Source organism: Streptomyces sp. CoH27 (genome assembly GCF_020181035.1).
Lineage (GTDB): Bacteria > Actinomycetota > Actinomycetes > Streptomycetales > Streptomycetaceae > Streptomyces > Streptomyces camelliae.
Genome location: NZ_JAIQYY010000015.1, coordinates 164471 through 248649 on the forward strand (window position 1 = coordinate 164471; position 84179 = coordinate 248649).

Sequence of the window (84179 nt, forward strand, 5' to 3'; positions counted from 1 at the left end):
GGCGCGCTCGATCTCCACGCGGAAGGTCTCGCCGTCCTCCAGCTGCACGTCGAGGTAGCCGTTGAAGGCGATCGGCTCGTCGTACTGGGAGGTCTGGAAGTTCTTCGGCATGTCCGGATAGAAGTAGTTCTTCCGGGCGAAGCGGCACCACTCGGCGATCTCGCAGTTCAGCGCGAGACCGATCTTGATCGCGGACTCGACGCCGGTCGCGTTGACGACCGGGAGCGCGCCCGGCAGGCCGAGGCAGGTCGGGCAGGTCTGCGAGTTGGGCTCGGCACCCAGCTCGGTCGAACAGCCGCAGAACATCTTGGTCTTGGTGCCGAGTTCGACATGGACCTCAAGGCCCATGACGGGGTCGTAGGACGCCAGCGCGTCCTCGTATGACACCAGGTCGGTCGTGGTGGTCACGGTGAAAACTTCCCTCTCAGCCCAGCAGGACGTCGTCGTCGCCCAGCCGCTTCAGCTCGCGGTAGAGGATGGCGAGGCCGGTGACGATCGCGACGGCGGACACGGTGGCGTCGATCAGCCGCAGCGTGTCCTGCTCGGCGCGGGCCTTCTTGATCTGCTTGGCGACACCGATCGCGCCGAACGCGGTGGTGGCCATCGACAGGTACGTACCGGACTTGGACTTCTTGAAGCCCTTGGCCTTGGACAGTGCCTTGCTCACAGCGACGGAGCCTCCTCCAGCAGCGGGTGTCCCCACTTTTCCACGAAGGCGGCCTCGACGGCGGCGCCCACCTTGTACAGGCGGTCGTCCTGCAGCGCCGGGGCGATGATCTGCAGGCCCACCGGGAGGTTGTCCTCCGGGGCGAGGCCGCAGGGCAGGGACATGGCCGCGTTGCCCGCCAGGTTGGTCGGGATGGTGCACAGGTCCGCGAGGTACATCGCCATCGGGTCGTCGGCGCGCTCGCCGATCGGGAAGGCGGTGGTCGGGGTCGTCGGCGAGACGATGACATCGACCTGCTCGAAGGCCTTCTCGAAGTCCCGCGTGATGAGCGTGCGGACCTTCTGGGCGGAGCCGTAGTACGCGTCGTAGTACCCGCTCGACAGGGCGTACGTGCCGAGCATGATGCGGCGCTTGACCTCGGGGCCGAAGCCCGCCTCACGGGTGAGGGAGGTGACCTCTTCCGCCGAGCGGCCGCCGTCGTCGCCGGTCCTCAGGCCGTAGCGCAGGCCGTCGAAGCGGGCGAGGTTGGACGAGCACTCGGAGGGGGCGATCAGGTAGTACGCCGACAGCGCGAGGTCGAAGGACGGGCAGTCCAGCTCGACGATCTCGGCACCCAGCTCCTTCAGCAGCGCGACGGACTCGTCGAAGCGCTGGATGACACCGGCCTGGTAGCCCTCGCCGCGGAACTGCTTGACCACGCCGACACGCATGCCCTGCACGGAGCCGTTCTTCGCGGCCTCGACCACCGGCGGGACCGGGGCGTCGATGGAGGTGGAGTCGAGCGGGTCGTGCCCGGCGATCACCTCGTGCAGCAGGGCGGCGTCCAGGACCGTACGGGCACAGGGCCCGCCCTGGTCCAGGGAGGACGAGAAGGCGACCATGCCGAAGCGGGACACCGCGCCGTACGTCGGCTTCACGCCGACCGTGCCGGTGACGGCGGCCGGCTGGCGGATGGACCCGCCGGTGTCGGTGCCGATGGCGAGGGGCGCCTGGAAGGAGGCGAGCGCGGCGGAGGAACCGCCGCCCGAGCCGCCGGGGATCTTGGTGAGGTCCCAGGGGTTGCCCGTCGGGCCGTAGGCGCTGTTCTCGGTGGAGGACCCCATGGCGAACTCGTCCATGTTGGTCTTGCCGAGGATGACGACGTCGGCGGCCTTCAGCTTCTTGGTGAGGGTGGCGTCGTACGGCGGGATCCAGCCCTCCAGGATCTTCGAGCCGACGGTCGTGGGCACGCCCTCGGTGGTGAAGATGTCCTTGAGTGCGAGCGGGACGCCGGCCAGCGGGCCGAGCTTCTCCCCGCGCGCCCGCTTCTCGTCCACGGCGCGGGCCTGGGCGAGCGCGCCCTCGCGGTCGACGTGCAGGAAGGCGTGCACCTTCTCGTCGACGGCCTCGATCCGGGCGAGGTGGGCCTCGGTGACCTGGACGGCCGTGAGCTCGCCGGAGGCGATCTTCTCGGCGATCTGCGCGGCCGTGAGCTTGATGATGTTGCTGTCCGTCATGGTGGTCACTCCTCCCCCAGGATCTGCGGCACCTTGAAACGCTGCTGCTCCTGGGCCGGGGCGCCGGAGAGCGCCTGCTCGGGGGTGAGCGAGGGACGGACCTCGTCCGGCCGCATGACGTTCGTCAGCGGGAGCGGGTGCGAGGTCGGCGGTACGTCTTGGTCGGCGACCTCGCTGACGCGGGCGACCGCGCCGATGATGTCGTCGAGCTGTCCCGCGAAGTGGTCGAGTTCTTCGGGCTTCAGCTCCAGACGCGCCAGCCGGGCGAGGTGGGCGACCTCCTCGCGCGTGATGCCAGGCATGCAGCGATCCTCTGGGGTGAGTGTGTGTGGTTGGGGGCCGGGGCCGGCCTCACATTTCCGCCGGCCGCCCGAAGGGCGGGCCACGCGGCGTCCGGTGCGTGCGATCGCAAGGCGCCGGAGCGCCCTCGTGGCGGAGCCACGTGGGCGTTTCGGCAACGCGGCGAGCGTGCGTGCCAGGCGTCGCGCGGCAGGCAGAAATGTGACGCCAGTCCCCAATCCTATGGGGCAGGGCCCCGTGCCCGTGAAACGGTTTGCCGGGGCCCCGCCCGTCAGCCCCGGCGGCCCTCCCAGACCTCGCTCTTGAGGAAGTGGTTGTCGTACCGCTCCTGCACTTCGAGGATGCTCTCCGCAGTGGCCTCGCCGACGCGGATGCGCTGGAGGTGACGGAAGTACTCGAAGCGCTCGATGCCCGGGGTGAAGACGATGAGGATGTCCGCCGTGGCGTCCGGGACGGCGGCGAAGGCGTGCGGCTTCTCCGGCGGGACGATGACGAGATCGCCGCGCTCGGCGGTGACGATGTCGTCTCCGGACAGGATCTCGGCGGACCCGTCGAGCAGGTAGAACATCTCCGCCCCGGTGTGATGGAGGTGCGGCCGCGCTCCGTCGGCGCCCTCGGCCAGGGTGACGCGCACGGTGGACAGCGCCCCGCCGGTCGCACTGCGGTCGGCCAGGAGCTGGACGCCGACGGGCGTGTCCCCGACCACCTCGGCCTCGGCGCCGCGCACGATCACGGAATCGTGGAACTTCGGCACGAACAGTGACATGACGTCCCCTTCTGCTGATGTCGCGTGAGGTCGTCAGACCGCGAAGAGCAGTCCGGCGCTGATCAGGACAACGATCGCGGTGGCGAAGTGGATCCCGAACGCCACGGCCTTCGTCCCGCCGTTGCGCAGCACGTTCAACGTGTCGCCGAACGGTACGAGTGCCACGGCGAGCATGAACCACGCCTCGGCCCGCGCTCCGGCGAAGGCGAGCAGGACCAGGCCCAGCAGCCCGAAGGTGCCGTCCCGGAGACCCTTGATCGACAGATAGGCACCGGCGTCGCCGCGCGGGTCGGCCGGGACGCCGTAGCCGGCCGCGGCCGGACCGGGCTGGAACAGGAAGCGGTAGCCGAGGAACACGCAGAACAGGTCGAGCAGGACGGCGAGCGTGTAAGCGGTGACGGTCATGTCTCCCCCTGAATCGTTCTGATCCGTTTTCTAGCAACGCTACGACTGAGAGCGAAGGTAGCGGATCACCGACAGAATGTCTAGCGTTGCTAGAACTCCGGGCGTGACGATCCAGAGGCGCCGGGAGCACGAACGAGCGGAACGTGAGCGGCTGATCGTGACGGCCGCGCGGGAACTCGCGGAGGCCGAGGGCTCGGACGCGGTGACCACCGCCGGCCGGCCGCCGAGACCGAGTACAGCCGGCCCGTTCTCCACAGCCACTTCAAGGACAAGGACGCGATCATGGCGGCGGTCGCGGTCCAGGGCTGCGCCGACCTGGCGGCAGAGCTACGGCAGGCGCGCGCCGCCACACGGGGCACACGCGAGGCGCTCGCGGCCATCGCCCGCACGTACACGTCCTTCGCCCGCCGCCGGCCCGCCCTCTACGACGCGATGTTCACCCACCTGGTGGACCTGCCGTTCGCGACGGAGGAGGCATCGACGCCGCTCAAGGAGGCGTTCGCGAGCTGCTGTGCGGCTCCGCCGCGATGGGGATCCCCGGGTTCGAGCGGAGCCGAGATTGTGGAGGAGCGACCAGCCACAACGAACCGGCAGCCGCCGACGGCGAACGGCCCCCTGGGGCGAGGGCCCGCCGCCCGGCCGAGTCGAACGGGCGGGTGGGAGAGGCTATTCGGCGGCCGGCAGCGCCGCACGCGGCCGCTGCCAGCCCCGGGATCCCCGCGCCCGCAGCCACGCCGTGGTCTCCTCGGGCGGCATCGCCGCGGCCACCAGCCACCCCTGCACGGCATCACACCCCAGATCCCGCAACCGCTCCCAGGTCTCGTCGTCCTCCACACCCTCGGCGACGACGAGCAGCCCCAGCGAGTGCGCGAGATCCACGGTGCACCGCACGATCTCCGCGTCCTCCGCGTCGACGGCCAGCCGGGCCACGAAGGAGCGGTCGATCTTCAGCTCGCTCACCGGCAGCCGCCGCAGATGGACCAGGGAGGAGTACCCGGTGCCGAAGTCGTCCAGCGACATCTTCACCCCGTGCCCGGTGAGCCCGGCGAGGGTGTCGGCGGCGCGCTGCGGGTCCTCCAGCAGCACATGCTCGGTTATCTCCAGCTGCAAGGCGCCCGCGGGGACCCCGTGCCGGGCCAGCCGCGCAGCGACCGATCCGGCGAAACCGGGCGTGTGGACGTCGCGGGGCGAGACGTTCACCGCCACCGGCACCCGCAGCCCCTGCGCCCGCCACCGGGCGACCTGTCCGAGCGCGGTCTCCAGCACGTACTCCGTCAGATGGGGCATCAGCCCGGAGGACTCGGCGATCGCTATGAACTCGTCCGGCGGCACCTTCCCGCGCTCGGGGTGCACCCAGCGCACCAGCGCCTCCAGGCCGGCGACCTGACCGTCGAAGCGGACCTTGGGCTGGTAGTGCAGCTGCACCTCGTGCGCGTCCAGCGCCCGGCGCAGGTCGCCGAGGAGGCCGAGGCGGTCCGGGGTGTTGGAGTCCCGCTTGGACTCGTAGACCTCGACGCCCGTACGGTCCCGCTTCGCCTGGTACATCGCCACGTCCGCCCGGCGCAGCAGGCCTTCGGCGTCCAGGGCATGGTCGGGGAAGACGGCGACGCCCGCGCTGGCCTCCAGGACGAGGGTGAGGCCGTCGAGGTCCAGCGGAGAGCTGAGGGCGGTGACGAGGCCGCGGGCGACGCGAGTGGCCGACGTGGTGGAGTCGGCGACGGGCAGTAAGACCGCGAACTCGTCCCCGCCGAGCCGCGCGGCCTCCGCGCCGCGCGGCAGGGCGATCCGCAGCCGGTCGGCTATCTGAAGCAGCAGCCGGTCACCGGCGAGATGACCGAGCGTGTCGTTCACCGAACGGAAGCGGTCGAGGTCGATCAGCATGAGGGCGGAGCGGGCGCCGATGCGTTCGGCGTCGTCGAGGGCGGTCCAGATCCGCTCCAGCAGCCACTGCCGGTTGGGCAGCCCGGTCAGCGGGTCGCGCAGCTGTTCCTCGGCACGCGCGCGTGCCATCCACAGCGTGGAGTCGAGGGCGATGAGCGGGATGGCGAACAGCGGCAGCAGGACCGGCTCGGCATCGGCGACGACGCACAGCAGGGGCGCGATGCCAAGCAGGGCGACGGCCATCAGGCCTTGTCTGACCAGGGAGGCGCGGTGGACCGCGGGCACCTTGCCGCCGTGCGGGGCGTGCAGGTACCACAGCAGGCCGCGGCTGACGGCGAGATAGGCGACGGCGGCGAGGACGACCTCCGGCACGGTGGCGATGCTCCAGCTGCCGGGCCTCCAGGGCGTCTCGACGCTCGGGACGCGGCCGAACGCGCCGAGCAGCAGGGCGCCGGTGCCGATGCCGAGGAGGTCCACCGCGCCGTGCAGGACGCCCTGGCGCCAGCGGTGGCGGCGGGCGACGCCGACCAGGACGACGACGGTGAGGCTGACCATGCCGGCGGGCACCCAGCCGTAGAGCAGCAGGACGGCGAGGGTGAGGGCGGCGCCGGAGCCGGTGCCGCCCCACCAGCGGGCACGGCCCAGCATGACGAGGTGACCGACGATGACGCCGGTGAGCAGGGCCAGCGACCAGCCGACGGTGCCGCCCGGGAAGAGGGCGTGGTGGCCGGTGAAGGCGCGGTAGAAGCCGGCGCCCAGGACGAGTGCGGCGGCGGCCGTGACGGCCGCGGGCAGTGCGGGCCAGGACGGCTGCCGTTCGGTGTCCGGGCCGGTGCCGGCGCCGGTCAGGGCGCGGGCGGGTTCGAGGGCGGTCAGGGGTATCGGCGGATGGGCCTCGGCGACGGCGCCCGGCCCGGCCAGGCGCGCCCGGCCCGGCGGACGTCCGCCGTCCCGTCCCGTCCACCGGGTCCCGCGCCAGGCGGCCGCGCGACGGCGCAGGCGCAGCCGCGAGTCCGGGGCGATGCTCTCGGTCGGTTCCATTCCCGTCCCTCTCACACCCGGCGGTGCCCACGCCACGCGGCCCGACGTCCGATACCCATCAGCGGCTCCGCGTTGAAGAAACGTTCCCCGCGCCTTGGGAGCGCGCGGGGATGCCCCGACCGCAGCTGGGCACGGCAGGTGCACACCTCAACAGTAGGCCGCTGAAGGCTTCCACGGGCACCGGTCGGCAACGGTTGCCCGAATGCGCCCAGGCCACCCGTATGCATCTGATATGCGCCGATCGGGTGGCCTTCAACCGCTACTCCTCGGTCGGAAGCGCGACTTCGGCCGCGGCGTCCGGGCCCTGCTCCAAGAGGACCGAGAAACCATCTTCGTTCAGGACCGGGACCTTCAATTGCATGGCTTTGTCATACTTCGATCCGGGGTTGTCACCCACAACGACGAACGAAGTCTTCTTCGATACCGATCCGGTCACTTTTGCGCCCCGGCTCTGCAGTGCCTCCTTGGCGCCGTCCCGGGTGAAGTTCTCCAGCGTGCCGGTGACCACGACGGTCAGCCCCTCCAGCGGGCGCGGGCCCTCGTCCTCGCCGGTGGCCTCGTCCTCAAGCGGGACTCCGGCGGCCTTCCACTTGCGGACGATCTCGCGGTGCCACTCCTCCGCGAACCATTCCTTGAGCGCCGTGGCGATGATGGGGCCGACGCCGTCGGTGGTCGCCAGCTCCTCCTCGGTGGCCTGTTCGATACGGTCGATGGAGCGGAACTCGCGCGCGAGGGCCTGCGCGGCCACCGGTCCGACGTGCCGGATGGACAGTCCGTTGAGGAACCGGGCCAGCGGGCGCTGCTTGGCCGCCTCGACGTTCTCCAGCAGGGCGAGGGTGTTCTTCTTCGGCTCGCCCTTCTGGTTGGCAAAGACCGTGACGACCTTCTCCTCGCCCGTCTTCGGGTCCCGCTTGGGCAGACCGCTGTCGGGGTCGAGGACATAGGCCTTGATGGGCAGCAGCTTCTCCACCGTCAGGTCGAACAGGTCGCCCTCGTCCACCAGCGGCGGGTCGGCCGGCTCCAACGGCCGGGTCAGCGCGGCGGCGGCCACCGCGCCGAAGCCCTCGATGTCCAGGCACTCGCGGCCCGCCAGGTAGGACACGCGCTCGCGCAACTGGGCCGGGCACGTACGGGCGTTGGGGCAGCGGAGGTCGATGTCGCCCTCCTTCATGGGCCGCAGCGCCGTGCCGCACTCGGGGCACTCGGCCGGCATCACGAACTCCCGCTCGCTGCCGTCCCTGAGGTCGACCACCGGGCCGAGGATCTCCGGGATGACGTCACCGGCCTTGCGGATGACGACCGTGTCCCCGATGAGCACGCCCTTGGCCTTGACGACCTCCTGGTTGTGCAGGGTGGCGAACTCGACCTCGCTGCCCGCGACCGTGACCGGCTCGACCTGGGCGTACGGCGTGACGCGGCCGGTGCGGCCGACGCCCACCTTGATGTCGATGAGCTTGGTGTTGACCTCTTCCGGCGCGTACTTGTATGCGATCGCCCAGCGCGGCGCCCGCGCGGTGGAGCCGAGGCGGCCCTGGAGGCGGATCTCGTCGAGCTTGATGACGGCGCCGTCGATCTCGTGCTCCACGGAGTGGCGGTTCTCGCCGTCGTAGTGGGCGATGAACTGCCGTACGCCGTCGAGGTCGTCCACCACGCGGTTGTGCGGGGAGGTGGGCAGGCCCCAGGTCTTCAGCAGGTCGTACGCCTGGGAGAGGCGGGTCATGCCCGTGAAGCCCTCCAGGGCGCCGATGCCGTGGACGACCATGTGCAGCGGGCGGGTGGCGGTGACCCGCGGGTCCTTCTGGCGCAGCGAACCGGCGGCGGCGTTACGGGGGTTGGCGAACGGCTTGTCACCGGCCGCGACCAGGCGTTCGTTCAGTTCGAGGAACTTCTCCATCGGGAAGTAGACCTCGCCGCGGATCTCCACGAGGTCCGGCACCTTGTCGCCGCCCAGGCGGTCCGGGATCTCGGCGATCGTACGGACGTTGGGCGTGATGTCCTCGCCGGTGCGGCCGTCGCCGCGAGTGGCCGCGCGCGTGAGGCGGCCGTTCTCGTACGTGAGGTTGACCGCGAGGCCGTCGACCTTCAGCTCGCACAGGAAGTGGTACTTCTGGTCGCCGAGTTCGCGCGCGATGCGGTCGGCCCAGGCGGCCAGCTCGTCGTCGTTGAAGGTGTTGTCGAGCGACAGCATGCGCTGGCGGTGCTCGACCGCCGTGAACTCCGTCGCGTACGACCCCGCGACCTTCTGGGTGGGCGAGTCCGGGGTGCGCAGCTCCGGATACTGCTCCTCCAGGGCCTCCAGGGACTTCAGGAGCTTGTCGAACTCCGCGTCGCTGATGACGGGAGCGTCCTTCACGTAGTACCGGAAGCGGTGCTCCTCGACCTGCTCCGCCAGCTGCGCGTGCCTGTCCCGTGCCTCGGCGGGCACTGCCGTCTCCGCCTGCTGCTTGTCGCCGGCCACCGTGTTGTCCTCCCGTTACTCTGGGTTGTCCGCGAGGGATCTCGCCGCCCGGACGCAGTGGGCGAGCGCCTGGCGAGCATAGGCGGGGGAAGCGCCCGCCAGACCGCACGCCGGGGTCACCGTGACGGCCTGCGCGAGCAGCCCTGGTCGCAGCCCCAGCCTGCGCCACAGCGTCCTGACACCCATGACGCTACCGGCAGGGTCTGACAATGGGCCGTCCGTGCCCGGTACGACACCGGCGAACAGCCGTGTGCCGGCCTCGACGGCCTCGCCGATGGCGTCGTCGTCACGCTCGGTGAGGAGCGAGAAGTCGAAGGAGACGGCGGCCGCGCCGGCCCGGCGCAGCAGGGCGAACGGCACGTCAGGGGCGCAGGAGTGGACGACCACGGGGCCGTCGTGGTGCACGCCGACGACATCCCGGAGCGCGGCCTCCACGAGCTGGCGGTCGACGGCGCGGTGGGTGCGGTAGCCGCTGGCGGTGCGGACCTGGCCGCGCAGGACGGCGGTGAGCGAGGGCTCGTCGAGCTGGAGGACGAGGCGGGCGCCGGGGATGCGGCGCCGTACCTCGGCGAGGTGGAGGCGGAGGCCCTCGGTGAGGGAGGCGGTGAGGTCACGGCAGGCGCCGGGGTCGGAGAGGGCGGCCTCGCCGTTCTTCAGCTCCAGGGCGGCGGCGAGCGTCCAGGGGCCGACGGCCTGCACCTTGAGGTCGCCCTCGTAGCCTTGCGTGAACTCCTCCAGGGCGTCCAGGTCCTCGCCCAGCCAGGACCGGGCGCGCTTGGTGTCCCGGCCCGGCCGGTCCCCGATCCGCCAGCCGCTGGGCTCCACGCGCGCGTACAGCTCGACCAGCATCCCGGCGGTACGACCGATCATGTCGGCTCCGGGCCCCCGCGTGGGCAGCTCGGCGAGGAACGGGAAGTCCTCGAAGCTTCCGGTGACCGTCTTGGCGGCTTCCCTGGCGTCGCCGCCGGGCATGGACCCGATGCCGGTGGCCGGGGGGAACGTGAACTCACTGCTCTCACTCACTCCGGAAGGGTATGCCGTGGCGGCACAAGGGGGCTCCGCCCCCTGTACCCCCGCCTATGCCCACCTGTGCCCGCCCGTGCCGCCCATCACCCGACGCGGTCGGCAGAGAAGCGCGGCCCCGGAGGTCACCGGCCCGGCCGTACCGTCAGGTCGTTGACCTCGGCGTCCCTGGGCAGGTCCAGGGCCATGAGGATCGTCGTGGCGACCGACTCGGGATCGATCCACTTGGCGGGGTCGTAGTCCTTGCCCTCCTGCTGGTGGACCTTGGTCTGCATGGGGGTGGCCGTGCGGCCGGGGTACACCGTGGTGACGCGGACGCCGGCCGCGTGTTCCTCCTGGCGCAGGGAGTCGGCCAGGGCCTTCAGGCCGTGTTTCGAGGCGGCGTAGGCGGACCAGCCCGCGTGGGCGCTCAGGCCTGCCCCTGAGTTGACGAAGATCACATGGCCGCGGGCGGCGCGCAGCTGGGGCAGGAAGTGCCGGGTCAGCTCGGCCGGGGCGATCAGGTTGACGTTGAGCTGGTGGTGCCAGGACTTGGTGGTCAGGTCGCCGACCTCGCCCAGGTCGACGACCCCGGCGATGTGGAGCAGGGAGTCCACCCGGTCGGGGAGCGTCTGGTGGGAGAACGCCCAGGAGAGCCGGTCCGGGTCTGCCAGGTCGCCCACCAGGGTGCGGGCGCCGGGGAACCCGGCCGCCAGCTCCTTCGCGCGGCCCGCGTCGCGCGCGTGCAGGACGATGTCGTCCCCGCGCGCGTGCAGCCGGCGGGCGACGGCGGCGCCGATGCCGGAACCGGCACCGGTGATCACATGAGTAGCCATGCCCGCCATGCTCGCATCAGCGGGCGCCCAGGTGGCCTTCCAGGTGGGCCAGCGCGGCGACGGGTTCCTCGGCGAAGTACATCAGCTCGGCCAGCGGACGCGGCAGGAAGCCCTCGGCCTCCATGCGGCGGAACTGCTCCTTGAGGCCGTCGTAGAAGCCCGCGGTGTTCAGCAGCACGACCGGCTTCTCGGTGCGGCCGTGCTTCTTCAGCTCCAGGATCTCCGTGGCCTCGTCCAGCGTGCCGGTGCCGCCCACCATGATCACCACGGCGTCGGCCTTCTCCAGCAGCAGTTTCTTGCGCTCGGCGAGGTCGGCGGCGATGACCATCTCGTCGGCGCCGGGCCGCGCCTTGTTCGCGAGGAAGTCCACGGACACGCCCAGCAGCCTGCCGCCCGCCTCGTGCACCCCGTCGGCGACGACCTTCATCAGACCGACGTTGGAGCCGCCCCACACCAGGGTGTGGCCGGCCTTGCCGAGCAGTTCCGCGAACTCGCGCGCGGGGCGCGTGTAACGCTCGTCGAGGTCGGCGGCGGACAGGAAGACGCAGATGTTCATGGCCCCCACCGTACGCGGGAAGAACCGGGCGCCCGCCGGTGCTGTCCGGATATGACCGAAGGACACACCATCACCATCGAGCAGGGCGAGCGGCACGTGCGCGTGGTGCACGGCGATCTGGTGCTCGCGGAGTCCGACCGTCCCCTGGTGCTGCGCGAGACGGGCTGTCCCGCGCGGTACTACATACCCGCCGAGGACGTACGCCTCGACCTGCTGACCCCCTCGGACACCCACACCGTCTGCCCCTTCAAGGGCACGGCGTCGTACTGGTCGCTGCCGGACGCGCCGGACCTGGTCTGGGCGTACCCCGACCCCAAGCCGGGAGTCGCGGAGATCAAGGATCACTTCTGCTTCTACGACGTCGACGTGTCGTGAGCGACGAGTCCATGCGGGTACGGCAGTCTGCACCGACATGGACAAGAAGACGACTTCCCGCGACGGCACCGCCCTCGCGTACGAAGTGACCGGCCAGGGGCCCGCGGTGATCCTGGTGTGCGGCGCGATGTCCACCGGCGGCACCGTGGCACCCCTGGCCGCCCGGCTCGCGGACCGCTGCACGGCCGTCGTGTACGACCGCCGGGGCCGCGGCGCGAGCGGGGACACGGCACCGTACGAGGTCGCGCGTGAGGTGGAGGACCTGGCCGCGCTGCTCGACGCGGTGGGCGGGGACGCCTCGCTGTTCGGGGTCTCCTCGGGCGGCGCGCTGGTGCTCCGCGCGGCAGCGAGCGGGCTGCCGCTGCGCCGGGCGGCGGTGTACGAGGTGCCGTACGCCGACTTCCTCCAGGGCGGCGCCGAGCGCGAGGCCGTGTACAAGGAGCAGCTGAACAGGGCACTGTCCGACGGCCGGCGCGGGGACGCGGTGGAGCTGTTCCTGCGGCTGACCGGGCTCGGCGAGGAGATGATCCAGGGCGCCCGGCAGTCGCCGATGTGGGCCGGCATGGAGGCCGTGGCACCGAGTCTCGCGTACGACGACGCCGTCATGGGCGACGGACTGCTCCCGCGCGAGCGGCTCGCGGCGGTCTCCGTGCCGGTGCTGTCCGTCGTGGGCGGGGCGAGCCCGGAGTGGATGCACCGGGCGGCCCAGGCCGTCGCGGAGGCGGTGCCCCAGGGCACCTACCGGGTGCTTCCGGGGCAGACCCACATGGTGGAACCGGACGTGCTGGGGCCGGTGCTGGCCGACTTCTTCACCGGCTGAGGATTCACCGGCTGCTGAGGATTCACCGGCTGAGGATCCGGCGGCGTACCCCCGAAAGAGCCACACCGCCGGCGTACCCCCTGAGAGCTACACCGCGGCCGCTGTCGCGCGCGTGGTCGTCGCGATCGTCGCCGAGCCGACCACGCGCGTGCCGTCGTACAGGACGATCGCCTGGCCGGGGGCGACGCCCCGGACCGGCTCGGTGAAGGTGACGCGGAGTTCGCCGTCGACCGGCTCCGCGGTGACCTCGGTCTCGCCGCCGTGGGCGCGCAGCTGGGCGGTGTAGGTGCCGGGGCCGGTGGGGGCGGTGCCGCACCAGCGGGGCTTGATCGCGGTGAGGGCGGTGACGTCCAGGGCGGCGGCGGGGCCGACGGTGACCGTGTTGGTCACCGGGGAGATGTCGAGGACGTAGCGCGGCTTGCCGTCGGGGGCCGGGGTGCCGATCCGCAGGCCCTTGCGCTGGCCGATGGTGAAGCCGTACGCCCCCTCGTGCGTGCCCAGCTTGGCGCCGGACTCGTCCACGATGTCGCCCTCGGCCCTGCCGAGGCGCTGGGCGAGGAAGCCCTGGGTGTCGCCGTCGGCGATGAAGCAGATGTCGTGCGAGTCGGGCTTCTTGGCGACCGCCAGCCCGCGCCGCTCGGCCTCCGCGCGGATCTCGTCCTTCGTCGTCACCGTGTCACCGAGCGGGAACAGCGCGTGGGCGAGCTGCCGGTCGTCCAGCACACCGAGGACGTACGACTGGTCCTTGGCCATGTCGGAGGCGCGGTGCAGCTCACGGGAGCCGTCCTCGCGCACGATCACCTTGGCGTAGTGGCCCGTGCACACCGCGTCGAAGCCCAGCGCGAGCGCCTTGTCGAGGAGCGCGGCGAACTTGATCTTCTCGTTGCAGCGCAGGCAGGGGTTGGGGGTGCGACCGGCCTCGTACTCGGCGACGAAGTCCTCGACCACGTCCTCGCGGAAGCGGTCGGCGAGGTCCCAGACGTAGAACGGGATGCCGATGACGTCGGCCGCGCGGCGGGCGTCGCGCGAGTCCTCGATGGTGCAACAGCCCCGCGCGCCGGTGCGGAAGGACTGCGGGTTCGCGGAGAGCGCGAGGTGGACGCCGGTGACGTCGTGGCCGGCTTCCGCGGCGCGCGCGGCGGCTACGGCGGAGTCGACTCCGCCGGACATGGCGGCGAGGACGCGGAGGGGGCGCTGCGGGGTCTCAGTCATAGCCCCTCCAGGGTACGGGGCCCCGGGAGGAGCCCCCGAAAGATTTCAAGCGGCCGAAAAAATCAAGGCCAGACCCCTTGCGTACGATAGGTGCCGATTTATCCTTGTATTAGACCTACAAGACGAGTGAGGGAGTTCAAGCGGAGTAGCCGACTTCAGCGAGAGATACAGGATCTCCCTTCACCGAGAGGTACGAGTCTCCGCTGGTGCCGACGTCGACGCTCGGGCTGAGAGGCCGGAAGGTCGCAAGTACTGGACCGGAAGGCGACCCCTACTACCTGATCCGGACAATACCGGCGAAGGGAACCCGCCTTGTAGGTCGCTGCATGTCCCGCCCCGGGATGCTCAGCTGAGGCCCGCCGCCCGCGCCCGTTCCACCGCAGGGCCGATCGCCTTCGCGACGGCCTCCACGTCCGCCTCGGTCGAGGTGTGGCCGAGAGAGAAGCGCAGGGTGCCGCGGGCCAGCTCCGGGTCGATGCCGGTGGCCAGCAGCACATGGCTGGGCTGGGCGACGCCCGCGGTGCAGGCGGAGCCGGTGGAGCACTCGATGCCCTGGGCGTCCAGCAGGAGCAGCAGGGAGTCGCCCTCGCAGCCGGGGAAGGTGAAGTGGGCGTTGGCCGGAAGCCGCCCCTCGGGTGCCGGGTCGCCGCCGAGGATCGCGTCCGGTACGGCACCGCGCACGGCGTCGATCAACTGGTCGCGCAGCGCGCCGACCTCGCGGGCGAACTCCGCGCGCCGCTCGGCGGCGAGCCGGCCGGCGACGGCGAAGGAGGCGATGGCGGGGACGTCGAGGGTGCCGGAGCGGACATGGCGCTCCTGACCGCCGCCGTGCAGGACGGGGACGGGGGTGTGCTCACGGCCGAGCAGCAGTGCCCCGATGCCGTACGGGCCGCCGATCTTGTGGCCGGAAACAGTCATCGCGGCGAGGCCTGAGGCGGCGAAGTCGACCGGGACCTGGCCGAAGGCCTGGACCGCGTCGGCATGCAGCGGGATGCCGAACTCGGCGGTGACGTCGGCGAGTTCGCGCACCGGCAGGATCGTGCCGATCTCATTGTTGGCCCACATCACGGTGGCCAGGGCGACGTCGCCGGGATTGCGGGCGATGGCTTCCCTCAGGGCCTCGGGGTGGACGCGGCCGTAGGAGTCGACGGGGAGGTACTCGACCTTCGCGCCCTCGTGTTCGCCGAGCCAGTGGACGGCGTCGAGGACGGCGTGGTGTTCGACGGGGCTGGCCAGCACCCGGGTGCGGGCCGGGTCGGCGGCGCGGCGGGACCAGTACAGGCCCTTGACGGCGAGGTTGTCGGCCTCGGTGCCGCCCGAGGTGAAGACGACCTCGCTGGGGCGGGCGCCCAGCGCTTCCGCGAGGGTTTCGCGGGACTCCTCGACGGTGCGGCGGGCCCGGCGGCCGGCTGCGTGCAGGGAGGAGGCGTTGCCCGTGATGCTCAGCTGGGCGGTGAGTGCCTCTGCCGCCTCCGGGAGCATGGGGGTCGTCGCGGCGTGGTCGAGGTAAGCCATGGTGAGCCCGATTCTACGGGTCCCGCACGGCTGGGCCCGGCCTCGGATGCGCCTTCTTGCGCGGGAGTCGGCCGGCCGGTCACAGACTCCAGGAGACCGTGTGGCTCAGCTGCATCGACAGAACCAGGACCGCCAGGTCCGCGACGCCCAGGGCGAGGCCCAGCACGGCGCGGCCGCGGCGGGTGGTGCCCCGCCAGAGGGAGACCGCGGCCAGGGCGATGGCGATCGGGCCGAGGAAGATGTTGAGGACGAGCAGGCCGAGCAGGCCGAGGATGAAGGACGCCACGGCCATGCCGTCGGCGTCGCGTGCGCCCCTGCGGGTTTCGGTACCGCTCGTGACGGGTGCGGTGAGTTGCATGGTGGTCAGCTCCGGGAAGTCGTGGCGGACGGTCAGTTGGCCTGCGTACGGCGCCGGCGGCCGAGGCGCTCGCGGATCGCGAACACGCCGAGCCAGACGGCGATGACGGCGGCGATGAGGCCGGTGACGGTGAGCGGTGCGTGGGCGACGGTGCCCAGCACGACTCCGAAGAGCATGAGTGCGACGACGAGGAACAGCATGGGATCGGATCCCCCCTCCGGGATGCCGTTGTGAAGTTTGGGTGAACAGTTGTAGTAACAGTTGTTCACTGACTTCGAGTCTAGCGCCTTCCCCGGCTTTCCAATTCCGGAGAACAGTTGTTAACTGGATGACATGAGTCACACCCTCGGCATCCGGCAGGCGCAGAAGCAGAAGACCCGGCAGGCGTTCCTCGACGCCGCGCTCGCGCTGCTGGAGGAGCAGAGCCTGAGCAGCCTGGGTCTGCGTGAGGTCACCCGGGCGGTCGGCGTCGCCCCGACCGCCTTCTACCGGCACTTCCGCTCGACCGCCGACCTCGGGGTGGCGCTGGTCGACGAGGCACTGGGCAGTCTGCACCCGATGGTGCGCACGACGGTGTCGACGACGGGCGACAGCGAGGAACGCATCACGCGCGCCGTGCGGCTGATCGCCGATCACGTGGCCACCCACCCGGCGCACGTGCGGTTCATCGCCCGGGAGCGGCACGGCGGGGTGCAGCCCGTGCGGGAGGCGATACGGGACCAACTCGCCCGGTTCGCCGAGGAGGTGAAGACCGAGCTGGCCAAGGACCCCGAGGCCGAGGGCTGGAACGACGACGACCTGCTGATGCTCGCCCATCTCTACGTCGACCAGATGCTCATCACCGCCTCGCTGTTCCTGGAGGCGCAGGAGGCTCCGGCGGAGGAGCGGGAGCGGGTCACGCAGCGCGCCCTGCGGCAGTTGCGGCTCATCACGATCGGCCGCAGCCACTGGCTCGGCTGAGCGACCGTACACATACGGCGGGGCCGGCACGCCCGGTGCGTGCCGCCCCCGCCGGCGTACGGCCGACGGTCCTTTTCGGTCAGCCCTGCTGAACCTGGCCGCCGTTCTGCCCGCCGCCCCGGCCGCCGCAGCCGCCGCCCTGACCGCCGCCGGCCGGACCGCCGCCGGAGCCGCCCTGGCCGCCGCCCGCCGGACCGCCGCTCGGCATGCCCGACGGCATCCCGCTGGGAGCACCGGTCGGCTCGGCCCTGGATGCTCCCGAGGGCATGCCGGACGGTGCCCCGCTCGGCCGGCGTCGCTGCGCCCCGGCGCTGGGCATGCCCGACGGCGCCGTACAGGCCTGCTGCTGACCGGAGTTGCCGCCGCCGGAGGACCCGGAGGAGGAGGACGACGAGTCGCCGGAGCCGCAGGCGGCGAGGAGCAGCGGGGACAGGGCCAGCAGGGCGACGGCGGGGGCGAGACGGGCACGCTTCATGAGAATCAGCTCCGGTGAGGATGAGGAAGTCCTGAGAGCCGCACTCAACCAACGCCGCCTTGGCGGTACTTGAGCCCCTCCTGTCCCCCGGCTGTCAATTCCGCTTCCGCGGGCTCCTGGTACAGAGCCGTGACGGAACGGGCACCCGCCAGCAGTTCCGCACGGGCCTCGGGCGGGTCCAGGAGCTCCACCCGGTCGGAGAAGGCGAGGAGTTGGCGCACCGCGCGCAGCACCGGGTACGTCAGCCGGGCGGTGACCCACTCGCCGGTGCCGTCGTCGTCGGGCAGGGCGGTCAGCTCGGCGGCCGCCATCCGCCGGAAGATGTCCAGGAAGGTGCGCCGGACCCGGACGGTGACCTCGATCCCGCCGTCCCGCTCCTCGACCTGGCGGCGCAACGCCTCCCAGGCGTCGGCGAGTTCGACCCCGTCCCTGCGCCGTACGGGGTCGTCGAGGAGCCGGGCCGAGTGCACCCGGTCGGCCCGGAACAGCTGCGGGCGGCCGCGCCGGTCGGCGACCAGATACCAGACGCCCGCCTTGGCGACGAGGCCGTACGGGTCCACGGTGTACGTCCGCGGCTCCTGTTCCCCGCTGTGCCGGTAGCGCAGCCGCAGGCGCCGGTCGGAGAAGACGGCGTCCTGGAGCGCGGCCAGGTCGGCGCTCTGCCGGGGTCCGACGCGCCAGCGGGTGGCGTCGACCAGGATGCGGCGGCTGGTGAGGTCGGCGGCGGGCCGGTGCGGGGCCGGGAGCGCGGCCATGACCTTGCGCAGGGCCGAGCCGAGCGCCGCGTCGAGACCGAGCTCGGCGTGGGCGCCCTGGGTGGCCAGGACGAACAGGGCCCGGGACTCGTCGGCGGTCAGGCCGGTGACGTCGGTGCGGAATCCGGCGAGGAGTTCTATGCCGCCGTGCCGGCCGCGCTCGGCGTACACCGGGACGCCGGAGGCCGACAGGGCCTCGATGTCCCGGTAGATGGTGCGGACCGACACCTCCAGCCGGTCGGCGAGTTCATGGGCGGGGACCCGGCCCCGGGTCTGCAGGAGCAGCAGGATCGACAGCAGCCGGTCGGACTTCACACGGTGAGCATCGCGCCCCGCGCGGGCCGGGCGCAAATGTTGACGGAGTCTGTCAGGTTATCCGGGGATGCTCGGCGCACCAGCCCAGCGAGAGAGGCAGCTCATGACCACCGACGGCTTCACCGACCCGCGCCCCGTCTACACCCGCGCCACCGCACAGGCGGCCGCGCTGATCAGCGCCGTACGCCCCGAGGACCTGACCCGCCCCACCCCCTGTACCGAGTTCGACGTACGCGGTCTGCTGAGCCACATCGTCGGCGGCTCCGGGCGGATCGCGGTGGTCGGCGAGGGCGGCGACGGGATGGCCGTCGAGCCGATCGCCGGGGACGTCGAGGACGACGGCTGGGCCGCGGCCTACGACGAGATCAGGAACCGGGTGCTCAAGGCCTGGGAGAGCGACGAGCGGATGACGAGCGCGGTGCGCGTGCCCTGGGGCGAGGTCCCGGGCCACGCGGCGCTGTCGGGCTACGTGATGGAGATCGTGACGCACACCTGGGACCTCGCCGAGGCCCTCGGCCACCCCCACGAACTCGACCCGGAACTGGCCGAGTTCGCCCTCACCACCGCCCGCACCGTCCTCCCCGACTCCCGCCCCCGCGACACCGCCACCCCCTTCGCCCCCCGCACCCGGGCCCCCGAGAACGCCGGCCCCTACGAGGAGCTGGCCGCCTGGCTCGGCCGCACCCCCCTCGACCACGCCTGACAGGGGGCCGGACGGAGCCGCAGCACGCACCCGTGCCCTGCCTGACAGGGGCCGGTACGGCGCTCAGCCCAGCCGGACGCGGGCGAGCTGGCGGGACTGGGCGACCAGGCGGTTCTCGGTGTCCCAGACCTCGGCGTCCTCCTCCAGGAAGCCGCCGGCCACGTTGCGGGTGGTGATGGCGACCCGGAGCGGGCCGGGGGCCGGGCGGTGGCGGACATGGACCGTGAGTTCCACCGTGGGGACCCAGCCCTTGAGGCCGATCTCGAAGGCCGTCGGGGGCAGGGCGTCCACCGCCAGGAGGAGCGAGAGGGGGTCCGCGTCGCGGCCGTCGGCCAGGCCGAACCAGGCGCGCATCTCGCCCCTGCCGGAGGGCGCGCCGAGGGCCCAGCCGAGCGTCGACGGGTCCAGCTTCAGCATCAGGCGGTCCGCGATGGCCGAGCTGCCCTCGACCGGTGCCGGGCCGTCCTGCGGACCGAAGCACTGGTCCAGGGGCGGGATCGCGGGCGGGGTCGCCGTCGTGCGGACGTCGTCGGGGAGCTCCGCGAGGTCGCCGTACGAGGCGAGGACGCGGATGCGCTCCACCTCGTTGCCCGCGTCGTCGTACTGGAAGAGGGAGGCCTGGCCGGTGGAGAGGGTGCGGCCGGTGCGGACGGTCTCCGTGCGGACGACCGCCGGGCCGGGGCGGGACGCGGTCAGGTAGTGCGCGGAGATGGTGAAGGGGTCCGGGTGCGGGAGCGTGTCCGCGAGGGCCCGGCCGAGCACGGCCAGCAGATAGCCGCCATTGACGGCGCTGATGATGGTCCAGCCTGCCGAGAGGTCGATGTCGTAGACACCGGGCTCGCGCCGGGTGACCGCGGTGTCCCGGTCGAACTCGCTGTCGCCGATCACGGCCGGTACGGCCGGTGCGGAAGCTGCTTCTGGCATGGATGAACGGTACAACAGGAAACTACTAAGCGGTAGCTTTCCGATGCTAGGCTTCGTCTTACCGTTCGCCTCCGATTCCCCCTCACGAGTGAGGTTCCGGCAATTTCTAGGTAAGTGCCCGGAGACGTCCACAACCTCTGGCATCCGATTGCCCTCTATGGGGACATGAGCCTCACCGGGACTCCGTTCCTCTACACGACCATCGTGCTGGCCGTGGTCGCCCTGATACTGCCGCTCGTTCTGTGGTCGCGGGTGCGCGGGCCCAAGGCCCTGCGCGCCGCGGCCCGCGTGCTCATGCTCCTCTTCGCCCAGGTCACCGCCATCACCCTGGTCTTCGTGCTGGTCAACAACGCCAACAACCTGTACGACAACTGGGCCGACCTGATCGGCACGGGCAACCATGTGCAGCAGGCCGCCAACCTCGGCGCCGACGGCACGGGCGGAATCGCGTACAAGAAGCTGCCCAAGGTGCAGCAGAAGTTCACCCAGGCCGACGGTCCCGGTATGCACGCGGCCGGCGGGGTGCAGGTCACCCAGCTCAAGGGCCGGGTGTCGGGCGTGAACGCCGAGGTCTACGTCTGGCTGCCGCCGCAGTACAACGACCCGGCGTACAAGAACAAGAAGTTCCCGGTCGTGGAACTGCTGTCGGGCTACCCGGGCTCGGCGAAGGCCTGGTTCGGCTCCATGAAGGTGCACGAGCAGCTGGCACCGCTCATGAAGAGCGGCCAGGTCGCGCCGTTCATCCTGGTGTCCCCGCGCACGAACCTGATCGCCAAGGTCGACACCGGGTGCGCCAACGTCCCCGGCACCGTGAACGCGGACACCTGGCTGAGCATCGACGTACCGAAGATGATCACGGACAACTTCCGTGCCCAGTCCGGGCCGGACGGCTGGGCCGCGGCCGGCTACTCGGCCGGTGCCCACTGCGCGACCAAGCTCGCCGTCGCCCACCCCGACCGGTACCGGGCCGCCATCAGCCTCTCCGGCTACAACGACCCGATCGGCGAGCGGAACTCGCTGGCCGCCGGGAGCATCGAGCTGCGCCGGGCCAACAACCCCTACGAAATCCTGAAGGGCTACCGCACCCCGCCGCGGATCTCGCTGTACATCTCCGGTGAGAACGGCGACGGCTACCAGGCCGGTGTCGCGCTGGAGCAGATCGCGAAGCCGCCGACGTACGTGCGCGTGGTGTTCCTGCCGCGCAGCATGGGCGGGCACTCGATGGCCCTGTGGCGGCCGCAGGTGCCGACGGTGTTCGAGTGGCTGACCCAGCAGATGACGGGCCACAGCACCCCCGGGCACACCCACACGTCCACCCCGCTCAGTCCTCTGTCACCGTCGACCGGCGGTTCCACGCGCGCGGAGCTCGCCAGTGGAACCGCATCGCGAGCAGGCGGAGCACAAAAGCGGTGACGACCGCGAGCCCACTGGTGAGGGGGGTCAGGGCGCCGTAGCGGATGCAGAGCACGACCATCGTCGAGCCGACGATCGCTGGGACCGCGTACAGGTCGCGGTCCCAACGCAGCAGTGAGGGCACCTCGTTGGCGAGCACGTCCCGCAGCACGCCGCCGCCGACGGCGGTCGCGAGGCCCAGCGTCGCCGACGCGGTCAGACCGAGGCCGTAGCTGTACGCCTTCGTCGTACCGCTGACACAGAACAGGCCGAGGCCGGCCGCGTCGAAGACGAGCACCGCCGCCTGGATCCGCTCCACGTGCGGATGCAGGAAGAAGACGACGAGGGCGGCGAGCAGGGGGGTGAGGAAGTACCCGAGATCGGTGAAGGCGGCCGGGGGTACGGCCCCGATGATCAGGTCGCGGAACAGGCCCCCGCCCAGCGCGGTGACCTCGGCGAGGACGGCGATGCCGAACACGTCGAAGTTCTTCCGGACGGCCAGCAGCGCGCCGGAGATCGCGAACACGAAGATGCCGATGACATCGAGCGTGTGCTGGACAGAGGGGGTGAAGAGAGGTTGAAGCACCCCCTATTTTTACTCAGCCCGCCTGTTCGAAGTGGAACGCCCTGATGAAGCAGTCCCGTGGCTGGTCGATCGCGAACATGACGCAGTCCACGAGGGAGTGGGCGGTGAGCTTGTCGCCCGCCCCGCGCGGCGTCGTGTCCCAGTCCGGGCCCAGCGGGTCCGGGTTGCTGAAGTCGGGCGGGTACAGCGAGATGACACGTACGCCGTGCGGCCGTAGCTGGGGCGAGAGCAGGTCGGCGAGGCCGGCCTGGCCGTGCTTGGCCGCGTAGAAGGCGGCGTGGGCCTGGGTGCGGTGGTTGCCGGTGAGCCCGGCCGACGAGATCAGGTTGACCACGTCGGGCCGGTCGGACTTCAGCAGCAGCGGCAGCAGATGCTTGGTGGCGAGGACCGTGCCGGTCACGGTCGAGGCGATGGTGGCCGCGATGTCCTCGTCGGCGGCGGAGGCGAGGTCGTCGCCGGGCAGCCAGCGGGCGCCGTTGTTGACGAGCACGTCGATGTGATCGGTCACCTCGGCGATCCTGTCGGCGAAGGCACGCACCGATGCCGGGTCCGCCAGGTCACAGCGGAAGGCGTGCACCTTGTCGAAGCCGAGGCCGCGGATCTCGTCGGCTGTGCGCTGCGCCGCCCTCACGTCCCGTGCGGAGAGCAGGACTTCGTCGCCGCGCCGGGCGAAGAAGATCGCGAGGGTCCGGCCGAAGTCCCGGGCGGCTCCGGTGATGACCACGCGCCGGGGGCGGGGTCCGCTGCCGTTCTGAAGGGTCACTGTGGGGTGTCCGTACGTGTCGGCTGACGCACCGATGCCCCGTCCGTTACGAGGGGCGGGGCATCGGTGTGTGTCAGGGGGCCGTCAGTCCTGCTCGTCGGCGCTACCGGCGGACGTGCCCTTCGCACCGGTGGCCTCGGCCTTGCCGGAGGAGGCCGGCTTCTCGTCGGCCGCAGGCTCGTCGGCCGCAGCCGCAGCCGCAGCCTCGGCCTCGGTTTCCGCGGTCTCTTCGGACGCCTCAGCCTCTTCGGACGCCGAAGCCTCCTCCGAAGCGGCCGTCTCCTCAGCCGTCTCAGCTTCCTCGGACGCCGAAGCCTCCTCCGAAGCGGCCGTCTCCTCAGCCGTCTCAGCTTCCTCGGACGCCGAAGCCTCCTCGGACGCCGAAGTCTCCCCCGAAGCGGCCGAATCCTGAGCGGCCTCGGCCTCCTCCGAAGCGGAAGACTCCTCGGACACTTCGGCCTCCTCCGAAGCCGAGGCCTCCTCAGACACCTCCGCCTCCTCGGAAACCGCGGTCTCCTCGGAAACCGCGGCCTCCTCGGCCGTAGCCTCCTCGGTCCCCGCCTCTTCCTCGGCGACGGCGCTCGCCAGGGCCTGCGAGGTCTGGGCCGACTCGGCGAGCACCTCGTCGGCGACCAGCTCGGCGGCCTCCTTCGCGGCCGACAGCAGGACGGTGTCCTGGGGAGCCTGGTCGGCGAAGTTCTCCGGGTGGTGGCAGGCGACCCGCTGCCCCGGCTTCAGCTCCACCAGCTGCGGCTCGGTCGTCTTGCAGATCTGCGTCGCCTTCCAGCACCGGGTGTGGAAGCGGCAGCCCGACGGCGGAGCGATCGGCGACGGCACATCGCCGCGCAGCAGGATGCGCTCGCTCTTCTGGCCCCGCCGCTTGGGATCCGGCACCGGCACCGCCGACATCAGCGCCTTGGTGTACGGGTGCATCGGCGCCTCGTACAGGGAGGTACGGTCGGCCAGCTCCACGATCTTGCCGAGGTACATCACCGCGATGCGGTCCGAGACATGCCGGACGACCGAGAGGTCGTGGGCGATGATCACGTAGGTCAGGCCGAGTTCCTCCTGGAGGTCGTCCATGAGGTTCACGACCTGCGCCTGGATCGACACGTCCAGCGCCGAGACCGGCTCGTCCGCGACGACCAGCTTCGGCTTCAGGGCGAGCGCGCGGGCGATGCCGATGCGCTGACGCTGACCGCCGGAGAACTCGTGCGGGTAGCGGTTGTAGTGCTCGGGGCTCAGGCCGACCAGTTCGAGGAGCCGCTGGACCTCCTTCTTGACCCCGCCCTCGGGCTCCACGTTCTGCAGCCGGAAGGGCGCGGAGACGATCGAGCCGATGGTGTGACGGGGGTTCAGGGAGCCGTACGGGTCCTGGAAGATCATCTGGATGTCGCGGCGCAGCGGGCGCATCTGCGCGGTGTTCAGCCGCGTGATGTCCTGGCCGTCGAAGGTGATCGTGCCGTCGGTCGGGTCCTGGAGCCGGGTGATGACCCGGCCCATGGTCGACTTGCCGCAGCCCGACTCGCCGACCACGCCCAGGGTCTCGCCCTTGCGCACCTCGAAGTCGATGCCGTCGACGGCCTTCACGGCGCCGACCTGGCGCTGCAGGATGCCCTTCTTGATCGGGAAGTGCTTGGTCAGGCCCTCGACCTTGAGCAGCACCTCACCGTCGGCGGACTGGTTCTTGGTCGTCTCACTCACAGCTTCGGCGCAATCTCTTCGGTCCAGATCCGCTCACGGTCCTCGGCCGGGAGGTGGCAGGCGGACCAGTGCCCGGTACTCACCTGTTCCAGCTCGGGGCGCACCGTGCGGGTGACGTTCCCCTTGGGGATGTCCGCGTACGGGCAGCGCGGGTGGAAGGCACAGCCCGAGGGGACGTTGATGAGGCTCGGCGGCTGGCCCTTGACCGGGATGAGCCGTTCGGAGGTCTCCCGGTCGATGCGGGGCATCGAGCCGAGCAGGCCCCAGGTGTAGGGGTGCTGCGGCTTCTCGAAGACCTCGTCCGCCGCGCCGCGCTCCACGCACCGGCCGCCGTACATCACGAGGACGTCGTCGGCGATCTCGGCGACCACACCGAGGTCGTGGGTGATCATGATGACCGCGGAGCCGAACTCCTTCTGCAGATCCCGGATCAGGTCGAGGATCTGCGCCTGGACGGTCACGTCGAGGGCGGTGGTCGGCTCGTCCGCGATGAGCAGCTCGGGGTTGTTCACCAGCGCCATGGCGATCATGGCGCGCTGGCGCATACCGCCGGAGAACTCGTGCGGGTAGCCGTCGACGCGCTTGGCCGGCTCGGGGATGCCGACCCGGTCGAGCATCTCGATGGCCCGCGTGCGGGCGACCTTCTTGCTGACGTTGTGGTGGACCCGGTAGGCCTCGACTATCTGGTCGCCGACCTTGTAGTACGGGTGCATCGCGGACAGCGGGTCCTGGAAGATCATCGCCATCTCGCGGCCGCGGAGCTTGCGCACCTCGTCCGGGGACGCGGCGACCAGTTCCTTGCCGTCCAGCCAGATCTCGCCGGACATCTGCACGTTCTTGCCGCGCGCGCCGAGCCGGTGCAGGCCCATGATGGCGAGCGAGGTGACCGACTTGCCGGAGCCGGACTCGCCGACGATGGCGAGGGTCTTGCCCTTCTCCAGCGAGAAGGACAGTCCGTCGACGGACTTGACCAGGCCGTCGTCGGTCGGGAAGTGCACCTTGAGGTCGCGGACTTCGAGGAAGGCGCGGGACGCCTCCGGCTGCGCGTCGGTGGGCTCGCCGGCTGCCGCGCCGGTCTTGGAGAGTTCGGTCACGAGAGCCTCACCCGCGGGTCGGCGGCGGCGTAGAGGACGTCCACCACAAGGTTTGCGATCACTACGAAGAAGGCGGCGAGGAGGGTCACGCCGAGGATCTTGGGCAGATCGTTGTCGGTGATGCCGGCCACCGCGTACTCACCGACGCCGTGCAGCGAGAACACGGTCTCGGTGATCACCGCACCGCCGAGCAGCAGACCGAGGTCCATGCCGAAGACCGTGAGGATCGGGCTGAGCGCGGCGCGCAGCCCGTGCCGGACCACGACCCTCCGCTCGCGCAGGCCCTTGGCCCGGGCGGTGCGGATGAAGTCCTCGTTCATCGTCTCCAGCATGCCCGAGCGGGTGAGTCGCGCGTACACGGCGGAGTACAGCAGGGCGAGCGAACACCACGCCGGGAAGAGGGTGTTGGCCCATTCCGAGGGGTTCGTGGTGAACGGGACGTATTCCTTGCCGAAGATCGGCCACGGACCGGGGTCGGTGAAGAGCAGCAGCGCCAGGTTGCCCGTGAAGAACATGGGCAGCGAGACACCGGCGAGCGCGACGCCCATGAAGGTGCGGTCGAAGAACGAGCGCGGCTTCAGCGCGGAGATGACACCGACCACCACACCCGACAGCAGCCACAGCACGGCGGCACCGCTGGCCAGCGAGATCGTCACCGGCATGCGTGAGGTGAGGTCCGGCCAGACCGCCTGGTGGGTCTTGAACGAGTAGCCGAAGCAGGGTGCGTCGCAGTGCACCGTGGTGGGGCCGAGGTCGTAGGTGGCGCCGGCCACGATCCCCTTGATGAAGTGCCAGTACTGGACGTAGATGGGCTGGTCCAGACCGAGGTTGTGCTTGACCGCGGCGATGTCCGCCTTCGACGGGCTCTTGCCGATGTACTGCTGCGCCAGCTGATCCGCTGTCTGGCCGGCGAGTCGCGGCAGCAGGAAGAAGATGGCGAAGGTGACCGCGGTGACGACCAGCAGCAGGATCACTGCCGCGAACGTCCGGCGGAGGATGTACGAGATCACGGGGACCGGCGCTGGTGCCCGCGGACCGTGAGGCCCGCGGGCACCAATGCCTTCACCTGCCTTCCGGGGCTGCTACTTCTTCGTGGTGCCGAGGTTGAGGTAGTCGTACTGACCACTGAAGGCCGCCGTGGAGACCACGTTGGTCGCCCAGGGCGAGCGGTACAGCAGGACCTTGAAGTAGGTCAGCGGGACGAGGACGGCGTCGTCCATGGCCTGCTGGTCGATCTGTCCGTACAGGGCGTTGCGCTTGGCCACGTCCGGCTCCGCGATCGCCTGGGCGAGCGTGTCGTTGACCTTGCTGTTGTCGTACTGCGACAGGTTGGTGTTGCCGGACTGGCTGATCGCCTTGCCGTTCAGGATCTGCTGCAGGAAGCCGTAGCCGGAGGGCCAGTCGGCGCCCCACTGCATCATGATCAGGCCGATGTTCTGCTGCTCGGTGAACTTCGGCACACCGGCGTAGTCGGTGAAGTACTTGCCCTGCGGGTACTGCTTCAGGGTGGCGTTGATGCCGACCTTCTTCAGCGAGTTGATGATCGCCGTGGCGGCGTCGACCTCCTGCTGGCGGTCGGAGCGCGCCGAGATGTTGGTGGTGATCGGCGTCTTGCCGCAGGCCTTCAGCTGGTCCTTGGCCTTGGCCACGTCACCGTGGCTGCCCGCGGAGGCGTAGGCGTCCGCCTTCTGGTAGCCGGTGATGTCCGGCGGCAGGACGGTGGAGGCGACCTCACCGCGGATCGGGCCGCCCTCCGCGGTCTGCACGGAGACCTTGTCGATGGCGTACTCGACCGCCTTGCGGCAGGCCACGTTGTCGAACGGCTTCACCTTGGTGTTGATCGCCATGTAGACCAGGCGGCCGGCGTAGGTGTTGTCGGTCGCGGCCTTGCCGTCGGCCTGGGTGAGCAGCTTGGCCTGGGTGGAGGCCTGGACACCGGTGCCCGCGAGGTCAACGGTGGCGTCGCCGGACTGGAGGTCCTGGTCGATCGTCTCCTGGTTGACCTTCAGCTTGACGACGATCTTGTCCGGGTACTGCTTGCGCAGCGGGTCGGTCTTCGGGTCCCAGTTCTTGTTGCGGACCAGGACGACCTGCTTGCCCTCCTCGTAGCTCTGGAACTGGTAGGAGCCGGAGGACACGATGTGCTTGACGTAGTCGACGCCGTCGTCCTTGGACTGCGGCACCGGAGCCGTCTGCGGGGCCGAGACCAGGTAGTCGAACTCCTGGAACGGACGGTTCAGGTGGAAGACGATCGTGGTGTCGTCGGGCGTCTCGATCGAGGACAGGCCCTTGGGGTCCTTGTCCTTGTACGGGCCCTTGTACTTGTCGCCGTCCTGCATGAACTGCTGGAAGTAGTTCGGGCCGAGCGAGAGCACGTCACGGGCGAAGTTGGACCGCTCGACGGCGTACTTGACGTCCTTCGAGGTGATCGGCGTGCCGTCCTGGTACTTCAGGCCCGCGCGCAGCTTGTACGTCCAGGTCTTGCCGCCGTCGCTCGGGACGCCCTTGCTCGCGGCGAGGTCCGGGACGAGGGTGTTGCCCTTCGAGCCGGGGGCGGGCTCGAACGTCATCAGCGGGCGGGCGTAGAGCCGGCTGAAGTTGTACATGTACGCGTAGTACGTGTTGCCCGGGTCGAAGGAGTCCGGCACGTCCGACATCTCGTAGACGACCGTGCCCCCCTTCTTGTCGGACGCGTTGACGACTCCCGTGGTCGCCGCGTTGGCACCGGCCGCCTTCGGGGTGCTGCCGCCGTCCTTGTTGTTATCGGCCTTGGTGCAGCCTGCAAGCAGCAGGCTGGCGGAGCCGAGGGCCGCGACCGCGGCAAGTGCTGACCTTCGCATGATGGTCTGCTTCCCCTCCATTGATCGGAAACTTAGAAGGACTCTCGGGGCTGCCTAGCGGCTGCGGGGGTCGAGAGCGTCACGGAGACCGTCGCCGAGCAGGTTGAACGCCAGGACGGTGATGAAGATGGCGAGGCCCGGCACGATCATGTACTCGGGGTCGACCTGGTAGTAGGTGACGGCTTCCCGGAGCATGCCGCCCCACGAGGCCTGCGGGGGCTGGATGCCGACGCCCAGGAAGCTCAGGGACGCCTCGAAGAGGATGTTGGTCGGGATGAGCAGCGTCGAGTAGACGATGATCGGGCCGACCAGGTTGGGCAGCAGCTCGCGGAAGAGGATGTACGGACCCTTGGCTCCCATGCCGCGGGCGGCGTCGACGAACTCGCGCTCACGCAGGGCGAGGGTCTGGCCGCGCACGATCCGCCCCAGATAGGGCCAGTTGAAGAAGCCGATCACGAAGATGAGCACGCTCAGGTGCAGCGGCAGTCCGTTGAGGCCGAAGGCGCCGCCCTGGAGGGTGGCGGAGATGGCGATGGCGAACAGCAGCAGGGGGAAGGCGAGGAAGGTGTCCATCAGCCGGCTGATGATCGAGTCGACCCGGCCGCCGTAGTAGCCGGCGACGACACCCATGATGGCACCGATCACGTTGGACAGGATCGTGGCGCCGAAGGCCACGACCAGGGAGACCCAGGAGCCTTCGAGGATGCGGGTGGCGATGTCCCGGCCGAACTTCGGGTCGACGCCCAGCAGGTGGGACCCGCTCATGCCGCCCCAGCCGCCCTTGGGCAGCGAGGTGTCGGCGTCGATCAGGTCCTGGTGGAAGGCGTTCGGGTCGAGGCCGAACATGGCCTGGATGGGCCGCGAGAGGACCGCCACGAGGATCAGCAGGATCACGATGACGCCGCCGGCCACGGCGACCCTGTCCCGTTTGAACCGGGTCCAGGCGATCTGCCCCAGGGAACGACCCTCGATCTGCCCCTTCTCGGCTCCCGCCAGCACAGCCTCCGGCTGCGCTTCGGCTGCCGCCCCGGTGGTCTCGATCGGTGCGGTCACGGTGAGCGACCCCTCTCGCCGGTGGTGACCGGCCTGCGCCTGCCGCGGATTGCGGCTTTGTCGACTTGCCATCGGCAGGAGGTTTGACCCCCCTGCCTGAGTGGGGAGTCTTCAGCGTCGTTGTGATCACCCGCCAGGTCTGACGGGGAAAGTATGCACAACCGTGATGGAGTGCGAGGGAATCCGTTATCCGAACACCGGGTAACGCCTCCCGGACGTGGGTCAGTTGGGGCACAAGGGCGAATCTGCGCAGTTCCGGACGCAAGACGTGTGTCTACGCGCGCAGAAATGTGTCAACCACGTAAATTCTGCGAACCGTTGCTTCAGTAACCGCCGTGCACCGGCGGATAGCCGTAACCGGCGGCCGGGGCCTGCGGCTGGGGCTGCGCCGGGGGTACGGCCGCGTGGGCGTCACGGTCGTAGAAGGGGCGGGCGTTGGCCCGCATCCACATCACGACCGGGTCGTGGTCGTCGGTCATCGCGACCGTCGACACCGGCAGGCCCTCGGGGACCGCGCCGATGGACTGCTGCATCATCGCGCGCACCGAGTCGACGGCGGCCGGGGAGGCGTCGTACACGTCCAGACCGATCGCGAGGTACGGCGCCCCGAGCGCGGGCTGCACCCAGGCGCGGCGCAGGGAGCGCAGGGCTGGGGTGCGGTGGGCGTTCTGCGCGAGCAGGGCGTAGAACTGCGGGATCTCGATGCCGGGTTCGGTGAGGCGGAGGGGGCCGGCGGGCTGGCGGTCCAGGCCGGTGGCGATGCGGCGCAGGTCCAGCCAGGGGATGCCGACGCCGCCACCGGGGGCGTGCGGGTTGAGCCAGAGGCCGTAGTGGTCGGGATAGAGGGTGCGGGCCACGTCGAGGCCGTCGACGAGCTCGTACGACCGGTTCCAGCCGCTGGCCGAGAGCTCCTGGGCGGAGGTCACGCAGGGGGCGTAGTGGAAGCCGTCGACCTCCATGTTTCCGTACTGGGCGTCCGGGGAGCCGGCCTGGCCGTGCCAGAGCAGCATCCAGATCTGGCCCGAGGAGGGGGTGGCGAGGGCGCGCAGCAGGGCCTCGTAGGCGTCGTAGCGTCCGGGCGTGACCTGGCGGAGTGTGTGCTCCACGCTGCCGCTGTGGCTCGCGCTCACCTGTCGTGCCCTTCTTCTCAGTGGCCTGCGTTTTGGGACAGCTTATTCGCCTGGCGGCTCGGGGCCTTCTGTTCGTACGCGGGTGCGGGTGCGTGGTGGGTTCCTCGCGCCCCGCGGCGGAGCCGCATATCGATACAGCCCCGCGCCCCTGGGTTGGCTGCCCCTTGGGTCGGCTTCTAGTGGCCGTACTGATAGAAGGGCCTGACATTCGTCCTCAGCCACTGCGCCACCGGGTCGTCCGTCACGTCCAGGAGGACCAGGCTGACCGGCCAGGCGACCGGGACCCTGCCCAGGGCTCGGGCCAGGGCGTCCATGGGACGGGTGCGGAGGTCGCCTTCCCACTGGGAGAGTTCCACGCCTATGAACATCACCGGGTCGTCCGTCTCGATGGCGGCCAGGCAGCGGCGGGCGGTGAGGACCACGCCGGTCTCGGCGAACTCGGCGGACGCGGCGGAGAGGAAGTCGACCGGGTCGTCCTGCCAGTCGGGCTCGAAGAGACGGACCCGGCCGCCCGCGTCGGGGTCGCCGTCGAGGGGGGTGCGGCCGGCGCGGCACAGCTCGGCCACGGCGGCCGGCGGGAGCGGGATGCCGACCAGCGCGTCCGGGTTCACGGCGAGGCCGACCTGCGGGGGCAGGCCGCGGGCGAACTCCACGGCCGGGGCGATGGTGTACGACATGTGGGAGCCGGCCGCCTGGCGCAGCTGCTCCTCGGAGCTGAACACCGGGACGTAGGCCTGGCCGTCGAGCTCCAGCGTGGGCAGGTCGAGGGTGCCGCTGCCCGGCCCGCCGCCGTTGGGCAGCGGGATCCACAGGAAGCTGCGGCCCAGCACCTCGATGATCCGGCCGGCCGCGGCGGGAATGCCGAGGGAGGCCGAGAGCACCTCCTCCAGCTCGTTGCCGGGCCAACCGCCGTGCGGGTGGGGGTGTGTCTGTGCCGGGAAGTCCGCGGGAAAGTCCGCCGGGAAGTCCATCTGCCTACCGCCTGCTGGGAACCACTGCTGTAACCATGAAGGCTAGCGGGTGGCTGTGACAGTCCCCTCACCGTGTGAACACGGTCCCCCTCATCCGGTGAAGTCGATCCGGCGCAGAGTGTCCGCCGCGGCCCGGTCCAGCAGGGTCGCCGAGCCGGCACCGGCCGGCAGCTCGCCCCGCTCCGTGGCGGCGAGGAGGCGGGCGGTCGTACGGCGGTGGCGGGTGAAGGCGTAGCGGGAGACGCGGCGGCCGCGCTCGCGCTGGCCTGTGCGGGCGGTCTCCGGTGCCACGTCGAGCAGGAGCAGGTGGAGGGTGCCGCCGCGGCGGCGGGCCTCGCGGGCGAGCCATCCGCGCACCCAGGGCTGCGTGCCGCAGTCGTGCACGACGACGCCCTCGCCGTCGCGCAGGGCGCGGCGCAGACAGGAGTAGTGGGCGAGGCGGACCAGGGGGCGGTAGAGCGCGTAGGGGACGAAGCGGGGGACGCGGGCGTCCCAGCGGTCGCGGGTGTCCTGGGAGTCGATGCGCCGGCCGGTCACCGTGCGGTGCATCAGGGTCGACTTGCCGCTGCCGGGCAGGCCGGTGATCACCACCAGGTCCCCGGGGCCGAAGAGCAGGGCGCGGGGGCTGCGGCCCGACCGGTCGCGCAGGTCGCGGACGACCGGGGCCGGGGCGGAGCGCTGCTTCGGCACCGCGATGCCACGGGTGGCGGTGGCGTACACCGGGGTCCTGTTCACCGAGATCGTCCTCCCCTGTCGATTCAGTAATAGCTCTGCCCGCGAAATGTAAAGAGAAGGTAATAGATGAAGGTCGGCAGCAAGGTCCGCGTCCTGCCACAGGCCGGTTACAAAAGCCCGGTCGGCGTGCGATGATGTGGCCGCCAACTGCATACCGGCCGTTTGAATCCGCGCGGGAGAGTCCCCAGCAGCCTTCGCTGGGGCGCCGAAGGAGCAAGTCCCTCCCTTGAATCTCTCAGGCCCCGTTACCGCGCGGGCGAGGCACATCTGAAAAGCGGGCCGCTGCCGCAGTGGCTCCACCCAAGGTGCAAGCCGTGATCGTCCCCGTGGCGGTCGTGGCGAACCTCTCAGGTTCCGATGACAGATGGGGAGGAACGTTCCTCGCCCTCCCCCACGCTCGGCTTCGCTCGCGCGGGGGACCCCCATGTCCTTCCCTGGGAGACGACCGACCGATGAGCAGTACCGAACCCACTGAGCCGCGCCGTACCGCGCTGGACGCGCTGCACCGCTCGCTCGGTGCGACGATGACCGACTTCGCCGGCTGGGACATGCCCCTGCGCTACGGCTCCGAGCGCGACGAGCATGTCGCGGTGCGGACCAGGGCCGGTCTGTTCGACCTGTCCCACATGGGCGAGATCACCGTGACCGGCGCCGAGGCGGCCGCCTTCCTGAACTTCGCCCTGGTCGGCAACATCGCCTCCGTCGGCGTCGGCCGCGCCCGCTACACCATGATCTGCCAGGCCGACGGCGGCATCCTGGACGACCTGATCGTCTACCGGCTCGCCGACACCGAGTACATGGTGGTCGCCAACGCCTCCAACGCCCAGGTGGTACTGGACGCCCTCACCGAGCGCGCCGCCGGCTTCGACGCCGAGGTCCGCGACGACCGGGACGCCTACGCGCTGATCGCCGTCCAGGGCCCGCAGTCCCCCGGCATCCTGAAGTCCCTCACCGACGCCGACCTGGACGGGCTGAAGTACTACGCCGGCCTGCCCGGCACCGTCGCCGGCGTCCCCGCCCTGATCGCCCGCACCGGCTACACCGGCGAGGACGGCTTCGAGCTGTTCGTGAAGCCGGAGCACGCGGTCGAGCTGTGGCAGGCGCTGACCAAGGCCGGCGAGGGCGTGGGCCTGGTGCCGTGCGGCCTGTCCTGCCGGGACACCCTGCGCCTGGAGGCGGGCATGCCGCTGTACGGGCACGAGCTGTCCACCTCCCTCACCCCGTTCGACGCTGGGCTCGGCCGGGTGGTGAAGTTCGAGAAGGAGGGTGACTTCGTCGGGCGCGAGGCGCTCCTGCTGGCCGCCGAGCGCGCCGAGCAGAACCCGCCCCGGGTGCTCGTCGGGCTGATCGCCGAGGGCCGTCGCGTCCCGCGCGCCGGGTACGCCGTCGTCGCCGGCGGCGAGGTGATCGGCGAGGTCACCTCCGGCGCCCCCTCCCCCACCCTGGGCAAGCCGATCGCCATGGCGTACGTGGACGCGGCGCACGCGGCACCCGGCACCGCGGGTGTCGGCGTGGACATCCGAGGCAGCCACGAGCCGTACGAGGTCGTGGCGCTGCCGTTCTACAAGCGGCAGAAGTAGAGACTGGGCGCGAGCGCGTTCCTCGCGGGCCCCGTCCCGTGGCGGGCACGTGACCCTGCGCACACCTTCCCCGAGCTTTCGACTTCGCTCAAGCAGGGGACCCCCCGTCCACCAGCGGTTTCGCAGTCCCCCCTTCATCAGCACTCCCGCGCGTACAGGAGAATTCAGGCCATGAACAACCCCCAGCAGCTGCGCTACAGCAAGGAGCACGAGTGGCTGTCGGGCGCCGAGGACGGCGTCTCGACGGTCGGCATCACGGAGCACGCGGCCAACGCGCTCGGCGACGTGGTCTTCGTCCAGCTCCCCGAGGTCGGCGACACCGTGACCGCGGGCGAGTCCTGCGGCGAGCTGGAGTCGACCAAGTCGGTCTCCGAGCTGTACTCGCCCGTCACCGGTGAGGTCACCGCGATCAACGAGGACGTCGTCGAGGACCCCTCGCTGGTGAACTCGGCCCCCTTCGAGGGCGGCTGGCTGTTCAAGGTGCGCGTCGCGGAGGAGCCGGCCGGCCTGCTCTCCGCCGACGAGTACACCGCCTTTTCCACCGGCGAGGAGTCGTAATCGCATGACCGTCCTGAACACGCCCCTGCACGAGCTGGACCCGGAGATCGCCGCCGCGGTCGACGCCGAGCTCGGCCGCCAGCAGTCCACGCTGGAGATGATCGCCTCCGAGAACTTCGCGCCGCTCGCGGTGATGGAGGCGCAGGGCTCGGTGCTGACCAACAAGTACGCCGAGGGCTACCCGGGCCGGCGCTACTACGGCGGCTGCGAGCACGTCGACGTCGCCGAGCAGATCGCCATCGACCGGATCAAGGAGCTGTTCGGCGCCGAGTACGCCAACGTCCAGCCCCACTCCGGCGCCTCCGCCAACCAGGCGGCCCTGTTCGCCCTCGCCCAGCCCGGGGACACCATCCTCGGCCTGGACCTGGCACACGGCGGCCACCTGACCCACGGCATGCGGCTGAACTTCTCCGGCAAGCAGTTCAACGTGGTCGCGTACCACGTGGACCCGGAGACCGGCCTGGTCGACATGGCCGAGCTGGAGAAGCTCGCCAAGGAGCACCGCCCGAAGGTGATCATCGCCGGCTGGTCGGCGTACCCGCGGCAGCTGGACTTCGCCGAGTTCCGCCGGATCGCCGACGAGGTCGAGGCCTACCTGTGGGTCGACATGGCGCACTTCGCCGGTCTGGTCGCCGCGGGCCTGCACCCGAACCCGGTCGAGTACGCGGACGTGGTCACCTCCACGACCCACAAGACCCTCGGCGGCCCGCGCGGCGGCATCATCCTCGCCAAGCAGGACTTCGCGAAGAAGCTGAACTCCTCCGTCTTCCCGGGCTTCCAGGGCGGCCCCCTGGAGCACGTGATCGCGGCCAAGGCGGTCTCCTTCAAGGTCGCGGCGAGCGAGGACTTCAAGGAGCGCCAGCGCCGTACGGTGGAGGGTGCCCGCATCCTCGCCGAGCGGCTGACGGCGGCGGACGCCCGCGAGGCCGGCGTGAACGTCCTGTCCGGCGGTACGGACGTCCACCTGATCCTGGTCGACCTGCGCGAGTCCGAGCTGGACGGCCGGCAGGCCGAGGACCGCCTCCACGAGGTCGGTATCACGGTCAACCGCAACGCGGTCCCGAACGACCCGCGTCCGCCGATGGTGACCTCCGGCCTCCGGATCGGCACCCCGGCCCTCGCGACCCGCGGCTTCACCGCCGAGGACTTCGCCGAGGTCGCGGACGTGATCGCCGAGGCCCTGAAGCCGTCGTACGACGCGAAGGCCCTGAAGGCGCGCGTGAAGGCGCTCGCCGACAAGCACCCGCTGTACCCGGGTCTGAACAAGTAGCCCCGGACACGTAAGTCCCCCGGTGGGGCACTCTGGGAAGGGTGCCCCACCACCCCCTGTTTTTGCTGTCTTGAGGAGTGACCGTGGCCATCTCGGTCTTCGACCTGTTCTCGATCGGCATCGGCCCGTCCAGCTCCCACACGGTCGGCCCGATGCGGGCGGCGCGCATGTTCGCCCGCCGTCTGCGCAACGAGGGCCTGCTGCCCTCCGTCGCGTCCGTGCGCACGGAGCTGTACGGCTCCCTCGGCGCCACCGGGCACGGCCACGGCACCCCGAAGGCGGTGCTGCTCGGCCTGGAGGGCGCCTCGCCGCGCACGGTGGACGTGGAGACCGCCGACGAGCGGGTGGAGACGATCAAGGCATCCGGCCGTCTGAAGGTACTGGGCGAGCACGAGATCCCGTTCTCCTTCGACGACGACCTGGTCCTGCACCGCCGCAAGGCGCTGCCCTACCACGCCAACGGCATGACGGTCTGGGCGTACGACGCCTCCGGCGCGGAGCTGCTGTCGAAGACGTACTACTCGGTCGGCGGCGGCTTCGTCGTGGACGAGGACGCGGTCGGCGCGGACCGGATCGTGCTGGACGACACGGTCCTGAAGTACCCCTTCCGCACGGGCGACGAGCTGCTGCGCCTGACGAAGGAGACGGGCCTGTCGATCTCCTCGCTGATGCTGGAGAACGAGCGGGCCTGGCGCACGGAGGACGAGATCCGCGCGGGCCTGCTGGAGATCTGGCAGGTGATGCGGGCGTGTGTCTCGCGCGGCATGTCCCGCGAGGGCATCCTCCCCGGCGGCCTCAAGGTCCGCCGCCGCGCGGCCGTCTCGGCCCGCCAACTGCGCGCCGAGGGCGACCCGTTGGCGCACGCGATGGAGTGGATCACGCTCTACGCGATGGCGGTGAACGAGGAGAACGCGGCCGGCGGCCGCGTGGTGACGGCCCCCACCAACGGCGCGGCGGGCATCATCCCTGCGGTCCTGCACTACTACATCAACTTCGTGCCGGGTGCCGACGAGGAGGGAGTGGTCCGCTTCCTCCTGGCCGCCGGCGCCATCGGCATGCTCTTCAAGGAGAACGCCTCCATCTCCGGCGCCGAGGTCGGCTGCCAGGGCGAGGTCGGTTCCGCCTGCTCCATGGCCGCGGGCGCGCTCGCGGAGGTGCTCGGCGGCAGCCCCGAGCAGGTCGAGAACGCGGCCGAGATCGGCATGGAACACAACCTCGGCCTCACCTGCGACCCGGTCGGCGGCCTGGTCCAGATCCCCTGCATCGAGCGCAACGGCATGGCCGCGGTGAAGGCGGTCACGGCGGCCAGGATGGCGATGCGCGGCGACGGCTCCCACAAGGTGTCCCTGGACAAGGTCATCAAGACCATGAAGGACACCGGTGCGGACATGAGCGTGAAGTACAAGGAGACGGCCCGGGGCGGGCTCGCGGTGAACATCATCGAGTGCTGAGGGGATGGGCCCTGACCTGCGCGTTCGATTCTTTCGGCGTTGTCAGGGCCTTCCCTGCTCACGCGACGGAAAGTCCCTGGAAACTCCCTGGGAGACGGGGCTGTTCTGGAGCACGTTCCTGTGCTCCCTGCCCGAACGCGGCCTGGGAGACTCCCGGTGATTACGCCTTCGCCGCGGAGTCGGTGTCCACCTCGGCGAAGAACGCGTCGGCGATTTCTCGCGCCCGGCGCTCGTCGGTGATCGGCTCACCGAGGATGCGTCCGGCCAGGTCGGTCGCCAGCCTGAGCACATCCTCTCGGAGTGCCGCCTCGGCGACGATCCGGTCGGCTTCCAGTTGCGCCCTGGCCGATGCCACGAGTTCGTCGCGCTGCCGCTGCCCCTCGGCCCGGACCTCCTGGATGAGGAGGCTTCCCTCGTCGGCCGCGGCCTGCCGGATGCGGGCAGCCTCGTGGCGCGCCTCGGAAAGTTCGGCCTGGTATTCGGCGTGAATCTGCCGCGCCTCCGCATGGACGGCTTCGGACTGCTCGATGGTGCCCTCGATGGCTTCCTGCCGGGCCTCAAGCGTCTTGGTGATCCGCGGCACCAAGAATTTCGCGAAAGTGAAGAAGACTGCTGCGAAGCAGATCAACGCGACGATGAGCTCGTTTACCTTCGGTTCCAAAGGTCCCATGCGAAAACCCTAGCAGCGCTGAAGGCCGTTGCAGAGGGGCGGACTTGCGGTGAACATCATCGAGTGCTGAGGTGAACCCTGTGACGGGCGGGGTGACGGGTGCTGCGGCACGGATACGTGTGCCGGTGGGCGAGGACGCGGAGCGCTGGGTCACGCGGACCGGGTGCCGCCGGGTCCTGTTCGTCGTGCACAACGTGACGTCGGCGACGCGCCTGCTGGACGTGCTCCCGCTGTTCTCCGGCGACCTGCGCGTGCAGATGTTCGCCACCTGCACCGGTTCGTCCCCGTTCCTGGCCGGAGTGCCCGAGCTGCTGGGGCGAGCCGGGCTCCCGGTGCTCCCCTGGGAGCAGGCCAAGGACACCGCGTTCGACCTGGCCGTCTCCGCCAGCTACGGCGGTGAACTGGGCGCGATCCAGGGCAAGTTGGCGGTCCTGTCACACGGGGTCGGCTACAATAAGAGGCTGGCAACACCGGACAACACCGGACAACACCGGACAACACCGGTCTTCGGTCTCTCGCCTGACTGGCTCCTCGACGACGGACGTCCCCTCGCGCACGCCACCGTCCTCTCCCACCCCGAACAGCTCGACCGGCTGCGCTCGACCTGCCCGGAGGCGGCACCCACCGCCGTCCTCGCGGGCGACCCGTGCTACGACCGCATCCTCGACGCCCTCCCCCAACGCGCCCTCTATCGCCGGGCGTTGGGCGTCGGCCCCGGCCAGCGGCTGATCGTCGTCAGCTCCACCTGGGCGCCACGCTCCCTCTTCGGCGGAGCCGCGGAGCCGGAGGCGGACGATCTGCTGCCCTGGCTGCTGTCCCGTTTGCCGGCGGAGCTGCCGGCCGACGAGTACCGGACGGTCGCGGTCCTGCACCCCAACATCTGGTACGGCCACGGCCCCGGACAGGTCCGCGCCTGGCTGGACAACGCGCGGCGAGCCGGCCTCGACCCGGTCTCTCCCCTCGACGGGTGGCGCCAGGCTCTGATCGCCGCCGACTGCGTCCTCGGCGACCACTCCAGCGTCACCTACTACGCGGCGTCGATCGGCGTCCCGGTCCTCCTCGGAGCGTTCCCCCAGCAGGACCTCGACCCGCGCTCCCCGGTCGCCGCCCTCGGCCGTACGGCACCCCGGCTCGTCCGCCGGGGCAGCCTGCGCGCGCAGATCGACCGTGCCGTCGCCGCGCACGAGCCCGGCCGGTACAAGGAGCTGGCGGAACAGACCAGTTCGTCACCCGGCGAATCGGCCGCTCTGCTGCGCCGCCTGTTCTACGACCTCATCGGCATCCCCGAGCCCGCGGAACACCCCGCGCTGCTCGACCCGTTGCCGCTGCCGCCCTACCTGCCCGCCCGCCGTACCGCCCCGGTCCGCGTGCTCACCGGCGGCGTCGGCACGGATCCGGCGCAGGTCACCGTCGCCCGGTACGCCGTCGCCGGTGCCGGGCACCTGCCCGACGACTCGCCGGCCTGGGTGGACTCCGCCCACACACTGGTCGACGAGGAGACACGGGAGACCGGCCGGCTGCGCATCGCCGACGTCGTCGTACGGTATGCGGCCGGGGACGACCCTCGGCTCGGGCCGCCGGCCGCGTGGACGGCGGAGGCGCTCGACCGCTACCCGTACTGCGGGCTGGTCGCCTACGTCGACGGGCCGGACCGCTGTGTCGTCCGCACCCGCGCGGGGGACCTCATGCGCCTGTCCGCCGCGCCGGGGCCCGACGGGCGAGCCGACCTGTGCGATCCCGCCGCGTACGCCTCCGGGCTGTACGGCTGGCTCGCGAGTGGGCGGCACCTGGCCGGAGCCGTCCCCGGGATCACCGTACGAACGGGTGACGCGGCCCACCGGGTCACTGTGGAGCCGCTCGCACCGGGAGCGCTCTGAGCCGCGGGCCTCAGGCCTCCGCCTCGGCCAGTCGCGCCCGCACGCGGGCCAGGCCGCTGTGGTTCTCGTACTCCTCGTAGCACGCGGCGGCGGTGCGCAGATCCTCCGCTTCCTCCGCCCTGCGGCCGGAGAGGCGATGGCAGCGGGCCCGCGCCTCGACGGCGTCGGCCAGTTGGAGCCCCGCGCCCGTCTCGGTCATCGCCTTGACGGCCTCGTCCAGGCAGACGCGCGCCTGTTCCGCGTCGCCGGCGTCCAGGTGGGCGTCGCCCAGGCTCATGTAGACGCGACCTGCGTTGTAGGTGTCGCCACCGCCCGGCAGCCGGCGGAACCGGGCGAGGGCGTCGTTCAACCGGGCGATGGCGGAAGGGAATTGGCGCTGCCTGGTCTGGGCGCGGCCGATGTGGTGCGTCAGCAGGGCGGTGGCACGTGGCACGTCCTCCCAGCCGTCCTGCCCGGGGCCGATACGGCTCAGCGTCTCCTGCGCCTCCTCGAAGCACCGCTGGGCCGCGGCGAACTCCCACTGCTTGAGGCGGAGCAGCCCCAGCGCCTCGGCCGCGGTCGCCTCACCCCGGTGGTGGCCGCAGGCCCGGTCCGCGTCCCTGGCCCGCACAAGGGCGTCCTCGGCGTCCGCCGCCCGGCCCGCCCCCAGGTAGCCGAAGGCGAGCTGCGTCCACATGCGGCCGACGGCACGCGGGTCGCCGAACTCCTCCGTACTGCGCTGAGCGGCCTCGACGCCCAGCAGATGTGTGTCGATCCACTGGGCGTGGAAGCCGAGCAGCAGATGCAGGCCCCACATGGCCTCGCACAACTGCCATACGTGGTCGTGCAAGCCATGGTGGGCGGCGGCCCGGATGACGGCCGCGAGATTCTCCCGCTCGGCGCGCAGTTCGGCCAGCGCGCGCTTGCCGTCGCCGGGGTCGCGCTGTTCCGGCAGGGTGAGTCCCCGGTAGGCGGGGCCGAGCCGCCAGCGCAGCGGCATGACCCGGAAGTCCGCGCCCGCGGCGAAGCGCAGGTGCGAAACCGCCACGCGGCGCACCGCGGTGGCCATCCGACCGTGTCCGTCCTCGGCCTCCGCGAGCCGGTGGGCGTGGGCCCGGGTCAGGTCGTGGAACCGGTAGCGCTCCTCCCCGACCTCCTCCAGCAGATGCACCCGGGCCAGCTCCTCCAGCAGCGCCCGCGCCTCGTCCGCACCGACACCGGCCGCATGCGTGGCGCACCGGACGGTCACGGTGGGCCAGGGCCACACCCCGATCGCGCGGTACAACGCGGCGCAGTCGGGAGTCAGTTCGGCGTAGGCGGCGTCCTGGACGAGCCGGACGGGGTCGGCCGTACCGTCCGGGGTGTCGTCGCGCACGGCGGTTCCTCCCTGGTCGTGGCCGCGGTTCCGGTCGGACAGCTGCTGTGCGACGCGCTCCCAGGTCAGATGGTGCCGTACGGCCAGACCGGCGCCGGTGGTGCACACCGCGAGGGGGATCCCGCCCGTGCCGTCCGCCACGGCCCGGATCACTGCGTCCGGAGCGGACGGGCGGTCACCTCCGGCGACCCGCCTGATCAGCGTCGCCGCGTCCTCGGCCGACAGCGGCCCCAGCGGATACGGCCGGGCCCCGTGGGCGGCCACGAGCGACCCCGGCCGGTACCGGCTCGTCACCAGGACGAGGCAGTCCGGCGAGGCCGGGAGCAGCGGGATCACCTGGGCGTCGTCATGGGCGTTGTCCAGTACGACGATCAGGCGCCGGTCGGCGGTGCAGTCGCGGTACAGGTCCCGCTGGCGTGCCTCGTCGCCCGGCACCATGGCGGGCGGGACCCCGAGCCGCTCCAGGAAGCGCGCGAGGATGTCGGAGGGGGCGAGCGCCGTACCCGCCGACGCGCCCTTCAGGTCCGCGAACAGCGCGCCGTCGGGAAACCGCTCCCGCAGCGCGGTCGCGCAGTGCACAGCGGCGGCGGTCTTGCCGATGCCGCCCGGTCCGGTGAGGACGGCGAGCGTGGGCGCCCCCGGCGGGCGCTCCTCCTCGTCCAGCAGAGCCGTGAGCCAGGCGAGCACCTCGGCGCGGTCGGTGAACACGGCCGACGCCGGCGGCAGCATCTGCGGCCGCGAGGCACCGTGCGCCACGGCGGGTACGGTGCGCGGCGACAGCCACGCGGCCTCGCGGACCCACTCCGCCACCTCCCTTGCGAACTCTGGTGATCTGCGGGCGAGTTCGAACAGCTGGCGGGCCGCGGCCGTCTGCTCGGGCTCGGTGACGGGAAGGGTGGGCCGGTGCGAACCCTCCTCTCCTGAACCGGAGTTGCCCCCGGAACGGCCCCTGCTCAACAGCTCGTAGAGCCGCTCGGAGACCCGTCTGCCCGCCTCGCCGCCCGCTCCGGAGAGGGCTCCCGAAGCCACCGTGCCGACAGCCGAGAGCGCCATGCCCATCAACGGTTCCACTCCGGAACTCCCCCCAACTCGCCGTTCCCGCCATCGTATCGACGCGTCGGGGAGGACAGGCCGGGATGACATGCGGGGCGACGGGCGCGGGTGACCGGCGCGCACAACGGTCGGGGACGGGGGGCGGGGACGGGGGGCGGGGACGGCGGGCGGGAACGACCGGCGAGGACGACCGCCCGCGCCGCCCGGCGAGGACGATGGCCCGCGCCGCCCGGCGGGGATGCCGGTCGGGATGACCGGCGGTGGGTTCACGTCGTGGCCAGCAGCAGGTCCTCCCCGGTCGACGGCCGCAGGCCGTCCGGGCGGCCCGTGAAGTAGCGCTCGGCGAGGGCGGTGCCCGGGACGTGCCGGACGTGTGTGAAGCCGGCCTCGTGGGCCAGGGTCAGCATCTCCTCCGGGGTGTAGAAGCTCCGGAACGGCGTGCCCGCGCCGCGTGCGCCGGCCTGGCTGGTGCGCAGGCCGGGACGGTCGGCCTCGGCCACGAGGTCTTCGGGCAGCAGGAACGTCATGGCGAGGGTCGAGCCGGGAGCCAGCGCGGCGACCTGGCGCAGGGTGGTCGTCGTGGCCTCCTTGGTGAGGTACATCGTGACGCCGCTGGAGGCGACGACCGCCGGCCGGCCGGGGTCGAACCCGGCCGCGGTGAGCGGCTCCCGCCAGGCCCCGCCGCTCGCCTCGAAGTCGACCGGCACGAGGTGCAGCCGCCCGGGGACGCCGTACCCGAGTTCGACGAGGCGCCGGCGTTTCCACTCCTGCGGGCCGGGCTGGTCGACCTCGAAGACGCGCAGCCGGGACGCGGGCCCGGGCGAGCGCTGGGCGAAGGTGTCGAGGCCGGCGCCCAGCAGGACGTACTGGTCGACGCCGTGCTCGGCGGCCTGCTCGGCGACCAGGTCCTCGACGAACCGGGCGCGGGCGACCATGGCGGCCCGGAATGTGCTGGTGGCCACCGGATCCATGTCCGGGCGGTCACGCCACCCGTCGCCCGGGTCCGCGATCCTGAGGCCGATCTCGTCCTCCAGCACGTGCGGCGGCGCATCGACCTGGACGTGCATCGCCCGCCACAGGGCGCATCGCACGGCGGTGTGGTCCGGGGCCACAGCCGGGACCGTCCGGTGGTCCGCCGGAGCGCCGCCCGTCACGACTCTTCCTTCCGGGGAGCCTGAAGGCTCCACAGCCGGCCGTCGGGGTCGCGGACGGTCATCAGCCGGGTCCCGAAGTGGGTGTCCTCGAACGGCGTGACCACCTCGACGGCGGTGTCGGCGCGGAACGCGTCCGCGTCGGGCACCTTCAGTACGATCTGCGTCCGCGGCTCGCGGTCCTCGGGAACCTCGGCGATGAACACGTACGGCCCGTCGCCGTTGCGGAACTGGCCGGAGCTGTGGTCGGTCTCGAACTCCAGGTCGTAGCCCAGCGCCTGGAAGAACCGGGCCGCCTTTCCCCAGTTGTGCGTCTCCAGGAAGACGGCTTCGATGCCCTCGGTCGCCATGTCAGGCCTCCTTCTCGGTCTTCTCCGACTTCTCGGTCTTCTCCGGGGCGTCGTCGAGGTAGGCACGCAGCGCCTCGGCGACCAGCGCCGACAGCGACATGCCCGACTCGATGGCGCGGAACTTCACCTGCTTGATCAGCCCGATCGGCAGATACACGTTGAACTGCTTGACGTCCTCATCACCCACACCTGCGAGGCTAGCATGCTAGCAATCTAGCCGCGAGGGTGAACGAGGGGCTCCTGCGGAGAGCCGTCGGTCCCATGCGGACCGCTTTGGGCGTGCGCCGCCGGAGGCCGATGTTCCTCCAGGGGCTACCCGGCAGTAACCGCTTTCTCCTACGCTTCCGCCAACTCGACGGCAGCGAAGGGAAGTTCGGGCATGCGGGTGATGAGAAGGCTGGCGGCGCTCGTGGGAGCGGCGGCACTGCTGGCGGTGGTGCCGGGGAACGCCCACGCGGCGACGGGGAAGTTCTCCGAGACGACGGCCATCGGCACGCACAACGCGTACGACAAGTCCAAGTACACGTACTTCGCCCAGGCGCTGGACTCCGGCGCCTCGCTGCTGGAGATCGACATCTACGCGGACAGCGTGAACCGGCGCTGGCGGGTGAGTCACAGCAGTCCGCTGGGCAACGACAACAACTGCGAGGACGCCAAGACGCCCGGCGAGCTGTACAGCAAGGACCGCAACCAGGACTTCGGCAGCTGCCTGGACAACATCGCGGCGTGGAACCAGCTGCACCCCGACCACCCGCCGATCGTCTTCAAGACAGAGATGAAGGTCGGCTTCAACAACGACGTCGGCCTCGGTCCCGACGAGTTCGACACCCTCATCGACCAGAAGCTCGGCAGCAGCGTCTACAAGCCGGCCGACCTGCTGGGCTCGTCGTACTCCACGCTGGACGCGGCGGCGAAGGCGAACGCCTGGCCGAGCCGGGACTCCCTCAAGGGCAAGTTCCTCTTCGAGGTGATCCCCGGCACGGTGGAGATGAAGAACCCGTTCGACCACTACTGGACGGACCAGGAGTACGGCGACCACCTGCGCGACCTGTACGCGGCCGGGAACATCGGGCGGGCCGAGGCCTTCCCCGCGGTGCTGGGCGCGGCGGGCGGCGACCCGCGGGCGAGCCGCTGGACCTCCGACACCTCGATCCGCCCCTGGTTCGTGTTCTTCGACGGCGATGCGGCGACGTACGTCAACAGCGGATACGACACGTCGTTCTACTCCGCGAACCACTACATCCTGATCATGACGGACGCCTACAACGTGTCCCCTGCGATCTCCTCGACCGCCCCCACGGACGCCGAGGTGGCGGCCAGGCTGGCCCTGCTGGCCGGAAACCACGCGAGCATCATCACATCGGACTGGTCGGGGAAGCCGGCGTCGGTACTCAGTTCGGTGGTCACCCGGAGCTGACGTTCCCCCGCGCGAGGGCGGATCGGGCGTGCCGTCGTGGGGCATCACTCAACCAGCAACGCCAACTCCTTACCCCCACCGGTACTTCGAGGAGCCCCCCACATGCTCTCCGGCATCGATGTCAGCGCGTTCCAGTCGTCCTCGTACGACACGAGCGGCCTCTCCTTCGCCTTCGTCAAGGCGACGGAGGGCCGCTCGTACGTCAATCCCCACGCCACCGCCCAGGCGAAGACCGCCCGCGACGCCGGCCTGGTCGTCGGCTTCTACCACTTCCTGTGGCCCGGCAACCTCACCGCCCAGGCCGAACACTTCGTGACCGCCGCTCCCTCCCAGGCGGGCGACATCCTCGCCGTCGACTGGGAGACCACGGGCGACGGCACCCACGCGAGCGGCGCGGAGAAGGACGCCTTCCTCAAGAAGGTGAAGGCCCTGCGGCCCACCCACCGGGTCATCCTCTACTGCAACCGCGACTTCTGGCTCACCGTCGACGACACCTCCTACGCGGGCGACGGCCTGTGGATCGCCGACTACGTGAGCGCGGGCCACCCCCGCATCAAGGCGAAGTGGCGCTTCCACCAGTACACCAGTGACCCGCACGACAAGGACGTCGCCGACTTCCCCAGCAAGGCCGCGCTGAAGCAGTGGGCGACGCCCTGACCGCCCCGGCTCCCTTGACGGCCGTCAGCCGCGGAAGGCCGCCGGGCGTTCCGGGGAGGCCTCGGCGAGGGCCTTGGCCACGGCTTCCACGCCTGCCCGGAGGCCGTAGACCGGGGTGTCGGGCTGCTGGCGCCAGGAGTCGTCGATGCCGCCTGCGTCGACCGTGTCGAAGCCGAGTTCGTCGATGAGGGCGCGGACCTTGGCCTTGGCCGCCTCGTCGTCGCCGGCCACCGGGAGGGCGATGCGGTCGGGGTCGCCCGCCGGGCGGGGGCGGTCCAGGATGTCCTGGGCGTAGGTGCCGTTGAAGGCCTTGACCACCGGGTGGCCGAGGTGCTGCTCGGTCCAGCGGCTCTCGGTCAGACCCTCGTCCTCGATCGCGGCGATGCGGCCGTCGCGCTGCTGCGGGTAGTAGTTGCCGGTGTCGATCACCGCCACGCCCTCGGCCGCGCCGTCCAGCAGGCCCGAGGGGAGGCTGGGGACGACCTTGAGGGGGACGGTGACGACCACCACCTCGGCGCCCTTGGCCGCCTCCTCGGCCCGGACGGCGGTCGCGCCGGTCTCCTCGGCCAGTTCCCTGAGCGTCTCGGGGCCGCGGGAGTTCGCCACGGAGACGTCGTGGCCGAGAGCGGTGAGCCTGCGGGTGAGGTTGCCGCCGATGTTGCCCGCGCCGATGATGCCGATCTTCATGACAGGCCTTCCGGAGTCGTTCGGGAGTGTTCCATGCGTGTGCATGCTTCAGATGTTCCCGACAACCCCGCCGGCCCCGGCACTATTCCGGGGTCCCCGCAATCCCCGGTGAACCCGTTCAGGGGCGTACGACGATCTTGCCCAGGTGCGTGTTCGACTCCATCAGGCGGTGCGCGTCCGCCATGCGGTCCAGGCCGTCGTACACCTCGGCGATCACGGGGCGCAGGGTGCCGTCGGTGAGGCCCGCCCCGAGGTAGTGGGCGGCGCGGCGGCGGCCCTCGGCGTTGCCGGTCAGGATGAAGTTGGCGTAGCCGTGCACCGTGACGGGCCAGTTCCGGGGCAGTTCGACGGGGCCGTCGGCCAGCCAGCCGTAGCTGACCATGGTGGCGTCGGCGGCGGCCGCTGCGCCCAGTTCCCGGAAGTACGAGCCGCCGATCGCGTCCAGGACGATCTCGGCGCCCCGGCCGTCGGTCAGCCGCCGGGTCTCCTTGATCACGTCCTCGTCCTCGCTGACGATCACATGCTCGGCGCCCAGATCGAGCAGTGCCTGCCGCTTGGCCTCGGTGCGGGTGGTCGCGATCGGGATCGCGCCGGCCCGCCGGGCCACCTGGATCGCCGCGGTGCCGACGCCGCTGGACGCCCCCGTGATCAGCACATGGTCGCCGGCCGCCGTCCCGGCCCGCTCGATCAGGGCGCCGTACGCCGTCGTGTAGGTGAGCCAGACGGCGGCCGCGGTGACGGCGTCGACGCCGGCCGGGCGCGGCACGACCGAGGTCTCGGGGAGGAGGACGAGGTCGGCGTAGACGCCGTGGGTGCTGAGGTGGTGGTTCGCCGCCGCGAGCACCGGGTCGCCGGGCGCGAACGCCGTCACGCCCGCGCCGACCGCCACCACCTCGCCGGCGGCCTCGTAGCCGTTGCGGGAGCCCGGCAGGGTGGGCTGGTAGAAGTAGGTCCCGGCGCGCAGCATCGCCTCGGCCCGGTTCAGCCCGAGCGCCTCAACCTTGACCAGCACCTCGCCCGGAGCGGGGTCGGGCAGTTCGGTCTCCTCGACCGTGAGGACCTCGGGTCCGCCGATCTCGTGAAAGAGCACTGTACGTGCGGTAGTTGTCATGCCGTCGACGCTAGTTCCGGCGGGCGAGACGCTCCATGTCCTCCTGTCTCGGTTTCCTGTCCGAACGTCTCTCTTGTCCGGCCTCACTGGCTACAGTGAGGCCATGGACGTGCTCAGCGATGTCGTCGCGGCCATCCGCACCGGGCGGCCGCACTCCTCGCGCCGGTACAAGTACGCGCCCTGGGGACTGCGGTTCGCCGACACCGACGAGGCCGGGTTCCATGTGGTGCTGCGCGGCTCGGCCTGGCTGATCCCGAGGGACGGGGATCCGGTGGCGCTCGCGCCGGGGGACGTCGTCTTCCTCGCGCACGGGCAGGGGCACTCCCTGGTCAGCGCCCCCGGGGTGCCCACGTACGAGGTACGGCTGCTGCCCGACGGCACCTGGAGCGGGAGCCCGCCCGGGGAGCCTCGGCAGGGCTGCCCGGACACGGTCACGCTGTGCGGGATCTACCGGCTGGACCGCGACCGCTCCCACCGGCTGCTGGCCGACCTGCCGGAGGTGGTGCATCTGCCCGCCACGGTCGGCGGTCACCGCTCGCTGCGGGCGGCGGTGGAGCTGCTCGGGATGGAGCTGGAGGAGCAGCGGCCGGGCACCGACGCGATCGTCACCTCGCTGCTGGACACCCTGCTGCTGTACATCCTGCGGGCCTGGTGGGAGGCCGAGCGCGCGGCGGGGCGGGCGCGGGGCTGGGCGGGGGCGCTGGCCGATCCGGCGGTCGCGGCGGCGCTGCGCGCGATCCACGCCGATCCGGCGCGGGCGTGGACGGTGGCGGAGCTGGGCGTCGTCGGCGGGCTGTCCCGGGCGGCGTTCGCGCGCCGGTTCGCGGCGCTGGTGGGCGAGCCGCCGCTGACGTATCTGACCTGGTGGCGGATGACGACGGCGGGCCGACTGCTGCGCCACGACGACCTCTCCCTGCGCCAGATCGCCGAACGTACCGGCTACACCTCGGAGTTCGCCTTCGCCAAGGCCTTCAAGCGGGAGTACGGAGTGGCGCCGGGCCGGTACCGCAGAGGCGTGGCCTAGTCAGGCCTCCCCCGCAACAACTCCAGCGTCTCCTCCAGTTCCGCCGTCAGCACCTCCGCCGCCCGCTCCGCGTCCCCGTCCGCGATGGCCCCGACGAGGGCCGCGTGGCTGTGGTCACGGGTGTTGGGGTCCCGCTCGCGCAGCCGGGTGAGGTCCAGCAGGGTCACCAGGCCCTCGCGCAGGACGGGGGCGAACTCGGTGAACAGGTCGGCCAGGACCGGGTTGTGGGCGGCGGTGACGACGGCCGTGTGCAGGGCGATGTCGGCGTCGATGAACTCCGCGTCGTCGCCGGCGGATGCCGCCCGGCGCCCGTCCAGCGCGCCCCGCAGCGCCTCCACGTCCTGAGGGGTACGGCGGTGCGCGGCGAGCCGGGCCGCCTGCACCTCCACTCCCATGCGGACCTCGTAGACGTCCGTGACGGCGGCCCGGCGCAGCCGGGCGGGCCAGTCCTCGGCGGGCTCGGTGGCGATGACGAAGACCCCGGCGCCGTGCCGGGGCCGTACCAGCCCGGCGCCGGCGAGTGCGCGCAGTGCCTCGCGGACCGTGGAGCGGCCGACGCCGAGTTCCCTGGCGAGCGTGGTCTCGCCGGGCAGTTTGCCGCCGACCGGCCAGTGACCTGCGGCGATCTGCTGCCTCAGGCGCTGCGCGGCCTGTTCGACCAGCGGGCTGGGACGGAGGGCTTCGAGCGGCATCGGAGGTCACCAACTTGTCTGCGGAATCGGGGACTTCTTGGAATTCTCACTTGTCTGAGGAGCTGAGGTGTCGCTAGCGTACCCGGCATGACGCTCCGCGGTCTGCTTCTCCTCGGCTGCCGCGGCGGGGTTTGACGCGACCGGCGCCCCGCCGCGGGACGCCGTGCTGCCGGTCACCGTCCGACCGAGCCGAAGGCAGCGACCGCCGATGAAGACGCCGATGAACACCCTGTGGAACCCGCAGCGTCCCAGCCCCATGCCGTACCACCGCTACCGCCCCTTCCAGGAGCGGGTGAACGTCCCGGTCACCGAACGGAGTTGGCCCTCCGCCCGCATCGAGCGCGCTCCCCTCTGGGTCCCCGTCGACCTGCGCGACGGCAACCAGGCGCTGGCCGAGCCCATGGACACCCCGCGCAAGCGCCGCTTCTTCGACCTGCTGGTGGCGCTGGGTTTCAAGGAGATCGAGATCGGCTATCCGTCGGCCAGCCGCACCGACTTCGACTTCGTACGGCACCTGGTGACCGGCGGGGCCGTGCCCGACGACGTCACGCCCGTCGTGTTCACCCCGGCCCGCGCGGATCTGATCGACCGGACCTTCGAGTCGATCGCCGGGCTGCCGCGCGCCGTCGTCCACCTCTACATCGCGACCTCGCCGGTGTGGCGGGACGTGGTGCTGGGCCGGGACCGCGGCGAGGTGGGGCGGACGGTGCGGGAGGCGGCACATCGGATGGCGCGGCGGGCCGGGGACGCGCCCGGCATCCGCTTCCAGTTCTCGCCCGAGACCTTCAACCTCACCGAGCCCGACTTCGTCCTCGAACTGTGCGACGGCCTCACGGAGTTGTGGGACGCGAGCCCGGACCGCCCGGTGACGCACAACCTCCCGGCGACGGTCGAGATCGCCACCCCGAACGTGTACGCCGATCAGGTCGAGTACATGCACCGCCACCTGGACCGCCGGGACTCGGTGATCCTCTCCGTCCATCCGCACAACGACCGCGGCACCGGCGTCGCCTGCGCCGAACTGGCCGTCCTGGCCGGTGCCCAGCGGGTGGAGGGCTGCCTGTTCGGCAACGGCGAGCGCACCGGCAACGTCGACCTGGTCACCCTCGCCCTGAACCTCTTCGCCCAGGGCGTGGACCCCATGGTCGACCTCGGCGACATCGACGCCGTACGCGAGACGGTCGAGCACTGCAACCGGCTGCCGGTGCACCCGCGCCACCCGTACGCCGGCGACCTGGTCCACACCGCCTTCTCCGGCACCCACCAGGACGCGATCAGCAAGGGCTTCGCGGAACACGCCCGGCGGGCGGCCGAGTCGGGGGTGCCCGAGCGGCAGGCGCCGTGGGCCGTGCCGTATCTGCCGATCGATCCGGCCGACGTGGGGCGGACGTACGAGGCGGTGATCCGGGTCAACTCCCAGTCGGGCAAGGGCGGGGTGGCGTATCTGCTGCGCACGCACGCGGGGCTGGACCTGCCGCCGGGCATGCGGCCGGAGTTCGCGCGGATCGTGCAGGACGCGACGGACGACAGCGGCCGGGAGGCGACCCCCAAGGAGCTCCACGAGCTGTTCGAGGCGGCGTATCTGGCGGACGGCCCGGTCGGACTCGACTCCTGGTCCACACGGCGGGAGGCGTCCGGGGTGCACCGGTTCACGGGCACGCTCACCTCGGGGGACGGCTGCGAAGGCACCGGTGACTCGCCGCTCGCAGCCTGCGCGGACGCGCTCGCCGGCACCGGGTACCCGGTCGGCGTACTGGACGTGGTGGAGCAGCCGGACGTGGACGGTGGGGCGGTCGCCTACGCCGAGTGCCGGGTCGGCGGCCGTGTCCTGTGGGGCGCGGGCCGGGACGCCTCCGGGCTCGCGGCCTCGGTGCGGGCGGTGCTGTCCGCGGTGAACCGTGCGGTGGGCCGGTGAGCGAGGTGCTGCGCGCGGCAAGTCGCCGCATGGGCTGTGGACAACCGAGTGAGCCCAGTGCCAGACCCCTGGAGCGCACGGAACGGCGGTCCGCGTAACGGTACGGCGAAGGGGGTGCCCCGCCGACGGAAGGACTCCGTACCGGCGGGGCACCCCCTCACGGGCGTCACTTGTTGAGGTACGCCCAGAACTCGTCGAACGACAGGACTTTGTCGCCGTTGAGGTCACGCTGGTTGATGATCGCCTGGGCGACCGTCTCGGTGACGTTCCAGTCGCCCTCCTGGGCCAGCGCGTGCTTGAACTCCGCGGCGGTGATGAATCCGTCACCGTCCGCGTCGATCCGCTGGAACTCCTTGCGTGCTGCCTCGATGTCCGCCACCGGATCCGCCCCTTTTGTTCGTGTTTCTTGTGCCGTGCAGGCGTACTGACGCTGGTCAGATTAACGGCCCGCGCGCGCACGGAGTGCGGCGACCACCCAGGCGAAGTCCTCGGCGTGCGGTGGGGCGGGCTGCCGGTTCACGATGGCGATGAGTTCGCGGTAGCGGGCGATGCGCTCGTTGAACCCCGCCGTCATGCGTTCCAGCACCTCGCCTCGGTCGGCGTCTCCGAACAGCTCCGCCAGGACCTCCTCCGCCTCGGGCGCCGTGGGCTCGACGCCTCGCTCCCGCGCCGGGGCGGCCAGGTCCACCAGCCGCTTGGCGAACCACATGGACCGTCCGCCCGGATCCCCCGGCTGCCGGTCGGCGGCGTTGAACTCCATCGCGCGGCGCATCTGGGCCCGGAAGTCCGGGTCCTGGATCATCTCGGCCAGTTCCACCCAGGCGTCGGCCTCCTCGGGCGTCGGATCGTCCGCGAGGCGGACGGCGGTCTGCCGGATCCGCTGCTGGATGTCCGGGTCCACCGTGTCGAGACCGTGCAGGGTCTCCGCCACGAACTCCTCCATGATCCGCTGCCGCTCCGCCGCGGACAGCCGGGCCAGTTTGTTCATCAGGGTCATCTCCTCCGCCGTCGAGCCTCTCCTCGCGACCGTCGACAGCACGGCCCGGGTCACTTTCAGCGCCCTGATCTGCGCGTCCAGCGCCGCCACATGGGTGGCCGCGACCTCGGCCACCGAACGCTCCCCGGCCAGCACCTCGCGTACGTCGTCCAGGCCGAGCCCGAGCTCGCGCAGGGTATGGATCAGCTCCAGGCGGGCCACGCAGGCGGCGTCGTAGAGCCGGTAGCCGCCCGTGGAGCGGGTCACCGGGGTGAGTACGCCCTCGTCGGACCAGTAGCGGATGGTGCGCACGCTCAGCCCGGTGGCCCGGGCCAGCGCGCCGATCGTGAACAGTCCGGTGCCGTCGTCGGTCATGTCCGGGAGTCTGGGCCTTCCAGCGGGTGGAGACTCAAGGAGCGGGCCCGGGGACCCGCTCCGCGGCTGTCAGTGCCAGGGCTCGTAGTACGGGTTGCTCCGGCAGTCGTCCATGATCTCGATCTTCTTGACCTTGTCGACCGGGCAGACGCCGATGATGTACTGACGGGCGACGCCGCCGGGGAAGGCGACCTCGACCTGGTCGGCCCACTTGTGGGTGTCGCCGATGGTCTTGTTGACGTCGATGCCGCCGGGGGCGTCGATGTAGTAGTTCCAGCCGGACTTGTACCAGGTCTTGTACAGGTCGTGGTCGTAGGTCGTCGAGACGTACGGGGAGGGCTGGTTGACGAGGACGTACTTCTCGATGTCGTACTGGCCGTTGACCACGTCCTTGGGGAAGAAGCCGACGGGGAAGATCGTGTCGGGGGAGCGGCTGTCGCTGCGGTAGAGGGTGCCGCAGGTGGTGCGCCAGGCGGGGGCCGGGGTGATCCGGCCGAGGTCCACGTTCCGGTCGGCGGCGGCCTTCAGCTTGTCCTCGAACTGGGGGCACGCCGGTGCGGCCGCCCTGGCGGGCGCGGCGGCGGCGTGCGGGGTCACGGGGGCGGTGGCGGCCGTGGTGGCGAGGACGGCGCCGAGGGACAGGACGGCGGCGACGACACGGCGCCGCATTCGGGTGATGATCATGCGCAGCACGATGTCGGCTGATCGGCCGCGGCGCGTGGATCATCACCCGAAAGGCGGCGTGTCCCACTGACTCGTGTTCACGTGGTCTTCCTCAACTGGCCTTCGCTCAGCGGAAGATGCCCGTGTGCCCGAGGGAGTAGCGGCCGGGCTGGGGGTAGACGGCGAGGCCGTGCGGGCCGCTGCCGGTCTTGATGCGGGCCAGTTCCTTGCCGGTGCGGGTGTCGATGGCGTACACCTCGGCGTTGTAGCGGCCGGACAGCCACAGCACCTTGCCGTCGGCCGAGACGCCGCCCATGTCGGGGCTGCCGCCGCCGGGCAGCCGCCACTTCTTGGTGAGCTTGTTCTGCGTGAAGTCGAAGACGGAGATGGTGCCCTCGCCCCGGTTGGAGATGTACATCTCGCGGGAGTCGCGGCTGATGTAGAGGCCGTGGGCGCCCTTGCCGGTGGAGAGGAAGCGGGGCTTGGTGAACTTGTCGCCGTCGAGGATCCACAGACCGTTGGCCATCATGTCGGCGATGTAGAACAGCTTGCCGTCCGGGGAGATCTTCACGTCCTGCGGCATCGCGCCGTGGAACGGCAGCTTCTCCTGCTCGACGACCCTCATCTCCGCGGTGTCGACCTTGAGGATCTCACCGCTGAACTCGCAGGAGACGATGAAGTAGCGGCCGTCCGGGGAGAAGTCGGCGTGGTTGACGCCGTAGCAGCTGACCGGCACGGCCTTGACGACCTTCATGGTGTGCGCGTCCCGGAAGACCAGCTGGCGGTCCATGGAGGCCATGACGACGGCGTACTTGCCGTCGGGCGTGAAGTACAGGTTGTACGGGTCGTGCACGGCGACCGCCTTGCCGGCCTTGCCGGTCTTGGGGTCGATCGGGGTGAGGCTGTTGCCGAGGTCGTTGTTGACCCAGAGGGTCTTCAGGTCCCAGGACGGCACGACGTGCTGGGGCTGGCGGCCGACCGGGATCGTGTCGATGACCTTGTAGGTCGCGGGGTCGATGACGGTGACCGTGTTGGAGTTGGTGTTGGGGACGTACACCCGGGACGGGAAGTCCTTGACGACCGGGGAGAGCTGGTTCGGCCGGTCGGCGGAGTAGAGGTCGGCCGGGTTCTCGACCGGGGGCATCCCGGGCAGCACGTCCACCCGGTCCGGGTTCTGGTTCACCCGCGGCTGGACCGGGGCCTTGCTGCCGACGGCGTTGTTCTCGGCGTTCCCCCCCTTCGAGGATCCGGAGCTGCACGCGGACAGCAGCGTCAGGGCGGTGAGGGCGGCACCGGCGGCCAGCAGCCGGGCGGCTTTCGTGGTTCGCATCAGCTCAGCAGCTCCGTGGTGGTGACCGCGCGCAGTCCGCGGCGGTCGAGTTCGTGAAGGACGTCGGGCAGGGCGGCGACGGTGTCCGGGTACCCGAAGTGCATGCTCACCACCGATCCGTTCTTCACCTCGGCGAGAACCTTGCGGGTGATGGCGGTGGCGCCCGGCCGGGTGTAGTCGAGCGAGTCGACGTCGTACGACAGCACGTGCGGGTAGCCGGCCTCGCGGGCGAGCCGGGCGACCAGCGGGGAGGCGGTGGGCGACCGGGAGGGGCGGAACCAGGTGCCGATCGATCCGGTGAGCCGCTTCAGGCGGTCCGCGCAGTCGGTGATCTCCTTGCGGGCGTCGGCCTCGGCCATGCCGTTGATGGAGATGTGCCGCTGGGTGTGGTTGCCGAGGTCGTGGCCGCCGTCGAGGATCCGCCGGGCGATGTCGGGGTGTTCGTCCAGCCAGGTGCCGACGGCCAGCACGGTGAGATGGGCGCCGGCCTTCTCCGCCGCGCCGAGCAGGGAGTGCGCGATGCCCGGATCCCCCTGGCCGTGGAAGGTGAGGGCGACCTGGGCACGGGTGCGCGGGCCGTGGGTGATCTGGGCGGGCAGGCCGGGATAGGCGCGGGGGGCGGGGGCCGCCTGGACGGCGGCCGGTGGATGGCCCTTGCCGTGGGCGGCGGACGGGGACGGGGCGGGTGATGTGGGGTCCGGAGTGGTGGTCGGGGCCGCCTGGCCCGCACCGCAACCGGCGGCGAGCGCGCCGCCGGCGACGAGTCCGGCGCCCGCACGCAGCACCCCGCGTCGGTTGGTCGTGGTCACCCGCACCATTTAAGGCCGGACAGGTAAGAAAACCGCCGATTGGCCCGTTTGAGGGAAGACTTCGGGTCGCGGTTGCGGCCACGCAGGCTGCTCGCTACCGGTCGGCAACCCTCATCTCGAACCATGTGGTCTTGCCCCGCGGCAGCAGGTCCACGCCCCACCGGTCCGACAGCTTGTCCACGAGGAACAGCCCGCGCCCGCTGACGTCCAGTTCCTGCACCGGCATCAGGCAGGGCAGCCCGCGCGAGGGATCGCGGACCTCCACCCGGATCCAGCCGGGGCGGCGGCGCATCCTCAGGCCGAAGACGCGGGCGCCGGTGTGCCGTACGGCGTTGCCGACCAGTTCCGACACGAGTAAGACGGTGTCCTCGGTGAGCTTGGGGGTCAGCCGCCAGGTGCGCAGGACGACGACCTGGGCGAGCCTGCGGGCGGTGGCCGCGGATTCCGGCCGGGACGGCAGCGGGACCTCCGCCTCCGTCGGGTTGCCGAACAGTTCGAGCGCTTTGAGCGCCTGTTCGTCCTCCACCCCGGGCGACCAGCGTGCCGCGGCCGCACGACTGTGTCCCCGTGGCTGTTCGATGCCCTCCAGCCCCGCCATGCCCCCATGATGGCGGCCCGGAGCCGTCTTGGGGGCCGTTCCGGAGGAATACGCCCCCCTCGCGCCCCCGCTTCGCATCGAGCGACTGGCATATGCCGAGGGCATGCCAGAGGCCGGTGCACCCTCGTCGACCTGCGCGGAAGGCTCGGTTCCGGGCAATCGTCAGGCTCCCTCGACAGCACAGGCTTAAGGTTGCCTTAAGGCTCCCATAAACCGCCCCATCGAGGGACCCGGATGAGACGACGCGTCAATTGCAAGGGGACCCACGGGAGTTACGGCACACTTCACACCGCTGACGCTCAGCGGAACTTTGCCTTGCCCGGCCCCTCCTCCACGAAGCTGCGCATGCCGATCTCGCGGTCCTCGGTGGCGAACAGGCCCGCGAACCAGTTCCGCTCGACGGCGAGTCCGGTGTCGATGTCGGTCTCCAGCCCCGTGTCGACCGCCTCCTTCGCGGCGCGCAGGGCGATCGCGGGACCCTGGGCGAGCTTCGCGGCCCAGGCGTGCGCCTGCTCGTACACCTCGGCGGCCGGCACGACCCGGTCCACCAGGCCGATCGCGAGCGCCTCGTCGGCCCTGACCTGACGGCCCGTGAAGATGAGGTCCTTGGCCTTGGAAGGGCCGATCAGCCGGGGCAGCCGCTGGGTGCCGCCGGCGCCCGGGATCAGGCCGAGCAGGATCTCGGGCTGGCCGAGCTTGGCGTTGTCGGCGGCGATACGGAAGTCGGCGCACAGGGCCAGTTCGCAGCCGCCGCCGAGGGCGTAGCCGGTGACGGCCGCGACGACGGGCTTGGGGATGCGGGCCACGGCCGTGAAGGCGTCCTGGAGGCCGCGGGAGCGCAGGATCATCGCGGTGTGATCCATGTTCTGCATCTCCTTGATGTCCGCGCCCGCCGCGAACACCCGCTCACCGCCGTAGATCACCACGGCGCGCACGTCGTCGCGGCGCGTGACCTCCTCGGCGAGTTCCTTGAGCCGGTCCTGGGTGGCGACGTCGAGCGCGTTCATCGGCGGACGGTCGAGGCGCAGGGTGCCGACGCCTTCGGCGACTTCGAGATTCACGGTCATGCCCGCAGGTTAGCGGGGGTTAACGGGAACGGGCCCGGTGCCGTAGGTCACAGCACCGGGCCCGTCGGCCGGAGAAAAGTCACTTCGTCCAGTCGGCCCACGACATGTTCCACCCGTTGAACCCGTTGGCCGGGTCCACCGTGCGGTCGTTCGAGTGCTGGACCACGACCACGTCACCGATGATCGAGTGGTTGAAGAACCAGGCCGCCGGGACGGAGCCGTCGTAGCCGCCGCGCACGTCTTCGAGGCCGACGCAGCCGTGGCTGGCGTTGTAGTTGCCGAAGGCGTCGCCGCCCCAGTAGTTGCCGTGGATGAAGGTGCCGGAGGTGGTCAGGCGCATGGCGTGCGGGACGTCCTTGATGTCGTACTCGCCGCCGTAGCCGACCGTCTCGCCGTTCATCCGGGTCACGGTGAGCTTCTCGCTGATGACCATCTGGCCGTTCCAGGTGTCGTAGCCGGGCTTGCCGGTGGTGACCGGGAGGGTCTTGATGACCTTGCCGTCCTGGGTGATCTTCATCGTGTGCTTCTTGGCGTCCACGATGGAGACCTGGTTGCGGCCGATGGTGAACTTGATGGTCTTGTGCTGCTCGCCGTAGACGCCGGAGCGGCCCTCGACGCCGTCGAGGTTGAGGTCGACGGTGACCTTCGTGCCTTCCTTCCAGTACTGCTCGGGGCGGAAGTCGAGACGGTCGTTGCCGAACCAGTGGCCCTCGACGTCCACCGCCGGCTGGGTCGTGATCCTGATGGCCTTCTCGACGGCCTTCGGGTTGGTGATGCCCCGGGTGAAGTTCACGGAGAACGGCATGCCGACACCGACGGTGGAGCCGTCCTCGGGGGTGAAGTAGCCGAGGAAGGTGTTCTTCGGGGTCAGGGTGGTGAAGGTGGAGTCCTCGGCGGCCTCGCGGCCCTCGGAGTCCTTCGCGACCGCGTGCACCGAGTACTTGGTGGCGGCCGCCAGATGGCCCGACGGCGTCCAGGACGTGCCCCCGCCGGTGACGGTGCCGTCGACCTGTGCGCCCTTGGCGTCCTTGACGGTGACCTCGGTCAGCTTGCCCTGGGCGACGTCGACCTTCAGCGCGCCGCTCGTGTCCACGCCGGTGGCGCCGGACTTGGGCGTGATGGTGACGGTCGCCGTGGACTGCTGCTTGCCCTGCTGGGTGCTGGAGGCCTTGCCGTCACCGGAAGCGCCCGCGTCCTTGCCGCCGCCCCCGCCGCCGCACGCGGCGAGCGTCAGCACCAGGGCACCGGATATCAGCGCCCACCCCTTGCCCTTACGGCCCCGCCGCCCCACCGTCGACGCCCCCGATATCGGCCGCGCGTTCAAGTCGTCTCCCCTCGCGTCGGACCTGCTCAGGCCCGCTCCCCACCACACTTGTGCGCGCATATTAACCGCCTGGTTTTGAGCGGAGTGTCAGGTGAATGTCACCGTTCCGTCGCAGATTCCGCCCGGACCGGACGTTCCTCCCCCTTTAACTTCACCGCGCTGCCCGCTTTCCACTCCTGCCAGGTCGTGTTCCAGCCGCCGAGGCCGTTGCCGGCGCGGCCCCCGCGCGCCGTGCACGTCCGTGTACGTGCCGCACGCGGGCCTCCGCGAACCGGCCCGCCCGGGGGAAACGTGAGTGCGACGCACGCACTGGGCAGAAGAGAGGGAAGGACGACACGCTGGGGAGCCGCCGCGCCCGTGTGGGAGCCGTAGGGGCGCAGCCGTAGCGGAGGCCCGAAGGGGCTGCTCCGGTACGGCGGACTGCGCCGCCCCTTTGTTGAAAGAGGGGCCGAGAGGTGACGAGCGCAGCGGAGCAGCGGGCACCGGCCGGGGAGCCGACTGCCGGGACCGGGCAGCCGGCCGCCGTGGTGAACGGCGGCGTCCGGCACGCCGTGCCACCGGCCCCGATGGTCTGGCCGGGTGCGCCGACACCGCTGGGGGCCCGGTTCCGGGTCGGCCCGGACGGGGTCGTGGGCACCAACTTCGCGCTGTGGGCGGGCGGGGCGGAGGCGGTCCGGGTGTGCCTGTTCGACGAGCACGGCCGGGAGACCCAGGTCCGGCTGACCGAGCTGACCCACGAGATCTGGCACGGCTTCGTGCCGGGCGTGATGCCGGGCCAGCGCTACGGCTACCGGGTGGACGGCCGCTGGGACCCGTGGACCGGCGCCCGCTGGAACCCGGCCAAGCTGCTGCTGGACCCGTACGCGCGGGCGGTGGACGGGGAGTTCGGTCTGCCGCCGGAGGTGTACGGGCATGTCCGGGACTGGCCTCAGCAGCACGTCGCCGACACCGTGCGCGACGACCGGGACTCGGCGCCGTACGTGCCGAAGGGCGTCGTCGTCGACGATGACGACGACTGGGAGGACGACCGGCGGCCGAAGACCCCGTGGGCCGACTCCGTCCTGTACGAGCTGCACGTGCGCGGTTTCACCAAGCTGCACCCGGGGATCCCGGAGGAACTGCGCGGCACCTACGCCGGGTTGGCGCACCCGGCGGCCGTCGAGCATCTGGTGAAGCTGGGCGTGACGGCCGTGGAGCTGCTCCCCGTCCACCAGTTCGCGCACGAGGACCACCTGTTGCGCAGAGGCCTCAGGAACTACTGGGGCTACAACTCCATCGGCTACTTCGCCCCGCACGCCGGCTACGCGGCCTCCGGTACGACGGGCCAGCAGGTCGGCGAGTTCAAGCGGATGGTGCGCGCGCTGCACGCGGCCGGCATCGAGGTGATCCTCGACGTGGTCTACAACCACACGGCGGAAGCGGGTGAGCTGGGGCCGACCCTCTCCCTGAAGGGCATCGACAACCGCGGCTACTACCGGCTCCAGGACGACGCCCGCCGGTACGCCGACTACACCGGCTGCGGCAACACCCTGCACGTCGTCCAGCCCCAGGTGCTCCGCCTCATCACGGACTCGCTGCGCTACTGGGTGACCGAGATGGGCGTCGACGGCTTCCGCTTCGACCTCGCGGCGGCCCTGGCCCGCTCGATGCACGACGTCGACATGCTGTCCCCCTTTCTGGCGGTCATCGCCCAGGACCCGGTCCTCAGGCGCGTCAAGCTGATCGCCGAACCGTGGGACATCGGCTCGGGCGGCTATCAGGTGGGCGCCTTCCCGCCCCTGTGGACAGAGTGGAACGACCGCTATCGCAACGCGGTCCGCGACTTCTGGCGGCACGCCCTGCCCGACGTACGGGAGATGGGCTACCGGCTGTCCGGCTCCAGCGACCTGTACGCCTGGGGCGGCCGGCGCCCGTACGCCTCGGTCAACTTCGTCACCGCGCACGACGGGTTCACCCTGCGCGACCTGGTGTCGTACGAGCGCAAGCACAACGAGGCCAACGGCGAGGACAACCGCGACGGCACCGACGACAACCGCTCCTGGAACTGCGGGGCGGAGGGCGAGACGCAGGACGAGGGGGTACGGGACCTGCGGCGCAGGCAGTTGCGGAACCTGCTGACGACCCTCCTGCTCTCCACCGGCGTGCCCATGCTGGTGGCCGGCGACGAGCTCGGCCGCACCCAGGGCGGCAACAACAACGCCTACTGCCAGGACAACGAGATCGGCTGGCTGGACTGGTCGCTGCTGGAGGAACCGGGCTGGCGGGCGCTGGCCGACCTGACCTCCCGGCTGATCGCCCTGCGCCACCGTCACCCCGTGCTGCACCGGCGCGCGTTCTTCTCCGGCCGCGCGCATTCGGCGGACGGGCTGCGCGACCTGGCCTGGTTCACCCCGCGCGGCACGGAGATGACCGAGGCCGACTGGTACGCCCCCGCGGCCACGCTCGGCATGTACCTCTCCGGCCGGGACATCCCGGGCCGGGACGAGCGGGGCGCGCCGGTCGTGGACGACAGCTTCCTCGCGGTGCTGCACGCGGGCGAGGCCCCGACGGCCTTCGTGCTGCCGGGGACGCCGTGGGCGGAGCGGTACGAGGTGCTCGTGGACACCGCGCGCGAGGACCAGGCCGGGCCGCCGGGCACGGTGCATCCGGCGGGGTCCGAGATCACGGTGCCGGGGCGGTGTGTGCTGCTGCTGAAGGTGGTCTGAGTGACGGTGATCCGGCCGGCTTCGCTCAGCCCAGGATCCCCCGGTCGTATCCCACCGCCACCGCCGCCGCGCGGTCGTTGACGCCCAGTTTGGCGTAGAGGTGGGTGAGGTGGGTCTTGACCGTGGCCTCGCTGATGAAGAGTTCGCGGGCGATCTCGCGGTTGGACGTGCCCCTGGCGACCAGGGCCAGGACCTCGCGTTCGCGGGCCGAGAGGGGTTCGCCCGCCGGGGTGCGGGGGGTGCGGACCGCGTGGACCAGCCGGGAGGCGACCGCCGGGGAGAGGACCGTACGGCCCTCGGCGGCGGCGCGGACGGCGGTGAACAGCTCGTCACGCGGGGCGTCCTTGAGGAGGTAGCCGGTCGCGCCCGCCTCGATCGCGGGGAGGGTGTCGGAGTCGGTGTCGTAGGTGGTCAGGACCAGCACCTTGGCGCGGGCGCCCCGGCCGGTCAGCTCGCGGATCGCGTCGACACCCGAGCCACCGGGCATCCGCAGGTCCATCAGGATCACGTCCGGGTCCAGGGCGGCGGCGCGGGCCACCGCCTCAACGCCGCTCGCGGCCTCCCCGAGCACCCGGAAGCCGGGCGCGGACTCGAACATGCCGCGCAGGCCGTCGCGGACGACCGGGTGGTCGTCGACGATCAGCAGGGAAATCACAGTCTCAGCGGTCATCGCGCACCAACGGTACGCGAGCCGACAGCGCCGTGCCGTGCCCCGGTTCCGACTCGATCGTCAGCGAGCCCGCGATGCGCTCGGCGCGGGCCCGCATCCCGTCCAGGCCGAAGCCTCCGGTACGGGTACGGGGCGGTACGGCGGCCGGGTCGAAGCCCGTGCCGTCGTCGCGGATGTCCAGCGTGACCTCGTCGCCCATGAAAGACAGGGTCACCCCGACGCGGGTCGCGCGGGCGTGCCGGGAGGCGTTGGACAGGGCCTCCTGGGCGATGCGCAGCAGCGTCGCCGAGACCTCGTCGTGCAGCTGCTCGGCGGTGCCCGTGACGGTGAACTCGGCCCGTACACCGACCCGTTCACCCCATTCCCCGACCGTCTTCTTCAGCGCCTCGGGCAGCCCGTCGGCCGCGAGGGCCACCGGCGCCAGGTTGTGCACCGAGCGGCGGGCCTCGCCCAAGCTGTGCCGGGCCAGGGCCGAGGCGCGCTCCAGGTGGGTGCGGGCGGTGGTGAGATCGGGGGCGTTGGCCACGACCTGGAGCTGGGCGATGATCCCGGTCAGGCCCTGGGCGATGGTGTCGTGGATCTCGGCGGCGAGCCGGCGCCGCTCGTCGGCGACGCCTGCCTCCCTCGCCTGGACGAGGAGTTGGGCGTGCAGGGCCGCGTTCTCGTCCAGGGCCTGCTGCAACGCCGTGTTGGTGCGCTCCAGTTCGGCGATGGTGTCGGCCTGGACGACGGCGCGGGTCTGCTCCTGCAGGGCGTACCGGGTGAACACGGTGACCATGCCCATGTTGACGGCCAGGACGAGGAAGAAGCCGATCCAGAGGATCAGCCCGCGCGGCGGCCAGCCGCCGATCTCGCTGCCGGCCATGGTGACCGCGGTCAGGAAGAGACCGGGCATCACCAGTCGGCGCGGCAGTTCCCGGGCCGCGGTGTAGTAGCCGGTCACGGCGTAGAAGGCGAAGAACGGGTTGGCCCAGGTCAGCACGAAGGCGATGGCCCAGCGCAGCAAGTAGAGGCAGACACCGGTCCGGCTCGGGCCCGGCTGCTTCCGCTTCACCCTTCCCCAGTACAGCTGCAGCACGACACCCGCGGGCACGAGGGCGGCGGAGACGATCTTCCCGCGCCCGTCCATGCCGGTCAGAGGGGCGGAGATGGCCGCCGCGACGATACCGACGGCCAGCAGCGCCCAGGGCCCCCAGGTGTCGAAGGAGGCCCGAGGTTCCTGCTGCACGGCGTTCGTCATGCCCCCAGTGTCCGGCACGGCCCGCTCACTCCCAGCGGAACCAGCGCGCGGCACCGGCGGTGAGCAGGACCGTCCACGCCGCGAGCACGCCCAGGTGCCCCCAGCCGGGCCAGTTCCCGGCGGCGGCCTGGTCCAGGGCACGGGCGGCCGCGCCGAACGGGGTCAGCTCGACCACCCGGGCCAGCGCGTGCGGCATGGACTGCACCGGGATCCACACGCCGGCGCAGAACATCATCGGGAAGAACACCGCCGTGCCGATCGCGCCCGCGATCTTCGTGGTGCGGGACAGCGCGGAGACGACGGAGCCGAGGGCGAGCGCGGCCGCCGCCGCGAGCAGCAGGGCCAGCAGATAGCCGGCCGGCTGCCGGGGCAGCGTCACGCCGAAGGCGAGGCGGCCGACCGTGAGCGCGAGCAGGGCCGAGGCCAGTGCGACCGCGCCCTGCACGGTCATCTGTGCCGACAGCAGGGCCGAGGGCCGTACCGGGGTGACGGCCATGCGGCGCAGGATGCCCCGTTCCCGGTAGCCGGTCAGGACCTGCGGCAGCGCCTGCACCCCGGACATGATCAGGGCGATCAGCACGGCGATGGGCACATAGGCGTCGACCGGCCGCAGCCCGCCCAGCGCCGTGTCGGCGTGCCGGAACGACGGGATGGAGCCGAGGATCGCCAGCAGCAGCGTCGGGAACAGGAAGATCCAGAAGACGGCGCCCGGTTCGCGGCGGAACAGCCGGAACTCGGTGCGCAGGACGGCGGTGTTCACGCGGCTTCCTCCGGGGTGCGGTTGTTGTCGGTCAGGTCGAGGAACGCGTCGTCCAGCGTCGCGTCGACGACCCGCAGTTGGTGTGCGGTGATGTGGTGGCGGGCGAGCAGGGTGATGACGGCGTTCACGGTCTCGTCGGTGCCGGACAGGGTGATCCGGTCGTCCTTGTACGCGACCGAGGCGAGCGCGGGCAGCGCGGCCAGGTCACGCTCGTCCAGCGGTGCGGACGGGGTGAAGCTGATGACGGTGGCGCCCGCCGAACGGCGGATGAGCCCGGCGGGGGTGTCCAGCGCGGCGATCCGTCCCTTGTCGATGACGGCGATCCGGTCGCACAGCCGCTGCGCCTCCTCCATGAAGTGGGTGACGAGCAGCACGGTGACCCCGCTCGCGCGGACGTCCTCGATGAGCTGCCAGGTGTCGCGCCGGGCGCGCGGATCCAGGCCTGTGGTCAGCTCGTCCAGCACCACGACCCGGGGATCGCCGACGAGCGCCAGCGCGATGAACAGCCGCTGCTGCTGCCCGCCGGACAGCTTGCCGAACCGGGTGCCGAGCTTGTCGGTCAGGCCGAGCCGTTCGGCGAGCGGCCGCCAGTCGGCGGGACGCGGGTAGAAGGCCGCGTACAGCTCCAGTGCCTCCCGGACGGTGAGCTTGGCCTGGAGTTCGCTCTGCTGGAGCTGGGCGCCCAGCACCCGGGCGACCTTCTCGTGGTCGGCGACGGGGTCGTACCCGGTGACCCGGACCCGGCCGCCGTCGGGGACCCGCAGCCCCTCGACACACTCGACGGTGGTGGTCTTGCCGGCGCCGTTCGGGCCGAGGATCCCGAAGATCTCGCCCTCCTCGACGGCGAAGGAGACACCGTCGACCACGGCCCGGCCGCCGTACGACTTACGCAGATCGGTGACTTCGATGACGGATGGCATGCTTCGAGAATCCCGGTCGGACGGGGTCCGCCACATCGGCCGGCCCGCTCGAAGCCGCATCAGCCGATCGGTTGATACCGCCCTACGACCTCGGGTCCTAGGACCAGCGGCGGAGCCGGGTCCGGCCGAAACTCGGTGGGCGTTGTCAGTGCCGGTCCGTACGCTCGCGATGATGCCCACGACACGTGCAACCACCGAGGACCGTTCCGCCGTACGCACGCTCCTGCGGCTGTGGCCGTATGTACGCCCCGTGCGCGCCCGCCTGTTCACGGCGGCCTTCGTCGCCATAGTCGCCTCCTGTACGGGGCTGGTGATCCCGCTCGTCCTGAAGTGGATGGTGGACGGGCCGGTCGCCGACCGGGACCCGGGCGGGGTGTGGCTCGGCGCGCTGTACCTGCTCCTGCTGGGCATCGCCGAGGCGCTGCTGTTCGGGCTGCGCCGGTGGCTGGTGGCCCGCCCGCTGTCCCATGTGGAGGCGGAGATGCGGGCGGGGCTGTACGGGCATCTGCAGCGGCTCCCGGTGGCCTTCCACGACCGCTGGGCCTCGGGCCAGCTGCTGTCCCGGGGCACCACGGACCTGATGCTGCTGCGCCAGTTCCTCGCCTTCCCGCTGACGTTCCTGCTGGTCAACGGCGTGACCATCCTGGTCGGCGTGGTGATCATGCTGGTCCAGGACTGGGTGCTGGGGCTGGTCATCCTCGGTCCCACGCTCCCCGTGATGTGGACCTGCGCGGTCTTCGAACGGCGGTACGCGACGGTGGCCCGGCGGGCGCAGGACCAGGTCGGCGATCTGACGACGGTGGTCGAGGAGAGCGTGCTCGGCATCCGCGTCATCAAGGGCTTCGGCCGCCACCGCAGCCAGGCGCGGGCGTTCCGCGAGCTCGCGGTCACCCTGCGCGGCACGGAGCTGCGCAAGGCCCGGATGCTGGCCGTCATCTGGGGCGTCATCGTCACGCTGCCCGAACTGGCGATCGGGGTGGCGTTGGTGCTGGGGGCCGTGCGGGTGGCCGACGGGGGGCTGTCGGCGGGGACGCTGGTGGCCTTTCTGAGTACGGCCCTTGCGCTGCGCTGGCCCGTGGACTCCATCGGCTTCCTGCTGGCGATGAGTCAGGAGGCGGCCACGGCCACGGAGCGGTACTTCGAGGTGATGGACGAGGTGCCGGAGGACGACTCCACCGCGGTGGCCGGGGGCGCTCGCCCGCGCTCACGGGATTCCGCCGGACTCCGCTTCGAGAACGTCTCGTTCCGCTACCCCGACGCACCCCCCGGCTCCCCTCCCCTCCTCACCGGTATCGACCTCCACCTGCGCCCCGGCGAGTCCATGGCCCTGGTCGGCGCCACCGGCAGCGGGAAGACGACGCTCACCGCGCTCGTGCCGCGGCTGCACGAAGTCACCTCCGGACGGATCACGCTGGACGGCGTGGACATCACCGAGCTGCCCCGCGAGGAGCTGCGCGCCAGGGTCGCCGTCGCCTTCGAGGAGCCGACCCTCTTCTCGGCGAGCGTCGGCGAGAACGTCCTCATGGGCGCCCGGCCCGACGCGGGGAAGCCGGAGTTGGAGCGGGCGCTGGCGGTCGCGCAGGCCGGTTTCGCGCAGGCCCTCCCCCAGGGCACCGACACCCGCGTCGGCGAGCAGGGCCTCAGCCTGTCCGGCGGCCAGCGGCAGCGCCTCGCCCTGGCGCGGGCGGTCGTCGGCAGACCGGAGTTCCTCGTGCTGGACGACCCGCTGTCCGCCCTGGACGTGCACACGGAGGCGGCCGTGGAGGCGGCACTGCGCCAGGTCCTCGCCGACACCACCGCCCTGATCGTGGCCCACCGCCCCTCCACGGTGCTGCTCGCCGACCGGGTCGCCCTGCTCTCGGGCGGCCGGATCGCCGCCGTCGGCACCCATCACGAACTGCTGCGCGCCAACGCCGAGTACGCGCATCTGATGTCCGGAGAATCCGCGTACTCCGGGGATACGGAGGACTCCCGTTGACCACCACGACCGCCTCCACCCCCACCGCCGAGGACGACGAACTCCCGGGCCACCGGGAAGAGGGGGACGACGCCTTCGACCGGGACGTCCTGCCCACCGCGCCCGGCGCCACCGCCGCCCTACTGCGCTCGCTGCTCGCGCCCCTGAAGGGCCGGGCCGTACTCACCACCGTCCTCCTTCTCCTCCAGCTGGCGGCCGTCCAGGCGGGCCCGCTGCTGGTGGCGTACGCCATCGACACCGCCGTACCCGCGTTCCGCGACCACCGCCACGGCCCGCTGATCGCGGTGGCCGTCGGCTATCTGCTGTGCGCGCTGCTCTCCGGCGGGCTACAGGCCGCGTTCATCGAGACCTCGGCCCGGGTCAGCCAGGACGTGCTGCTGGATCTGCGCGGCCGGATCTTCCGGCACGCGCAGGCGCTGAGCATCGACTTCCACGAGCGCTACACCTCGGGCCGGCTGATCTCCCGCTCCACCACGGACGTCGAGTCGCTGCGCGAGCTGCTGAACGACGGGCTCCAGGAGCTGGTGACCGTCGTGCTGTCCTTCGTCTACATCTCCGCGCTGCTGCTCTGGCTGGACCTGGGCCTGGGCGCGGTCGCGGTGGCGTCGCTCGTGCCGCTGTACCTGTTGGTGCGCATGTACCAGCGGCGGGCGGGGCGGGTGTACCAGGCGCGGTCCACGGCGATCGCGGCGGTGATCGTGAAGTTCGTGGAGACGATGAACGGCATCCGCCCGGTGCGCGCGTTCCGCCGCGAGGCCGTGAACGACGCCGAGTTCAGAGTCCTCAACCGGCGGCACGAACGGACGAACGGGGACGCGCTGCTGGAGATGGCCCGCTATGTGGTCGGCTCCCGGCTGGTGGCCAACACGGCGGTGGCGGGGATCGTGCTGTGGGGCGCCTACCGGGTGGCGTCCGGCTCGCTGGAGCTGGGCGTGCTGGCGGCGGCGGTGCTGTACCTGCGCCGGCTGTACGACCCGATCGACCGGCTCGGCATGTTCCTGAACGCCTACCAGTCGGCCGCCGCCTCCCTGGAGAAGATCGCCGGGCTGCTCGCGCAGACCCCGACCGTGCCCGAGCCGCCGACGTCCCGTGAACTCCCACCGCTGGAGGGCGAGTTGCCGGGCCGCGAGGTCGTCTTCGACTCGGTCCGGTTCGGCTACCGTACCGGCGGCGAGGTGCTGCCCCGCTTCGATCTGACCCTCCCGGCCGGGCAGACGGTCGCGGTCGTCGGCTCCACGGGCGCGGGCAAGTCCACGCTCGCCAAGCTCCTCGCCCGCTTCTACGACCCCTCCGGCGGGCGCGTCCTGCTGGACGGGGTGGACCTGCGCGAGCTGCCGATGCCGGAACTGCGGCGCGGGGTGGTCATGGTGACCCAGGAGGCGTTCCTGTTCTCCGGGACGGTCGCGGACAACATCGCCATCGGCCGGCCCGACGCCACCCGCGAGGAGATCGAGCAGGCGGCGAAGGCGATCGGCGCACACGAGTTCATCAGCGCGCTGCCCGACGGCTACGACACCGACGTCCGCAAGCGCGGCGGCCGCATCTCGGCGGGCCAGCGCCAACTGGTCGCCTTCGCACGGGCGTTGCTCGCCGACCCGGCGGTGCTGATCCTGGACGAGGCGACCAGCTCGCTGGACATCCCGGGCGAGCGGGCCGTGCAGCGGGCGATGTCGACGGTGCTGCGGGGCCGTACGGCGGTGGTGATCGCCCACCGCCTGTCGACGGTCGAGATCGCGGACCGGGTCCTGGTCATGGAACACGGCCGCATCGTCGAGGACGGCACCCCGGCCGACCTCATCGCCGGCACGGGCCGCTTCGCGGATCTGCACAAGGCGTGGCGGGACAGCCTGGCCTAACTCGGCGGACCGTCGTGCAGAATCCGCTGGAACAGACGGTGGTCCCGCCATTGCCCGTTGATGTGGAGGTAGCGCGGGGCCGTGCCGATCGGCTCGAAACCGTTCTTCTCCAGCACCCGTTGCGACGCGGTGTTGTCGAGGAGCGTGGTGGCCTCGATGCGGTGCAGGCCGACGATGTCGCGGGCCGCGCGGCACACGCTCGCCACCGCCGCGCCGGCCAGCCCCCGGTTCTGCCGGTCGGCGGCCACCCAGTACCCCAGATACGCGCTGCGGAACGCCCCGTAGACCAGTCCGGTGAGCGTGATCATGCCGATGACCGAGCCGTCGCTCTCGCTCTCGAACACCCAGGGCACGACCCGGCGTTCGGCGAACTCCCGCAAGAGGCCGGCAATGCGTTCGGCCTGCCCCTCGACGGTGAAGAAGTTGTCCGGGCGGATCGGCTCCCAGGGAGCCAGGTACTCCCGGTTCGCCACGTACGCGGCATGCAGCGCCTCCGCGTCGTCGAGGGTGACAAGGCGCAACACGGCGCCGCCCGGCAGCACTTCGGAAGGAATGACCATCCGGGCACTCTAGGACGGCGCTCGAAGAGCGTGCGCCCCGGCGTACGCCCCCGACGTGGGTGAGCACCGTGCGTCCGTCCGTCCATTAATCGATGGAACCGCTTTCCCGCCCTCGATAAGTTCGAGGTTTCCCAGCGGGGGCCGAGCCGAGCGGGGGACGGATGATCGACGCGTACGAAGAGCCCGGTGTGCCGGATGTGCGGGGTGGCTGGCGGTTTCTGTGGTGGCTGGTGCGACGGCAGTCGGGACGGTCGGTGGCCGGGGCGGTGCTGGGAAGTGTGTGGATGGTGCTGATGGCCGCGCAGCCGTACATGACGGCGCGGGCCGTGGACGACGGGCTGGTGCCGGGGCGGCTGGGGGTGCTGGCCGCGTGGACGGCGGCGATGTTCCTGGTCGGTACGGTCAACGCCTGGCTGAGCATCATGCGGCACCGCACGATGACCCGGGTGCGGATGGACGCCAACTTCCGTACGGTGAAGGTGGTCGTGGGGCATGTGGTGCGGCTCGGGGCCGCGCTGCCGCGCCGGGCGGGGGCCGGGGAGGTCGTGACCATCGGGGTCGGCGACGTGCAGACGGTCGCACAGGCGCTGACCGTGGTCGGGCCGGGCGTCGGCGCGGTCGTGGTGTACGCGGTCGTGGCCGGGCTGCTGCTGACGGTCTCGGCCCCGCTCGCCGCCGTCGTCCTGCTCGGGCTGCCCGTGCTGGCGCTGGTCACCGGTCCGGTGACGCTGCGCCTCCAGCACGCGGAGAGCGCGTACCGCGAGCGGCAGGGCGTGCTGACCGCCCGCATCGGAGACCTCGCCGGCGGCTTGCGCGTCCTCAACGGGCTGGGCGGCAAGGGGTTGTTCGCCGACGGCTTCCGGACGGACTCGCAGGCGCTGCGCGCGCAGGGCTACCGGGTGGGCGCGGCGGCCAGCTGGGTGCAGGCGCTCGGCGTCGGGCTGCCCACGCTCTTCCTGGCCGTCGTCACCTGGCTCGCCGCCCGCCTCGCGGCCCAAGGGTCCATCACCGTGGGCCAGTTGGTGTCCGTGTACGGCTATGTCGCGGTGCTGATCGGGCCGGTGGCGTTCTTCGTGCAGATGGCCTACGACCTGAATCGTGGTGTGGTGGCCGCGCGCCGGGTCGTACGGCTGCTGCGCCTGGAGCCGGAGCCGGACGCGGGCACGCGACCTGCGCCCGAGGGGCCCGCCGAGCTGTACGACCCCGCGTCCGGCGTGCGGATCGTGCCCGGCCGGCTCACTGCGCTGGCCGCCGCCCGGCCCGCCGAGGCCGCGGCCGTGGTCGACCGGCTCGGCCGCTTCGGTCCGACCGACGCCACCTGGGGCGGGGTGCGGCTGGACGCGATCGCGCTCGCCGACGTACGCGCGCGCGTGCTGGTCGCGGACAACGAGGCCGATCTGTTCGCGGGGCCGCTGCGGGACGTCGTGGCCGCCGAGGGCGCGGTCGGGGAGGGGGCGCTGCGCCGGGCGCTGTACACCGCCGCGGCCGAGGACGTCGTACGCGGGCTGCCCGAGGGGGCCGACTCGTTCGTCTCCGGGCAGGGCCGCAGCCTGTCGGGCGGCCAGCGCCAACGGATGCGGCTGGTGAGGGCGTTGCTCGCCGACCCCGAGGTGCTGCTCGCCGTGGAACCGACCTCGGCCCTGGACGCGCACACGGAGGCGACCGTCGCCGAACGGCTCCGGGCGGCACGGGAGGGCCGTACGACGGTGGTGACGTCCACCTCGCCGCTGGTGCTGGACCGCGCGGACACGGTGGTGTTCCTGGCGGGCGGCAAGGTGGCGGCGAGCGGCACGCACCGGCGGCTGTTGGCGGAGGAGCCGGACTACCGGGCCCTCGTGGCGCGGGATGTGGAGGAGATGGCGGATGTGGCGGAGTCGGCGGAGGACGCCGAGGGGGTCGTACGGTGACGGCGGCCGGTGAGGGGTTGCTGCCGGTCGCGGACCGGGTGACGGTGCGGCGGGCCGCGGTGCGGCTGGTGCGGGCCGACGGGCGGGCGTTCGCCGCCGCGCTGCTGCTGAACGCGCTCGCGGCGGGAGCCGGGCTGGTCGGGCCGTGGCTGGTCGGGCGGATCGTCGACGAGGTGCGCGCCGGACACGGGGTCGGGGCGGTGGACCGGCTGGCGCTGTGGATCCTGCTGTGCGCGCTGGCGCAGCTGCTGCTGGCCCGCTGGGCGCGGTACGTGGGCTACCGGTTCGGGGAGCGGACGCTGGCCCGGGTGCGCGAGGAGTACGTCGAGCGGGTACTGGCGCTGCCCGCGTCCGTGGTGGAGCGGGCCGGCACCGGTGATCTCACCGCGCGCGGTACGGCGGACGTCGCGACCGTCGGCAGCACGCTGCGCGACATCGGCCCGGAGCTGCTGGTCAACTCCGTGCAGGCGCTGTTCGTGCTGGGTGCGGTGTTCGCGCTGGACCCGCTGCTGGGGGCGTTCGGGCTGCTCGGGCTGACCCCGATCTGGCTGGCGCTGCGCTGGTATCTGCGGCGGGCCCGGGACGGCTATCTCGCCGAGGGCGCGGCGACGTCCGAGGTCGCGGAGATCGTCGCCGCGACGGCGGCCGGGGCCCGGACGGTCGAGGCGTTCCGGCTGGGCCGGCGGCGGATCACGGCGAGCCGGGACGCGCTGGAGACCTCCCGCCGTACCCGCTTCTACACGCTGTTCCTGCGGACCGTGTTCTTCCCGGCGATCGAGGTGACGTACACCGTGCCCGTGGCGGGGGTGCTGCTGGTCGGCGGGTGGCTGCACGAGCGGGGCACGGTCGGGGTGGGCGCGGTGGTGGCCGCGGCGCTGTATCTGCGGCAGTTCACCGAGCCGCTGGACCAGATCCTGATGCGCGTGGAGCAACTCCAGAACAGCGGCGCCTCGTTCGCGCGCGTGGAGGGGCTGGCGCAGGCACCGCGCGGGGACGCCGGCGCGGACTCACCGGTGCCGGCGGACGACCGGATCGACGTACGCGAGGTGCGGTACGCCTACGAGCGAGGCGGCGAGGTGCTGCGCGGGGTGGACCTGACGGTCCGGCCCGGGGAGCGGCTCGCGGTCGTGGGACCCTCCGGCGCCGGCAAGACGACGCTGAGCCGGCTGCTCGCGGGCATCGACCGGCCCGGGTCCGGCGCGGTGACGGTGGGCGGGGTGCCGGTCGCCGAACTGGAGCCGGAGCTGCTGCGCCGCCAGGTGGTGCTGGTCACCCAGGAGCACCATGTGTTCCTCGGCACGGTCCGCGACAACCTCCTGATCGCCGAACCGGAGGCCACGGACGACGAGGTGTGGGCCGCGCTGGCGGCGGTGGGCGCCGACGAGTGGGTCCGCGATCTGCCGGCCGGCCTGGACACCCGCCTGGGTACGGGCGGTACGGCCACCGACGGTTCACAGGCCCAGCAACTCGCCCTGGCCCGTGTGGTGTTGGCGGATCCGCACACCCTCATCCTCGACGAGGCGACAGCCCTGCTGGACCCCACCACGGCCCGCCACACCGAACGCGCCCTGGCCGCCGTCCTGGAGGGCCGCACGGTCATCGCCATCGCCCACCGCCTCCACACGGCCCACGACGCCGACCGCGTGGCGGTCATGGAGAACGGCCGCCTCACGGAACTGGGCACACACGAGGAGCTGGTGACAGCGGGCGGGGCGTACGCGGCGCTGTGGCGGACGTGGCATGGGGATGTCGGGTCGCGGGGGTGAGGGCGCGTAGCGTAGGGATGCCGGTCCGCCGGAGTGAGGGCGCGCGGCGATGGGATGCCGGTCCGCCGGGGCGAGGGCGCATGGCATGGGGATGCCGGTTCGCCGGGGCGAGGGCGCATGGCGAAGGGATGCCGGTCCGCCGGAGTGAAGGCGCGTGGCGTAGGGATGCCGGTCCGCCGGAGTGAGGGCGCTGGGGGCTGGGGTGTGGGGGCCGTGCTCTAGACCCGCCGCCACCGCCGTACTCCCGCGCCCGGCCACGGCGCCCACAGCCACGCCCGCCTGCGCGTCCGGCCCACGATGTCCGCGCTGTGCAGCCCCGCCACCACCATCATCACGGGCCACAGCAGGAAGGTCGTCAGGAATTCCAGGGGACCGACGTCCGTGGCCGCGGCGACAGCGGCGATCTCCGCGGGGAAGACCATTCCGGCCAGCAGCGCCCCCGCCACCGACAGTCCACGCGTGCCGGTGAGCACGCGGGCCGCGAGGGACAGCCCGCCCGCGAGGACCAGCCCCGTCAGCACACCGACGAGCACGGTGCCACCGATGAGGTACCCGCAGAACCGCAGGAAGCTCCGGGCCGTCCCACCGCCGACTCCCCTGCCCAGCATGATCGCACCGGCGGGCAGAAGCAGGGCGGCCCACGGCAGCGCCGGCGCGCCCGCCACCACCAGACCGACTCGCAGCCCCCGCCCCAGCACCCCACGCCCGGGACGCATGCTTTCCGCCTCTCCCCCGCCGGCACGGCCACCCTGCTCGGTGCGCACCCCCACCCAACGGTCCGCATACCGAACATGAACATCCGGTCAACGGACTGCTTTCCGGCCAAGTTTGTGACGCGGTCCTGACAGGCACACCACTCCCCTGCCACTCTTCCCTGGCCGACTCACAGCAACCCCACTACGCACGCGCACGTGCACGAGCCGGCCCGCACATGGTTCCGCGCATTTCCTGATCCGCACTTCCTGATCTGCGCACTTCCTGTTCCGCGCACGTCCTGTTCTGCGCACGTCCTGCTCTGCCCGGACGCCCCAACCCACCGTCCGGTCTCCCCTGGCCGCGACCCACGGCCACGCAGAAGGAGTCAGTGTTGAGACGCAATTCCTCTCGCGGACGCACCTCCCACACCCCGCAGCACCACACCTCCCGGCCCCGCACCACCCACCGCCGTACCGCCACCCTCGCCCTCGCCGGTGTCGCCGCGCTGATCGCCGCCGCCGTGCAGACGGGCGCGGCCAGCGCCGCACCGGCGGCCAAGGCGCGGCCCGGCAAGGCGAACCCGGCGCACCTGGCGCTCAGGCTCTCGCCCTCGCAGCGTGCCGAGCTGCTGCGCGACGCCGCGGGCGCGTCGGCCGCGACGGCGCGCTCGATCGGCCTCGGCAGCCAGGAGAAGCTGGTCGTCAAGGACGTCGTGAAGGACGCCGACGGCACCCTGCACACGCGCTACGAGCGGACGTACGCCGGCCTGCCCGTGCTCGGCGGCGACCTGGTCGTGGACACGAACGGGGCCCGCAAGACCATGGACGTCATCCGGGCCACGAACGCCACCATGAAGGTCGGCGGCCTCACCCCGAAGGTCTCACAGGCCGCGGCCGAGAAGCAGGCCGTGCAGCGGGCGAAGGCGCGCGGCGGCACCAGGTCGGCCGCGACCGGCGTCCGCAAGGTGATCTGGGCGGCGACCGGCAGGCCCGTCCTCGCCTACGAGACGATCGTCGGCGGCCTCCAGGACGACGGCACCCCGAACCAGCTGCACGTCATCACCGACGCCGCCACAGGCAAGAAGCTCTACGAGTACCAGGGCATCGAGACCGGCATCGGCAACACCCAGTACAGCGGGCAGGTCACGCTGTCCACGACCCAGGCGGGCTCGACGTACACGCTGACCGACGGCACGCGCGGCGGGCACAAGACGTACAACCTGAACCACGGCAGCTCGGGCACCGGCACGCTGTTCTCGCAGTCCAACGACACCTGGGGCAACGGCACGACGTCCAACGCCGCCACCGCGGGCGCCGACGCCGCCTACGGCGCACAGGAGACCTGGGACTTCTACAAGAACACCTTCGGCCGCAGCGGCATCAAGAACGACGGCGTCGGCGCCTACTCCCGCGTCCACTACGGCAACGCGTACGTGAACGCCTTCTGGGACGACAGCTGCTTCTGCATGACCTACGGCGACGGCTCGAACAACGCCGACCCGCTGACCTCGCTCGACGTGGCCGGCCACGAGATGAGCCACGGCGTCACCGCCAACACCGCGGGCCTCGACTACAGCGACGAGTCCGGCGGCCTGAACGAGGCCACCAGCGACATCATGGGCACCGGCGTGGAGTTCTACGCCAACAACGCCTCCGACCCCGGTGACTACCTCATCGGCGAGAAGATCAACATCAACGGCGACGGCACCCCGCTGCGCTACATGGACAAGCCCAGCAAGGACGGCAGCTCCGCCGACTCCTGGTACTCGGGCGTGGGCGGCCTCGACGTGCACTACTCGTCGGGCATCGCCAACCACTTCTTCTACCTGCTGAGCGAGGGCAGCGGCGCCAAGACGATCAACGGCGTCAGCTACAACTCGCCCACCTCGGACGGGCTTCCGGTCACCGGCATCGGCCGGGACAAGGCGCTGCAGATCTGGTACCGGGCGCTGACCACCAAGTTCACGTCCACCACGAACTATGCCGACGCCCGCACCGGCACCCTCGCGGCGGCGGGCGAGCTGTACGGCACCTCCAGCGCCGAGTACGCCGCGGTGCAGGACGCCTGGGCGGCCGTCAACGTCGGTTCGCGCTCGGGCGGCGGCGGTGGCGGAGGCGGCACCGGGTCGACGTACGACAACAACACACAGATGGCGATCCCGGACAACGGTCCGGCCATCACCTCGGCCATCACCGTCTCCGGCCGGACCGGAAACGCGCCGGGCAACCTCCAGGTGAGCGTCGACATCACGCACACCTGGCGAGGCGACCTGGTGATCGACCTCATCGGCCCGTCGGGCACCGCGTACCGGCTGAAGAACTTCAGCTCCTCCGACTCGGCCGACAACGTGAAGACGACGTACACGGTGAACGCGTCGGCCGAACCGGCCAACGGAACCTGGAAGTTGCAGGTGCAGGATCAGGCCAGCCAGGACACGGGCACGCTCAACGACTGGAAGCTGACCTTCCCGTAAGTCGCGGGCGGCAGGCCTTGCGACGCGGCGCCGTCCGAGGGTCCGGCACCCTCGGGCGGCCCGGGTTCACATGCCCGCAATGTTTCCCCAGTGATCGATTTCCAGTCAACATCACTTCAGGGTCCTGACATGTACGCGCCCTTGATGTCACTCTCTCACCACCCGCCGCAGCAGCACAGCAACTTCACAACCCCACACAGCCCGGCCAGTAACCCCACGTGGCCCGGACTCCCCACATGAAGGAGCTTTGAGTGAGCCCCCTCTACGCGCGTCACAAGCGCACCACTCTGGCCATCGCCACCGCTGTCGCCGCCGGAGCCCTGCTCTCCACCGGACTGACCACCAGCGCCACGGCCGCCGCCAAGGCCCCCGTCGCCGCCGCCCCGGCCGCGCTCTCCGCCACGGCCCACGTCTCGCTGATCCAGCAGGCACAGGCGAACGCCGCCGAGACCGCACAGAAGATAGGCCTCGGCACCAAGGAGCAGCTGATCGTCAAGGACGTTGTCAAGGACAACGACGGCACCGTCCACACCCGCTACGAGCGCACCTACGCCGGCCTTCCCGTCCTCGGCGGCGACCTCGTCGTCCACACCGCCAAGTCGGGCAAGACCGAGGGCGTCACCAAGGCGACCAAGGCGACCATCAAGGTGGCCTCGCTCACGCCGCAGATCACCCCCGCCAAGGCGGAGAAGCAGGCGGTCTCCGCCGCCAGAACGCTCGGCTCCGCGCAGAGCACCGCGAACGGCGCGCGCAAGGTGATCTGGGCCGGCTCCGGCAAGCCCGTCCTCGCCTACGAGACGATCGTCGGCGGCCTCCAGGACGACGGCACCCCGAACCAGCTGCACGTCATCACCGACGCCGCGACGGGCAAGAAGCTCTTCCAGTACCAGGGCGTCGAGAACGCGACCGGCACCGGCAAGACGCTGTACTCGGGCACCGTCGGCCTCACCGTCAACCTGTCGGGCTCGACGTACCAGCTGTACGACACCTCGCGCGGCGGCCACAAGACCTACAACCTGGCCCGCAAGACATCCGGCACCGGCACCCTGGTCACCAACTCGACCAGCACCTTCGGCACCGGCACCGCCTCCACCTCCTCCAGCAACCAGACGGCCGCCGCCGACGCCGCCTATGGCGCGCAGGAGACCTGGGACTACTACAAGAACACCTTCGGCCGCAGCGGCATCAAGAACGACGGCAAGGCCGCCTACTCCCGCGTCCACTACGGCAGCTCGTACGTGAACGCCTTCTGGGACGACAGCTGCTTCTGCATGACCTACGGCGACGGCAGCGGCAACGCCGACCCGCTGACCTCGCTCGACGTGGCCGGCCACGAGATGACCCATGGCGTCACCGCCAACACCGCGGGCCTCGACTACAGCGGCGAGTCCGGCGGCCTGAACGAGGCGACCTCCGACATCCTCGGCGGCGTCGGCGTGGAGTTCTACGCCAACAACCCCTCCGACCCCGGTGACTACCTCATCGGCGAGAAGATCAACATCAACGGCGACGGCACCCCGCTGCGCTACTTCGACCAGCCCAGCAAGGACGGCGGCAGCGCCGACTACTGGTCCTCGTCGGTCGGCAACCTGGACGTCCACTACTCGTCGGGCGTCGCGAACCACTTCTTCTACCTCCTGGCGGAGGGCAGCGGTTCGAAGACGATCAACGGGGTCTCGTACAACTCCCCGACGTCTAACGGCTCCACGGTCACTGGCATCGGCCGCGCCAAGGCGCTGCAGATCTGGTACAAGGCGCTCACCACGTACTTCACGTCGACCACCAACTACTCGGACGCCCGCGCGGGCACCCTGTCGGCAGCGGCCGACCTGTACGGCTCCAGCAGCACCGAGTACAAGACGGTGGCCGCGGCCTGGTCGGCGGTCAACGTCAGCTGATCCAGCCGTAATCGAGCGGTAGGCGGCACCCGGGCGGAAGATTCCCCGGGTGCCGCCTACCCTTGTGACCCATGTCCTCGGCGCCCTTCACCTACGAGCCGGTCGGCGCGACCCGCGACGACCTGACGTACTGCCCGCCCGGCTTCCACCCCCTCTTCGTCCGCACCCGCCTCGGCGAGGGCGAAAAGCTCTTCCAGCGGGCGGCCGAGGCGGTCCTGAGCTGGGAGATGCACCGCGCCCTGGGCGTCGGCATCGATACGACAGCCGACCGCGCGACCCCCGGCGTCGACGTCACCGTCACCCTGGCCGGCCTCCTCAAGGCCCCCTGCCGCATCATCTGGACGCTGGAACAACCCCGCCGCACCGGCTGGGCCTACGGCACCCTCGAAGGCCACCCCGAATGCGGCGAGGAGGCCTTCCTCATCGACCGCACAGGCGACGGCACGGTCTGGCTGACCGTGGCCGCCTTCAGCAAACCGGCCAAGTGGTACACGAGGGCGGCCGGCCCGGCGACGCGGGGCTTCCAGCATGCGTACGCGCGGCGGTGCGGGACGGTGCTGAAGCGGTTGTGCGAGGGGCTGTCGGAGGAGTGAGCTGACGAGCGGTGCTCGCTTGGGGCGGGGGTCGGGGTCCCGAGCTGGCAGGTCGTCACGAACCGGGCGTCAAGCGACTACGCCAGAGCCCTGTGGTCGAGGCCCATCGCATCCTGATGTCCGAGCCCAGCAGCCCCTGGGTCACCATCCCGTTCCGCTGACCGGCGGGGAACCGCTCGCCCCGAACGCCGCCGCCCCCGCCCTCGGCAGCGTCGCCCACATCCGCGTCCCGCCGCCCGGTTCACGGGTCGGTCCGAATCCCCAGTCGCCGTCGCAGGCGCGGCAGAGGCAGGACAGGAAGCGGAGGGCGGCGCGGCGGCGGGTGTCGCAGGCGGCAGCGAGGTTCGGCTGCGCGTGGGGCGGGTGGCTGTCGTAGACGATCACCCGGAGGGTGTCCCAGCGGTAGCGGAGCGAGAGGTAGAAGTCCGCCGAGTCCGTGAACTGAGCTGCCACCGCCGCCAGTTCCCCCACCGCCATCATCGCCGCTTCGAGCACGTCGCTCAGCCCATGCGCCTCCAGCATCGCCCGCGCCGACACTCTCGCCAGGGCCGGGCTCGCGAGGGCGGCGGGGAGGGTGAGGCTGTAGGCGAGGGTTCCCGGAGTGGGCGGGGTGGGATCCGCCGGGTACGCCCGTGTCAGCAGGGGGCAGTGGGTGGCCGACGGTTCAATTGCGTGCATGGACATGAGGGACTCCAAGCAGGTCGAGGGCTCGCAAAACACACAGCAGCCGGTGGCCCGTCTCCCTGACGTGAGCCCGCCCCTCCCAGGGCAGGAGGTTGCGGGCAGGCTCACGCGATGCACTGCCAACTGCGGTGTGTAGCTTGTGCATCACCGAATGTAGAGCATCGAGGGGTTAAGTTGCCCCATACTTGAGGAAACTCAAGCCCCTACTAAGGTGTGGCAGCAGCGAGGAAGGGGCGGTATGGCCGCGAGAACGGCACCGACAGAGCGTCAGAAACGGCTCGGGGCGGAGATCCGGAAGTTGCGTACGGCCGCCGGCATGACCGGGGAGTACGCCGCCGGACTCCTTGGTGTGGACCGGGGCAAGATCTCGAACATCGAGTCCGGCACGCGTCCCATCAGCCCGGAACGCCTGCGCACCCTGGCCTGCAACTGTGACTGTGACGACGAGGCGTACGTCGACGCGCTGGTCGACATGGCCCGGCCCACCAAGGGCGGCTGGTGGGAACGCTACCGAGGCAGCCTCTCCGCCGGGATCCTGGACATCGCCGAGCTGGAACACCACGCGGCACGGATCCGCAGCGTGCACCTGATCCACATGCCCGGGCTGCTGCAGTCCAGCGACCATGCCCAGGCCATCTTCAGGGCCGCACTGCCCGCACTGCCCGAGCACGAGGTCGCCCTGCGGCTCGCGCACCGCCTCGAACGGCAGCAGATCTTCGAAAGCGACAGCCCGACCGAGTACGTCGGGATAATCCACGAGGCTGCGCTGCGTATGCAGTTCGGCGGTCCAGCGGTCGCCCGGGGACAGCTGGAACACCTCCTGGCCCTGTCGAAGCGACCTCATGTGACACTCCGGGTCATCCCGTTCAGTGCGGGCTCGTTCCCAGGTGCCGGTCAGACCGTGGTCTATCTGGAGGGCCCGGTGCCACAACTCGACACCGTGCAGATCGACAGCGCTCACGGCCCGGAATTCCTGCACCAGGAAGCTCAGTTGCTCAAGTACCGGACCCAACTGGACTGGATGGAGGGCCGCGCGTTGTCCCCCGATGCGTCGTACGACTTCATCCAGGACATCGCCAGCCACCTCTGAGGAGACGACCGTGCCCGACATCACCTGGGAAGAGCCCTTCTGCGCCGAGGGATCGGCCTGCTTCCGCCTCGGCACAGACCCCCACGGCAACGCCTACATCGCCATAGCCGGCCAAGAAGACCACTACCTCACCGACACCCGCGAAGCCCTCCGCACCCTCATCCGCGACATCAAGGCCGGCAAGGCGGACCACCTGCTGTGAGGCCGGTGACACGAGTGGGTTCGCTGTTGGTGCCCCTCCTCGCGGCGATCTCGGCCGGACTGCTGGTCGCGCACTTCGCCCTCAGCTCGGACACGTACCAGCACTGCACGTACCTGGGCCCCTCCACCCGGATGTACGTCACCGCGTGGGGCGGCCTCGGCTGCGCCCTGGGGTCCCTGCTCCTGTACGCCGCGGTCCGCCGCGCAGCGCACAGGTGCGAGCCCCCGGCAGGGGCCAGCTGGCAGGTACGGGTCGCGGCGGGTTCCGCGTTCGTCGGTCTGCTGTTGGTCCTGGCGCTGCTCCTGGCGGTCTACTGGCTGTACTCCCCCGACCCGGCCGGCGGGAACGACTGCTCCGGGCTGCACCTCCTCCTGCCGTAGAGCGGCCGTTCCCGTTCCCGTTGGCTTGAAGGGGCGCTACCGCAACAACACCCCCGCCCCCTCCACCACCTCCCCCGACGGCACCGCCACCAGCCCGAGCTCCGCGGCCGATGCCAGCAACCGCTGTGCGGGCAGGACGCGGACCGTGTAGCCGTAGGGGCCCGTGCGGTCCAACGAGAGCGGGCCCTCGTACAGCACGCGGCCCTCCAGGTCAGGGGTGCCGGCCGGCTTCAGGGGGACCACCGTCGCGTCCGTGATGTGGTCCTCCGCGTCCACCCGGCCGGACACCGCCTGCACCTCCACGTCGTCCGGGGTGAGCTCACCCAGCGCCACCCGGACCCGCAGACCCACCGTCGTGCCCAGCTCCGCCGTGGCCGTCGTCGCCGTCGTCTCCACGTGGTCGACGCTCACCCGGGGCCAGGCCGCCCGGACCCGGGCTTTCCAGGCGGCCAGATCACGAGCCGTGTCCGGGGTCAGTGCGCGGTGTGCCTGCGCGGCGGGGGCGTAGAGGCGCTCGACGTATTCGCGGACCATCCGCCCGGCCAGCACCTTCGGGCCCAGCAGGGTGAGGGTCTGGCGGACCATCTGGATCCAGCGGTCGGGGAGGCCTCCCCTGCCGCGCTCGTAGAAGCGCGGGGTCACCCGCTGCTCCAGGAGGTCGTAGAGGGCCGCCGCTTCGATGTCGTCCCGGCGGTCGGGGTCCGTGCCCGCGCCGTCCGCCGTCGGGATGGCCCAGCCGAAGTCCGGCTGGAACCACTCGTCCCACCAGCCGTCCAGCACAGAAAGATTCAGACAGCCGTTGAGGGCCGCCTTCATCCCGCTCGTACCGCATGCCTCCAGCGGCCGCAGCGGGTTGTTCAGCCAGATGTCACAGCCGGGGTAGAGCTTCTGCGCCATCGCCATGCCGTAGTCGGGCAGGAAGACGATCCGGTGGCGGACGCGCGGGTCGTCGGCGAACCGGACCAGCTCCTGGACCAGGCGTTTGCCGCTGTCGTCCGCCGGGTGCGCCTTGCCCGCCACGACGATCTGCACCGGGCGTTCCGGGTGCAGGAGCAGGTCCATCAGGCGGTCGCGGTCGCGGAGCATCAACGTCAGGCGTTTGTACGACGGGACCCGGCGGGCGAATCCGATCGTCAGCACCTCCGGGTCCAGGACGCCGTCGATCCAGCCCAACTCGGCGTTCCCCGCCCCGCGTTGACGCCAGGACGCGCTCAGCCGCTCCCGTACCTCCAGCACCAGCTGCTCGCGCAGGGTGCGGCGCAGCTCCCAGATGTCCTGGTCCGGGATGTCGGCGACGGAGTCCCAGCGGTCCGAGCCGCCCACCGTCAGCGCGTCCTCCGCCCGCTGGGCGCCGACCTCGCGGGCGCCGAGGCGCAGCACCTCCGGGGCCACCCAGGTCGGCGCGTGCACCCCGTTGGTCACGGACGTGATCGGCACCTCGTCCGAGTCGAATCCCGGCCACAGGCCCGCGAACATGTCCCGGCTCACCTGCCCGTGCAGCAGCGACACCCCGTTGGCCCGCTGGGCCAGCCTGAGCCCCATCACCGCCATGTTGAACAGGTTCGGCTCACCGCCCGGGTACGTCTCCATGCCCAGCGTCAGGATCCGCTGGACGTCGATGCCGGGGAGCTCGGCCTCCGGGCCGAAGTGCCGGGCGACCAGCTCCCGGTCGAAGCGGTCGATGCCGGCCGGGACGGGGGTGTGGGTGGTGAAGACCGTGCCGGCGCGCACCGCCTCCAGGGCGGAGTCGAAGTCCAGGCCGCCCGCGGCCAGTTCGGCGATCCGCTCCAGGCCGAGGAAGCCCGCGTGCCCCTCGTTGGTGTGGAACACCTCCGGCTCCGGGTGCCCGGTGAGCCGGCAGTACGTCCGCACCGCCCGCACCCCTCCTATGCCGAGCAGCATCTCCTGGAGCAGCCGGTGCTCGCTGCCGCCGCCGTAGAGCCGGTCGGTCACCCCGCGTTCGCCGAGCTCGTTGTCCTCCACGTCCGAGTCGAGCATCAGCAGCGGCACCCGGCCGACCTGGGCGAGCCAGATGCGGGCGTGCAGCGCCTTGCCGCCGGGCAGCGCGAGCGTGAGCCGCGCCGGGGTGCCGCCGGGCTCCTTCAGCTGGGTGAGGGGCAGCTCGTTGGGGTCGAGCACCGGGTAGTGCTCCTGCTGCCAGCCGTCGCGGGAGAGGGTCTGCCGGAAGTAGCCGTGCCGGTAGAGGAGACCGACCCCGATCAGGGGTACGCCGAGGTCGCTGGCCGCCTTCAGATGGTCGCCGGCGAGGATGCCGAGGCCGCCGGAGTACTGGGGCAGCGCGGCCGTGATGCCGAACTCCGGGGAGAAGTAGGCGACGGCGGCGGGTAGCCCGTCCGTCTGCGCCTGGTACCAGCGGTCTCCGGTCAGATAGTCGTCGAGGTCGTCGGCCACGGCGGTCAGCCGGCGCAGGAACCGCCGGTCCTCGGCCAGCTGGGCCAGCCGCGCCGGCCGCACCCGGCCCAGCAGCCGTACCGGATCCCGCTGGGCACCGGCCCAGGCCTCGGGGTCGACGGACTGGAACAGGTCGCGCGTTTCCGCATGCCAGGACCAGCGCAGATTACGCGCCAGGTCGCTCAGCGGCCGGAGGGGTTCGGGGAGCACGGGACGGACGGTGAACCGACGGATCGCCTTCACATTCCACCTCGGACGCGTTGCGTGGAGAGACGTACGGCGCTGTACATCTCGTCGTCACCGTCGACGGTAGTGGTTACCGAGGGGTCGGTGGGGACGTGTCCGGCGGGGTGTCGGGGGCGTGCGGAGGCGGTCGCCGGGTAGGCCGGAAAAGGAGGCCGGTCCAACCGGTAGACATACGCGTGAGTAGTTAACAAAGTGCCGGATTGCCCACCCGAACACAGTGGGAAGGCTCCCCCGGTACACAGCCCACAGACGCACCACAGCACCGCGCACGACCCCGCAGGACCCACCTCCCCATATCCCTCCGCCCACACCCCCGTTGACGCGGACAGGAGCGGTCATGCCCGCCACGCACCACTCGTCAGGACCTCCGACCAACAGCAGGACCCCGGCAGCAGAGAAGAAGGCGACGGCCAAAAAGCCCGTAAAACCCCGGGCCGGGAAGGACGGCAAGCGGGCGTCGCCGCAGCCGGACCCCGCCACTCTCGGCCGCATCCCCGTCCTGGACGTCCGCCCCGTGGTCCAGCGGGGGCGCAGGCCCGCCAAAGCGGTGACCGGTGAGTCGTTCGAGGTGTCGGCCACCGTCTTCCGGGAGGGGCACGACGCCGTGGGCGCCAACGTGGTCCTGCGTGACCCCAAGGGCCGTCCCGGACCCTGGACGCCGATGCGGGAGCTCGCCCCGGGCACCGACCGCTGGGGCGCCACCGTCACCGCCGGCGAGCCCGGCCGCTGGACGTACACCGTGGAGGCCTGGTCCGACCCGCTGGCCACCTGGCGGCACACCGCACAGATCAAGATCCCGGCCGGCCTCGACACCGCTCTGGTCCTGGAGGAGGGCGCCCGGCTGTACGAGCGGGCGGTCACCGGAGTACCGGCGGGGGCACGTCCCCTCGTACGGGCGGCGGTGCGGGCCCTGCGCGACGAGTCCCGGTCCGCGAACGACCGCCTGAAGCCCGCCCTTTGGCCCTCGGTCCAAGCCGTTCTGGCCAGCTATCCCCTGCGGGAGTTGGTCACCGCGTCGGATCCGATGCCGTTGCTGGTGGAGCGGGAGCGGGCCCTGTACGGCTCCTGGTACGAGTTCTTCCCGCGCTCCGAGGGC

The 84179-nt window shown here is 71.3% G+C and carries 78 protein-coding genes, 1 pseudogene and 1 riboswitch (1 of these 80 cut by a window edge); of the genes and pseudogenes, 27 read left to right on the top strand and 52 right to left on the bottom strand.

The window, feature by feature from the left end:
* From gatB to LE548_RS26015, 6 genes are all read right to left on the bottom strand, one after another.
* Positions 1-408 carry the beginning of an Asp-tRNA(Asn)/Glu-tRNA(Gln) amidotransferase subunit GatB gene (gatB, locus tag LE548_RS25990; RefSeq protein ID WP_225099364.1) on the bottom strand. The gene continues 1107 nt to the left of window position 1, outside the view, so 408 of the gene's 1515 nt are visible here — the first part of the coding sequence; it begins with the start codon at positions 406-408; its stop codon lies off the left edge, out of view.
* Positions 409-424: 16 nt separating this feature from the next.
* On the bottom strand, positions 425-667 hold the full coding sequence (locus LE548_RS25995) for a hypothetical protein (RefSeq protein ID WP_225099365.1): 243 nt from the start codon (positions 665-667) through the stop codon (positions 425-427).
* Entirely contained in the window at positions 664-2163 is a 1500-nt protein-coding gene (gene gatA / locus LE548_RS26000) for an Asp-tRNA(Asn)/Glu-tRNA(Gln) amidotransferase subunit GatA (protein ID WP_225099366.1), read from the bottom strand. Before gatA ends, LE548_RS25995 begins: the two co-directional genes overlap by 4 nt.
* Positions 2164-2168: 5 nt before the next feature.
* Entirely contained in the window at positions 2169-2465 is a 297-nt protein-coding gene (gatC, locus tag LE548_RS26005; protein ID WP_004925108.1) for an Asp-tRNA(Asn)/Glu-tRNA(Gln) amidotransferase subunit GatC, read from the bottom strand.
* Positions 2466-2734: 269 nt separating this feature from the next.
* Complete coding sequence (locus LE548_RS26010) at positions 2735-3229, bottom strand: cupin domain-containing protein (RefSeq protein ID WP_225099367.1); 495 nt, start codon at positions 3227-3229, stop codon at positions 2735-2737.
* Positions 3230-3262: 33 nt separating this feature from the next.
* Positions 3263-3634, bottom strand: a complete 372-nt coding sequence (locus LE548_RS26015) for a DUF4267 domain-containing protein (protein ID WP_225099368.1) — start codon at positions 3632-3634, stop codon at positions 3263-3265.
* A 103-nt stretch (positions 3635-3737) separates the two neighbouring features.
* Between LE548_RS26015 and LE548_RS26020 the strand changes: the two are divergent.
* A pseudogene (locus tag LE548_RS26020) lies at positions 3738-4153 on the top strand (TetR/AcrR family transcriptional regulator); the annotation flags it as partial.
* Positions 4154-4300: 147 nt separating this feature from the next.
* Here the strand turns inward: LE548_RS26020 and LE548_RS26025 are convergent.
* From LE548_RS26025 to LE548_RS26045, 5 genes are all read right to left on the bottom strand, one after another.
* Entirely contained in the window at positions 4301-6556 is a 2256-nt protein-coding gene (locus tag LE548_RS26025) for a bifunctional diguanylate cyclase/phosphodiesterase (RefSeq protein ID WP_225099369.1), read from the bottom strand.
* A gap of 259 nt (positions 6557-6815) precedes the next feature.
* Positions 6816-9014: an NAD-dependent DNA ligase LigA gene (gene ligA, locus LE548_RS26030; RefSeq protein ID WP_225099370.1), complete on the bottom strand. Its 2199-nt coding sequence runs from the start codon at positions 9012-9014 to the stop codon at positions 6816-6818.
* A gap of 15 nt (positions 9015-9029) precedes the next feature.
* Positions 9030-10037: a methionine synthase gene (locus LE548_RS26035; RefSeq protein ID WP_225099371.1), complete on the bottom strand. Its 1008-nt coding sequence runs from the start codon at positions 10035-10037 to the stop codon at positions 9030-9032.
* A gap of 125 nt (positions 10038-10162) precedes the next feature.
* On the bottom strand, positions 10163-10861 hold the full coding sequence (locus LE548_RS26040) for an SDR family oxidoreductase (RefSeq protein WP_225099372.1): 699 nt from the start codon (positions 10859-10861) through the stop codon (positions 10163-10165).
* A 7-nt stretch (positions 10862-10868) separates the two neighbouring features.
* Positions 10869-11408, bottom strand: coding sequence for a TIGR00730 family Rossman fold protein (locus LE548_RS26045; RefSeq protein ID WP_225099373.1), 540 nt, complete (start codon positions 11406-11408; stop codon positions 10869-10871).
* A 51-nt stretch (positions 11409-11459) separates the two neighbouring features.
* On the opposite strand from LE548_RS26045, the gene LE548_RS26050 reads away from it, so the two are divergent.
* Together LE548_RS26050 and LE548_RS26055 are read left to right on the top strand one after the other, a co-directional pair.
* Positions 11460-11783 carry a DUF427 domain-containing protein gene (locus LE548_RS26050; protein ID WP_225099374.1) on the top strand — a complete coding sequence of 108 codons (324 nt, stop codon included), beginning with the start codon at positions 11460-11462 and terminating at the stop codon, positions 11781-11783.
* Between the two features lie 37 nt (positions 11784-11820).
* A complete protein-coding gene (locus tag LE548_RS26055) occupies positions 11821-12603 on the top strand; it encodes an alpha/beta fold hydrolase (RefSeq protein WP_225099375.1) in 783 nt (260 codons plus the stop codon).
* An 87-nt stretch (positions 12604-12690) separates the two neighbouring features.
* On the opposite strand, the gene mnmA is transcribed toward LE548_RS26055, so the two are convergent.
* The 4 genes from mnmA to LE548_RS26075 form a co-directional block, all read right to left on the bottom strand.
* The gene (gene mnmA / locus LE548_RS26060) at positions 12691-13815 is read right to left on the bottom strand and encodes a tRNA 2-thiouridine(34) synthase MnmA (RefSeq protein WP_225099376.1); all 1125 of its coding nucleotides are present in this window, start codon (positions 13813-13815) and stop codon (positions 12691-12693) included.
* Between the two features lie 345 nt (positions 13816-14160).
* Positions 14161-15330 carry a cysteine desulfurase family protein gene (locus LE548_RS26065; protein ID WP_225099377.1) on the bottom strand — a complete coding sequence of 390 codons (1170 nt, stop codon included), beginning with the start codon at positions 15328-15330 and terminating at the stop codon, positions 14161-14163.
* A gap of 79 nt (positions 15331-15409) precedes the next feature.
* A complete protein-coding gene (locus LE548_RS26070; RefSeq protein ID WP_225099378.1) occupies positions 15410-15688 on the bottom strand; it encodes a DUF4190 domain-containing protein in 279 nt (92 codons plus the stop codon).
* 32 nt (positions 15689-15720) lie between these two features.
* The gene (locus tag LE548_RS26075; protein ID WP_225099379.1) at positions 15721-15888 is read right to left on the bottom strand and encodes a hypothetical protein; all 168 of its coding nucleotides are present in this window, start codon (positions 15886-15888) and stop codon (positions 15721-15723) included.
* Positions 15889-16021: 133 nt separating this feature from the next.
* Here LE548_RS26075 and LE548_RS26080 point away from each other — a divergent pair, with 133 nt between their 5' ends.
* Positions 16022-16648 carry a TetR family transcriptional regulator gene (locus LE548_RS26080; RefSeq protein WP_225099380.1) on the top strand — a complete coding sequence of 209 codons (627 nt, stop codon included), beginning with the start codon at positions 16022-16024 and terminating at the stop codon, positions 16646-16648.
* Between the two features lie 79 nt (positions 16649-16727).
* Here the strand turns inward: LE548_RS26080 and LE548_RS26085 are convergent, their stop codons facing one another.
* Together LE548_RS26085 and LE548_RS26090 are read right to left on the bottom strand one after the other, a co-directional pair.
* Positions 16728-17123 carry a hypothetical protein gene (locus tag LE548_RS26085; protein WP_225099381.1) on the bottom strand — a complete coding sequence of 132 codons (396 nt, stop codon included), beginning with the start codon at positions 17121-17123 and terminating at the stop codon, positions 16728-16730.
* Between the two features lie 44 nt (positions 17124-17167).
* The gene (locus tag LE548_RS26090) at positions 17168-18193 is read right to left on the bottom strand and encodes a YafY family protein (protein WP_225099382.1); all 1026 of its coding nucleotides are present in this window, start codon (positions 18191-18193) and stop codon (positions 17168-17170) included.
* 103 nt (positions 18194-18296) lie between these two features.
* Here LE548_RS26090 and LE548_RS26095 point away from each other — a divergent pair, with 103 nt between their 5' ends.
* Positions 18297-18896, top strand: a complete 600-nt coding sequence (locus LE548_RS26095; RefSeq protein ID WP_225099383.1) for a TIGR03086 family metal-binding protein — start codon at positions 18297-18299, stop codon at positions 18894-18896.
* A gap of 63 nt (positions 18897-18959) precedes the next feature.
* Here LE548_RS26095 and LE548_RS26100 read toward each other — a convergent pair whose 3' ends face one another.
* Complete coding sequence (locus LE548_RS26100; RefSeq protein ID WP_225099384.1) at positions 18960-19820, bottom strand: thioesterase family protein; 861 nt, start codon at positions 19818-19820, stop codon at positions 18960-18962.
* A gap of 165 nt (positions 19821-19985) precedes the next feature.
* Between LE548_RS26100 and LE548_RS26105 the strand changes: the two genes are divergently transcribed.
* Complete coding sequence (locus LE548_RS26105; protein WP_225099385.1) at positions 19986-21233, top strand: esterase family protein; 1248 nt, start codon at positions 19986-19988, stop codon at positions 21231-21233.
* Here LE548_RS26105 and LE548_RS26110 read toward each other — a convergent pair.
* The 10 genes from LE548_RS26110 to LE548_RS26155 form a co-directional block, all read right to left on the bottom strand.
* Positions 21142-21798 carry a trimeric intracellular cation channel family protein gene (locus tag LE548_RS26110; RefSeq protein WP_225099386.1) on the bottom strand — a complete coding sequence of 219 codons (657 nt, stop codon included), beginning with the start codon at positions 21796-21798 and terminating at the stop codon, positions 21142-21144. The genes LE548_RS26105 and LE548_RS26110 overlap by 92 nt on opposite strands.
* Before the next feature lie 13 nt (positions 21799-21811).
* On the bottom strand, positions 21812-22561 hold the full coding sequence (locus tag LE548_RS26115; protein WP_225099387.1) for an SDR family oxidoreductase: 750 nt from the start codon (positions 22559-22561) through the stop codon (positions 21812-21814).
* Positions 22562-22645: 84 nt separating this feature from the next.
* Complete coding sequence (locus LE548_RS26120) at positions 22646-24265, bottom strand: ABC transporter ATP-binding protein (RefSeq protein ID WP_225099388.1); 1620 nt, start codon at positions 24263-24265, stop codon at positions 22646-22648.
* Entirely contained in the window at positions 24262-25359 is a 1098-nt protein-coding gene (locus tag LE548_RS26125; protein ID WP_225099389.1) for an ABC transporter ATP-binding protein, read from the bottom strand. Before LE548_RS26125 ends, LE548_RS26120 begins: the two co-directional genes overlap by 4 nt.
* A complete protein-coding gene (locus LE548_RS26130; RefSeq protein WP_225099390.1) occupies positions 25356-26369 on the bottom strand; it encodes an ABC transporter permease in 1014 nt (337 codons plus the stop codon). Before LE548_RS26130 ends, LE548_RS26125 begins: the two co-directional genes overlap by 4 nt.
* 72 nt (positions 26370-26441) lie before the next feature.
* Complete coding sequence (locus LE548_RS26135) at positions 26442-28220, bottom strand: ABC transporter substrate-binding protein (protein WP_225099391.1); 1779 nt, start codon at positions 28218-28220, stop codon at positions 26442-26444.
* A 33-nt stretch (positions 28221-28253) separates the two neighbouring features.
* Positions 28254-29252: an ABC transporter permease gene (locus LE548_RS26140; RefSeq protein ID WP_225099392.1), complete on the bottom strand. Its 999-nt coding sequence runs from the start codon at positions 29250-29252 to the stop codon at positions 28254-28256.
* A 323-nt stretch (positions 29253-29575) separates the two neighbouring features.
* A complete protein-coding gene (locus LE548_RS26145; protein ID WP_225099393.1) occupies positions 29576-30382 on the bottom strand; it encodes an enhanced serine sensitivity protein SseB C-terminal domain-containing protein in 807 nt (268 codons plus the stop codon).
* A 176-nt stretch (positions 30383-30558) separates the two neighbouring features.
* Positions 30559-31353, bottom strand: coding sequence for an enhanced serine sensitivity protein SseB (locus tag LE548_RS26150; RefSeq protein WP_225099394.1), 795 nt, complete (start codon positions 31351-31353; stop codon positions 30559-30561).
* Positions 31354-31443: 90 nt separating this feature from the next.
* Positions 31444-32094, bottom strand: coding sequence for an AAA family ATPase (locus tag LE548_RS26155; protein ID WP_374116177.1), 651 nt, complete (start codon positions 32092-32094; stop codon positions 31444-31446).
* A 157-nt stretch (positions 32095-32251) separates the two neighbouring features.
* A riboswitch (glycine riboswitch) is annotated at positions 32252-32349 on the top strand.
* A 191-nt stretch (positions 32350-32540) separates the two neighbouring features.
* On the opposite strand from LE548_RS26155, the gene gcvT reads away from it, so the two are divergent.
* From gcvT to LE548_RS26175, 4 genes are all read left to right on the top strand, one after another.
* Positions 32541-33668, top strand: coding sequence for a glycine cleavage system aminomethyltransferase GcvT (gcvT, locus tag LE548_RS26160; RefSeq protein WP_225099396.1), 1128 nt, complete (start codon positions 32541-32543; stop codon positions 33666-33668).
* Positions 33669-33839: 171 nt separating this feature from the next.
* Positions 33840-34226 (top strand): glycine cleavage system protein GcvH, encoded by a 387-nt coding sequence (gcvH, locus tag LE548_RS26165; RefSeq protein WP_225099397.1) that lies wholly within the window; start codon positions 33840-33842, stop codon positions 34224-34226.
* A gap of 4 nt (positions 34227-34230) precedes the next feature.
* Complete coding sequence (gene glyA / locus LE548_RS26170; RefSeq protein ID WP_225099398.1) at positions 34231-35496, top strand: serine hydroxymethyltransferase; 1266 nt, start codon at positions 34231-34233, stop codon at positions 35494-35496.
* Positions 35497-35579: 83 nt separating this feature from the next.
* Positions 35580-36947, top strand: coding sequence for an L-serine ammonia-lyase (locus tag LE548_RS26175; RefSeq protein ID WP_225099399.1), 1368 nt, complete (start codon positions 35580-35582; stop codon positions 36945-36947).
* Positions 36948-37107: 160 nt separating this feature from the next.
* Here LE548_RS26175 and LE548_RS26180 read toward each other — a convergent pair whose 3' ends face one another.
* Positions 37108-37617 (bottom strand): F0F1 ATP synthase subunit B, encoded by a 510-nt coding sequence (locus LE548_RS26180; RefSeq protein WP_225099400.1) that lies wholly within the window; start codon positions 37615-37617, stop codon positions 37108-37110.
* Between the two features lie 71 nt (positions 37618-37688).
* Between LE548_RS26180 and LE548_RS26185 the strand changes: the two genes are divergently transcribed.
* Complete coding sequence (locus LE548_RS26185) at positions 37689-39494, top strand: hypothetical protein (RefSeq protein ID WP_225099401.1); 1806 nt, start codon at positions 37689-37691, stop codon at positions 39492-39494.
* A gap of 10 nt (positions 39495-39504) precedes the next feature.
* Here the strand turns inward: LE548_RS26185 and LE548_RS26190 are convergent, their stop codons facing one another.
* From LE548_RS26190 to LE548_RS26205, 4 genes are all read right to left on the bottom strand, one after another.
* Complete coding sequence (locus LE548_RS26190) at positions 39505-41901, bottom strand: tetratricopeptide repeat protein (protein ID WP_225099402.1); 2397 nt, start codon at positions 41899-41901, stop codon at positions 39505-39507.
* A 266-nt stretch (positions 41902-42167) separates the two neighbouring features.
* Positions 42168-42968: a class I SAM-dependent methyltransferase gene (locus tag LE548_RS26195; protein WP_263636607.1), complete on the bottom strand. Its 801-nt coding sequence runs from the start codon at positions 42966-42968 to the stop codon at positions 42168-42170.
* A gap of 83 nt (positions 42969-43051) precedes the next feature.
* Positions 43052-43402: a glyoxalase/bleomycin resistance/extradiol dioxygenase family protein gene (locus LE548_RS26200; protein ID WP_225099404.1), complete on the bottom strand. Its 351-nt coding sequence runs from the start codon at positions 43400-43402 to the stop codon at positions 43052-43054.
* 1 nt (position 43403) lies between these two features.
* Complete coding sequence (locus tag LE548_RS26205; RefSeq protein WP_225099405.1) at positions 43404-43589, bottom strand: CopG family transcriptional regulator; 186 nt, start codon at positions 43587-43589, stop codon at positions 43404-43406.
* Positions 43590-43781: 192 nt separating this feature from the next.
* Between LE548_RS26205 and LE548_RS26210 the strand changes: the two genes are divergently transcribed.
* Together LE548_RS26210 and LE548_RS26215 are read left to right on the top strand one after the other, a co-directional pair.
* Positions 43782-44819 (top strand): phosphatidylinositol-specific phospholipase C domain-containing protein, encoded by a 1038-nt coding sequence (locus tag LE548_RS26210; RefSeq protein WP_225099406.1) that lies wholly within the window; start codon positions 43782-43784, stop codon positions 44817-44819.
* 102 nt (positions 44820-44921) lie between these two features.
* On the top strand, positions 44922-45476 hold the full coding sequence (locus LE548_RS26215; protein WP_225099407.1) for a glycoside hydrolase family 25 protein: 555 nt from the start codon (positions 44922-44924) through the stop codon (positions 45474-45476).
* A 24-nt stretch (positions 45477-45500) separates the two neighbouring features.
* Here LE548_RS26215 and LE548_RS26220 read toward each other — a convergent pair whose 3' ends face one another.
* Positions 45501-46163 (bottom strand): NADPH-dependent F420 reductase, encoded by a 663-nt coding sequence (locus LE548_RS26220; protein WP_225099408.1) that lies wholly within the window; start codon positions 46161-46163, stop codon positions 45501-45503.
* Positions 46164-46281: 118 nt separating this feature from the next.
* Positions 46282-47274: a zinc-dependent alcohol dehydrogenase family protein gene (locus LE548_RS26225; protein ID WP_225099409.1), complete on the bottom strand. Its 993-nt coding sequence runs from the start codon at positions 47272-47274 to the stop codon at positions 46282-46284.
* Positions 47275-47377: 103 nt separating this feature from the next.
* Here LE548_RS26225 and LE548_RS26230 point away from each other — a divergent pair, with 103 nt between their 5' ends.
* Positions 47378-48298 (top strand): AraC family transcriptional regulator, encoded by a 921-nt coding sequence (locus LE548_RS26230; RefSeq protein WP_225099410.1) that lies wholly within the window; start codon positions 47378-47380, stop codon positions 48296-48298.
* Here LE548_RS26230 and LE548_RS26235 read toward each other — a convergent pair.
* Positions 48295-48990: a FadR/GntR family transcriptional regulator gene (locus LE548_RS26235; protein WP_225099411.1), complete on the bottom strand. Its 696-nt coding sequence runs from the start codon at positions 48988-48990 to the stop codon at positions 48295-48297. The two genes, LE548_RS26230 and LE548_RS26235, sit on opposite strands and share 4 nt — an antisense overlap.
* 220 nt (positions 48991-49210) lie before the next feature.
* Between LE548_RS26235 and LE548_RS26240 the strand changes: the two genes are divergently transcribed.
* On the top strand, positions 49211-50905 hold the full coding sequence (locus LE548_RS26240; RefSeq protein ID WP_225099412.1) for a 2-isopropylmalate synthase: 1695 nt from the start codon (positions 49211-49213) through the stop codon (positions 50903-50905).
* A 166-nt stretch (positions 50906-51071) separates the two neighbouring features.
* Here the strand turns inward: LE548_RS26240 and LE548_RS26245 are convergent, their stop codons facing one another.
* The 8 genes from LE548_RS26245 to LE548_RS26280 form a co-directional block, all read right to left on the bottom strand.
* Positions 51072-51284, bottom strand: a complete 213-nt coding sequence (locus tag LE548_RS26245) for an EF-hand domain-containing protein (RefSeq protein ID WP_225099413.1) — start codon at positions 51282-51284, stop codon at positions 51072-51074.
* Between the two features lie 60 nt (positions 51285-51344).
* A complete protein-coding gene (locus LE548_RS26250; protein ID WP_225099414.1) occupies positions 51345-52256 on the bottom strand; it encodes a MerR family transcriptional regulator in 912 nt (303 codons plus the stop codon).
* Positions 52257-52325: 69 nt separating this feature from the next.
* Positions 52326-52940, bottom strand: a complete 615-nt coding sequence (locus LE548_RS26255) for an ADP-ribosyltransferase (protein WP_225099415.1) — start codon at positions 52938-52940, stop codon at positions 52326-52328.
* Positions 52941-53046: 106 nt separating this feature from the next.
* On the bottom strand, positions 53047-54249 hold the full coding sequence (locus tag LE548_RS26260) for a beta-propeller fold lactonase family protein (protein ID WP_225099416.1): 1203 nt from the start codon (positions 54247-54249) through the stop codon (positions 53047-53049).
* Positions 54249-55067, bottom strand: a complete 819-nt coding sequence (locus LE548_RS26265; RefSeq protein ID WP_225099417.1) for a polysaccharide deacetylase family protein — start codon at positions 55065-55067, stop codon at positions 54249-54251. The genes LE548_RS26260 and LE548_RS26265 overlap by 1 nt, the downstream gene beginning before the upstream one ends.
* A gap of 85 nt (positions 55068-55152) precedes the next feature.
* Entirely contained in the window at positions 55153-55656 is a 504-nt protein-coding gene (locus LE548_RS26270; protein WP_225099418.1) for an ATP-binding protein, read from the bottom strand.
* A gap of 299 nt (positions 55657-55955) precedes the next feature.
* Positions 55956-56723 carry an enoyl-CoA hydratase/isomerase family protein gene (locus LE548_RS26275; RefSeq protein ID WP_225099419.1) on the bottom strand — a complete coding sequence of 256 codons (768 nt, stop codon included), beginning with the start codon at positions 56721-56723 and terminating at the stop codon, positions 55956-55958.
* Positions 56724-56802: 79 nt separating this feature from the next.
* Positions 56803-58047, bottom strand: a complete 1245-nt coding sequence (locus LE548_RS26280) for an Ig-like domain-containing protein (RefSeq protein WP_225099420.1) — start codon at positions 58045-58047, stop codon at positions 56803-56805.
* A 455-nt stretch (positions 58048-58502) separates the two neighbouring features.
* On the opposite strand from LE548_RS26280, the gene glgX reads away from it, so the two are divergent.
* Complete coding sequence (glgX, locus tag LE548_RS26285; protein ID WP_225099421.1) at positions 58503-60752, top strand: glycogen debranching protein GlgX; 2250 nt, start codon at positions 58503-58505, stop codon at positions 60750-60752.
* 25 nt (positions 60753-60777) lie between these two features.
* Here glgX and LE548_RS26290 read toward each other — a convergent pair whose 3' ends face one another.
* Genes LE548_RS26290 through LE548_RS26305 form a run of 4 tightly spaced genes read right to left on the bottom strand, consistent with a single transcriptional unit; the run spans position 60778 to position 64342 of the window.
* Complete coding sequence (locus tag LE548_RS26290) at positions 60778-61422, bottom strand: response regulator transcription factor (RefSeq protein ID WP_263636573.1); 645 nt, start codon at positions 61420-61422, stop codon at positions 60778-60780.
* A complete protein-coding gene (locus tag LE548_RS26295; RefSeq protein ID WP_225099422.1) occupies positions 61412-62662 on the bottom strand; it encodes a sensor histidine kinase in 1251 nt (416 codons plus the stop codon). The genes LE548_RS26290 and LE548_RS26295 overlap by 11 nt, the downstream gene beginning before the upstream one ends.
* 25 nt (positions 62663-62687) lie before the next feature.
* Positions 62688-63422 (bottom strand): ABC transporter permease, encoded by a 735-nt coding sequence (locus LE548_RS26300; RefSeq protein WP_225099423.1) that lies wholly within the window; start codon positions 63420-63422, stop codon positions 62688-62690.
* Positions 63419-64342, bottom strand: coding sequence for an ABC transporter ATP-binding protein (locus LE548_RS26305; protein WP_225099424.1), 924 nt, complete (start codon positions 64340-64342; stop codon positions 63419-63421). Before LE548_RS26305 ends, LE548_RS26300 begins: the two co-directional genes overlap by 4 nt.
* A gap of 172 nt (positions 64343-64514) precedes the next feature.
* Between LE548_RS26305 and LE548_RS26310 the strand changes: the two genes are divergently transcribed.
* Positions 64515-66320 (top strand): ABC transporter ATP-binding protein, encoded by a 1806-nt coding sequence (locus LE548_RS26310; protein WP_225099425.1) that lies wholly within the window; start codon positions 64515-64517, stop codon positions 66318-66320.
* Positions 66317-68176: an ABC transporter ATP-binding protein gene (locus tag LE548_RS26315; protein ID WP_225099426.1), complete on the top strand. Its 1860-nt coding sequence runs from the start codon at positions 66317-66319 to the stop codon at positions 68174-68176. Before LE548_RS26310 ends, LE548_RS26315 begins: the two co-directional genes overlap by 4 nt.
* Here the strand turns inward: LE548_RS26315 and LE548_RS26320 are convergent.
* Positions 68173-68736 (bottom strand): GNAT family N-acetyltransferase, encoded by a 564-nt coding sequence (locus LE548_RS26320; RefSeq protein WP_225099427.1) that lies wholly within the window; start codon positions 68734-68736, stop codon positions 68173-68175. The two genes, LE548_RS26315 and LE548_RS26320, sit on opposite strands and share 4 nt — an antisense overlap.
* A 161-nt stretch (positions 68737-68897) precedes the next feature.
* On the opposite strand from LE548_RS26320, the gene LE548_RS26325 reads away from it, so the two are divergent.
* Together LE548_RS26325 and LE548_RS26330 are read left to right on the top strand one after the other, a co-directional pair.
* Positions 68898-70643 carry an ABC transporter ATP-binding protein gene (locus LE548_RS26325; protein WP_225099428.1) on the top strand — a complete coding sequence of 582 codons (1746 nt, stop codon included), beginning with the start codon at positions 68898-68900 and terminating at the stop codon, positions 70641-70643.
* Positions 70640-72409 carry an ABC transporter ATP-binding protein gene (locus LE548_RS26330; RefSeq protein ID WP_225099429.1) on the top strand — a complete coding sequence of 590 codons (1770 nt, stop codon included), beginning with the start codon at positions 70640-70642 and terminating at the stop codon, positions 72407-72409. Before LE548_RS26325 ends, LE548_RS26330 begins: the two co-directional genes overlap by 4 nt.
* A gap of 218 nt (positions 72410-72627) precedes the next feature.
* On the opposite strand, the gene LE548_RS26335 is transcribed toward LE548_RS26330, so the two are convergent.
* Positions 72628-73125, bottom strand: a complete 498-nt coding sequence (locus LE548_RS26335; RefSeq protein WP_225099430.1) for a hypothetical protein — start codon at positions 73123-73125, stop codon at positions 72628-72630.
* Positions 73126-73496: 371 nt separating this feature from the next.
* On the opposite strand from LE548_RS26335, the gene LE548_RS26340 reads away from it, so the two are divergent.
* The 3 genes from LE548_RS26340 to LE548_RS26350 all read left to right on the top strand — a co-directional run bounded on the left by LE548_RS26340 (position 73497) and on the right by LE548_RS26350 (position 78069).
* Positions 73497-75578, top strand: a complete 2082-nt coding sequence (locus LE548_RS26340) for a M4 family metallopeptidase (RefSeq protein WP_225099431.1) — start codon at positions 73497-73499, stop codon at positions 75576-75578.
* Positions 75579-75829: 251 nt separating this feature from the next.
* Positions 75830-77476, top strand: coding sequence for a M4 family metallopeptidase (locus LE548_RS26345; protein WP_225099432.1), 1647 nt, complete (start codon positions 75830-75832; stop codon positions 77474-77476).
* Positions 77477-77547: 71 nt separating this feature from the next.
* A complete protein-coding gene (locus LE548_RS26350; RefSeq protein WP_225099433.1) occupies positions 77548-78069 on the top strand; it encodes a DUF1990 domain-containing protein in 522 nt (173 codons plus the stop codon).
* 141 nt (positions 78070-78210) lie between these two features.
* On the opposite strand, the gene LE548_RS26355 is transcribed toward LE548_RS26350, so the two are convergent.
* A complete protein-coding gene (locus LE548_RS26355; protein WP_225099434.1) occupies positions 78211-78747 on the bottom strand; it encodes an ATP-binding protein in 537 nt (178 codons plus the stop codon).
* A gap of 244 nt (positions 78748-78991) precedes the next feature.
* Here LE548_RS26355 and LE548_RS26360 point away from each other — a divergent pair, with 244 nt between their 5' ends.
* From LE548_RS26360 to LE548_RS26370, 3 genes are read left to right on the top strand one after another with little or no spacing between them, the layout of a single operon-like run.
* Entirely contained in the window at positions 78992-79843 is an 852-nt protein-coding gene (locus LE548_RS26360; RefSeq protein ID WP_225099435.1) for a helix-turn-helix transcriptional regulator, read from the top strand.
* A 10-nt stretch (positions 79844-79853) separates the two neighbouring features.
* Complete coding sequence (locus LE548_RS26365) at positions 79854-80045, top strand: hypothetical protein (protein WP_225099436.1); 192 nt, start codon at positions 79854-79856, stop codon at positions 80043-80045.
* A gap of 14 nt (positions 80046-80059) precedes the next feature.
* On the top strand, positions 80060-80425 hold the full coding sequence (locus LE548_RS26370) for a hypothetical protein (protein WP_225099437.1): 366 nt from the start codon (positions 80060-80062) through the stop codon (positions 80423-80425).
* Between the two features lie 36 nt (positions 80426-80461).
* Here the strand turns inward: LE548_RS26370 and LE548_RS26375 are convergent, their stop codons facing one another.
* Positions 80462-83080: a glycosyltransferase family 1 protein gene (locus tag LE548_RS26375; protein ID WP_225099438.1), complete on the bottom strand. Its 2619-nt coding sequence runs from the start codon at positions 83078-83080 to the stop codon at positions 80462-80464.
* A 340-nt stretch (positions 83081-83420) separates the two neighbouring features.
* Between LE548_RS26375 and LE548_RS26380 the strand changes: the two genes are divergently transcribed.
* Positions 83421-84179: maltotransferase domain-containing protein (locus LE548_RS26380; RefSeq protein ID WP_225099439.1), on the top strand; the 759-nt coding region annotated here is incomplete at its 3' end.

Bases quoted from the DNA above. Each gene is read 5' to 3' on its own strand.
- gatA (WP_225099366.1), bottom strand. From the start codon at position 2,163: ATGACGGACAGCAACATCATCAAGCTCACGGCCGCGCAGATCGCCGAG.
- gatC (WP_004925108.1), bottom strand. From the start codon at position 2,465: ATGCCTGGCATCACGCGCGAGGAGGTCGCCCACCTCGCCCGGCTGGCG.
- LE548_RS26010 (WP_225099367.1), bottom strand. From the start codon at position 3,229: ATGTCACTGTTCGTGCCGAAGTTCCACGATTCCGTGATCGTGCGCGGC.
- LE548_RS26015 (WP_225099368.1), bottom strand. From the start codon at position 3,634: ATGACCGTCACCGCTTACACGCTCGCCGTCCTGCTCGACCTGTTCTGC.
- LE548_RS26025 (WP_225099369.1), bottom strand. From the start codon at position 6,556: ATGGAACCGACCGAGAGCATCGCCCCGGACTCGCGGCTGCGCCTGCGC.
- LE548_RS26040 (WP_225099372.1), bottom strand. From the start codon at position 10,861: ATGGCGGGCATGGCTACTCATGTGATCACCGGTGCCGGTTCCGGCATC.
- LE548_RS26045 (WP_225099373.1), bottom strand. From the start codon at position 11,408: ATGAACATCTGCGTCTTCCTGTCCGCCGCCGACCTCGACGAGCGTTAC.
- LE548_RS26050 (WP_225099374.1), top strand. From the start codon at position 11,460: ATGACCGAAGGACACACCATCACCATCGAGCAGGGCGAGCGGCACGTG.
- LE548_RS26055 (WP_225099375.1), top strand. From the start codon at position 11,821: ATGGACAAGAAGACGACTTCCCGCGACGGCACCGCCCTCGCGTACGAA.
- mnmA (WP_225099376.1), bottom strand. From the start codon at position 13,815: ATGACTGAGACCCCGCAGCGCCCCCTCCGCGTCCTCGCCGCCATGTCC.
- LE548_RS26065 (WP_225099377.1), bottom strand. From the start codon at position 15,330: ATGGCTTACCTCGACCACGCCGCGACGACCCCCATGCTCCCGGAGGCG.
- LE548_RS26070 (WP_225099378.1), bottom strand. From the start codon at position 15,688: ATGCAACTCACCGCACCCGTCACGAGCGGTACCGAAACCCGCAGGGGC.
- LE548_RS26075 (WP_225099379.1), bottom strand. From the start codon at position 15,888: ATGCTGTTCCTCGTCGTCGCACTCATGCTCTTCGGAGTCGTGCTGGGC.
- LE548_RS26080 (WP_225099380.1), top strand. From the start codon at position 16,022: ATGAGTCACACCCTCGGCATCCGGCAGGCGCAGAAGCAGAAGACCCGG.
- LE548_RS26085 (WP_225099381.1), bottom strand. From the start codon at position 17,123: ATGAAGCGTGCCCGTCTCGCCCCCGCCGTCGCCCTGCTGGCCCTGTCC.
- LE548_RS26095 (WP_225099383.1), top strand. From the start codon at position 18,297: ATGACCACCGACGGCTTCACCGACCCGCGCCCCGTCTACACCCGCGCC.
- LE548_RS26100 (WP_225099384.1), bottom strand. From the start codon at position 19,820: ATGCCAGAAGCAGCTTCCGCACCGGCCGTACCGGCCGTGATCGGCGAC.
- LE548_RS26105 (WP_225099385.1), top strand. From the start codon at position 19,986: ATGAGCCTCACCGGGACTCCGTTCCTCTACACGACCATCGTGCTGGCC.
- LE548_RS26135 (WP_225099391.1), bottom strand. From the start codon at position 28,220: ATGGAGGGGAAGCAGACCATCATGCGAAGGTCAGCACTTGCCGCGGTC.
- LE548_RS26150 (WP_225099394.1), bottom strand. From the start codon at position 31,353: ATGGACTTCCCGGCGGACTTTCCCGCGGACTTCCCGGCACAGACACAC.
- gcvT (WP_225099396.1), top strand. From the start codon at position 32,541: ATGAGCAGTACCGAACCCACTGAGCCGCGCCGTACCGCGCTGGACGCG.
- gcvH (WP_225099397.1), top strand. From the start codon at position 33,840: ATGAACAACCCCCAGCAGCTGCGCTACAGCAAGGAGCACGAGTGGCTG.
- glyA (WP_225099398.1), top strand. From the start codon at position 34,231: ATGACCGTCCTGAACACGCCCCTGCACGAGCTGGACCCGGAGATCGCC.
- LE548_RS26180 (WP_225099400.1), bottom strand. From the start codon at position 37,617: ATGGGACCTTTGGAACCGAAGGTAAACGAGCTCATCGTCGCGTTGATC.
- LE548_RS26190 (WP_225099402.1), bottom strand. From the start codon at position 41,901: ATGGCGCTCTCGGCTGTCGGCACGGTGGCTTCGGGAGCCCTCTCCGGA.
- LE548_RS26195 (WP_263636607.1), bottom strand. From the start codon at position 42,968: ATGCACGTCCAGGTCGATGCGCCGCCGCACGTGCTGGAGGACGAGATC.
- LE548_RS26200 (WP_225099404.1), bottom strand. From the start codon at position 43,402: ATGGCGACCGAGGGCATCGAAGCCGTCTTCCTGGAGACGCACAACTGG.
- LE548_RS26210 (WP_225099406.1), top strand. From the start codon at position 43,782: ATGCGGGTGATGAGAAGGCTGGCGGCGCTCGTGGGAGCGGCGGCACTG.
- LE548_RS26215 (WP_225099407.1), top strand. From the start codon at position 44,922: ATGCTCTCCGGCATCGATGTCAGCGCGTTCCAGTCGTCCTCGTACGAC.
- LE548_RS26220 (WP_225099408.1), bottom strand. From the start codon at position 46,163: ATGAAGATCGGCATCATCGGCGCGGGCAACATCGGCGGCAACCTCACC.
- LE548_RS26225 (WP_225099409.1), bottom strand. From the start codon at position 47,274: ATGACAACTACCGCACGTACAGTGCTCTTTCACGAGATCGGCGGACCC.
- LE548_RS26230 (WP_225099410.1), top strand. From the start codon at position 47,378: ATGGACGTGCTCAGCGATGTCGTCGCGGCCATCCGCACCGGGCGGCCG.
- LE548_RS26235 (WP_225099411.1), bottom strand. From the start codon at position 48,990: ATGCCGCTCGAAGCCCTCCGTCCCAGCCCGCTGGTCGAACAGGCCGCG.
- LE548_RS26240 (WP_225099412.1), top strand. From the start codon at position 49,211: ATGAACACCCTGTGGAACCCGCAGCGTCCCAGCCCCATGCCGTACCAC.
- LE548_RS26250 (WP_225099414.1), bottom strand. From the start codon at position 52,256: ATGACCGACGACGGCACCGGACTGTTCACGATCGGCGCGCTGGCCCGG.
- LE548_RS26255 (WP_225099415.1), bottom strand. From the start codon at position 52,940: ATGATCATCACCCGAATGCGGCGCCGTGTCGTCGCCGCCGTCCTGTCC.
- LE548_RS26260 (WP_225099416.1), bottom strand. From the start codon at position 54,249: ATGCGAACCACGAAAGCCGCCCGGCTGCTGGCCGCCGGTGCCGCCCTC.
- LE548_RS26265 (WP_225099417.1), bottom strand. From the start codon at position 55,067: ATGGTGCGGGTGACCACGACCAACCGACGCGGGGTGCTGCGTGCGGGC.
- LE548_RS26270 (WP_225099418.1), bottom strand. From the start codon at position 55,656: ATGGCGGGGCTGGAGGGCATCGAACAGCCACGGGGACACAGTCGTGCG.
- LE548_RS26275 (WP_225099419.1), bottom strand. From the start codon at position 56,723: ATGACCGTGAATCTCGAAGTCGCCGAAGGCGTCGGCACCCTGCGCCTC.
- LE548_RS26290 (WP_263636573.1), bottom strand. From the start codon at position 61,422: ATGACCGCTGAGACTGTGATTTCCCTGCTGATCGTCGACGACCACCCG.
- LE548_RS26295 (WP_225099422.1), bottom strand. From the start codon at position 62,662: ATGACGAACGCCGTGCAGCAGGAACCTCGGGCCTCCTTCGACACCTGG.
- LE548_RS26305 (WP_225099424.1), bottom strand. From the start codon at position 64,342: ATGCCATCCGTCATCGAAGTCACCGATCTGCGTAAGTCGTACGGCGGC.
- LE548_RS26310 (WP_225099425.1), top strand. From the start codon at position 64,515: ATGCCCACGACACGTGCAACCACCGAGGACCGTTCCGCCGTACGCACG.
- LE548_RS26320 (WP_225099427.1), bottom strand. From the start codon at position 68,736: ATGGTCATTCCTTCCGAAGTGCTGCCGGGCGGCGCCGTGTTGCGCCTT.
- LE548_RS26325 (WP_225099428.1), top strand. From the start codon at position 68,898: ATGATCGACGCGTACGAAGAGCCCGGTGTGCCGGATGTGCGGGGTGGC.
- LE548_RS26335 (WP_225099430.1), bottom strand. From the start codon at position 73,125: ATGCGTCCCGGGCGTGGGGTGCTGGGGCGGGGGCTGCGAGTCGGTCTG.
- LE548_RS26350 (WP_225099433.1), top strand. From the start codon at position 77,548: ATGTCCTCGGCGCCCTTCACCTACGAGCCGGTCGGCGCGACCCGCGAC.
- LE548_RS26355 (WP_225099434.1), bottom strand. From the start codon at position 78,747: ATGCACGCAATTGAACCGTCGGCCACCCACTGCCCCCTGCTGACACGG.
- LE548_RS26360 (WP_225099435.1), top strand. From the start codon at position 78,992: ATGGCCGCGAGAACGGCACCGACAGAGCGTCAGAAACGGCTCGGGGCG.